Below are 111,834 nucleotides of genomic sequence, written 5' to 3'. Positions count from 1 at the left end.
GGCGCTGGCGCACGGCCGGGGTCTGGTCGCCGCGGATCGAGGCGTACTTGATGCCGCGCTTGGCGAAGGTCTGCTCGGCGACGTCCATCACGTCGATGTGCTTCGCGAAGAACACGACCTTGCCGACGTTGCGGGCGAGCTGCGCGGTGTAGTCGGCGGCCAGCCCGGCCTTCGCCTGGCCGATGCGGCGCACCATGCTGAAGACGTTCTCGCCGTTCTTCGCCGTGGTCGTGTCCTCGAGCTCCCACTTCGCGACCTGGCGGACGAGGTCGTGGTCGACGCCCTCGACCCGGACGCCGGAGGTGCGGGCCGCGAGCGCGGACCGGTACCGGGAGACGAGACGGCGGGCCAGCTCGCGCTCCGCCTCGCGGATGGAGCGGCCGGCCTCGTCGTCGAGCTCGACGGGCAGGTCGGCGATGCGGCGGGCGGGGATGTCGGCGGCCACGTCGACCTTGCGGCGCCGGACGATGCCGAGGTCGATGACGATCTCGCGGGCGGACGAGAAGAAGCCGGGGTCTGCGGGGGTGAGCCCCGCCTCCTCGAGCTGTTCCATGAGCTCGGCGGCCGGCTTCTTGTCGCCGATCCAGCCGAGGAACTCCCAGATGGCCCGGAAGTCCTCGATGTCGTTGATCAGCGGCGTGCCGGTCAGCGCCATGAGCAGGGGGTGCGCGGTGCGGGCACGGATGCGCTCGGAGAGCTGCAGCACGTGCCGCGAGCGCTGCGACTCCTTGTTCTTGATGAAGTGCGCCTCGTCGACGATCATGCCCTTGAAGCCGAGGTCGCCGAGCCAGCCGACGTGGCGGTCGAGCACCTCGTAGTTGACGATGACGACGTCGGCGAACGCGTCGAGGGTGTCGCCGTCGCCGTGGATGACCGTGGCCGTGCGGGTCGGCGTCCAGAGCTGCACCTCGCGGGCCCAGTTGGTCTTGACCACGTTCGGCACGACGACGAGCAGAGGGTACGCCCCGGCCGCCTGGGCGGCGAGCAGCGACTGGGCGGTCTTGCCGAGGCCGGGCTCGTCGGCGAGCAGGTAGGTGCGGTGGCCCTGACGAGCCGACTCGACGAGCTGCGCCTGGTGGTGCATGAGGGTCGCGCCGGCGGGGGCGTCGACCGTGGTGGGCTCGGGCAGCGGCATGCAGGCGGAGCCGCCGCCGGCGCCGTACTCGAACGACTTGAAGAGCGGGCCGAAGAGCTCCCAGTTCGCCAGGCGCACGGGGTGCACCTCGCGGGTCACCTCGGCGAGCGAGAAGTCCGGCGGCAGGAACGGGTTCGCGAGCTGGCGCGAGACGACCGACTGGGGCACGACCTGGCGCTCCGAGACCGGGGCGACGGGCGCGGCCTCGCGCACGACGACCTGCTCCTCGGGGGCGAGCTCCATGCCGGCCGACATCTGCATGTCGCGCTTGAGGGCCTTGGCGCTCTCGGAGACCACGGCGTCCTCGCCGAGCAGGGCGATGAGCGAGGTGTCGCGCGCCGCCGTCTTGGCGAGGATCTGCGCGACGCCGTCGAGGCGCTTCATCTGCTCGGCGCGCTCGGAGTCGCTCACGGTCTTGTCGACCTTGACCCGCGCGCGCTCCTCGCGCATGAGCAGGGCGATGACCTGGAACTTCGTGCGGCTGGAGGGCTTCACCTGGCCGCGCTGCGCGGCGGCCTCCACCTCGCGGACGGCGCGCGCGAGGACGGGGATGAGGCCGTCGTTGTCCACCTCGCGGCGGCGGTGCTTCTGACTGGCGGTGCGGGTGCCGCCCTGCTGGCGCTGGCCTGGTCGAGCCAAGGCTCCTCCTCGTGGTCGACGGGGTGGTCGACGGTGCTGAGTCGTCGAGCGACGACGGGTGGTGCTGCGGTGCGGTGCTCCGGCCTGCCCCCGGCGCCGAGCGGCCCGACGCGGCGGACCGCCGCGGTGCGGGCACCGGGGCGAGACGCGACACGGCCGGACGGGTGGGGTCCGGACGACGGGCTGACGGGGACGGACGCCGGTCGGACGACGACCGGCACGCCGACGCGGCGGACGGAACCAGCCCCTGACGCGAGGTGCTCAGGAGGCGCGGTGCCGGTGCCACGTCACCGGGCCCGTGCAGACCTGCGAGGCGGACGAGCCGCCACCGGCCCGGTCGGGCCCACCGTGTCGGACGACGACACGGACGGTGCTGGCGCCCACTTTACGCGGTCCGGCGCCCGTGCCGCCACCGGGCGCCCGCCGTGTCGCGGCGGGGGCCGCCGGGCACCGCGCCGCAGCGCGTCAGGAGGACGCGCCGGGCACCGCGCCGCAGCGCGTCAGGAGGAGGCGCCGGGCACGCCGCCGAGCGCCCCGCGCGCGGCCCCGAGCAGCTGCACGGCCTTGCGGCGCCCCGTGTCGGTGCCGAGCGTCGCCTGGCCGCCCGCGTGCGCCAGCAGCTGGGACGCCACGGCCGGGGCGAGCCGGTCGGCCAGGGCCGGGACGGCCCGTGCCCAGGTGCGCGAGAGCTCGTCGGCCAGCCGCTCGCAGGCGCGGGCCTCCGCCTCGTCGCCGTTGCCGCGGTGCCACTGTCCCGTGACCACGAGGTGGGCGACGAGGGCCGCGGCGTCGCGGGCGGGGTGGCCGAGCCCCGCGGTGTCGATGTCGAGCAGGCCGGTGACCCGCCACGGCTCGGCGGGGTGCACGAAGAGCTGCTCGAGGTGCAGGTCGCCGTGGATCACGGTCAGCGGGTCGCCCGCCCACGTGGCCCGGCGCCGGTCGATCTCGGCGTAGAGGACGTCGATCTCGGCGGCCCGGTCGGGCAGGGCCGACCCGAGCGTGCGGCGGTGCCACCCGGCGTGGTCGAGGGCGTCCGACTGGGCCCGGTTGGCGACGCGGACCCCGGAGACCAGGCGCCCGAGGTCGACGATCTGCTGCACGAAGCGCGGGTCGTCGGCGAGGTCGGCGACGCGGTGGCCGGCGGGCACGCCCGGCACCCGCTCGAGCACGAGCAGCCCGTCGGGCCGCGAGGCGAGCACCCGCGGCACGGGCAGCCCCTGGGCCCGGAAGGCCTCGTGCTGGGCGACGATCGGCGCGACGCGGTCCGGCCGGATGACCTTGAGGAACAGCGTGGTCTCGGCCGAGTCGAGCCGGATGACCGCCCGCTTGCCCGGTCGGTAGGCGGCGACGCTGAGCGTCGGGGACGTCACCGCGATGCCCAGCGCGGCCAGCGACTCGGGCACGCGGTCGGGGTAGGTCACGCCGGCGAGGGCAGGGAGGAGCGGGTCGGCCGGGTAGGCCCAGACGGCGAGCTGCTGCCCCGTCGACGGGTCGGTGGTGAGCACGCTCGTCGCGTCGACGCTCGTCACGTCGGTGTCGATGAAGGTCAGGACGGTGTCGGTCGTCCCGTCGGCGGCCAGGGTGTCGACCTCGTAGCCGTAGAGGAACCCGTGGCCCGAGGGCTCGACCGAGTGCGGCCGGAACGCCACGACGGCCAGCCCCGAGCCGGCGAAGGCCGCGGGGAGCACCTCTGCTGAGTTGGGCCACACGCGTCCATTGAAGCGCGTGCGCCGCCCGGGGCCGCGTCCTCCGCGCGGCGCGGTGACCGAATCGTGATGCGCGACCGGTCACGACCGGCCGGCCCGCGCCTCCTCGGCCGCCGGTATCCTCGGGGGCGTGCACCTGGTCTCGCGCATCCGTCAGACACGGCGCACCCCTCTGCTGCAGGTCGTCAAGACCTCGGCGGCCGTCGTGGTCGCCTGGTTCGCGTCCGTCGCGCTGCTGCAGCAGCCGCTGCCGATCTTCGCCGCGATCGCCGCGCTGCTCGTCGTGCTGCCGAGCGTCAACCAGTCGCTGGTGCGCGGCCTCGAGCGCAGCGTCGGCGTCGTGGCGGGCGTGCTCATCGCGTTCGCCGCGGGGCAGCTCTTCGGCGCCTCGACCTGGATCGTGCTCGGCATCGTCGTCGTCAGCCTGCTCGTGTCGTGGGCGCTGCGCCTCACGCCCAGCAGCGCCAACCAGGTGCCGATCTCGGCGATGCTCGTGCTCGCGATCGGGGCGCAGACCCCCGACTACGCGCTCGACCGCGTGCTCGAGACCGTCATCGGCGCGGTCGTCGCCCTGGCGATCAACGCGCTCGTCGTGCCGCCGGTGCTGCTCGCCCCCGCGCACCTCGCCGTCGGTCGCCTCACCCGCGACCTCGCCGCCGTGCTCGACGAGCTCGGCGACGTGCTGGCGACGCCCAGCGACCGGGAGCGCCTGGGGGCCGTCCTCGCCCAGGCCCGGGGCCTGCGCGAGCTGCAGGCGAAGGCGGCGGCCGCCGTCGCCGCGGGCGAGGAGAGCCTCATGCTCAACCCGCGCGCGAGCCGCCAGCGCACGGTGCTCGAGGCCGACTCGCAGCTGCTCGTCCGCCTCACGGTGCTCGTCAACCGCGTGGTCGGCATGACCCGGTCGGTCCACGACAACTACGACGCCGAGCTCGTCGACGACCCGGCCGTGGGGCAGATCGCCGAGGAGCTGCACCGGGCGGCGCACGACGTCCGGCTGCTGCGACGCGAGGCGGAGGACGCGGCGCCGCCCGCCTCCTCGGGTCCGACGGGCGGCGGACGCACGCCGACGCCCCCGGCCCTGCCCGAGGGCCCGGCGCTCACCGCGCCCGTGCAGGTGCTGCGGCCCGATCCCGACCACTGGGTGCTGATCGGCTCGCTGCTCGAGGACATCCGGCGCGTGCGCGAGGAGGTCATCGGCGAGTGACCGCCGACGACGCCCCGCCCGGGGACGCGGCCCCGCCCGCCGACGACGCTCAGCCCGGGAACCCGGCCCCGCCTGCCGCCGACGCACCGCCCGCCGACGGCTACGCGCCCTTCGGGCTCGACCCCGAGGAGGCGCGCGACCTGGTCGAGGGCGTCGTCACCACCCCCGACGGCCGGGTCGTCGTGCACCGCTCGGCCGTGCTCACGGACCCGGGCGCCGCGGGCGACGAGGCGCGGGCCGCCGCCACCGTGCTGCTGCACGGGGCCGCGGGCTCGTGGACGACGTGGCTGCCCCTGCTCCGGGCCGCCCGCGAGGCCGGCGCCGACGCGTCCGCGGAGCTCACCGGCCCGCTCGTGCTCGTCGACCTGCCGGGCTGGGGCGCCAGCCCCGAGCCGACGCCGGCCCTCGACGTGCACGCCGCGGCGCGGGTCGTCCTCGCCGTCGCCGACGCCTCCGGGCTCGACCGACCCGCCCTCGTCGGGCACTCGCTGGGCGCGCTCGTCGCGCTGCACGTCGCCGCCGTGGCGCCGGAGCGGGTGCGCTCGCTCGGCCTCGTCTCGCCCACGACCTTCTCGGCCCTCGAGGCCGCCGCCCACCCGCTCCGCGGCCTGCGGACGGTGCCGGCGCTCGTGCTGCTGCGCGGCGTGTTCCGGGTGCTGCCGCGCGCCTCCCGCCCGCTGCTCCGGGCGGCCGCCCGGGCCGGCCTGCTGCGGGCCCTCTCGGCGCCGGTGTTCCGGCACGTGCGGCAGGTGCCGCGGTCGGTGCTCGAGGCGTTCGTGGGGGAGATCCGGCCGCGGGCCTTCGTGGCCGCGGCCGCTTCGGGGGTCGACTACGACACGGGGGCGTGGGCGGGCATCGGCTGCCCCGTGTCCGTCGTCGCGGGCGCGGACGACGCGTTCGCGCGGCCCGACGACCTGGTGGTCCTGCGGGCGCTGCTGCCGGGCGCCCGCACCACGGTGCTGCCGGGCTGCGGGCACTTCGCCCACGTCGAGCGGCCCCGCGAGACGGTCAGGGCGCTGGGCTCGGGCCGCTGACGGCGGCGACGATCATGTCGACGCAGCGGGCGTGGCCCAGGGGCCGGAAGTGGCCGTCCACCGGGAACCCGACGTTGACCGCGCCGGGCAGGACGCTGCCCTCGGTCACGTGGGCGTCGAACCGCGACGCCATCGACGTCACGCGGCCGTTCGCCAAGAGCTGCTCGGCGAGACGGAGCAGGGCGGCGTCCCGCGGCGAGAAGGCACGCAGCGCCGGGTTCGGCAGCACCCGCGACCAGCGGGTGCCCGAGAACGGGCTGTTGACCGCGACCATGCGCTCGATCCGCCCGTCGACGTCGGTGCCCACCATCATCGTCTTGCCGACGAGGCCGCCCTTGCTGTGCGCGAGCACGACCACGCCTCGCAGGTCGTGCGCGTCGAGGATGCGCTGGGCCGCCTCGGCGGTCGCGGCGATCGGCCGCCGGTTGTGGCCCGTGCCGGGCACGACGACGATCGGGTGCCCGAGGGCGGAGAGCCGCTCCGCCGCCGGGCGCAGGAACCGCCACGTCTCGTAGACCCCCGGCAGCAGGAGCACGGGGGCGCGGTCGCCGTGCCGCCAGCGCGCCGGCACGACGCGGCCCGACCTCGGCACGAGGTGCACGCGCCAGACGTAGGCGTAGTCGGTCAGCAGGGTCAGCGCGAAGCGTGCCACGCCGACCCGTCGGCGACCACGCCCCCGGGACGGTGCAGGGGTCATGACGCCGAGGCTAGGACGACGTGCTCAGGCGATGCTGTGCGCCGCGGCCGAGCCGGCGCTCTCGTCGTCGAGCCACAGCGGCGCGGGCCGGCACTCGACGGCGGCGACGGAGGCGGCGAGCGCCTCCTGCCAGCCGGTGCAGATCGACGCCCACGGCGGCGGGAACTCCGCGGCGTCGGCGAGGAGGCGGAGCGCGAGGCCGGAGTGGCCGGCGCGGGCGGCGGTGCTCGCCGCGTCGGGCAGCGCGCCGACGACGTAGCGGACCACGAGCACGCGGTGGTCCCACGACATCTGGTCGATGTCGTCGAAGGCGCCCCACGCGCTCTCGATCTCGCGACGCAGCCGCGTCACCTCGACGGACTCGAAGCCCTGCGATCCCTCGCCCATGTGCCCCCCTCAGAGCCGGACGGGCTGCGGCGCCCGTCGGTCGGCCGCCTCCGGGCCGTGGTCGAGAAGATACCACGCCGCCGGTTTCGGCCGGGGCGGTCGTCGCGGCCGCGCCCGCGCCTCCTCGGCGGGGCGTGTCCCCCGGAACCTGGAACGCCGCTCCACCGCGCGGGACTACCGTTCCACTCCGCACCCGACGGGTGCGACGCAGCGGCCGGAGGGCCGCCCGCCCCCACGACTGAAGGAGCCCCCATGTTCCAAGGATCCCCCGAACTCCGCGAGTCCATGCAGAAGGTCCTCGTCGACCTGATCGAGCTGCACGTCCAGGGCAAGCAGGCCCACTGGAACCTGCTCGGCAGCAACTTCCGCGACCTGCACCTGCAGCTCGACGAGATCGTCGACGCCGCCCGCGAGTTCAGCGACGAGGTCGCGGAGCGCATGCGCGCCGTGTACCTCGTGCCCGACGGCCGCTCGAACACGGTGTCGTCGCAGACGAGCCTGCCGCAGTTCCCGGCCGGCCCCGTCGAGACGACCGCGGTCGTCGACCTCATCGTCGACCGCATGTACGCCGTCACGTCGACCATGCGCACGGTGCACGACGACGTCGACGACGAGGACCCCACGACGGCCGACGTGCTGCACAGCATCCTCGAGCGCCTCGAGCAGCTCGCCTGGATGACCGGCGCCGAGAACCGCCACCCCGAGCAGGACGCGAAGTCCGCCGACACGCGCGACCGCGACGAGGACGCCATGGCCGAGGGCCAGGACCGCGTCGGCGCCGTCGCCAACTAGCACCCACCTGCCCGCCCGTGCGGGCGACCACGACTGGGCACCGCCCCGGAGATCTCCTACGCGACCTCCGGTGCGGTGCCCTTCTCGCACCCCCGGAGGAACCATGACCGACAGCAACGCCCCCGACACCGCCGCACCCGGCGCCCGCACCGCCGACGCGCCCGAGGCCTACGACCACGTCGTCGTCGGCGGAGGCATGACCGCCGACGCGGCCGTGACGGCGATCCACGAAGCCGCCCCCGACGCGACCGTCCTCGTCGTCAGCGACGACGTCGACGAGCCGTACACCCGCCCGGCCCTCTCGAAGAAGCTCTGGATCGACCCCGACTACTCCGAGGCCGACAACGACCTCGGCACCCGCGAGGCCTCGGGGGCCGAGATCCGCCTGCGCACCAGGGTGACCGGGATCGACCGCGCGGCCCGCACCCTGACGACCGACGACGGGCGGACCGTGTCGTGGGGGCGCCTCCTGCTCGCGACCGGCGGCTCGCCGACGCGGCTCGACCTGCCCGACGACGACCGCGTCGTGCACTTCCGCACCGCGGCCGACTACCGGCGCCTGCGCTCGCTGTCGGGCGGCGGCCGCCACGTCGTCGTGGTGGGCGGCAGCTACATCGGGACCGAGCTCGCGGCCGCCCTCGTGCAGAACGACACCCGCGTGACCCTCGTCACGCCCGACGACGTGCTCGGCGGCTCGGTGTTCCCCGCCGAGATCGCGACGCGGTTCCAGGCGGCCTTCGAGGAGGCGGGCGTCGCGCTGGTGCGCGGTCGTCGCGTCGAGCGCGGCACGGCCTCCGACACGGGGCTGCGCCTCGAGCTCGACGACGGGTCGGCCCTCGACGCCGACGCCGTCGCCGTGGGCCTCGGCATCGCCCCGTCGACGGAGCTGGCCGAGGCCGCGGGCCTCGAGGTGGAGGACGGCATCGTCGTCGACGCCTCGCTGCGCACCTCCGACCCGGACGTCTTCGCGGCGGGCGACGTCGCGTCGTACCCGGACCGCATCCTGGGCCGCCGCCGCGTCGAGCACGTCGACAACGCGAAGGAGCAGGGCGCCGTCGTCGGCCGGGTGATGGCCGGGTCGACGGAGCAGTACGGCCACACGCCGTACTACTACTCGCGCGTGTTCGACATCTCGTACGAGGCCGTCGGCACGCTCGACGCGTCGCTCGAGACGATCGTCGACGACGAGGGCGACGGGGCGGCCGTCGCGTACTACCTGGCCGACGGTGCCGTCGCCGGCGTGCTGCTGTGGAACGTCGAGGGCGCCCGGGACGCCGCCCGCGCCGTCCTGGCCGAGGGGGCCGACCTGTCGCGCGACGGGCTCGTCGGGCGGATCTGAGCCGGCCCGGCCGGCACCGCGAGGGCCCCGGGGACGCGCACCGCGCCTCCTCGGGGCCCTTCGGCGTGCCGGGTCAGTCCTGCGGGCCGAAGAGGAACGGGGCCCGCCCGGCCCGGTCGAGGTCGAGCGCGAAGACGCCGCCGCTCAGCGGGTGCTCGGCCAGCTGGTCGGCGTCGAGGTGCTCGCGTGCCGACAGCACGAAGAGGGTGCGCAGGTCGGCGCCGCCGAAGCCGATGCCCGTGAGGTTCGGCACGGGGAACTCGATCCGCTCGACGACGTCACCGTCGCGGTCGAGGTGCACGACGACGCTCTCGCCGTAGATCGCTCCCCAGAACTCGCCGCGCTCGTCGCGGGCGAGGCCGTCGTGCGAACCGCCCGACGAGAAGGGGACGAGCTCGCCGAGGGTGCCCTCGGCGTCCCACGACGCCCGGTAGATCGTCTCGGCGCCGGTGTCGGTGAGGTAGATCTCCGACCCGTCGTCGTTCCACTCGAAGCCGTTGGTGGTCGTGAAGTCGTCGCGCAGCAGGGTCACCGCGCCGTCGGGGCCGACGCGCCACAGGCCGGCGACGGGGGCGCCGTCGGGGTCGGTCGCCCCGACCACGAACGCGCCGAAGGGGTCGCACTTGCCCTCGTTGAGGCGCATGCCCTCCTTCGCGAGCTCGACCGTCGCGAGCACCTGCAGCGACCCGCCGTCGTCCTCGGCGAGGACGACGCGGTCCTCGAGGGCGGCGATGAGGCCGCCGCCCCGACGGCGCTGGAAGCTGGGGAGGGGCGGGTCCATCGGCAGCGACCGGTCGCGGAGGCCGTCCGCCGACGTGCGGTGCAGCAGCCCGGGCGGGATGTCCGTCCAGACGAGCTCCTGCGCGTCGACGTCCCACACGGGGCTCTCGCCGAGGGTCGCCCGGGCGTCGAGGAACAGGCGAGGACGGGGGGTGCGGGTCTCGGTCATCTCCCCCGTCTACGCGTCCGGCCTGGCTGCCGCCTCCTCCCCAGGGGTACGCCGCGTCGCCCGTACCGCACAGACCCCTGTCAGCGGCGAGCACGAGGAGGCGACCAGGAGCACCGTAGGACGGGTGACCGACACCCTCGAGACCGCGCCCGACGACACCGACTCCTTCCACGACGACTCCTGGTCGGCGCCCGACCCCCGCGAGGACGGCTACGTCGCGCTCCGGTCGTACGGCGCCATCGGCGACGGCCGCACCGTGGCCCTGATCGCCCGCGACGGGCAGATCGACTGGCTGCCGTTCCCGTCGCTGCCGAGCGACCCCGTGTTCTCGGGCATCGTCGACGCGGCCGACGGCGGCCGGGTCGAGCTGCGCCCCGTCACGGACGACTTCGAGGTGCAGCGGGCCTACGTGCCCGGCACGAACGTGCTGCGCACGCGGTTCCGCACGTCGACGGGCACCGTCGAGGTGACGGACGCCCTGGTCACGGGCGTCGCCGGCCGACTGCCCTGGGGCGAGCTCGCGCGCCGCGTCGACGGCCTCGAAGGGTCCGTCGAGATGCGCTGGGCCGTCGTGCCGGGCAACGCCTTCGGCACACACCCCGTCACCCGTGTCGACACGGTGCACGGTCCGGTGCTCCGGGCGGCCGACATCAACCTCGCCCTGGTCGGCTTCGAGCACGGCCGCACCGACCCCACCGAGCCGGGCGACGGCGACGCCGACGGCCCGCTCGAGTTCCGCGGGTCGTTCACGACCTCCGAGGGCTCCCGGTCGCTCCTGTGCCTCTGCGGCGTCGAGGACGAGCCGCTGCACCTGCCCGACCCCCGCGTGGTCGACCAGGGCATCGACCGCACCATCGAGAACTGGGAGGGCTGGTCGACCGAGTTCAGCTGGGACGGCCCGTGGGCCGACGCCGTGCACCGCAGCGCCCTCGCCCTGAAGCTGCTCATCTACAGCCCCACCGGCGCCATCGCGGCGGCCGCCACGACGGCGCTGCCCGAGAACTTCACCGGCGACAAGAACTGGGACTACCGCTTCGCGTGGGTCCGCGACCTGGCCTACACGGTCAACGCGCTGCTCCGCTTCGGGCTCCGCGAAGAGCCGCACGCGGCCGTGTCGTGGCTGCTGTCGGCGCTCAAGGCCAACGGCCACGAGATGCACATCTTCCTCGAGCTGGACGGCGACGTGCCCGGCGGCACCCGCGAGACGGAGTCCGAGGGCTGGCGGGGCATCGGCCCCGTCTACGCCGGCAACCCGGCGGGCGGGCAGCTGCAGCTCGGCGTCTTCGCGGACATCATCGCGGTCATGAGCCAGTACGCGCACGGCGGCAACATGCTCGACGCGTCCACCCAGGACCTCCTGGCGGGCTTCGCCGACGACGCGTGCCGGCGCTGGCAGGAGAAGGACAGCGGCATCTGGGAGCTCGGCGAGGAGCAGCACTACGTCAGCAGCAAGATGGGCTGCTGGCAGGCCATCGACGCCGCGCTCGGACTCGTCGACATCGGCCAGCTGCACCCCTCAGAGGACGACCTCGCCCACTGGCGCCGCAACCGCGACCTGATCGTCGAGTGGATCGACGAGCACGGCTGGTCGGAAGAGAGGGGCGCGTACCTCATGCACCCCGACAGCGACGCCCTCGACGCCTCGGTGCTGCTGCACGCCCCGAGCGGCTTCGACCGCGGCGAGCGCATGTCGCGCACCATCGACACGATCCGCGCCGAGCTCGGCGCCGGCCCCCTCGTGTTCCGCTACAGCGGCGTCGACGCCGAGGAGGGCACCTTCGTGGCGTGCGCGTTCTGGCTCGCCTCCGCGCTCGCCTGCGTCGGCCGCATCGACGAGGCCGTCGACCTGATGGACGAGCTGGTCGTGCAGTCCAACGACCTCGGCCTGTTCACCGAGATGATCAGCGCCGACGACGGGCAGTTCCTCGGCAACATGCCGCAGGGACTCAGCCACCTCGCGCTCGTCAACGCGGCCATCACGATCGACGAGATGCGCACCGAGCTCGGCGAACAGCCCGAGGGCGAGCGCGACGGCGACGGCGACGGCGACGATCGGCAGGAGAACCGATGAGCGACACGACCCCGTCCCCGGCGGCCCCGGCAGTCCCCGCCGCCCCCGCCGACCTCGAGCTCGTCGACGCCTGGTGGCGCGCGGCCAACTACCTGACCGTCGGGCAGATCTACCTGCGTGACAACCCCCTCCTCGACCGGCCGATCGCCCGCGACGACATCAAGCCCCGTCTGCTCGGCCACTGGGGCACCTCCCCCGCGCTGAGCCTCGTCTACGCCCACCTGAACCGGGTGATCCGGCGCGACGACCGCGACCTGCTGTACGTCTGCGGCCCCGGCCACGGCGGGCCGGCCATGGTGGCGAACACCTGGCTCGAGCACACGTACAGCGAGCTGTTCCCGAAGGTGGCGCTCGACCGCGACGGCATGCGCGAGCTGTTCCGGCAGTTCTCGGCCCCGGGCGGCATCCCGTCGCACGCGGCGCCCGAGACCCCCGGCTCGATCAACGAGGGCGGCGAGCTCGGCTACTCGCTCAGCCACGCCTACGGGGCCGTGCTCGACTCCCCCGACCTCGTCGCGGTCTGCGTGATCGGCGACGGCGAGGCCGAGACCGGGCCGCTCGCGACGAGCTGGCACGCGAACAAGCTGCTCGACACGGTGCACGACGGCGCCGTGCTGCCGATCCTCAACCTCAACGGCTACAAGATCGCGAACCCCACGATCCTGGCGCGCATCCCCGAGGGCGAGCTGCTCGAGCTGTTCCGCGGCTACGGCTACCAGCCGATCGTCGTCTCCGGCGGCTTCGACGGCCAGGACCCGATGGTCGTGCACACGCAGATGGCCGCGGCCCTCGACGAGGCCTTCGCCCGCATCGACCAGATCCAGCACGAGGCACGCGCCGGCGAGACCACGGAGCGACCGCGCTGGCCGATGATCGTGCTGCGCACCCCCAAGGGCTGGACCGGCCCGCGGGTGGTCGACGGCGAGAAGGTCGAGGGCACCTGGCGCGCCCACCAGGTCCCGCTGAGCGGAGTGCGCGAGGACGACGACCACCGTGCCCAGCTCGACTCCTGGATGCGCTCGTACGACGCGGACGAGCTCTTCGACGCCGACGGCGCCCCCGCCGCGTTCCTCGACGAGCTGCGACCCCGCGGCGAGAAGCGCATGAGCGCCGTCCCCGCGGCCAACGGCGGGCTCGTCCGCCGGCCGCTCTCGCTGACCGACTACCGGTCGCACGCCGTCGAGACCGGCGACGACCGCCGCACCACGGCCGAGGCCACCCGCGTGCTCGGCCGCTGGCTGGCCGACGTCGTGCGCGACAACCCGTCGACGTTCCGCCTCTTCGGGCCGGACGAGACGGTCTCGAACCGCCTCGACCCGGTCTTCGACGTCACCGACCGCGTCTGGGCGGCCCGCATCGACGAGGAGGACGAGCACGTCGCGCACAGCGGCCGCGTCATGGAGGTGCTCAGCGAGCACCTGCTGCAGGGGCTGATGGAGGGCTACCTGCTCACCGGCCGGCACGGCCTGCTCAACACGTACGAGGCCTTCGTGCACATCGTCGACTCCATGTTCAACCAGCACGCCAAGTGGCTCGAGAGCTCGACCGACATCGACTGGCGCGAGCCGATCTCGTCGTTCACGTACCTGCTCTCGTCGCACGTCTGGCGGCAGGACCACAACGGCTTCTCCCACCAGGACCCGGGGTTCCTCGACGTCGTCGTGAACAAGCAGGCGCACCTCGTGCGCATCTACCTGGCCCCGGACGCGAACACCCTGCTCGCCGTCGCCGACCACGCCCTCCGCACGACCGACACCGTCAACGTGATCGTGGCCGGCAAGCAGGAGGCGCCCGCCTGGCTGTCGCTGACCGAGGCGGAGGCCCACGTGGCCGCCGGCGCCGGCATCTGGGAGTGGGCCGGCACCGAGGGCACGCCCGTCGAGGGGGTCGACCCCGACGTCGTCCTCGCGTGCGCGGGCGACGTGCCCACCCTCGAGACGGTGGCGGCCGCCGACATCCTCCGACGGCGCCTCCCCGACCTCGTGACGCGCGTCGTCAACGTCGTCGACCTGATGCGCCTGCAGGACGCTGACGAGCACTCGCACGGCCTGACCAGCGACGACTTCGACGCCCTCTTCACGACGTCGAGGCCGGTCGTCTTCGACTTCCACGGCTACCCGTCGCTCGTGCACCAGCTGACCTACCGGCGCACCAACCACGACGGCCTCCACGTGCGCGGGTTCCAGGAGAAGGGCACGACCACGACGCCCTTCGACATGGCGATGCTCAACGACATCGACCGGTTCCGGCTCGTGCTCGACGTGCTGCACCGCGTGCCCGGCCTGGCCGAGGCGCACCCGGAGCTCGTCGCCGAGTTCGAGGCCAAGCGCGACGAGGCCCGGGCCTGGGCCTACGAGCACGGCGAGGACCTGCCCGAGGTCGTCGAGTGGGAGTTCGGGCGCTGAGCCGCCCTCGGCGCCGAGCGGGTGCGTGACCGGTCCCCGAGACCGGTCACGCACCTCCTCGGCGGGGTACCGTCGCGGGCATGCCGAAGGACGACACGCCCCCGCAGCTGAAGAAGCCCGAGATGTACGAGGCGCTCCGCGCCGAGGGCGCGTCCAAGGAGAAAGCCGCCCGGATCTCGAACGCCGCGGCCCAGAAGGGCAACAGCGAGGAGAAGGTGGCGGCGAAGGGCGGCCGGGCCGGGTCGTACGACGACTGGACGGTCGCCGACCTCCGCGGACGGGCGAAGGAGCTCGGGGTCACCGGCTACAGCCACGCCACGAAGGACGAGCTCGTCGAGATGCTGCGCGACCACTGAGGCCGGCGCGGCCGGCCGAAACGGGCGGCGTCAGCTCGCCTTCTCCTGCGCGGCGGGCTCCTTCCCCGCAGCGGGCTTCTTCTTCGCCGCGGGCTTCGTCTCCGCTGCGGACTTCTTCTCGGCTGCGGGCTTCTTCTTCGCAGCGGGCTTCTTCTTCGCAGCGGGCTTCTTCTCCGCAGCGGGCTTCGTCTTCGCAGCGGGCTTCTCAGCCGCGGACTTCTCGGCCGTCGTCTTCTCGTCGACAGGGGCCTTCCGCGCGGGCTTCTTCGGAGCCTTCGCGGCACCCGACCGGCTGCGCTCCACCGACTGGCGCAGCGCCTCCATCAGGTCGATGACCTCGCCCTCGCCCGAGCCGCCGCCCGAGCCCTCGGAGCCCTCGTCGTCGTCTCCCGAGCGGCCGAAGGTCGCGTCCGTGTCGAGCGACTCGCCCTCCTCGAGCTTGGCGTCGATCAGCTTGCGCAGCTCCTCCTGGTAGTCGTCGCCGAACTGCGACGGGTCGAAGTCGTCGCCGAGCGACTCGACGAGCGAGCCCGACATGTCGAGCTCCTTGCCGCTGATGCGCACCTTCTCGTCGAGCACCGGGAACCGGGCCTCGCGCACCTCGTCGTCCCAGAGCAGCGTCTGCAGCACGAGCACGTCGCCCCGCACGCGCAGCGCCGCCAGCCGTGTCTTCTGCCGAAGGGAGAAGTGCACTATGGCCGTGCGCTCGGTCTCCTCGAGCGTACGGCGCAGCAGCACGTACGCCTTCGGCGAGGCCGAGTCGGGCTCGAGGAAGTAGCTGCGGTCGAACATCAGCGGGTCGAGCTGGTCGCTGGGCACGAACTCGAGCACGTCGATCTCGCGCGAGCGCTCCTCGGGCAGCGACTTGAGGTCGTCCTCGGTGAGCACCACGGTGCGGTCGCCGTCGTCGAAGGCCTTGTCGATGTGCTCGTAGTCGACGACCTTGCCGCAGATCTCGCACTTCCGCTGGTACCGGATGCGCCCGCCGTCGGCGTCGTGCACCTGGTGGAGCGACACGTCGTGGTCCTCGGTGGCGCTGTACAGCTTGACGGGCACGTTGACGAGCCCGAACGTGATGGCGCCCTTCCAGATCGATCGCATGCGGGCCATGTTCCTCCGCATGACCTCCGAATGACCGTCCGGCGGGTACACGCCCCGGGCACGTCCCCCGCTCAGCGTGCACCATGCACCGCATGAGCCAATACGACAAGAAGAACCCGGTCGACCTGTACCCCGCGCCGCCGTTCCCGAAGCAGGAGCAGTCGCTGCCGGGCGAGGCCTGGAAGATGGACCCGAAGCCCGACCACGGCGAGACCAGCTACGTCGGCAAGGAGCGCCTCACCGGCTTCCGCGGCATCGTCACCGGCGGCGACTCCGGCATCGGCCGTGCCGCCGCCATCGCGCTCAGCCGCGAGGGCGCCGACCTCGTGCTCAGCTACCTGCCCAGCGAGCAGACCGACGCCGAGGAGGTGCGCGACCTGCTCGAGGGCGAGGGCCGCCGCGTCGTCCTGGTGCCCGGCGACATCTCGGACGAGCAGTACTGCAAGGACCTCGTCTCGACCGCCGTCGCCGAGCTCGGCGGCCTCGACACGCTCGTCATGGTGGCCGGCCGCATGAAGAGCAACGACGACATCCTCACGCTCACCACCGAGGACATCGACTCGACGATCAAGACCAACGTCTACTCGCTGTTCTGGCTCTCGCAGGCGGTCATCCCGCACCTCGAGCCGGGCTCCTCCATCGTGACGACCGGCTCGGTCCAGGGCACGCAGCCCAGCCCCGACAAGATCGACTACGCGCTGACCAAGGGCGCGATCGGCGTCTTCACCGCCGGCCTCGCCCAGCAGCTCGCCCCCAAGGGCATCCGCGTCAACCAGGTCTCGCCCGGCCCGGTCTGGACCCCGCTGCAGCCCGGCTCCGACGACGCCGAGACGGTGTCGGAGTTCGGCGGCCAGGCTCCCTACGGCCGTCCCGGCCAGCCGGCCGAGCTCGCCGCGGCCTACGTGCACCTCGTGAGCCCGGAGTCGAGCTACACCTCGGGCGCCACCATCACCATCGCGGGGGCCATGCCGGCGGTCTGACCGCCAACGCGCCTCCTCGGCTCCGCTCGCGGCCCGCTCCCCCGTCACGACGGGGCGGCGGGCCGCCGTGGTCGGGGCGCCCGCGCCGCGGCGCGAGCATCATCGAGGGAGGCCGGCCCGCCCTCGGCACGCACGACGCCGCGGGCAGGCACACGACACGAGGAGGCGCGCGATGGCGAGCAAGGGACGCGGCGAGCGCGTGCAGGTCGGCGGGCACACCCTGCAGCTCACGAACCTCGACAAGGTGCTGTACCCCGCGACCGGCACGACGAAGGCCGACGTGCTCGGCTACTACGCCGCCGTCGCCGAGTGGATGCTGCCGCACGTCGAAGGGCGGCCGGCGACCCGCAAGCGCTGGGTGGACGGGGTCGACGGCGAGGTCTTCTTCGAGAAGAACCTGCCCGACTCGGCGCCCGACTGGGTCGCCCGGCACGAGATCGAGCACAAGGACCACGCGAACGTCTACCCGATGGTGAACGACCTCGCGACGCTCACCTGGCTGGCGCAGGTCGCCGCGCTCGAGGTGCACGTGCCGCAGTGGCGCTTCGGCCCGAGCGGCGCGCAGCGGAACCCCGACCGCCTCGTGCTCGACCTCGACCCGGGCGAGGGCGTCGGCCTGGCCGAGTGCGTCGAGGTCGCGCAGCTGCTGCGGCCGATCCTCGACGGGATGGGCCTCGAGCTCGTGCCCGTGACGAGCGGCAGCAAGGGCGTGCACCTCTACGCCCGGCTCGACGGCACGCAGACCAGCACCCAGGTGGCGGACGTCGCGCACGAGCTGGCCCGGGCCGTCGAGGCCGACCACCCCGACCTCGTGCTCAGCACCATGGGCAAGGCCGACCGGCGCGGCAAGGTGCTGCTCGACTGGTCGCAGAACAACGGGAACAAGACGACGGTCGCGCCGTACTCGCTCCGTGGTCGCGAGCGCCCGACCGTCGCGATGCCGCGCACCTGGCGCGAGCTGGCGTCGAAGGGCCTCCGGCAGCTCGAGCACACCGAGGTGCTGGCGAGGCTGCGGCGTCGCGGCGACCCCCTGGCCGACGTCTCGAGCGGCACGCCCGTGCCTCCCGGCGAGCTCGGCGACGACATGCGCAACACCGAGTCGCCCGAGCACGACCCGTCGGGCGACGGCGAGGCCCGCGAGCGCCGCGACCGCCTCGCCGTCTACCGGTCGAAGCGCGACGCGACCAAGACGGCCGAGCCGGTGCCCGCCGAGGCCCCGCCGACGAGCGACGGCCGCAGCTTCGTGATCCAGGAGCACCACGCGAGCCGCCTGCACTGGGACTTCCGCCTCGAGCACGACGGGGTGCTCGTCAGCTGGGCGCTGCCCAAGGGCGAGCCCGACGACCCCGGCACGAACCACCTCGCGGTCATGACCGAGGACCACCCGCTCGAGTACGGCACCTTCGAGGGCACCATCGCGAAGGGCGAGTACGGCGCCGGCGAGGTCACGATCTGGGACTCGGGCACCTACGACGTCGAGAAGTGGCGCGACGGCAAGGAGGTCATCGCGGTGCTGCACGGCGAGCAGCGGGGCACCCGCCGCGTCGCCCTCATCCACACCGGCCACGGCGGCGGCAAGGCCGACCAGAACTGGCTGATCCACCGCATGGCCGACGACGCGCACGGCGCCCGCCCGCAGCCGCGCCGGCACCCCGACCCCGATCCGCTCGACCCCGTCTCCCCCATGCTCGCCGTCGCCGGCACCGCCGCCGACGTCGACGACGACTGGGCGGTCGAGATGAAGTGGGACGGCATCCGCGCCGTCGCCGTCGTCCAGGGCGACCGCGTCACCCTGACCAGCCGCAACGGCAACGACCTCACCCCGGCCTACCCCGAGCTGCAGGTCCTGGCCGGGCTGGTCGACAGCGACGGAGGCGCGGTGCTCGACGGCGAGGTCGTGGCCGTCGACGAGGCCGGTCGCCCCGACTTCGGGCTGCTGCAGACCCGGATGGGCCTGTCGAGGCCCCGCGAGGTCGCGCGGGCCGCGGCCGGCGCACCTGTCCGCTACCTGCTCTTCGACGTGCTGCACGCCGAGGGGCGGTCGCTGCTGCGGCGCACCTACGACGAGCGGCGGGAGGTGCTCGAGCGGATCGTGACCTCGGAGGGCCCGGTCGACGTGCCGGTCGCCTTCGACGGCGACCTGGAGGAGGCGATGCGGACGTCGCAGCGCCTCCGGCTCGAGGGGGTGGTCGCGAAGCGCCGCGACGCGACCTACAGCGCGGGCCGACGCTCGCGGGCGTGGATCAAGATGAAGCACCACGCGACGCAGGAGGTGGTGATCGCCGGCTGGCGTCCCGGGAACGGGCGGCGCGCCTCCGGCGTCGGCTCGCTGCTGATGGGCGTGCCCGGCGACGAGGGGCTCGTCTACGTCGGACGGGTCGGCACGGGGTTCCGCGACCGGGACCTCGACGAGCTGCTCACCGAGTTCCGCGGGGTCGAGCGGAAGACCAGCCCGCTCGTCGACGTGCCCGCAGCCGACGCGCGGGACGCGCACTGGATCACGCCGTCGCGGGTCGGCGAGGTGTCGTTCGCCGAGTGGACCTCGACGGGTCGCCTGCGGCAGCCGTCGTGGCGCGGCTGGCGCCCTGACAAGTCGCCGGACGACGTCGTCAGCGAGAGCTGACCCCTCCCGCGCCTGCCCCCTCCCGCACCTGCCCCCTCCCGCACCAGGCCCCTCCCGCACCTGCTCCTCCCGCACACGCTCCCTCCCTCTCGCACCCCGGAGTGGACGATGCACCCCGGAACGACGGGGTGCATCGTCCACTCCGGGGTGCGGCGGCCGCCGGCGGGCACGCGGCAGGCACGCGGCGGGCACGCGGCGGGTAACATATCGGCTCGTGATGGGTCGCGTCGTGTCGTTCCTCGTCGGCGTGCGCGAGAACGGGGCAGGCGACGTCGGCGACCGCCTTCGTCGGGGCGCGACCGACTACCGGCAGGCCTTGATCACCGCCCGCCGCGACGACCTCGACCGGCTGCCCGCCGACGCCCGCCCGGCCAGGATCGGGCCCCGCCGCCTGACGGGCCTGGTCGTGCTGTTCGCCCTGTCCGTCGTCCTGACCCGGCTCTTCGCCGACGAGGCGTTCGAGACGAAGTTCGTCAGCCTGGCCGTCGGGCTGTCGTTCGTCACCGTCCTGTTCGTCGGCTCCTTGCCCGTCCTCGTCACCTGGTGGGCCGTCACCTTCTGGAGCGGCTCCCCCGACTTCCGGTCGACCCTGCAGCGGGCGTCCGACCACGCCGGCCGCGGCCTCACCCTGGGCTTCCTGTTCGGCACGACGGCCCTCATGGGCGGCATCCTCGCCGACGCCGTCACGGCCACGACGTCGACGGCGTCCGTCGACCGGCTCGTGGCGTTCTCGCTCGCGGGGACGGTCGCCGGCTTCGCCACGGCCCACGCCGCGGTCCTCGACCACGCCTGTCGCCGCGCCCCCGTGCCGGCCCTCGCGTGGCTCGCCGCGCCGCTCGTCGTCCTGCTGCTGGTGCTGGCCGAGCTCCACGTCGTCGGCGAGCCGACGGTCGTCTTCGACGCGCTCGTCCGGGGCCTCACCTCGGGGCTCGTCCCCGTCCCCGACGGAGCCGACGACGCGACGGTGGACCGGCTCGTCGAGGGCGACGTCCGCTACGTGTTCCTGGTCAGCGGTCCGGGCGACCTCCACGACGCGGTCCTCGGGCGGGCCGGCACCGTCACGGCGATCACCGTGCCCCTGGCCGTGTACCTCTGGGGCAGGGGCTGCTGGGCGTACCGCGCGCTCGTCGCCGAGCGGCGCAGGCTCGGGCGGGCGGGCGGGCGCATGAGGAGCAGACTCGAGGCATGACGGACGCACGAGGCCAGCGCACCGTCCTCGTGGTCGCCGTGCTCGCCTCCTTCGTCGCTTTCCTCGACGGGTCGATCGTCACGGTCGCCCTCCCGGCGATCGCCCGGGGGCTCGGCGGAGGAGGCGCGGGTCCGGCGAGCGGAGCCGACCTGACCCTGCAGCAGTGGGTGGTCGACGCCTACCTGCTCGCGCTCGGGTCGCTCATGCTCGTCGCGGGCTCGCTCAGCGACACGTTCGGGCGGGTCCGCGTGCTGCGCGCGGGCCTCGTGGCGTTCGCGCTCACGAGCGTGCTCGCGGCCCTCGCCCCCGACCCGGGCCTGCTCATCGCGGCCCGGGCCCTGCAGGGCGTCGCCGCGGCCCTGCTCGTGCCGTCGAGCCTCGCCCTCATCACGTCGACGTTCACCGGGCCGGGCCAGGGCCGGGCCATCGGCACCTGGACCGCCTGGACGGGCGTCGCGTTCCTCGTCGGACCGCTCGCCGGCGGCGCCCTCGTCGACACGGTCGGCTGGCGGTGGGTGTTCGCGGTGGTGGTCGTCCCGGTCGTGCTGACCCTGGGGCTGATGACGCGCCTCCCCGGCGACGCCCACCGCGGGGGTCCCGACCAGCCGGCCCGCGTCGACGTCGTGGGCGCCGTGCTCGCGGCGGTCGGCCTGGCCGGGCCCGTCTTCGCGCTCATCGAGGGCCAGCGCGTCGGGTTCGGCGCCTGGTTCGTGGTCGTGCCGCTCGTCGGCGGCGTCGTCGCGCTCGTCGCCTTCGTCCTGTGGGAACGCCGCGCGCCCCAGCCGATGATGCCGCTCGACCTGTTCCGCGTCCGCGAGTTCGCCGTCGGCAACCTCGCCACGGTCGGCCTCTACGCCGCGATCAACCTCGGCACGCTGACGATCCCCCTCGTCGTGCAGGAGCTCGCCGGCCTCTCGGCGACGCTCGCCGGCCTGGTCACCCTGCCGACGACGATCGTCTCGCTGCTCTTCTCGACGATGTTCGGCACGCTCGCCGCCGCGCGCGGGCCGCGCCTGTTCATGTCCGTCGGACCGCTGATCACGGCGAGCGGGTTCCTCTGGATGCTGCTCGTGCGCGACCCGATCGACGTCTGGTGGCAGGTCGTGCCCGGGGTCGTCCTGTTCGGCCTCGGCCTCGCGGTGACGGTGGCGCCGCTCACCTCGGCCGTGCTGTCGGGCGTCTCGCCGGCGAGGTCGGGCATCGCGTCCGCCGTGAACAACGCGATCTCGCGGGTGGCGGGGCTGGTCGCGGTCGCGTTCCTGGGCGTGATCGCCGGAGGCGCCCTCACCGTCGACGGGTTCCACCGCGTCGTCGTCGTGGTCGCGGTGCTGCTCGTCGGCAGCGCCGCCGTGTCGTTCGTGGGCCTGCGGGGCGCGCGCCGCGCCTCCTAGGCGTCCTGGGCCGGGTGACGAGGCGACGGCGACCGCAGGAGGCGCGGGTCGGCACCGCGCCTCCGCTACCGTCGTCGGGTGCTCACCACCGACCGCCTCCTCCTGCGCCGCTGGCGCGACGCCGACCGTGAGCCGTTCGCGGCGATGAACGCCGACCCCGTCGTGATGGAGTTCTTCCCCTCGACCCGCACCCGTGCGGAGTCGGACGCGATGATCGACCGCCTCGAGCAGGCCTTCGAGCGGGACGGCTTCGGGCTCTGGGCCGTCGAGCAGCGCTCGGACGGCGAGCTGCTCGGCTTCGTCGGCCTGTCCCGCCCGTCGCTCGACGTGGTGGTCGGCGGGCGCCCCCTCTCCGAGCAGGTCGAGATCGGCTGGCGGCTGCGCCGCGACGCCTGGGGGCGGGGCCTCGCCTCGGAGGCCGCACGGGCGGTGCTCCGCACCGCCTTCGATCCCGACGGGCTGGACCTGTCCGAGGTCGTGAGCTTCACCGCGGCGACCAACGCTCGCTCGCGTGCGCTGATGGAGCGCCTCGGCCTGACGCGCGACGCGGCCGACGACTTCGAGCACCCGGCGCTGCCGCCCGGCCACCGCCTCCGGCCCCACGTGCTGTACCGCGCCTCCCGGAGCGGTCTCGGCGACGGCCGCGGCCCGGGGTCGCGGCCGTCCACGCGGCCCTGGCAGGATCGACCTGACACGAGGGGGAGACCATGAAGGCAGAAGACGTGGTGAACGCGCGGTTCACGCCGACGAAGTTCCGCGAGGGCTACAGCCAGGACGAGGTCGACACGTTCCTGGAGCGCATCCGCTCGGCCCTCGCCGCCGACGACGCGACCGGGGCCGGCGTGGCGGGGATCACGGTCGAGGACGTCGTCCAGTCACGCTTCACGCCCACGAAGTTCCGCGACGGCTACAGCCAGGACGACGTCGACGACTTCCTCGACCAGGTCGTGGCCGAGCTCCGCACTCGAGCCCGCTGACCTGGAGCCCCCGCGCGACGAGAGGCCCCGGATCGACCCCGGGAGCCTCCCGCAGGTCGATCCGGGGCCCCTCGCGCACCCGCGCGGCGGCTAGGCCAGGCCGAGCAGGCGCAGCACGTCGTCCGCCTCCTCCTCGGGGGTGCGGGTGGCGTCGACGACGACGTGCCGCTCGTCGGCCTGGGGCGGCTCGAGCGCGGCGAGCTGCGAGTCGAGCAGCGCGGTGGGCATGAAGTGCCCCGATCGCTCGGCCATGCGGTCCCCGATCAGGTCGCTCGCGCCCTGCAGGTACACGAACACGACGTTGTGCTCGCGCAGCACGTCGCGGTACTTGCGCTTCAGGGCGGAGCAGGTGATGACCCCGGGCACGCCCTGCATCGCGTGCTCGACGATCCACGACGACACCGTGTCGAGCCAGGGCGCCCGGTCGTCGTCGTCGAGCGGCTGCCCGGCGGCCATCTTCGCGACGTTCTCGTCGGGGTGCAGGTCGTCGCCCTCGGCGAAGTCCCAGCCGAGGCGCTCGGCGACCAGGGCGGCGACGGTCGACTTGCCCGACCCCGACACCCCCATGACGACGAGCACGGGATCGGCGTCGTGCGCCGGGTGGCGGGCCGAGCCGGGCACGAGCGGCGCCGAGGAGGCGGCGCCCGCGTTCTCGAGGGTCGCCATCAGATGACCACGTCGACGATCATGACCCCGGCGAGGGCCGTGACCGAGAGCACGCACTCCATCAGGCCCCAGGTCTTGAGGTTCTGGCCGACGGTGGTGCCGAGGTACTCCTTGATGAGCCAGAAGCCGGCGTCGTTGACGTGCGAGAGGAACACCGAGCCGGCCCCGATCGCGAGCACGAGCAGCGAGGCCTCGGGCGTCGTCATGCCCTCGGCGAGCGGGGCCATGATGCCCGCGGCGGTGACGGTCGCGACGGTGGCCGAGCCGGTGGCGACGCGGACGAGCGCCGCGACGAACCAGGCCACCAGCAGCACGCTGACCCCCGACTCCGAGACGGCGTCGCCGATGACGGTGCCGATGCCGGTGTCGATGAGCACCTGCTTGAACCCGCCGCCGGCGCCGACGATGAGCAGGATGCCGGCGACGTCGGGCAGCGACGAGCCGAGCGTCTTCGACACCGCGGCGCGGTCCATGCCGCCGGCGCGGGCGTAGAACACCATCGCGTAGAGCACCGCGACGGTCAGCGCGACCATCGGGGTGCCGAGGAACTCGAGCAGGTCGACCCAGGCGCCCGTCGCCGACGGCAGCGCCGCCTCGCGGACCGACCGGGCGAGCATGAGAACGACGGGCAGCAGGATGCCGACGAGCGCGTTGAGGAACGTCGGGCGGCTGCGGGTGCCCTCGCCGCCGTCCTCCTCCTTCGAGACGAACAGGGCGGGCACGGGCACCGGCGCCCACTTCGCGGCGAGCTTCGAGAACAGCGGGCCGGCGACGATCACCGTCGGGATCGCGACCAGCACGCCGAGCCCGAGGGTGAGGCCCAGGTCGGCGCCGACGGTCGAGACGGCGAGCAGCGGGCCGGGGTGCGGCGGCACCAGGGCGTGCATCGCCGAGAGGCCGGCGAGCGCCGGGATGGCGATGCGCATCAGGGGCAGGCCCGAGCGCCGGGCGACGAGCACGATCACGGGGATGAGCAGCACGAGGCCGACCTCGAAGAACATCGGCAGGCCGATCAGGGCGCCGATGAGGGCCATCACCCAGGGCAGGGCGCGCGGCGAGGCCCGCGAGACGAGGGTGTCGACGATGCGGTCCGCTCCCCCGCTGTCGCTGAGCAGCTTGCCGAACATGGCGCCGAGGCCGATGAGGATGCCGACGCTCGTCATCGTCGAGCCGAAGCCGGCGCCGAAGCTCGTGACGGCGTCGCCGGGGGCGAGCCCCGCGCCGATGCCCACGCCGACGGCGCCGAGCAGCAGGGCGAGGAACGGGTGCACCTTGAGCCAGGTGATGAGGCCGACGATCACCGCGATGCCCACGAGGGCCGCGATGATCAGTTGCGCGTCGGAGCCCGAGGGCGTGGGGGCGGCCGAGGCCAAGAGCGTCAGGGTCATGCTGTCGCGTCCTCTCGAGGTCGCGACCGTGCGACCTCTTCGTCAGGTGGGGTGCTCCGCACGGTGAGCCGGGCCCGGGACCGACGTCGGGAACGTCTGTCATCCTGGGGGCGCGCACGGAGATGATTAGTATGACTAATCAGATCAATGGAGTGTGCCACAGGCCCGCCATCCGGGCAACACCCGACGCCGTCGGGTGCCGCACCAGCGAAGGACTCGACCATGACGCCCGGCCTCCCCTCGTCGCGCGACCGCGGGCTGCACGGCCAGGTCGTCGACGTCCTCGGCCAGGAGGTGGTCGACGGCAGGCTCGCGCCGGGCTCCATCCTGAACCTCGACCAGCTCGCCGTCCGGTTCTCGGTCTCCCGGTCGGTGCTGCGCGAGGCCGTGCGGGTGCTCCAGTCGCTCGGGCTCGTCGAGCCCCGACAGCGCACCGGGACCGCGGTGCAGCCCCGCACCTCCTGGGATCTCATGAGCCCGCAGGTGATCCTCTGGCGCGGCCGCGGCCCCGAGTACTTCACCCAGATGCGCGAACTGCTCGAGCTGCGGCTCGGCCTCGAGCCCGTCGCGGCCCGCCTCGCCGCCCGCGCGATGGACCCCCTGCAGGCCTCGCTGGTGCAGGAGGCGGCCCGCACGATGGTCGAGGCGGCTCGCTCCGGCGACGGGCGCCGGTACCTCGAGGCCGACGTCGCGTTCCACACCGCCCTGCTGCACGGGTCGGGCAACGCCGTGCTCGGCCACTTCGCGACACAGGTCGAGGCGCTGCTGCGCACCCGCGTCGAGGAGGCGCGCTTCACCATCACCGAGTGGACGCCGAGCGCGGCCGAGGCGCACCTCGCGGTCGCCGACGCGCTCCTCGCCGGCGACGCCGACGCCGCCTTCACCCGCTGCTGGCACCTCATCGAGGGCACCGTCGACGAGTTCACGAGCGAGTCCGGCACCGACGCCGGCTGACGCCGAGGCCGGGACCGGGAGGCGCGGGCCGACCGCACGGCAGCCCGTCACCTCGCGTTCACCCGCGCGTCGCCCGCGGGGTGCACGATGCCCGCATGATCGCGATCAGCGCCGAGGTGCGCCAGGCGGACGGCATCGACTCGGTCCGTCAGCTCGAGACGACGCTGCGTCGCCAGTGGGAGACCATCCCCGTGAAGTCGCACCAGTACCTGCTGCGGTTCTGCGACGGCCCCGTGCTGGTGACGGACGAGCTGCGCTCGCTGCGCCTCGACGTGGTCGTGTCCGACGAGCGGTCGGCCGCGCACTTCGTCGAGTCGTTCCGTAGCGAGATCGAGTCACGGGTGGTCGGGCGGCCCGTCGACGTGCGCTGGACGCGACCGACCGTCGCGCCGCAGCCGCTGCGCTGAGGGTCGCCCGGCTCAGCTCTCGGCCGCGACGATCAGCTTCGTCATCGTGCGGTGCAGCGCGACGAGCTCGTCGCGGGTCACGTCGAGGCGCGCCATCATGCGCTCGGGGATCGACTCGGCCTCGCTGCGCAGCGCGGTGCCGGCCGGCGTGAGCTCGATCGACAGCGCCCGCTCGTCGTGGGCGCTGCGCTCGCGCGTCACCAGCCCCTGCGCCTCGAGGCGCTTGACGAGCGGCGAGAGCGTGCCCGGGTCGAGCCGCAGCAGCCGGGCGAGGTCGCGCAGCGCCAGCGGCTGCTGCTCCCACAGGGCGAGCATGACGAGGTACTGCGGATGGGTCAGGCCCATCGTGTCGAGCACGGGCCGGTAGGCCGCGACGACGCTGCGCGAGGCGACGGAGAGGGCGAAGCAGATCTGGCTCTCGAGGGCGAGGGGGTCGGCCGGCGGCGCGACCTCGACGCTGCCGCTCACGCGGCGGCGCCCCGAGGGCAGTGCAGCATCGTGCGCGGACCGCTGCGGTCGACGACGTGCTCGTCCATGGGGCGGCCGCAGAGCGGGCAGGCGCCGCCGTGCTCGGGCGCCGTGATCGGCGCCTCGTCGCGGATGCCGAGCTGCGCCCCGCCGATGTAGGGGCGGAGCCGCGCGTTCATGCGCTCGACGGCGTCGCCGAACCAGCTGCCGTGCTCGTGGTCGTTCTCTCCCCGCCTGCGGGGCCTCGTCGTGGCCATGCCCTGAGTGTACCAATGATTGGTGCACGACACGTCGGAGCCGCCGTCGACCTGCCCGCCCAGCCGGTCGGCATGGCGACCACCGCAGGAGGCGCGGCGGCGTACCCCGACGACCGCCCGCCCTGGGCGACCGGCCAGCGTCGCGGGGGTATCACGGAACGATGACTCGCGATCAGTACACCTTCGACGACCCCCGCACCCGTTACCCCGTGATCAGCCCGGAGGTGCAGCAGCAGCCGGAGCCCGGGCTCCAGTCGCGCATGACGCCCGTCCCCGACCTCGGCGAGGACACCTACCGCGGCACGGGCCGTCTCGCCGGCCGCAAGGCGCTCGTGACCGGGGCCGACTCGGGCATCGGAGCCGCCGTGGCGATCGCGTTCGCCCGCGAGGGCGCCGACGTCACCCTGTCGTACCTGCCCGAGGAGGAGGAGGACGCGCGCCACGTCGTCTCCGTCATCGAGGCCGCGGGGCAGAAGGCCGTGGCGGTGCCCGGCGACCTGACCAGCGCCTCCTTCTGCCGTGAGCTCGTGCAGCGTGCCGTCGACGGCATGGGCGGGCTCGACGCGATCGTCAACGTCGCCGGCGTGCAGGTCTGGCAGGAGTCGATCGACCAGATCGAGGACGAGCAGTTCGACCGCACCTTCAAGACCAACGTCTACGCGCCGTTCTGGATCATCAAGGCCGCCCTGCCGCACCTGGCGCCCGGCTCGACCATCGTCAACACGGCCTCGCTCGAGGCGTACCAGCCCGCCCCCGACCGGCTCGACTACGCGACCACCAAGGGCGCGATCAACAACTTCTCGAAGGGCCTCGCGCAGCAGCTCGTCGGCAAGGGCATCCGCGTGAACGTCGTCGCCCCCGGGCCCACCTGGTCGGTGCTGCAGGTGACCGGCGGCGTCGACCCGGAGTCGCTGCCCGAGTTCGGCTCGAGCGAGTCGCCGATGGGCCGCGCCGCGCAGCCCGCCGAGCAGGCACCGGCCTACGTGTTCCTCACGAGCGCCGAGTCGAGCTTCGTCGTCGGCGAGACGCTCAACGTGAACGGCGGCATGGTCACCCCCTGACCCTGCTCGCGCACGACGAAGGGCCCCGCTCGCGCGGGGCCCTTCGTCGTGCAGGCCGGTGGGGTGCCGACCGGCGTGGTGCGGCTCGCTAGGCGACCTTGCGGCCCTGGGCCAGCACCTGGTGCGCCCGGGCGGCGAGCTCGCCGCGCACGAGCACCTCGTACCGGCCTGCCTCCATGGTCTTCACCGAGGCGAAGTCACGACGGCCGCGGGTGGCGGCGTGGCCGACCGCGCCCCAGAGCGCTCCCCACAGGGCGCCGGCGCCGAGGGCGATCAGCAGGACGCCGATGAAGGCGACGCCCGGCGCGAAGATGCTGAAGAGCAGGCCGAGCAGCAGGCCGAACCACGCGCCGCCGGCGGCACCGCGGGCGGCGGCCTTGCCGGTCGTCAGTCGGCCCGCGACGTTCTCGACGGTGCGGATGTCGTGGCCGACGATCGAGACGCTCTCGACGGGGAAGCCCTCGTCGCTCAGCAGGTCGACTGCCGACTGCGCGTCCTCGTAGCGGGTGAAGGTGGCGAGGGTCTGCGGGTGGCCGTCGCCGGCGAAGGCGCCGATGCCACGGGGTCCAGGCGTGCCGGCGATCGGCGACGAGGCCGGCGCCTGCTGCTGCGGGGCGCCGTAGGGGGCTCCCTGCGGAGGCGCTCCGGCCGGCGTCGCCTGCGGCCCGTTCCCCGCGGCGGCGGCCGGGTCTGCGGGCGTGGTGCCCGCGGGAGGGGTCGGGGCGTACTCGCCGTACGCGGGACGGGGGCGGTCGGCACCCGTCGGGGCCCCGGAGGCGCGGGTCGCGTCGTCGTCGGAGGCGGGGGTCGGGCCAGGCTGGTCGGTGCTCATGCTTGATGTCTACCGCGTCGCCTCCGCGCGTGGAGCCGATGCACAGGGCACGTCCAGACGACGGGGTCGGCCCGGGCCGGGTCAGGGGGACGGCCGATGCCGCAGGCACGGGACTGGCCGCGTGCGCAGGCCCGGGCCGCAGGTTCTGTTCCGGTCCGGGCCGTAGGCGCAGGTCTGGGCCGCAGGTCCGGGCCGCAGGCGTAGGCCCGGGCCGCAGGCGCAGTCCGTCCCCGCAGCCCCCGGCCGCGGACGCGGACGCGGCGGAACCGTGCTTCAGGAACGCGACCTCCTCGGGTCCCGAGTCGTGCACGATGCAGGACTCGCGGTCCTGAGTGCTGAGAACTCAGGAGCCGCGTTCCTGAACGAGGAAAGGGAGAGGGAGAGGCAGCGCGGCGGGGGCTCGGCGGGAGGGAGCTGGGCGGGAATGCACGGCGGACCGGGAACGAAGAACGGCCCTGCCGGGGAGGCGGGGCCGTTCTCGTGGGTGGATCTGAGGGGACTCGAACCCCTGACCCCCTGCATGCCATGCAGGTGCGCTACCAGCTGCGCCACAGACCCAGATCGTGTTTCTCTGCCGCCCCTCTCGGCGCGACTCGTCAACCTTACTACACATTTCGAGGGCGCCAGTACACCCGGGTCCGACCGCCGGCCGGACCGCGTGCCGCACCGACCGAGGTGCCTTAGAGGTGCCGCAGGTAGCGGCCCGGCTCGTCGAGGAACGCACGCCAGTGCTGCACCAGGTCGAGCTCGCCCCACGTCGTGCGCTCGACGCCGCGCTCGCCGAACTGCAGCACGGCCGCGCCGGGCAGGGCCGCGAGCACCGGCGAGTGCGTGGCGCAGAGCACCTGGCCGCCGGCCTCGACGACGTCGGCCAGCGTGACCATGAGCTGCAGCAGCGACGTGAACGACAGCGCCGCCTCGGGCTCGTCGAGCAGGTACAGGCCACGCCCGCCGAGACGCGCGTCGAACGCGTGCAGGAAGCTCTCGCCGTGGCTGACGTCGTGGAACCCCCGGTCGCGCTTCTCGTACCGCGCGAACATGTCGAGGGCGGTCTCCGACCGCAGGAAGTACCCCGTCGCGCGGCGTCCGACCATGCGGCCGCCGGTCGCGGTGCGGTCGAGCTGCAGCACGCTGCCGAGCGCCGAGGGCTCGAGCTCGGACGACCACGGGCTGTCCGACCGCCCGCCGCGCACGTCGGCGCCCCACGCCTCGGCGACGGCCTCGACGACCGTCGACTTGCCGCTGCCGTTCTCGCCGACGAGGAACGTCACGGGCGCGTCGAGCGTGAGGCCCGCCCCGATGAGGGCGGCGACGGCGGGCACGGTGAACGGCCACTCGCCCCGGTCGTCGACCAGGGCCTCGGGCACGTGCAGTCGCTCGATGATCATGCGACAGGGTCGCACGGACGACCGACGGCACGGGGCCGCGGCGCCGAGGAGGTGGGGGCCTAGGCCTCGGTGGAGGCGGCGGTCGACGAGGCGGTCACCACGTCGAGCGGGATGGCCGGGCAGTCGCTCCACAGGCGCTCGAGCGAGTAGTACTGGCGGTCCTCGTCGTGGAACACGTGGACGACGACGTCGCCGAAGTCGAGGAGGATCCAGCGGCCCTCGGCACGACCCTCGCGGCGCAGCGTGCGGGCGCCGGCCTCGAGCATCTTGTCCTCGATCTCGCCGGCGATCGCCACGACGTTGCGCTCGCTGCGGCCCGAGGCCAGGAGGAAGACGTCGGTGAGGGCGAGCGGCTCGGACACGTCGAGGGCGACGAGGTCGTCGGCCTGCTTGTCGTCGGCGGCGCGGGCTGCGATCTGCAGGAGCTCGATGGCACGGGGGGTGGCTGTCACGGATTCCTTCGGGGTGGGTCGGCCCTGGGCGGGACGACGACGGCGTCAGCCGCCGAGGATGCCTGTGGCGAATCCGGCGATGACCCCAGCGATGATACCCGCTCCGAGGACGCCGCCGCCGATGCCGAGGATGAGCGGCAGCTTGCTGGACGCGGGCTGCGAGGCCGCCAGCACGACGGACCTGGTCGAGGTGTGGGTGCTGATGGCGCGGCTCGCGCGCACGGGGGCCGCGTCGGTCTCCGCGCTCTCGGCGTCGCCCTGCTCGAGCAGGCGGTCGATGTCGGAGTTGTCGATGCGCGCCTGCGAGCCCGTCGCGCCGAGGCTGCGGGGCAGGTCGATCGACCCCGTGATGATGATCTCGCCCGTGGCGTTGAGCGCACCGGTGACGTCCGCGACCTGCTGGTCGGTGAGGATGAGGGCGTTCGTCTGGCCCGTGTGGGTGCCGAGGGCACGACCGGGGGCCGTGTCGTCGTCCGGCTCGTCGGACTGCGTGGTCCAGTGGCCGACGGGCGGCACGAAGCCGCTGGGCTCGGGGGCGGACGCCGGAGCCGGCTCGGCCGCCGGGGACGACGTCTCGGCGTCGACGCCGCCGGCCGTGCCCGTCGAGGAGGCGGTGCTCGCCGGCGTCGCCTGCTGCGGAGCCGCGGCGGGAGCCGGCGTCGGCTCGGCCGACGCGGGACCGGCCAGGTCGAGCGGGAACACCGAGGGCGCCGAGGTGGGCGCGGCCGCGGACGTCGTCGGGGACGAGACGGCCGTTGACGGCTGCCCCGTGCGACGGGGCCCGGGGGCCCGCTCGTCGGCGGCGGGCTCGTCGCCCGTCGAGCCCGGCACGACGGACGCGGCGTCGTCCTCCGGTCGGCGGGCGGAGGTCGGGGCGGCCTCGTCGAGCGGCGCGACGATCTCGTCGACCGTGCTCAGGGCGTCGACGAGCCGGCGACGGGGCTCGGGCCCGGGCGCCTGCAGCGGCACCGGTGCAGGCGCTCCCTGCTCGGCGCGCTGCGCGCGCATCTGTCGACGGGTGAGCCCGTCGGGGCCGGCCACGGAGGCGGGCGGCTGGCCGACCGCCGAGGCGGGACGGGGCTCGGCGCCCGCCGCGTCGGCCGGGCGCGGCGCGGACGCGGGGACGGCCGGCGCGGGCGCCGGGCTCGAGGTCGGCACGCCGGCGGCGGGGGCGCCTGCGGACGCGGGGGTCGAGGCGTCGGAGGGGACGCCTCCTGCGGTGCCCTCGGCCACGGCACGACCTGCCTCGCGGGCACGCTCGCGCTCGCGGATCTGACGCCGGGTCAGCGGCTGCTCGTCGGACGTGCTCATGCGTTGCTCCGATACAGGTGGTGCTTGGAGATGTACTGGACGACCCCGTCGGGGACCAGGTACCACACCGGGAAGCCGCGCCCCACCCGGGCGCGGCAGTCGGTCGACGAGATGGCGAGGGCAGGCACCTCGAGCAAGCTTACGTCGCTCTCGGGGAGGCCGCTGACGCTCAGGTCGTGGCCTGGACGGGTCACGGCGACGAAGTGCGCGAGGTCCCAGAGCTCGCGCACGTCCTTCCAGTCGAGGATCTGGGCGACGGCGTCGGCGCCCGTGATGAAGAAGAGCTCGGAGTCGGGCCGCTGCGCCCGGATGTCGCGGAGGGTGTCGATCGTGTAGGTCGGGCCGTCACGGTCGATGTCGACCCGGCTGACCGTGAACATCGGGTTGGAGGCCGTGGCCACGACCGTCATCAGGTAGCGGTGCTCGCTGTCGCTGACGCCGGACTTCATGTACGGCTGGCCGGTCGGCACGAAGAGCACCTCGTCGAGGTGGAACGACTGCGCGACCTCGCTCGCGGCGACGAGGTGGCCGTGGTGGATCGGGTCGAACGTGCCGCCCATGACGCCCACGCGGGGTCGGCGACCGGTGACGAACGCCCCGGGGGTGCTCGTCGCGGGCGTCGTGCCGGCCATTCTGCGGTGCCGCCGGGTCAGTGCTGCTCGGGGTGCCCGAACTCGTCGATCGGCCCGTCGTGGTGCGCCTGCGTCGAGGCCTTGCGCGGCGAGCGGTTCGCGACGTCGCGGTAACTCCAGACGACGAAGCCGAGGAACAGGAAGAACAGGCCGAAGGTGGCGGCGATGACGGCGGGAGGCGCGATCAGCGGCGCGAGGTCTTCGTGGGCTGCGGCCAGGAGGGCGACGTCGAGCATGGGTTCTCCGTTCCGAGGGGCGATCCTCGACAGTCTAGCCGCGCACCTGGCCCTGCCCGCGCACGACCCACTTCGTGCTCGTCAGCTCGGGCAGCCCCATCGGGCCCCGGGCGTGCAGCTTCTGCGTCGAGATGCCGACCTCGGCGCCGAAGCCGAACTCGCCCCCGTCGGTGAAGCGGGTCGAGGCGTTGACCATGACGACCGCGCTGTCGACCTCGCGGAGGAACCGCTCGGCGACGGCGTGGTCGTTCGTGACGATCGACTCGGTGTGGTGCGTCGACCACCGGGCGATGTGGGCCATCGCCTCGTCCACGTCGGCGACGACGCGGACGGCGAGGTCGAGGCTGAGGTACTCGGCGGCCCAGTCGGCGTCGGTGGCCGGGACGGCCTCGGGGAACGCCCGGACGACCCTCTCGTCGCCGTGCACCGTCACGCCGGAGGCGCGCAGGGCCGCCAGCACCGGCGGCAGCAGGCGGTCGGCCGCGTCCTCGTGCACCAGCAGGGTCTCGAGCGCGTTGCAGACGCTCGGGCGGCTGGCCTTGGCGTCGACGACGATCTCGACGGCGGTGCCCTCGTCCGCCGACGCGTCGAGGAACACGTGCACGACGCCCGCGCCCGTCTCGATCACCGGCACGGTCGACTCGCGCACCACCGTCTCGATCAGCTCGGCGCTGCCGCGGGGCACGAGCACGTCGACGAGGCCGCGGGCGCGCATCAGCTCGGCGGCGCCGGCGCGGCCGTGCTCGTCGACCGTGACGACCGCGTCGGCGGGCAGGCCCAGCGCGACCAGCGCCTCCTGCAGCACCTCGACGAGCACGCGGTTCGTCTCGCGCGCGGCGCTCCCGCCGCGCAGCACCGCCGCGTTGCCGCTCTTGAGGGCGAGGGCGGCGATGTCGACCGTCACGTTCGGCCGGGCCTCGTAGATCACCCCGACCACGCCGAACGGCACGCGGACCTGGTCGATCCGCAGCCCGTTCGGCAGCACGCGTCCGCGCGCGCTCTCGCCGACGGGGTCGACGAGGCCGGCCACGAGCCGGACGGCGTCGGCGAGGGCCTCGAGCCGCACGGCGTCGAGGCGGAGGCGGTCGCGCAGCGACTCGGCGACGCCGTCGTCGGCGGCCCGCGCGAGGTCGAGCTCGTTGGCCGCCACGATCCGCGGGCCCTCGGCGACGAGGGCCGCCGCCACGGCGTGCAGGGCGGCGTCCTTCTGCGCGGTCGTCAGCGCCGCGAGCCGCACGGAGGCGGCCTTGGCGGCCCGGAGGGTCTCGGTGAACGACGGGGCGACGGTCGGTGCGGACGACATGCGGAGAGCTTAGGACGCCCTCGGCTCCCCCGCGACGCGACGCCCGCCGTCGCCCGCCCGGCGGAGGGCGGTGCGGGTCAAGCGCCCGGGGCCGCGGAGAAGAACGTGCCGACCTCGGCCCCCGCCAGCGCGGCGGCCACGTTCGCCGTCGACGTGACGAGCACGGGCGTGCCGGCCGCCGCGGCGTAGCGCGCGGCGGCGACCTTGGTGCCGGCTCCCCCGGTGCCGACCCCCGCGGCGCCGGCGTCGCCGAAGGTCACTCCCGCGAGGTCGTCGCCGTGCGGCACGTCGTCGATGCGGACGGCCCCCGGCTCGTGCGGCGGGCGCGTGTAGAGGGCGTCGACGTCGCTGAGCAGCACCAGGACGTCGGCCCCGACGAGCTCGGACACGAGGGCGGCCAGGCGGTCGTTGTCGCCGAAGCGGATCTCCTGCGTGGCGACCGTGTCGTTCTCGTTGACGATGGGCAGGATGCCCAGCTCGAGCAGGCGCCCCATCGCCCGCTGCGCGTTGCTGCGCGGCGTGGCGTCGGCCATGTCGCCGGCGGTGAGCAGCACCTGCCCCGCGACGATGGCGTGCCGGCGCAGGCTCTGCTGGTAGCGGTAGATGAGCAGGTTCTGGCCGACGGCCGCGGCCGCCTGCTGCGTCGCCAGGTCGGCGGGGCGGGAGTCGAGCCGCAGGTGCGGCATTCCCGTCGCGATCGCCCCCGACGACACGAGCACGACCTCGGCGCCGCGGGCGTGCGCCCCCGCGAGGGCGTCGACGAGCGGCTCGATCTGGTGGGCGGCGTCGCCGCTGACCGACGACGACCCCACCTTGACCACGATGCGCCGGGCGCGGGCGATGTCGGCCCGCACGGCGACCGTCGCCGCCCCGGAGGACGGCGCTGCCGGCTCAGCGCTCATCGCTCGTCGTCGCCCTCCTTGACGAGGAAGCCCTCGTCGTCGGTCCACAGCCCGGCCGCGCGCTCGCGCTGCAGCTCGGCCCGCGCCTCGGCCTTGGCGTCCATGCGCTCGAAGTAGTCCTCGCGGCGCTGGTTGCGGGTCGGGCGGTCGTTCTTGATGAGGCGCGGGTCGGTGCCGCGCGCGGAGGTCATGAGCTCAGCGGTCGAGGTCAGGGTCGGCTCCCAGTCGAAGACGATGCCGCCCTCGGGGCCGATGACGACGGTCGAGCCGGCCTGCGCACCGGCCTTGAAGAGGGCGTCCTCGATGCCGATGGCGTTGAGCCGGTCGGCGAGGTAGCCCACCGCCTCCTCGTTGTTGAAGTCGGTCTGCACGACCCAGCGCTCGGGCTTCTGGCCGAGGATGCGGTAGACGTTGCCGTACGTGCCGCCCTCGACCTTGATGACGAACGGCTTCTCGTTGACGGCGCGGGGGCGCATGACGAGACGAGGAGGCGCGGGCCGGGCGGCGACCTCGGCTCGGCTCTGCTCGACGACCTCGGCCAGGGCGAACGACAGGTTGCGCAGGCCCTCATGGCTGACGGCCGAGATCTCGAAGACGCGGTAGCCGCGGGCCTCGAGCTCGGGCGTGACGAAGTCGGCCAGCTCGCGGCCGTCGGGCACGTCGACCTTGTTCAGGGCGATCATCTGCGGTCGCTCGAGCAGCGGCAGCTGGCCCTCGGGCACCGGGTACGCCTCGAGCTCGCGGCGGATCACCTCGAGGTCGGTCAGCGGGTCGCGGCCGGGCTCGAGCGTGGCGCAGTCGAGCACGTGCAGCAGGGCCGAGCAGCGCTCGACGTGGCGCAGGAACTCGAGGCCGAGGCCCTTGCCCTCGCTGGCGCCCTCGATCAGGCCGGGCACGTCGGCGACGGTGTAGCGGGTCTCGCCCGACTCGACGACGCCGAGGTTGGGGTGCAGCGTCGTGAACGGATAGTCGGCGATCTTCGGCTTGGCGGCCGAGAGGGCGGCGACGAGGCTCGACTTGCCGGCCGACGGGTACCCGACGAGCGCGACGTCGGCGACGACCTTGAGCTCGAGCAGCACGTCGCCCTGCCAGCCGGGCGTGCCGAGCAGCGCGAAGCCGGGGGCCTTGCGCTTCGTCGACGAGAGCGCGGCGTTGCCGAGCCCGCCGATGCCGGCCTCGGCGACGACGTGGCGCATGCCGTGCTCGGTCATGTCGACCAGCTCGTCGCCGTCGGCGGTCTTGACCACGGTGCCGAGCGGGACGGCCAGCTCGAGCTCCTGGCCCTGCGTGCCGCTGCGGTGGTCGCCCATGCCGGGGCCGCCGTTCTCGCTCGAGCGGTGCGGCGCGCGGTGGAACCCGAGCAGGGTGGTGACGCCCGCGTCGGCGACGAGCACGATGTCGCCGCCGTTGCCGCCGTTGCCCCCGTCGGGGCCGGCGAGGGGCTTGAACTTCTCGCGCTTGACGGAGACGCAGCCGTTGCCCCCGTTGCCTGCTCGCAGGTGGAGGGTCACGTGGTCGACGAATGTGGCCATGGATCAGTCTTTCCAGCTCTGGTGCCGGCGCGCGCTGCTCCGGGTCTCTCGCGCACGGGGAGCCGGTGTCGGGGCCGTGCGGTGGTGCCTCGCCGTCGGCGGACGGAGGCGACGATGGTGCCGGCCTCGCGGACTCCGCGGAGCCGAGCGCACCTGGGCCGGGTGAGCACCAACGTGTGATGCTACAGGGCCGATCTGGGCCGGTCAACGCGAGGGCGGCCGCGCGGCTAGCATCGGCGCGTGACCATCCTGATCGACGAGCCCGTGTGGCCCGCCCACGACACGGTCTGGGCCCACCTCGTCAGCGACGCGTCGTATGACGAGCTGCACGCCTTCGCCGCCTCGCAGGGCATCCCCCGCCGCGGCTTCGACCACGACCACTACGACGTGCCCGAGTCGCGCTGGCACGACCTCGTGGCGGCCGGGGCGCAGCCGGTCACGGGCCTCGACCTCGCGCGCCGGCTCGAGCGCAGCGGCCTCCGGGTGTCGCAGCGGGTCAAGCGCGGTCTCTGACCGGTCGCCCGCCCCGGGTCACCAGGCGGCGGCGTGCCCCGTGAAGCTCGCCACGACGGCGCCCGTCCCGAGGTCGACGACCGTCGTCGTGGTGCCCTCGGGCACCGGGTCGATCGTGTAGCTGTAGTCGGTGGGGTCGTCGGCCGCGGCCGTCTCGACCGCGAGGTACTGCCCGTTCGGCGAGACCGAGAACCCCTCGATCTGCGACGACTCGCCGGCGGGGCGGAACACGACCCGCGCCTCCTTCTCGTCGTCGACCACGATGAGGTTCGTGAAGCTGGCTCCCCCGTCGTCGGGCACGGCGACCTGCTGCACGTACTCGGACGCGGCGACGGCGACGAGGTCGCCGCGGTAGGGGGTGCCGCCCTCGACCGCCGAGAACGGGATCGGCGTCTGGTCGCCGGTCGCCAGGTCGACCCGGAACGCCTGCAGGGCGGTCGCGGCGACGATGCCCCGCCCGTCGAGCGACACGCCCTGCAGGGCCACGAAGGTGCCGAGGGGACGAGGAGGCGCCGCCCCGGTCAGGTCGTAGAGGGCCACCTGCTCGTCGCCCGCCTGCGCCACGACGCTCGCCTGGCCCGGCACGAACGCCCAGTCGAGCACCGAGAGGGGCTGGCCGGCGATCGACAGGACCGGCTGGACCTGCCGCTGGCCCTGGAGCGGCAGCGTGTAGAGCAGCTCCTGCTCGGAGCCCGCCGGCCGCCACGAGAACGCGAGGGTCGTCGTCGCGACGTCCGCGCCGAGGCGGGTGACGAGCCCCGGGCCCTCGGGCAGCGGCAGGGTCTCGGCGGCGACGCCGTCGGCCGAGACGAGGCTCAGCCTCGACCGCTCGCCGTCGTCCGTGAGCACGGCCACGGCGGTGTCGAAGGCCTCGAACGCCTGGATCCGGGGAGCGGACCAGACCCTGGCCCGGTCGCCGCCTCCCTGCAGGGGCGCCCGCTCGAGGACGTCGTCCGCGCCCTCGCCGCCGTGCACGACGCGCCAGACGACGGCGGGGTCGGTGCTGAACGACGTGCTCAGCGTCGAGTCCCGGCGCTGGTACACGCTCGACACGCCCCGCACGGTGACGGTGTAGTCGGTGCCGTAGCGCAGCCGCTCGCCGAACTCGACGGCGACGACGTCGCCCGACGTCTGCACGCGGAAGTCGGCGGCGGGCGAGACCGTCACCTGGTCGGCCTCGACGTGCGCGACGGGCTGGTTCGCGAACAGCCGCAGCTGCTGGCCGGGCCGGTCGACGACGGCCGTCGTGTCGACCTGCACGTCGGCCAGCTTCGGGCCCTGCAGGTGGGTCAGCACGCCGAACACGGTGCAGACGAGCGCCAGCACGACGACGAGCGCGACGAAGCGCCGCCGCTGCCCGGCGTGCCGCTCGGCCTCGTCGAGGTCGCCGTCGGCCGCCCAGAGGTCAGTAGAGGTAGGGGTCACTCGGCTGCCCGACCTCCTCGAGCGAGTCGGGCACCAGGGCGATGGGGTCGCTCGACGTGCTGCTCGGGTTCGGCTGGAACCCGCCGGACACGTCGAGCCACTCGTCGGCCGACACCTGGCTGCGCCAGTCGACGAGGTGCACGGGCACCCCGACCGGCTGGGCGTCGACGGCGCAGCAGGTGACGACGAAGCGCGACACGTAGAACACGTCGGGGTCGTCGCCCGAGGGCACGACGAAGCCGACCACGTCGGCGGTCTTGCCCTCGAAGAACGACAGGTCGCTGGTCTGGCGCAGCAGCCCGGCCCAGTCGAGCACCGAGAACGCCGCGTAGGCGTCGGCGGAGGCGCCGGCTGCGTCCTCGACGCTGGTGCCGGCGAGGGAGGCGGTGGACGAGTTCACGTCGCGCTGCCCGGCGGTGGCGCTGGTGAGCGTCGCGGGCGGCAGCACCACGAGCGAGACCGCGACGGCCGTCGTCACGAGCGCGCCCGCGGCGACGGCGGCGGTCCGGGCCGCGGCGCGGCCCCGACGCGGGCGACGCGGGCGCTCCGCCGGCGCCCGGCCGACGGCGGTGCCGTCGTCGAGTCCGTCGGGCCCGTGGCCGTCGCGGTCGTCGTGGTCGTGCCCGTGGTCGTGGTCGTCCCGTGCCGACGGGGCCAGGACGAGCACGCCGAGCGACAGCACCATCCCGACGGCGATCATGACCACCGTGAAGACGACGTACCGCGGGTGGATGTAGAGCACGAGCTGCCCCGTGGCCGACAGCCACAGCGTCGAGACGCCGACGACGAGGGTCAGGAGCACCCCCTGCCAGCGGTCGGCGAGGCGCGACACGGCGTCGAGGCGGGACGGGCCGCGGGGCGTGCGGGCGAGGTCAGGCAACGTAGTTCACCACCAGTCCGATGGCGGCGCTGGTGAGCGCCACCACGAGGGTCAGCTGAGCGAGGGTGCGCGGACGGTACGTCGTGCGCAGCAGGGCGAGCATCTTGACGTCGATGATCGGCCCGAAGACGAGGAACGCGGCGATGCCGCCGGGCATGAAGGTGGAGGCGAACGGCAGCACGAAGAACGCGTCGACGTTCGAGCAGAGCGAGATGACGAACGCGAGCACCATCATCGCCAGCACCGACCAGACCGGGTTGCTGCCGAGCGTGACGAGCACCGACCGGGGCACCGCCGTCTGGATGCCGCCCGCGACGGCGGCGCCGACGAACAGCGCGGGCATCATCGTCGACATCTCGCGGCGGAACAGCTCGACGCTCTCGCGCAGCTTCGAGGCGCCGCCGTGGCCGTGCTGCTGCGGCAGGGCGCACTCGGCCGCGAACGACCGCGTGAGCAGGCTCTCGGGGTCGGGGTGGCGGCTGTAGAGCCAGCCGATCAGGTTGGCGATGAGGAACCCCCCGGCCAGCCGCGCGACGAGGATGCCGTCGCTCCAGCCGAACGCCTGGTGCGTCGTGATGATCGTGATCGGGTTGAGGATCGGCGCCGCGAGCAGGAACGTCATCGACTCGGACACGGTGAAGCCCTTGAGCACGAGGCCCCGCGCCAGGGGGACGTTGCCGCACTCGCAGACGGGCAGGAACACGCCGAGGAACGAGATGACGGCCCGTCGCAGCAGGGGCTGGCGCGGCAGCCACGACGTGAAGAACGACTGCGGCAGCCAGACCTGCACGACGATCGAGAGCACGATGCCGAGCAGCACGAAGGGCACCGACTCGACGATCACGCTGATGGTCAGGGTGACGAAGTCCTGCAGGGTGTCGGGCAGCAGGCCCGGCCCCAGGGCCGGGCTGGCGAGGCGCAGCACGAGCAGCACGACGGCCACGCCCACGCCGACGGCCAACAGCGGGCCTCGGGGCGACCGGCGGCTCGGCGCGTGCTCATGGCCGGCCCGGCGCAGGGCCTCGCGTTCGCGAAGCGGCGCCGTCACCGATCTCGCCCGTCGTCGGCGGCGGGGGGCGCGAAGCGCGACCAGTCGTCGGCGGCGGAGTCGCCACGAGGAGGAGCGGGCCGGGTGGTCGGGGCCACCGGCAGCACCGCAGGCAGGGGCGCGGTGGCCTCGGGGCTCGCGTCGAGCGCCGAGGTGCGCTCCACGGGGGCGGGCTCGCGTGCCGGGTCGGCGACCTGCCCGCGGGGGTCGGCCGCCGCCTCCTCGTCGGGGTCGGCGATCGGCGCGGGGCCGGCGGCCTCGTCGCCCGGGGCGGCATGGTCGGCCGCGGCGTCGGCCCCGGCCGCGACCTCGGCCACGCCCGGGGCCGAGCGCGCCGCGTGCCAGGCGACGACGACGCCCACCAGCAGCAGCGCCGTGTCGACGATGCCGGCCGACAGCGGGATGGTCGTCAGGTAGAGGGCGAGGTTGACCCAGGTGCCGCCGCTGAGCGAGGCGGCGACCCCGGGCACGATGCCGACGACGGCGAGGGCGACGGTGCCGGAGGCCCCCGCCACGACGCCGCGGCGGAGCACCGGGGCGAGCGGCAGGTCGGGGTCGACGGGCCGCACGAGCAGCAGCACGACGAAGGCCACGACGTAGAACGGGAACGGGTAGAGCACGAAGCTGCCGAGGAACTGCCCGACCGGCGTCGCCGTGAAGTCGCTGGGCCACGGCGTCACCGAGTAGCCGAGGGCGGCACCCGCCATCGCGACGAGGCCGAGCGCGAAGCGGGCGACGAGCACGACGCCCAGGGCCGTGGCCGCGGCCAGGAGGCGCGCCCGGCCGACGGGGGTGCGGAGGCCCCGCACCGCGGCGGGCAGCGAGCGCAGGAACACCGCAGCCCGACGGGGCGACCTGTCGGTCGCCGCGTCGGGCTGCGGTGTCGGAGTCACCCCGTCACCCTAGACGAGTCAGAGTTCGTCGGAGCTGACCCCGACGCCGAGGATGAACGGCCCCGCCTCGCCCTGCTCGGGCGACTCGGTGGCCGCGGGCGTGGTGGTGCCCGAGCTGGAGGCGCGGCGCGACCGGCCGCGTCCCTGGCCGGGCTGCTTCGGCTCGGGCAGCGCGCCGAGCACGCTGTCGAGGATCTGCTCGGCGTCCTGCGTGCTCATCTTGCGGGGCTCGCGACGGGTCGCGGCCACCGGGATGTCGAGGATCGCGACGGACGCCTCGGGCGTGACGGTGGCCGTCGAGGCGGCGCGGCGGCTGCCGCGCCGGGCCGGGGCGGCCGGCTCGGGCTCGACGGGCGCCTGGGCCGGCGCCGTGGCCGGGGCCTCGGCCGCGGGGGCGGCCGGCGCCTCGACGGCGGGGGCCGTCTCGCGGACCGACGGGGCGTCGGCCTGCGCGTCGCGCTGGCCGGCGTCCTGCTGCTCGCCCTGGTCGGCGTCGCGCGAGCGCGAGCCGCGACGGCCCTTGCGGCCGCCGCGGCCGCGACGCGGCTCGTCGGCCGAGTCGTCCTGCGGCTCGTCGGCACGGGCCGACACGGACGCCGCTGCGGCGTCGATGGCGGCCTCGACCGCGGCCGCCGCCGTGGCGGCGCTGTCGTGGTCGGTCGTCCGGTCGCCGTCCTCGGCGTGGGCGATGGTCGACGCGGCGATGCGCGAGAGCGCGTTCTTCACGTCGTCGGTGATGGCGTGGGTGCCGGTCGTCGGGTGCGCCGACGACGAGCCCGCCTGGCCGCCCTGGCCACGACCCTGGCCCTGGCCGCCGGCGCCGGTCGCGCCGCCCTGCTTGCCGCCGGCCGGGGCGCCGCCGCGACGGCCCTGCTGCTGGCCGCCCTTGCGGGGCTGCTGCTCCTGCGTGCGGGTCGCGCTGCCTGCCTCGGCGAACGACTCGGCCAGGCCGAGGCCCAGCTTCTTGCGCGTCATCTGCACGAGGCCGAGCGAGGTGACCTCGGCGACCTGGTGCTTCGTCCGGTCGCGGCTGAGGCACTCGACGAGACGACGGAGCACGAGGTCGCGGTTCGACTCGAGCACCATGTCGATGAAGTCGACGACGATGATGCCGCCGATGTCGCGGAGGCGCAGCTGCCGGACGATCTCCTCGGCGGCCTCGAGGTTGTTCTTCGTCACCGTCTCTTCGAGGTTGCCCCCGGAGCCGACGAACTTGCCGGTGTTGACGTCGACGACCGTCATGGCCTCGGTGCGGTCGATGACGAGCGAGCCGCCGGAGGGCAGCCAGACCTTGCGGTCGAGGGCCTTCTCGATCTGCTCGTTGAGGCGGTACTCGTCGAAGGCGTCGCGGTCGCCCTCGTAGCGCTTGACCCGGTCGAGCAGGTCGGGCGCGACGGCCGAGAGGTACGACTGCAGGGTGTCGTAGGCGTCGTCCCCGTCGATGACCATCTCGTGGAAGTCCTCGTTGAAGACGTCGCGGACGATCTTGATCAGCAGGTCGGGCTCCGAGTGCAGCTGGGCGGGGGCGTTGCCGGCCTCGACCTTCTTGCTGATGTCGGCCCACTGGTTCGTGAGGCGCTTGATGTCGAGGGTGAGCTGCTCCTCGGTGGTGCCCTCGGCCGCGGTGCGGACGATGACTCCCGCGTTCTCGGGCAGCGCCTCCTTCAGGATCTTCTTGAGGCGCGCGCGCTCGGTGTCGGGCAGCTTGCGGCTGATGCCGTTCATCGAGCCGTTGGGCACGTAGACGAGGTAGCGGCCGGGCAGCGAGACCTGGCTGGTGAGGCGGGCGCCCTTGTGGCCGACCGGGTCCTTCGTGACCTGGACGAGCACGCGGTCGCCGGGCTTGAGCGCGAGCTCGATGCGGCGGGGCTGGTTGCCGTTCGAGAGCGAGTCCCAGTCGACCTCGCCCGAGTAGAGCACCGCGTTGCGGCCGCGTCCGATGTCGACGAAGGCCGCCTCCATGCTCGGCAGCACGTTCTGCACGCGGCCGAGGTAGACGTTGCCGATCAGCGAGACGTTCTGCGCCTTGGCGACGTAGTGCTCGGCGAGGGTGCCGTCCTCCATGACGCCGATCTCGATGCGGTCGCCCGACGAGCGGACGACCATCTTGCGGTCGACGCTCTCGCGGCGGGCGAGGAACTCGGCCTCGGTGATGACGGTGCGGCGGCGACCGGCGTCGCGGCCGTCGCGGCGGCGCTGCTTCTTCGCCTCGAGGCGCGTCGAGCCCTTGATGCGCTGCGGCTCGGTGATGAGCTCGACCTGGCGCTGCGGGCGCTCCTGTCGGTCGCCGCGGTCGCCGCGGTCCCGGCCCTGGCGCTGCTCGGAGTCGCGCTCCTCGCGGTCCTGCGAGCGGCCGCGCTGGCGGCGACGCGAGGTGCTGCGCTGCGGCTCGTCGCGGTCGTCGCGGTCGTCGTCGTCACGGTCGTCGTCGTCGCGCAGGTCGCGGTCGTCGTCGTCGCGGTCGTCCCACTCGTCGTCGCGGCGGCGACGGCCCGGGCGGGCCGGCAGCGGCAGGATCTCGGGCGCGTGGAAGATGAGGCTCGTCGTGGTGAGCTGCGCGGGGATGGGGCCGGCGTCGGCGGCCTCCGCCTCGTCGGCCGACGGGGCGTCCGCCGCCGGGGCCTCGGCGCGCGGGGGCGCCACCGCCGCGATGTCGGCCTGGACGGCCTCGGTGTCGACCAGGGCCTCGGTCTGGGCGGGGCGGGTGGTCTCGATGCTGTCGCTGGTCGCGGCCTCGGCCCCGACCTCCTTCTCGGTGGTCACGGGGGAAGCCTCCTGGGCGTCGTCGTTCCGGTCGTGGGGGGCGGTGCCGAGCGCTCGGGGCGCGGTCGTCGCCGGTGCGGTCACCTGGCGCGACAGGAGCCCCGCGAACAGGCCCCTCTTCTTCTTCGGCTGGCCGTCTCTGTCGTTGTCGTTCTTGTCCACCACTGCTGGTGTGCTCCTCGCCCCGCCGTCGGCATCGCCGTCGCCGGGTGGTCTCGTGTCGTGGCCGGGAGGCGCCCTGCACCTGCCGGCGGCCACCGCGCCCTCTCACGGCGCGCATCGTCAGCGACGTCGCGTTCGGTCAGCCGGAGCCACCGCCCGTCTCTGCGGGCGTCTCCCCCGGATGTCGTTCGTCGACGTCAGGTTCTTCGTTGCTGTCCGGAACTGGCTGTCCGGCGGTGGGCGACTGCGCCCTGGCCCGGATCTAGCTGCCACCGGTCGGTGCCCGCCCGCCGGGACGGCCACTCGTGGAGGCCGACCTGCAGACGGCCCCGCAGTGCAGCACGGCCCGGAAAGTCATGATCCCGGGACCTTCGCCCCGCGACTGGCTCGATTATCGCACGCCTCGCCCTGGACGACGATCCGCACGGTGAGATGATCGTGCTCGTGACCGATCAGAGAGCCCCCCAGCGCACCCACCCCTCGGCGGGCCGCTCGCCGGTCGTCCCGGCCGTCCTGCTGGTCGTCGCGGGGCTCGTCGGCCTGCTCGGCTCGTTCGCGCTGACCGTCGACAAGTTCCGCCTGCTCGAGGATCCCTCCGGCTCGCTCGGCTGCGACGTCAACCCGTTCGTGGGGTGCTCGCCCGTGATCAACAGCTGGCAGGCGTCGCTGTTCGGGTTCCCGAACCCCCTCCTCGGCCTGGTCGGCTTCGCCGCCCCCGTCGCGGTGGGCCTCGGGCTCCTCGCCGGCGCCCGCTTCGCGCGGTGGTTCTGGGTCGCGTTCACCGCGGGCGTGTTCCTCGCCTGGGTGTTCGTCACGTGGCTGTTCACCCAGACGGTGTTCGTGATCGGCGCCCTGTGCCCCTGGTGCATGCTCGTGTGGTCGGTGACCATCCCCCTGTTCTGGATCCTGCTCGTCTGGGGGCTGGCGCACGGCGTCACGGTGCCGCAGGGCCGCCTGCAGCGGGCGGCCGCGGCGTTCCTGCCCTTCTCCTGGATCCTGCCGGTGGCGAACTACATCGTCGTCGCGACGGTGATCCTGGTGCAGTTCCCCCTGCTCCTGCCGACGCTGCTCGGCTGACGCACTCAGCGTCTCCTTGGGGAGGTGCGCCAGGGTCGTCGAGGCCCGCATCGGCCGCCCCACCCGCCACCCACGACCAGCGAGGACCCATGACGCCACCAGCCGGACCCGCAGAGACCAAGCGCGAGCGTCGGGAGGCGGCGCGCGAGAAGGCGCGCGTCACGCGCGAGGCCGAGGCGAAGCGCCGACGCCGCAAGAAGTGGGCCGTGCAGGGCGGCCTCGTCGTCGGCGTCCTGGCCGTGCTCGCCGTCGTGGCCCTCGTGGTCACGCGGTCGCTCGCCCCCGCCGGCCCCGGCCCGCTCAACATGGCCAGCGACGGCGTCGTGCTCTCGGGCGACGGCACGACGATCTCGGCCGTGACGACCGACGCCGTCCCCGCCGACGGCTCGCCCACCCCCTCGGCGGCGGGCACGGCCGAGAAGCCGAGCATCGTCGTGTACCTCGACTACATGTGCCCCTACTGCGGCCAGTTCGACACGACGAACGCCGAGCAGCTGCAGACCTGGGTGACCCAGGGCGCGGCCGACCTCGAGATCCACCCGCTGGGGTTCCTCGACAACGCCTCGCTCGGGTCGAAGTACTCGACCCGGTCGGCCAACGCCCTCGCCTGCGTCGCGAACTACCAGCCCGACGCCGCGCTCGACGTGAACACCGCGCTCTTCGCCCAGCAGCCCGCCGAGAACACGCGGGGCCTGACCGACGCCGAACTGGTGACGCTGGTCGAGGGAGCGGGCGTCGACGACGGGGACGTCGCCTCCTGCATCCGGGACGGCGAGTTCACGGACTGGGTCACGAGCGCCACGCAGCGGGCGCTGAACGACCCGCTGCCGAACTCTGACCTCGCCGCGGTGACGGCGACGCCCACGGTGCTCGTCAACGGCCAGCAGTACCAGGGCTCGCCGACCGACGCCGCCGCCTTCGCGCAGTTCGTGTCCGAGGTCGCCGCCGGCCAGTCGACCGGCGACACGAGCACGGGCGAGCTGCCCGGCTCGACGGCGACGCCCGCCCCCTGACGAACGACCGTCACGACGACGAGGAGGGGCGGTGCCGGTCTCGACGACCGGCACCGCCCCTCCTGGTATGACGACCTAGAACCAGAGAGCCAGCTCGCGCGCGGCGCTCTCGGGGCTGTCGCTGCCGTGCACGAGGTTCTGCTGCACGGCCAGGCCCCAGTCGCGGCCGAGGTCGCCGCGGATGGTGCCGGGCGCCGCGGTCGTCGGGTCGGTCGTGCCGGCGAGCGAGCGGAAGCCGGGCACGACGCCGTTGCCCGCGACGCGGATCGCGACGGTCGGGCCGCTCTGCATGAACTCGACGAGCGGCTCGTAGAACGGCTTGCCGACGTGCTCCTCGTAGTGGCGGGCCAGCAGGTCGCGGTCGGCCTGGACGAGGCGGAGGTCGACGAGCGAGTAGCCCTTCGCCTCGATGCGGCGCAGGATCTCGCCGGTCAGGCCGCGGGCGACGCCGTCGGGCTTGACGAGGACGAGGGTCTCTTGGAGGTCGGTCACTGGTGCTCCTTCGTGTGGGGCGGGTGGTGGTCGGAGGGGGCCGGGGCACGGGGCGCCGCGGCCCGGGGACGGGACGGCGTCAGAGCTGTCCGCCGAAGCGGGCGGCGTTCATCCGGTCGAGCTGGGTGCCCTTGACCAGGCAGTACGTCCAGATGCCGACGAAGAGCGCCGCGACGACGTACATGACGGGGTCGAGCAGGCCGCAGGCGACGAGCCCGAGCTGCACGACCCAGCCGAGCACGACGCCCCAGCGCCAGCGCAGGGTCCGGGACACGAGCAGGATCAGCACGATGGCGCCGAGCCCGCCGCCGAACGCGACGGCCGGGGGCAGCAGCCCGCGGCCGTTCACGACGAGGACGACGAAGAACAGCGACATCGCCTCGAGCACGAGGACGATCGAGAGCAGGCTCTCGGCCGCGCCGCGTCGCCGTGCCGGCCGGCCCGGTCGTCCCGGTCGCGCCGGTCGGCCCGGCTCGTCGGTGCCCGCAGGAGGCGGCGCCTCGGTCACGACAGACCGCCGTCGGTCTGCGCGAGCGCCAGCACGTCGCCCACGAGGGTGATCGACCCGGTGACGACGACGCCGCCGGGCTCGTCGCCCTCGGCCTCGTCGGCCAGGTCGCGGGCGGTGCGGAGGGCCGACACCAGGTCGGTCTCGACCACGACGCGGTCGGCGCCGACGACGCCCACGGCGATCGCGGCCAGCTCGTCGGCGTCGACCGAGCGGTCCGAGCCGCTCTGCGTGACGACGAACTGCTGCACGGTGCCCGAGAGGGCCCGCACGATGCCGGCGGCGTCCTTGTCGGCGAGCACCGACAGCACCGCGACGACCCGTCCGAACTGGAAGTAGTCGTCGACCGCCTTGGCGAGGGCCCGCGCCCCGTGGGGGTTGTGGGCGGCGTCGACGAGGATGGTCGGCTCGTTGGCGACGATCTGCAGGCGCCCGGGCGACGTGGCCGCCGCGAGGCCCTCGGCGAGGACGTCGTGGTCGAGGGCCTGGCTGCCGCTGCCGAGGAACGACTCGACGGCCGCGACCGCGACCGCGGCGTTCTGGGCCTGGTGGTCGCCGAAGAGCGGCAGGAGCAGGTCGTCGTAGCGACCGGCGACCCCGCGGATGGTGACGACCTGGCCGCCGACCGCCACCGTGGTCGACTCGACGCCGAAGGCGTCGCCCTCGACGGCCAGCGACGACTCCGTGAGCTCGGCGGCGCGCTGCAGCTCGGCCAGCGCCTCCGGCATCTGGGCCGCGCTGACGACCGAGGCCGCCGGCTTGACGATGCCCGCCTTGGTGCGGGCGATCGCCTCGACGGTCGACCCGAGGCGGGACTGGTGGTCGAGCGCGATGGGCGTGAAGACGGCGACCTGGCCGTCGGCGACGTTGGTGCTGTCCCACTCGCCGCCCATGCCGACCTCGAGCACGACGACGTCGGCGGGGGCGTCGGCGAAGCAGGCGAAGGCGAGCACGGTGAGCGCCTCGAAGAAGGTCAGCGTCGGCTCGCCGCGCGACCCGAGCTCGGCGTCGACCATCGCCAGGTAGGGCTGGATGTCGTCCCAGTTGGCGACGAGGCGCTCGTCGCTGATCGGCTCGCCGTCGACCACGATGCGCTCGTTCAGGCGCACGAGGTGCGGGCTCGTCATGAGGCCCGTGCGCAGGCCGTGGGCGCGCAGGACGCTCTCGATCATGCGGCTCGTCGACGTCTTGCCGTTCGTGCCGGTGATGTGGATGACCGGGTAGGCCCGCTGCGGGTCGCCGAGCAGCTCGACCGCACGACGGGTCGCCGCGAGCCGTGGCTCGGGCGCCTGCTCGCCGACCCGGGCCAGGAGCTCGTCGTGGACGCGCGTCGCCTCCGCGGCGAACTCGTCGTCGCGGCCGTCGCCGTCGTGGTTCTTCTTCGGGCTCACGCTCGTCGCACCTCCACCGTCACGGCCGAGCCGGAGCCCACCGCGACCTTCCCGTCGCGTCCGGCGACGTCGTCCTGCACGTCGACGACCAGCTCGGTCGTCAGGGTCTCGGCCTGCACCATGTCGCGGTGCGCCTCGAGGGCCGTCGCGGCGGCCGCGTCGAGGGCGACGGTCGTCACGACGCGGTCCGAGACGTCGAGGCCCGCGGCCTTGCGGGCCTGCTGCACGGCGCGCACGACGTCGCGGGCCAGGCCCTCGGCCTCGAGCTCGGGCGTCGTGGCGGTGTCGAGCAGCACGAAGCCGCCGTCGCCGACGAAGGCGATCGCGGCGGTCGGGTCGTCGACGGCGAGCTCGAGGGTGAACTCGCCGGGCAGCAGCTCCACGCCGCCGACGACGACGTTCTCGCTGGCCGGGGCCCAGTCGCCCTTCTTGGCGGCGGGGATGACCTGCTGCACCTGCTTGCCGATGCGCGGCCCGGCCGCCCGGGCGTTCACGGTCAGCTTGCGGGTGACGCCCCACTCGCCGAGGCTCTCCTCCGTCAGGGGCGTGAAGGCCACCTCCTTGACGTTGAGCTCGTCGCGCAGGATCGGCCCGAAGGGCTCGAGCGCGGCGGGGTCGGGCGCGACGACGGTGAGGCGGGCGAGGGGCAGTCGCACCCGCAGGCCGGTCGCCTTGCGCAGGGCGAGGCCCGACGAGGCGATCGCGCGGACGGCGTCCATCGAGGCGACGAGGGCGTCGTCCTCGGGGAACGCGGAGGCGTCCGGCCAGTCGGTCAGGTGCACGCTGCGCCCGCCGGTGAGGCCCTTCCAGATCTCCTCCGTCACGAGCGGCGCGAGCGGGGCGGCGACGCGGGCGACGGTCTCGAGCACGGTGAACAGCGTGTCGAAGGCGTCCCGGTCGTCGCCCGCCCAGAAGCGGTCGCGCGAGCGGCGCACGTACCAGTTCGTGAGCACGTCGGCGAAGTCGCGCAGGGCGGCGGCCGCGAGCGGCGAGTCGAGCGCGTCGAGGTGCCGCTCGACGTCCGTCACGAGGAGGCGCGTCTTCGCGAGCAGGTAGCGGTCGAGGACGTCGGTCGAGTCGGTGCGCCACGTGGCGACGTAGCCGTCCGCGACGTGCCGGCCCTCGCCTCCCGAGCTGCCGCCGTCGGCGGCGTTCGCGTACAGGGTGAAGAAGTAGTACGTGCTCCACAGCGGCAGCAGGAACTGCCGGACGCCCTCGCGGATGCCCTCCTCGGTCACGACGAGGTTGCCGCCGCGGATGACGGAGCTCGACATGAGGAACCAGCGCATCGCGTCGGCGCCGTCGCGGTCGAAGACCTCGGAGACGTCGGGGTAGTTGCGCAGGCTCTTCGACATCTTCTGCCCGTCGGAGCCGAGGACGATGCCGTGGCTGATCACGTTCGAGAACGCGGGCCGGTCGAAGAGCGCGGTCGAGAGCGCGTGCATGACGTAGAACCAGCCGCGGGTCTGCCCGATGTACTCGACGATGAAGTCGGCGGGGGCGTGCGTCTCGAACCACTCCCGGTTCTCGAACGGGTAGTGCACCTGGGCGAACGGCATCGAGCCCGAGTCGAACCAGACGTCGAAGACGTCGTCGATGCGGCGCATCGTGCTGCGGCCCGTCGGGTCGTCGGGGTTCGGGCGGGTCAGGTCGTCGATGTACGGGCGGTGCAGGTCGGGCTCGCCCTGCTCGTTGAGCGGCAGCCGCCCGAAGTCGGCCTCGAGCTCGGCGAGCGAGCCGTAGACGTCGGTGCGGGGGTGGGCGGGGTCGTCGCTGCGCCACACGGGGATCGGCGAGCCCCAGTACCGGTTGCGCGAGATGGACCAGTCGCGGGCGCCCGCGACCCACTTGCCGAACTGGCCGTCCTTGACGTTGTCGGGCACCCAGGTGATCTCCTGGTTGAGCTCGCCCATGCGGTCGCGCACGTCGGTGACGCGGACGAACCAGCTCGACACGGCCTTGTAGATGAGGGGGTTGCGGCAGCGCCAGCAGTGCGGGTAGCTGTGCTCGTAGCTCGCGAGGCGCACGAGGCGGCCGTCGGCGCGGAGGCGCTGCACCAGCACCTTGTTCGCGTCGAAGACCTGCAGCCCGGCGACGCCGAGCTCGTCGAACATCGGCAGGAACCGACCGGCCTCGTCGACCGAGACGATGACGGGGATGCCGGCCGCGGCGCAGACGAGCTGGTCGTCCTCGCCGTAGGCGGGCGCCTGGTGCACGATGCCGGTGCCCTCGCCGGTGGCGACGTAGTCGGCGACGAGCACGCGCCAGGCGTTCTCGGTGCCCCACGCCTCGGCGTCGGCGTAGACGTCCCAGATGCGGTCGTACTCGACGCCCTCGAGCTCGGCGCCCGCGAAGGTCGCGGTGACGGCGGCCTGCGCGGCCTCGGGCGACTCGTAGCCGAGGTCGCGCGAGTAGGCGGCGAGGGTGTCGGCGGCGAGCAGGAACACGCTGCCCGTGAGCTGCTGCTGGTCGCCCGTGCGCTCCCCCGGCAGCAGGGCGTGCGGCACCGTGACGTACGAGATCTCGGGCCCGACGGCGAGCGCCATGTTCGTCGGCAGGGTCCACGGCGTGGTCGTCCAGGCGAGGGCCTCGACCCCGGTGAGGCCGAGCGACTCGGCCTTGGCGCCCACGAGCGGGAACGCGACCGTGACCGTCTGGTCCTGCCGCGTCTTGTAGACGTCGTCGTCCATGCGCAGCTCGTGGTTCGACAGGGGGGTCTGGTCGTGCCAGCAGTACGGCAGCACGCGGAAGCCCTCGTAGGCGAGCGACTTGTCCCAGAGCTGCTTGAAGGCCCAGAGAACGCTCTCCATGAAGGTGACGTCGAGGGTCTTGTAGTCGTTCTCGAAGTCGACCCAGCGCGCCTGGCGGGTGACGTAGCCCTGCCACTCGTCGGTGTACTGCAGCACCGAGCTGCGGGCGGCGGCGTTGAAGGCGCCCACGCCCATCTCGTCGATCTGGTGCTTCTCGGTGATGCCGAGCTGGCGCATCGCCTCGAGCTCGGCGGGCAGGCCGTGGGTGTCCCAGCCGAAGCGACGGTGCACCTGCTTGCCGCGCATGGTCTGGTAGCGCGGGAACACGTCCTTCGCGTAGCCCGTCAGCAGGTGGCCGTAGTGCGGCAGGCCGTTGGCGAACGGCGGGCCGTCGTAGAAGACCCACTCGTCGCGGCCCTCGCGGGCGCGGATCGACTCCTGGAACGTGTCGTCGCGCCGCCAGAAGGCGAGGACGCCCTGCTCGACGTCGGGGAACCGGGGCGATGCGGGTACCGGCTGGTAGGCCATGGGAACTCCAGGTGCTGCGGATGTCCGTCCACGAGGACGCCTGCCGAGGGTTCTCGGTCGGCGCGGTACCACCTCGCTTGCCGCCCCTGACGGGACGACCTCTCTGCTGCGGCTGTGTCGGGCCTGCCCCGCTCGGGTCTAGTGACGCCTCCCGCCCCTGTGACGGGCCGGTCGGCGCGTTCTGCCGAGTGCTCCCCGGTGATGGCCGGATCAGTGCTCGTCCATCATACGAGCCGAGGAGGCGCGGCGCGATCAGGTGCAGGGAGTGCAGAATCGGCACCATGACATCCGACCCTGCCCCGACGGCGCCCGCGACGACCGAGGCCGAGCCGGCGGCGAAGCCCGAGAGCACGACGACGGTCATCGTCGCGTTCCTCGCCAACCTGCTGATCGCCGTCGCCAAGACCGTCGCGGCGCTCCTCACCGGGTCGGCGTCGATGGTGGCCGAGTCGGCGCACTCGTGGGCCGACACGGGCAACGAGATATTCCTCTTCGTCGCCGACAAGCGCGGCGTCAAGCAGCGCGACGACGACCACCCGCTCGGCTACGGCAAGGAGACCTACGTCTGGTCGATGTTCGCCGCCTTCGGCCTGTTCACGGTGGGCGCGGTCGTGTCGATCCAGCACGGCGTCTCGCAGCTCGGCGCCGCCGAGGAGGCGGAGGACTACCTCGTGAACTACGTCGTGCTCGGGGTGGCGTTCCTGCTCGAGGGCACGTCGTTCCTCCAGGCCCTCCGCCAGGCCCGGGGCAGCGCCCGGGCGGGCCAGGTGCCGACCCTGCGCTACGTGCTGCGCAGCTCGAACCCGACCCTGCGCGCGGTCTTCGCCGAGGACGCCGCGGCCCTCGTGGGGCTGCTCATCGCGTTCCTCGGCATCTTCCTGCACCAGGTGACGGGCTCCGCGGTGTTCGACGCGGTGGGGTCGATCCTCGTGGGCGTGCTGCTCGGCGTGGTCGCGCTGGTGCTCGTCGACCGCAACCGGCGGTTCCTCGTCGGCGAGAGCCCGAGCGACGACCTCGAGGCGACCGTGCTCGAGCGCCTGCTGGCGCGCCCCGAGATCGCCCGGGTCACCTACCTGCACACCGAGTTCGTCGGCCCGAGCCGGCTCTACCTCGTCGCGGCGGTCGACATGACCGGCGACGACACCGAGCAGCACGTGGCCGTGGCCCTGCGCCGCGTCGAGCGCGAGCTCGAGGAGCACGACGTCGTCGAGGAGGCGGTGCTCACCCTCTCGACGCCCGACGAGCCGAGCCTGCAGCCGCGTCGCTGACGGCCCGCCCCGGGCACGCTGGAGGGCCCGCCTCCGGGGCGGAGACGGGCCCTCGTGGCCTGCGCGGGCTATCAGGCGCGACGTCGCCGCGCGACCACTGTGGCCGCGGCGCCGAGCACGAGCAGGCCGAGTCCGGCGAGCGCGGCGTCGCCCGCGTGGTCGGCGCCGGTCTGGGCGAGTGCCGACCGCGTCGCCGTGCGGGCGGCTGCGGCCGTCGTCGGGGAGCCGGCCGCCGGCACGACGACTGTCTCGACGGGCAGGACCGGCGCTACGGGCACGACGGGGGCCACGGCCGCGGCGACGAGGCGGAAGTCACGCGACACGCGTGCCGACGGCAGGGACGCGAGGTACCGGACGCCCGGGACGTACTGCCGGACGGACACCCGCCACCCGGCGTCGGCCTGCAGCAGGTCGACGTACTCCCACGTGCCGTCGGCCTGCACCACGATCGGGTCGTGACCGTGTCCGAACGCGTCGCCTCCGTCGGTCCGGTCGAGGTCGATGTCGATCTCCGAGCCGGCCACTCCGGTGCCGCGGAACGTCACGTCGCCCCAGCCCTCCGGTGCGTCGACCCACGACGAGGGCCGGGCCGTGACCTGCGGCCCGACGGGCGCCGTGATCGTCGGGGCCGGGCTCGTCGGCACGTCGAGGACGACGTCGCGGGTCTCGACGGCGCGCACGGTCGGGCCGGCCGCGTCGGTCGCGGTCACGACGACGCGGTGCGGTCCGGCGGGTCCCTCGGGGAAGCCGAAGTCGAGCGACCAGTCGCCCGGCACGACGAGCGCCGATGCGAGCAGTTCGCCCTCGGGCGTGGTCACGTCGATGGTGCCCGCGAAGCCGACCGTCCCGGAGGCCGTGAGGCCGGACTCCGTGACGACTTGGCCCTGAACGGGGCTCACGAGCGAGAACAGCGCGGCTTCGGGCTCCTCGGGAGCGGCCTCCGCCGCGGGGTCGGCGTCGAGGGCAGGGGCCGGTGCCGTCGGGGAGGCCGGCTCCGACTCGGCCGGCTCCGTCGGCTCCGTCGTGTCCGGCGCCGTCGGGACGGCGTCTGCCCCGGCGGGCGCCTCCGCCTCCGCAGGCACCTCTGCGGGCGTCTCAGTCGGCGCCGCCCCCGCGGCACCGTCCGTCGCCGCGCCGTCCGCGTCCCCGACCGCGGGCTCCCCCGCCGGGACGCCCTCGTCGACCGGTGCGGCCGAGGCCCCCGCGGTCGTCGCGGGAGCCGGCTCGGCCAGCGCCGGCGCGGCCGTGAGGGCCACCCCGCCGAGCGTCAGCGCCACGATCGTCGGCAGCGCGAGCGCCGCCGCCTTGTAGTCCTTCATGATGTGTCCGTCCCCGTGGGTCACGAAGCCGCAGCGCCCCTTCCCACCCCCGGGACGCCGGCCCCGGCGGCGTCGTCGCCTGCCGGTGGCTCGACCGTAGCCGGGGCGGGGACGCGGCGGGCGCCTCCCGGCCGCATCTCGTCCTCCCGTCGGCGGACGTCATCCTGGAGGACGACCACGTCGTCCGGTCCGCGACCCGCGGTGCCCACGGACACCCGGTTCCTAGGGTCTGCGGGTACCGTCGAGGCGTGCGCACGATGATCCGGCTGGCCAAGTCCCACCCCTCCGCCGTCCGGTTCCTCGTCGTCGGCGGCATCGGCTTCGTCATCACGATGGTGATCAACTACGGCCTGAAGCTCTTCGTCATCCCCCAGCACCCCGTCACGGCCCTGGCGGTCGGCACGATCGTGGCGACCATCGTGTCGTACTGGATGAACAAGAAGTGGTCGTTCGACGACCGCGGCAGCCGCCACACCGGCCAGGAGATGCTGCTCTTCGTCGTCGTCAGCGTGATCGGCATCGGCATCAACTCCGCGCCGCTCTACCTCTCGCGCTACGGCTTCGGCCTCGAGGTGCCGAACGTCACCCGCACGACACAAGAGATCGCGGACTTCGTCAGCGGCCCCGTCATCGGCACGATGTTCGCGATGGTGTTCCGCTACTGGGCCATGAACAAGTGGGTGTTCCCGAAGCGCGCCCAGCTCGACGACGTGCTGTCGCCCGTCTCGCCCTCGACCGCCTCCACCCCCACCCGCTAGCCCCGGGCGGCCTGCGCGTCGAGGCCGTCGGCCACGGGGGCGAGCGCCGCCGCCACCTCCTCGTCCAGCGGGCGCCGGCCGACCCCGGCCCGGGCCCAGACGACGACCGCGGTGGCCGCGGCCGCCAGCAGGGCCGACGCGGCCACCTCGGCCCGGACGTCGCCGCGCGGCAGGCCGCCGGCCTCGCCGAGGAACGACGTCACCGTGGCGCGGATCCGCACCAGCCGCACGGCCGCCGACGACACGAGGTCGTCGCCGAGCCCCATCGCGTCGGACTGCGACAGCGCCCACGGCACCCGGTCCGCGGGGTGCCGTCGGGCCAGGCCCACCAGCGCCGCCTCGACCCGGCGCACGGGCGACGACCCCGAGGAGGCGCGCAGCGCGTCCCCGAGACCGGCCGCGCTGGCGTCGAGGTCGAGCCAGAGGGCATCGGCCTTCGACTCGAAGTAGTTGAAGAACGTGCCCCGGCTGACCCCGGCCCGCTGGGCGATCTGGTCGACCGTGGTGCGCGCCCAGCCCTGCTCGAGGAACAGCTCGGCCGCGGCGTCGGCCAACACGTCGGCCGACGACCTCCGGGGCCGCCCCGAGGGCCGTCCTGCTGGGGTGACCGGCTCGCCTGACATGGGGTCCATCATGCCGCTAGACTCGACGACGGCCTTGTTGGACTCAGTCCAACAACGCCGTCCGCCTCCCCCTCGTCCCCGACGGAGCCCCATGCGCACCCGCTCTCTCCCCCTGCTCGCCCTCGCCTCGGCGGGCGCCCTGCTGCTCGCGGGCTGCACCGCGGGCGGCGACGCCGCCGACGACGGCACGCCCTCGGCGGGCGGCACCCTCACCTACGCGACCGGGGACGCCGAGCCGACCTGCCTCGACCCGCACGTGGGCGGCAACTACCCGCAGGCGCTCGTCTCGACGCAGTACCTCGAGTCGCTCGTCTCGAAGGACGCCGACGGCACGATCGTGCCGTGGCTCGCCGACTCGTGGCAGGAGGCGGACGACGGCCTCAGCTGGACCTTCACCCTGCGCGACGGCGTCTCGTTCACCGACGGCACCCCGTTCGACGCCGCCGCCGTGGCCGCCAACGTCGCCCACCTGCAAGACCCCGAGACGCTGTCGTCCACCGGCTACCTCGCCCTGCAGAAGGTCACGGGCGTCGAGGCCGTCGACGCACGGACCGCCCGCTTCGACCTCAGCGAGCCCGACAGCGCGCTGCTCGAGTCGCTCACGCAGCCCTGGCTCGCGATGGAGTCGCCCGAGGCCCTGCAGCGCCCGCAGGACGTCAACTGCGAGTCGCCGGTCGGCACGGGGCCGTTCGTCGTCGAGTCGTGGACCAAGCAGGACCGCGTCGTGCTGAGCCGCAACGACGACTACTCGTCGCCGCCGGCCGACGCCGACCACGAGGGGCCCGCGCACCTCGACGAGGTCGTCTGGCGCTTCATCCCGGACTCGGCGGCCCGGTACGCCGCGCTCCAGGCCGGGCAGGTCGACGTCATCGACAACGTGCAGCCGGACACCCTCGTGGCCGCCGAGAAGGACGACTCGCTCAACGAGATCGACGCCCCGCGCCCCGGCGCCGCCAACCGCATCGAGCTGAACTCGGGCAAGGCCCCCTTCGACGACGAGCGCGTGCGACAGGCGTTCGTCACGGGGGTCGACGTGAACGACGGCATCGACTCGCTCTTCTTCGGCACGGCCGACCGGTCGTACTCGCCCCTGTCGAGCGTCGAGCCCCTCGCCTGGTCGGACGAGTCGCTCTTCGACGTCGACCCCGACGCCGCGGGCGACCTGCTCGACGAGGCGGGCTGGACCGAGCGCGACTCCGACGGCTACCGCACCAAGGGCGGCGAGCGCCTCTCCCTCGAGTTCCCGGTCAGCACGAACCAGTCGATCCCCGCCGAGCAGTCGCTCTTCGAGCAGATCCAGGCGGGCGCGAAGCAGCTCGGCATCGAGGTCGTGCTGTCGCCCCTCGACCTGTCGAGCTGGTACGGCGCCCTCGCCGCGAACGACTACGACCTCGTGAGCGCCCCGTACACGAAGGTGGGGCCCGACGTGCTGCGCATCCTCTACGACACGGCCGGCATCACCCCGGCGCCCAGCGGCTACTTCGCGAACCTGGCCCAGCTGAGCGACCCGGAGCTCGACCAGCTGCTGACGGACGCCGCGCAGACGAGCGACCCCGACGAGCGGGCCGACCTGTACGAGCAAGCCCAGCGCATCGTGCTCGAGAGCTACACCGTGCTGCCCCTGTACGACCAGCAGAACCACTACCTCGTGCGCTCGTCGGTGACGGGCGTCCGCGCCCTGCCGCCGGTGTCGGCCGTCACCCTGTATGACGCTTCCCGCACCGACTGAGCCGGGGCGCGACGCCCTGGCGGGTCGCGCCTCCTCGGCCGCTCCCCCGACCACGGACGACGCGTCGGCCGCGTCCCCCGTGTCGGCGGTGCCGAGGAGGCGCGGGCGAGCGGCAGCGGCGGCCCGGTGGCTCGTCGGTCGCGTCGTCGGCGGCGTGGTGGTGCTCTGGGCCGTGGCGACCATGGTCTTCTTCGCGATCCGCCTGGTGCCGGGCGACCCGGCCGAGGCCATCCTCGGCGGGCCGGGCTCGCAGGCGTCGGCCGAGGCGCTGGCCCTGGTGCGCGAGCAGTACGGGCTCGACGACCCGCTCCTCCTGCAGTACCTGGCGCAGCTCGGACGCCTCGCGACGGGCGACCTCGGCACCTCGTACTCGCTGCGCACCGACGTGGGCGGGCTGCTGCTCGACCAGCTGCCGGGCACGATCGTCCTCGCCGCGTGCGCGCTCGTCGTCGCGTGGCTGCTCGCCCTCGGCACGGCCTGGTGGGCCACCCTCGGCGGGCGGGTCGCGGCCGCCGTGTCGTCGGGCCTCGAGGTCGTGGCCGCCGCCGTGCCGCACTTCTGGCTCGGCAGCGTGCTCGTGCTCGTCCTCAGCACGCAGCTGGGCCTGCTGCCGCCCGTGAGCACCGGCACGCCGATCGGGCTCGTGCTGCCCGTGGTCACCCTCGCCGTGCCCGTCGCCGGGTTCCTCGGCCAGGTGACGCGCGACTCCCTCCTCGACGCGGCCTCGTCCCCGTTCGCGCTCTCGGCCCGCGCCCGGGGCGAGTCGACCTCGGGGCTGTTCCGCCGGCACCTCCTGCGGCACGCCGCGCTGCCCGGCCTCGCGCTCTCGGGCTGGGCCTTCGGGTCGCTGCTCAGCGGCGCCGTGGTCGTCGAGTCGGTCTTCGCGCGGCCCGGGCTCGGGCGCACGCTGCTCGGCGCGGTGACGCTGCGCGACATCCCGCTCGTGACCGGCGTGGCCCTCGTCTCGGCGCTGTCGTACGTCGTCGTCGTGGCGCTCGGCGACCTGGCCGAGCGGCTCGTCGACCCCCGGGTGCGGGCGTCGTGACCGGCAGCCGGCTCGGCGCGGCCCGTCTGCGCGCCCCCGAGGTCGTGGCGGCCGTCGCGCTCGGGCTCGTCGTCGTGGCGGCCGTGGCGCCGGGCCTGCTCGCCCCGGCCGACCCCCTCGCCGTCGCCCCCGTCGACGCCTTCTCGGCCCCCTCGCTCGCGCACCCGTTCGGCACCGACGAGTCCGGGCGCGGCGTCTTCACGCGCATGGTGCACGGCGCCGGCGCCAGCCTGTCGATCGGCGCGGCGGCGACCCTGATCGGCACCGGGCTCGGCGTGCTGCTCGGGGTCGCCGCCGGGTTCGGGGGCGGCCGCCTGCCCGGGCGAGCGGCCGACGCGGCCGTGTCGCGCCTCCTCGAGGTGATGTTCGCGCTGCCCGGGCTGCTGCTCGCCCTGGTCGTCATCGCGTTCACCGGCCCCGGCGCCCTGCCCGCCACCGTCGCCGTGGGGCTCGCGACGGCGCCGGGCTACGCGCGCATCGTGCGCAGCCAGGTCGTGCGCGTCCGGCGCTCGGCCATGGTCGAGGCCGCCGTCGTGCTGGGGCGACGGCCCGGCGCCGTGCTCTGGCGCCACGTGCTGCCGAACGCGCTGGCCCCGGTCGTCGTGCTCGCGACGCTCGGCCTCGGCCAGGCGGTCGTCTGGGCCTCGTCGCTCAGCTACCTGGGCCTCGGGGCGCCGCCGCCCGCCCCCGAGTGGGGCGCCATGCTCTCGGCCGGCCGCCTCTACGTGACGAGCGCCTGGTGGATGACGGTGTTCCCCGGCCTCGCCGTGGTGCTCACCGCAGCGGCCGCGACCGTGCTGGGCCGTGGCCTCGCACGCCGGGGCGGAGGCGCGTCGTGACCGCCGCCGCTCCCCTGCTCTTCGTCGACGGGCTGCGGGTCTCGTTCGGGGCCGGGCCGGTCGTCGACGAGGTCTCGTTCAGCCTCGCGGCCGGCGAGTGCGTGGCCGTCGTGGGCGAGTCCGGCTCGGGCAAGAGCGTCACGGCGCGCGCCCTGCTCGGGCTGACCGGCGGCACGGTCGAGGCCCGCCGCCTCACGCTCGGCGAGACCGACCTGACGGGCCTGCGCGAGGCCGCGTGGCGCCGTGTCCGCGGCGCCCGGGTGGGCCTCGTGCTGCAGGACGCCCTCGTCTCGCTCGACCCCCTCCGCCCGATCGGCCGCGAGATCGACGACGCCCTGCGCCTGCACACCCGGCTGACGCCGCGGCAGCGCCGTGCACGGGCCCTGGAGGCGCTGGTCGAGGTGGGCATGCCCGACCCGGAGGCGCGGCTCGGCTCCCGCTCCGGCGAGCTGTCGGGCGGGCTGCGCCAGCGCGCGCTCATCGCGGCCGCGCTCGCCGTGCGGCCCGAGCTCGTCGTCGCCGACGAGCCCACGACGGCGCTCGACGCCGAGGTGCAGCGCGTCGTCGTCGACCGGCTCCGGGCGCTGCGGGACGGCGGCACGGCCGTGCTGACGATCAGCCACGACCTCGGCGTCGTGCGCCGACTGGCCGACCGCGTCGTCGTGATGCGCGCCGGACGGGTCGTCGAGACCGGACGGACCGCCGAGGTGCTCGACGCCCCGCGGCACGAGTACACGCGGATGCTCGTGGCGGCGCTGCCGGGCGGGGCGCCGCGCGGGTCGCGGCTGTCGCCGCCGGCGCCCGACCCCGCACCTGCGCCCGCGCCCGCTCCCGCCGCACCGGGTGCCCCCGCTCCCGCCCCCGCTCCCGCCGCACCGGCTGGCGCCGCCGAGCACCGCCGAGTGGACGAGACACCGCCCACTGCGGCGGTGGATCGTCCACTCGGCGGTGTCGCGGCGACCCCCACCGACGACCGCCCCGTCGTGCTCGCCGCGGCCGGGCTCCGCCGGGTGTTCCCGTCGCGCGGCGCAGCCCCCGACCGCGTCGCCGTCGACGACGTGACGCTCGAGCTACGTGCGGGCGAGACTCTTGGCCTGGTGGGCGCGTCCGGCAGCGGCAAGACGACGACCGCGCGCCTCCTGCTCGGCCTCGACGACCCCGACGGGGGCACCGTCACGCTGCTCGGCGAGCCGTGGGCGCCACTGCGCGAGCGCGAGCGCCGCGCCCGGCGACCGCTGCTCGGCGCCGTCTACCAGGACCCGGCGAGCTCGTTCGACCCCCGCCTGCCCGTGGTTCGCCTGCTCGCCGACGCCCTCACGGGCGGCGCGCGCACGCGGCCCGGCCGCGACGCCCTGCGACGCGACGTCGTCGACCTGCTCGCCCGGGTCGGCCTCGCGGCCGACCTCGCCGACCGGGGCACCGCCTCCCTCTCGGGCGGCCAGCGGCAGCGCGTCGCCATCGCCCGTGCCCTGGCGGCGCGGCCGCAGGTCATCGTCTGCGACGAGCCCGTGTCGGCCCTCGACGTGTCGGTGCAGGCCCAGGTTCTCGACCTGCTCGACGACCTGCAGCGTCAGGACGGCCTGGCCTACCTGTTCATCTCGCACGACCTCGACGTCGTCGGGCACATGGCCGACCGAGTCGCCGTCATGCAGCACGGCCGCGTCGTCGAGCAGGGCCGCAGCGTCGACGTCTTCGCCGCGCCCCGGCACGAGCACACGCGGGCCCTGCTGGCCGCGCGGCCCTGACGGGGCGCCGGGTCGTCAGGCCCCCTGCCCGCTCCCCGGCCGCGCCGCCAGGTCGTCAGGCCTTCGTCTGCTCCCCCGCCGCGCCGTCGTCGGCCGGCGTGCGGACGACGGGGATCGGCCCCGACTGCGCGAACGCCAGCGCCCAGTCCGACTTCGCCACGTCGCTCGACTCGTCCGAGTACGCCTCGATCAGCTCGCGGGCCTCGTCGTCGCTGGCGACGGTGGGGCCCGAGCCGAGCAGCGGCTCGTTGGCGGTCTCCTTCGTGAACGACACGGCCACGAGCCCGATCACGGCCGCGGCCATGAGGTAGAAGGCCGGCACGTCGTGGGCCCAGCCGAAGCCCTGCCCCTCCGCCCAGACGACGAGCGCCTCGGTGGCCAGCGGCGTGGTGCCGCCGAAGAGCGAGACCGACACGTTGAACGCGATCGCGAGCGCGCCGTAGCGGATGATCGTCGGGAACAGCGCGGGCAGGGTCGAGGGCATCGTCGAGGTGAAGGTGACGAGCACGAGGCCGAGCACCAGCAGCCCGGCGAACGACAGCACGCCGTTCTCGCTCTGCACCATGCGCAGCGCCGGGAACGACAGCACGAGGAACCCGATGCAGCCCGCGAACAGCACGGGCCGCCGGCCGAAGCGGTCGCTGAGCCGCCCGCCGAAGGTGATGACGAGCATCATCAGCACCATCACGACGATGATGAACAGCAGGCCGCTCGTGGCGTCGCGCCCGAGCGTGTTCGACAGGTACGTCGGCATGTACGACAGCAGCATGTAGTCGGTCACGTTGAAGACGAGCACGAGGCCGACGCAGACGAGCAGGGCGCGCCAGTTCTCGCGGAACAGCTTCAGGAACGGCACCTTCTGGTGCTCGCGCTCCGACGCCTCCGCCTGCTGCTTCTGGAACGCGGGGGTCTCCTCGAGCTTGAGGCGCAGGTAGAGACCGATCAGGCCGAGCGGCCCGGCGACGATGAACGGGATGCGCCAGCCCCAGCCGAGCAGCGCCTCCTCGCTCAGGCCGAGCTGCAGGGCGGTCACCAGGGAGGCGCCGAGCACGTAGCCGCCGAGGGTGCCGAACTCGAGCCACGAGCCCATGAACCCGCGGCGCTTGTCGGGCGAGTACTCGGCGATGAACGTCGCCGCCCCGCCGTACTCGCCGCCGGTCGAGAAGCCCTGCAGGAGGCGCGCCAGCAGCAGCAGGATCGGCGCCCACACGCCGATGGTCGCGTACGACGGGATGAGCCCGATGGCCAGCGTGCCCGCCGCCATCAGGATCATCGTCATGGCCAGCACCTTCTGCCGGCCGATGCGGTCGCCGAGCGGGCCGAAGAAGGCGCCGCCGATCGGGCGGACCACGAACGCGGCCGTGAACGTGCCGAAGGTGAAGAGGATGTTGAGGGCGTCGTTCCCGGGCGGGAAGAAGACCTGGGCGATGGTCGTGGTGATGTAGGCGTAGACGCCGAAGTCGAACCACTCCATCGCGTTGCCGAGGGCGGCGGCGCTGACGGCGCGCTTGAGCATGGACTCCTCGACGACGGTGACGTCGTCGGTGGTGAGCTCGCGGCGCGCGGGCCTGGACGAGTTCTTGCGGGCTGACATGTGTCGGGATACCTCCGGGTGATCGGACGGAGCACGACAACGGCGTCGGGCAAAAACCGAACGAGACTAGCAGGACCGGCATGTCAGATCCAGTGCCGACGGCGCAACCCTGCCCTGACCGCACCTTTCCGTGCCGCTGCTCGCGGCCCGCGTACACTGGGGCCGTCCCACAACCAGGCGCCTCACCACCGACACGGCGCCGTCCACAGAACCGGAGCAGCCCATGACGTCACCGATGCCCGACAAGCCCGCGCTCGAGGGGCTCGAAGCCCGCTGGGGCCGCGTCTGGGAGGACGAGGGCACCTACCGGTTCCGCCGCGACGAGGCGACCCGCTCCTCCGTGTTCTCGATCGACACTCCCCCGCCGACCGCGTCGGGCAGCCTGCACATCGGCCACGTCTTCAGCTACACGCACACCGACGTCAAGGCGCGCTTCGAGCGCATGCGCGGCGCGAGCGTCTTCTACCCCATGGGCTGGGACGACAACGGCCTGCCGACCGAGCGTCGCGTGCAGAACTATTACGGAGTCCGCTGCGACCCGTCGCTGCCCTACGACGCCGACTTCACGCCTCCCTTCGAGGGCGGCGACGGCAAGTCGGCCAAGGCCGCCGACCAGGTGCCGATCTCGCGCCGCAACTTCGTCGAGCTCTGCGAGCGCCTCACCGTCGAGGACGAGAAGCAGTTCGAGGACGTCTGGCGCACGCTCGGCCTCTCGGTCGACTGGACGCAGAGCTACCGCACCATCGACGACCGGTCGCAGGCCATGGCGCAGAAGGCGTTCCTGCGCAACCTGGCCCGTGGCGAGGCCTACCAGGCCGACGCGCCCACCCTGTGGGACGTCACCTTCCGCACCGCGGTCGCCCAGGCCGAGCTGGAGGACAAGGAGGTGCCGGGGGCGTACCACAAGCTCGCCTTCCACCGCGCCGACGGCGAGGGCGACGTCCTCATCGACACGACCCGTCCCGAGCTGCTCCCGGCCTGCGTGGCCCTCGTGGCGCACCCCGACGACGAGCGCTACCAGGCCCTGTTCGGCACGACGGTGCGCTCGCCGCTCTTCGACGTCGAGGTCCCCGTCGTGGCGCACCACCTCGCCCAGCCCGACAAGGGCTCGGGCATCGCCATGGTGTGCACCTTCGGCGACACGAACGACGTCGTGTGGTGGCGCGAGCTGCAGCTGCCGAACCGCGCGGTGATCGGCTTCGACGGCCGCTTCGTCAGCGAGGCCCCCGCCGCGATCGAGTCGGAGGCGGGCCGCGAGGCATACGCCCAGCTCGCCGGCAAGACGGTCTTCAGCGCGAAGCAGTCGGTGGTCGAGCAGCTGACCGCCTCGGGCGAGCTGGTCGGCGAGATCCGCGGGATCTCGCACCCGGTCAAGTTCTTCGAGAAGGGCGACAAGCCGCTCGAGATCGTCTCGACCCGCCAGTGGTACATCGTCAACGGCGCCCGCGACGAGGCCCTGCAGCAGTCGCTGCTCGAGCGCGGCCGCGAGGTCGGGTTCCACCCCGACTTCATGCGCGTGCGGTTCGAGAACTGGGTGAACGGCCTCAACGGCGACTGGCTGATCTCGCGCCAGCGCTTCTTCGGGGTTCCGCTGCCCGTCTGGTACCCGCTCGACGCCGACGGCAACCCGGTCTACGACGACGTCATCGTGCCCGACGAGGCGTCGCTGCCCGTCGACCCGTCCAGCGACGCGGCCCCCGGCTACGACGAGTCCCAGCGCGGCGTGCCCGGCGGCTTCCAGGGCGAGCTCGACGTGATGGACACCTGGGCGACCTCGTCGCTGACCCCGCAGCTCGCCGGCGGCTGGGAGGCCGACCCCGAGCTGTTCGACCTCGTGTTCCCGTACTCGCTGCGCCCCCAGGGCCAGGACATCATCCGCACTTGGCTCTTCTCGACCGCCCTGCGCTCGCAGCTCGAGCACGGCACGGTGCCGTGGACGGACGCCTCGATCTCGGGCTTCATCGTCGACCCCGACCGCAAGAAGATGTCGAAGTCGAAGGGCAACGTCGTCACCCCCGCCGCCATGCTCGACGACCACGGCTCCGACGCGGTCCGCTACTGGGCCGCCTCCAGCCGCCTGGGCACCGACGCGGCCTTCGACCCGCAGAACCCGAAGCAGATCAAGATCGGCCGCCGCCTGGCGATCAAGGTGCTCAACGCGGCGAAGTTCGTCTACTCGTTCGAGCTGCCGTCGGGCGAGTTCGCGATCACCGAGCCGCTCGACCGCGACCTGCTCGCGTCGTTCGCGGCCGTCGTCGAGACCGCCACGGAGGCGCTGGTCGGCTACGACCACGCCCGCGCCCTCGAGGTGACCGAGAAGTTCTTCTGGACCTTCTGCGACGACTACCTCGAGCTCGTCAAGGAGCGCGCCTACGGCGCGACGACGCCGGCCGAGCAGGCCTCGGCGGTGCTCGCCCTCCGCACGACGCTCGACGGGCTGCTGCGCCTGCTCGCGCCGTACCTGCCGTTCGCGACGGAGGAGGTCTGGTCCTGGACGCACGACGACTCCGTGCACCGCGCCTCCTGGCCGACGGCCGCCGAGCTCGGCGAGGTGGGCGCGCCCACCGGGCTGCTCGGGCTCGTCGGCGAGGCGCTGATCGGGGTGCGTCGGGCGAAGTCGGACGCCAAGGCCTCGCAGAAGACGCCGGTGGTCTCCGCGACGATCGCCGCGCCGGCCGCGCAGCTCGAGGTGCTCCGCGGGGCGGCCTCCGACCTCGCGGCGGTGGGCAAGATCCAGTCGCTCGAGTTCGTCGAGGGCGAGGCGCTGGCCGTCGCCTCGATCGAGCTGGGCGAGCTGCCCGAGGCCCCCGCGGCCCCGGCGGCGGGCGCCTGATGCAGCTCGGCACCCGGTGGAGCGTGGGAGGCGCGGCGCCCGCCGCCCTCCCCGCCCCCGTGCTCGGGGCGGTCGCCCAGGTCGAGCGCGAGCTGGCCGACCAGGGTGTCGACGCGTCGTCCTGGCGCTGGACGCTCACGTACCTCGAGCACCGCCCCGTCGTCGAGCTCGACGACGGCACGGTGATCCGCGTCGACGCCGTCACCGGCGAGGCGCACGTGCACGGCCCGGACGACGAGCCCGCCGACGACGACGCCTAGCCCTGCCGACACGGGCCGCGCCCGCGCCCGGTCTGGCCGGGCGCGGCGTCAGGCGCGGGCGACGATCTCGCCGTGCGGCATGAGCAGCCAGCCGTCGGGGGCGTCGCGCCACGCGCGCCAGGCGTCCGCGATCGCGTGCAGCTCGGCGTCGGTCGCCACGCCCTTGTCGATCGCGTCGCCGTGGAACGCCGACTCCGTCGCGCGGGCGGCCCAGCTGTCGCCCCACCATGCGCGCTCGTCGTCCGAGGCGAAGCACCACGAGGAGGCGGTGCTCGCGACCGTCTCGAATCCCGCCTCGAGCGCCCAGCCCTTGAGGCGCCTCCCTGCGTCGGGTTCTCCGCCGTTGCCGCGGTGCACCTGCTGGTAGATGTCCATCCAGCGGTCGAGGCCGGCCGACTCCGGGGCCCAGATGGTGCCGTGGTAGTCGACCTCGCGGGCGGCGACGACGCCCCCGGGGCGTGCGACGCGGCGCATCTCGCGCAGCGCCCCGACGGGATCGGCGACGTGCTGCAGCACCTGGTGGGCGTGCACGACGTCGAACGAGTCGTCGTCGAAGGGCAGCTCGTACAGGTCGGCGGTCACGAACTCGAGGGCGGCGACGCCGCGGGCGGCCGCGAGCTCGGCCGCCCGGGCGACGACACCGGGCGCGGAGTCGACGCCCACGACCCGGCCGGGGGCGAGCCGCTCGGCGAGGTCGACGGTGATCGTGCCCGGTCCGCAGCCGACGTCGAGCAGCGACAGCCCGGGTCGGAGGTGCGGCACGAGGTACGCGGCGCTGTTCTCGACCGTGCGCCAGGAGTGGCTGCGCAGGACGCTCTCGTGGTGCCCGTGGGTGTAGGTGGCGCGTGCCGCCGGCGGTCGGTCCATGCGCCCGACCCTACCGAGGCTCCTAGTGTGGACGGATGACGAACCCGTTCCTCGAGCCGAGCCCCCTGCCGTACGGGCTGCCGCCGTACGCCGACATCACCGACGACGACTTCCTCCCGGCGTTCGAGGCGGGGCTGGCGCAGCAGCGCGACGAGGTCGAGGCCATCGCGTCGGCCCCCGGCGAGCCGACCTTCGCCGACACGGTCGAGGCGCTCGAGCGCAGCGGCCGGGTGCTCGCGCGGGTCGAGCACGTGTTCTTCGACAAGGCGTCGAGCGACTCGAACGAGGCGACGGACGCCCTCGAGCTCGAGCTGGCGCCGCGGCTCGCGGCGCACGCCGACGCGATCCACCTCGACCCGCGGCTCTGGCGCCGCCTGGACGCGCTGCACGCTCGCCGGGACGAGCTCGACCTGACGCCGGAGCAGGACTACCTGCTCGAGCGCACCGTCGCGGACTTCGTCCGGGCGGGTGCCGCCCTGGGCGACGACGACAAGGAGGCGCTGCGAGAGCTGAACCAGCGGCTCTCGACCCTGACCACCCGCTTCGAGAAGCACCTGCTGGCCGACACGAACGACCTCGCCGTGGTCGTGCGCGACCCGGCCGAGCTGCCAGGGCTCAGCGAGGGCGAGCTCGGCGCCGCGGCCGCGGCCGCCCGCGAGCGGGGCCTCGACGACGCCTGGGTGATCACCCTCGTGCTGCCCACCGGCCACCCCCTGCTGGCCTCGCTCGACGACCCGGCCCTGCGGGAGCGCGTCATGACGGCCTCGCTCTCACGAGGGCGTCGGGGCGGCGACCACGACACCCGCGAGCTCGTGCTCGAGATCGCACGGCTCCGCGCCCGCCGGGCCGTCCTGCTCGGGTTCCCCGACCACGCCTCCTGGGTCACCGCGGGCGAGACGGCGGGCAGCCCCGCGGCCGTCGCCGACCTGCTCGGCAGGCTCGCCGCGCCCGCCGCCCGCAACGCACGGGCCGAGCTCGACGAGCTGCGCGAGCTCGCCTCCGAGGGAGCCGGTGAGGCGGGCACCGAGCCGGCCTCCGAGATCGGCGCCGCCGACCGGGCCTGGTGGGCCGAGCGGGTCCGCGCCCGCCGCTTCGACGTGGACACCGCCGTGATGCGCGACTACTTCGAGGCCGACCGGGTGCTGCACGACGGCGTCCTCCACGCCGCGACGCGGCTCTACGGGCTGCGCTTCGCCGAACGTCCCGACCTCGTCGGGCCGCACCCCGACGCCCGGGTCTTCGAGGTGACCGAGGAGGACGGCTCCCCCGTCGGCCTGTACGTGCTCGACCTCTACACGCGCGATTCCAAGCGCGGCGGCGCCTGGATGAACCCCCTCGTGTCGCAGTCGGCCCTGCTCGGCCTCGCGCCGGTCGTGGTCAACAACCTCAACGTGTCGAAGCCGGCGGCGGGCTCGCCCACGCTGCTGACGCTCGACGAGGTGACGACGCTGTTCCACGAGTTCGGGCACGCCCTGCACGGCCTGCTCGCCCGGGTGACGTACCCGTCGTTCTCGGGCACGAACGTGTTCCGCGACTTCGTCGAGTTCCCGAGCCAGGTCAACGAGATGTGGATGCTCTGGCCCGAGGTGCTCGAGAACTACGCCGTGCACCACGTCACGGGCGAGCGCATGCCGCAGGAGCTCGTCGACCGGCTGGTCGCCTCGCGCACCTGGGGCGAGGGCTTCGCGACGAGCGAGTACCTCGCCAGCGCGCTGCTCGACCAGGCCTGGCACACCCTGTCGCCCGCGGCGGCCGACCGCGTGACGGACGTCGGGTCGTTCGAGCAGGAGGCGCTGGCCGCGGTCGGCCTGGACCTCGCGGCGGTGCCCCCTCGCTACTCGAGCACGTACTTCGCCCACACCTTCTCGGGCGGCTACGACGCCGGCTACTACTCGTACATCTGGAGCGAGGTGCTCGACGCCGACACGGTCGAGTGGTTCCGGGAGAACGGCGGCCTGAGCCGCGAGGCGGGCGACCGGTTCCGGTCGCGCCTGCTCGGCGTGGGCGGCTCGCGGGACCCCCTGGACGCCTACCGCGACTTCCGCGGCCGCGACGCCCGCGTCGAGCCCCTGCTGGAGCGGCGCGGCCTGGCCTGAGCGCGGCGGCCGGCCGGCCCGGGCCAGCTAGGCCGGCCAGAGACCGGCCAGACCCGCCAGGTCGGCTAGGCCGACTTGTCGACGCGCTCCGGGGCGAGGCGCGGCACGATCGTGGGCGCGGCGTTCTCGAGCACGGAGGCGCGGGTGACGACCACCTTGCCGACGGTGTCGTCGGAGGGCACGTCGAACATGATCGGGCCGAGGACCTCTTCGAGGATGGCCCGGAGGCCCCGGGCGCCGGTCTGGCGCAGCACGGCGAGGTCGGCGATCGACTCGAGCGCCGCGTGGTCGAACTCGAGCTCGACCCCGTCGATCTCGAACATGCGCTGGTACTGGCGCACCAGGGCGTTCTTCGGCTCGGTGAGGATCTGCATGAGCGCGGCCTGGTCGAGCTGGGTCACCGTCGTCACGACGGGGAGGCGCCCGATGAACTCGGGGATGAGCCCGAACTTGTGCAGGTCCTCGGGGAGGACCTCGCTGAACAGGGCCGCTTCGTCCTGCTTGCTGTGCAGCGGGGCGCCGAAGCCGATGCCGCGCTTGCCGGCACGGTTGGAGATGATGTCCTCGAGGCCGGCGAAGGCGCCGGCGACGATGAAGAGCACGTTGGTCGTGTCGACCTGGATGAACTCCTGGTGGGGGTGCTTGCGCCCGCCCTGCGGCGGCACCGAGGCGACGGTGCCCTCGAGGATCTTGAGCAGGGCCTGCTGCACGCCCTCGCCGGACACGTCGCGCGTGATGGACGGGTTCTCGGCCTTGCGCGCGATCTTGTCGATCTCGTCGATGTAGATGATGCCCGTCTCGGCGCGCTTGACGTCGTAGTCGGCGGCCTGGACGAGCTTCAGCAGGATGTTCTCGACGTCTTCGCCGACGTAGCCCGCCTCGGTCAGGGCCGTCGCGTCGGCGACCGCGAAGGGCACGTTGAGGCGCTTGGCGAGCGTCTGCGCCAGGTAGGTCTTGCCGCAGCCGGTGGGGCCGATCAGCAGGATGTTCGACTTCGAGATCTCGACCTCGTCGGCGAGGGACTCGGCGGCCGTCAGGGTCGACGCGGCCCGGATGCGCTTGTAGTGGTTGTAGACGGCGACGGACAGCGCGCGCTTCGCCGCATCTTGCCCGATGACGTACTCCTCGAGGAACGAGTAGATCTCGCGGGGCTTCGGCAGGTCGAACTCGCTCGCGGGCTCGTCGCCGGCCTCGGCGAGGCGCTCTTCGATGATCTCGTTGCAGAGCTCGACGCACTCGTCGCAGATGTAGACCCCGGGACCCGCGATCAGCTGCTGCACCTGCTTCTGGCTCTTGCCGCAGAACGAGCACTTCAGCAGGTCAGCGCTCTCACCGATGCGTGCCATGCTCGGCCTCCCTACGAGATCGTCGGCGCCCCCTGTCGGACGTCGTCCACCGAGCCTAACCCGATCCCCCGACACCCACGGACCGACCGGCGGCATCCGCCGCGAGCCGGCCCGGCGAGCCCGCCGGGGAGGGACGACCGGCAGCCCGGGTCGACCCGCGACAGGCCCGCCCGCGGCGGTCCCCGGACGCGACGCTCCCCGGTCGCGACAGCCCCCCTGACGCGACGGAGCCCCGGGCGTCTCCGCCCGGGGCTCCGTCGCGCACGCGGCGCGCGACCTGCTAGCGCGTGAGCGCCGGCTGGTTCTTGCGCGACGTCAGCACCTGGTCGACGAGGCCGTAGGCCAGCGCCTCCTCGGCGCCGAGGATGTTGTCGCGCTCGATGTCGCGGTTCACCTGCTCGGGCGACTTGTTCGAGTGCTTCGAGAGGGTCTCCTCGAGCCAGGTGCGCATGCGCAGCACCTCGGCCGCCTGGATCTCGATGTCGGACGCCTGGCCGCCGCCGCTGCCGCCGGTCGCCGGCTGGTGGATGAGCACCCGGGCGTTCGGCAGCGCCAGGCGCTTGCCGGGCTGGCCCGCCGCGAGCAGCACCGCCGCGGCCGAGGCCGCCTGGCCGAGGCACACCGTCTGGATCTCGGGGCGGATGTACTGCATCGTGTCGTAGATGGCCGTCATGGCCGTGAACGAGCCGCCGGGCGAGTTGATGTACAGCGTGATGTCGCGGTCGGGGTCCATGCTCTCGAGCACGAGCAGCTGGGCCATGATGTCGTCCGCCGACGCGTCGTCGACCTGCACGCCGAGGAACACGATGCGGTCCTCGAAGAGCTTGGCGTACGGGTCCTGGCGCTTGTAGCCGTAGGCCGTGCGCTCTTCGAAGCTGGGGAGGATGTATCGGGAGCTGGGGGTCTGCACTCGGCCCGCGCCGCCCATCATCGGGAGTTCCATGAACACTGTCTCTTTCTCTGCTGACGAATCGGGAGGACTAGGCCTGGTCGGTGCCGGCGCCGCCGACGACGTCGGTGGCCGAGCCGCGGATGTGGTCGACGAAGCCGTACTCCAGCGCCTCCTCGGCGGTGAACCAGCGGTCGCGGTCGCCGTCCTCGTTAATCTGCTCGACGGTCTTGCCGGTCTGGGCAGCCGTGATCTCGGCGAGGCGCTGCTTCATCGAGAGGATGAGCTGGGCCTGCGTCTGGATGTCGGAGCTGGTGCCGCCGAAGCCGCCGTGGGGCTGGTGCAGCAGCACGCGCGCGTTCGGCGTGATGTAGCGCTTGCCCTTGGTGCCCGCGGTCAGGAGCAGCTGCCCCATCGAGGCGGCCATGCCGATCCCGACGGTGACGATGTCGTTCGGCACGAACTCCATCGCGTCGTAGATCGCCATGCCGGCCGTGATCGACCCGCCGGGCGAGTTGATGTAGAGGTAGATGTCCTTCTCGCTGTCCTCAGCGGCGAGGAGCAGGAGTTTCGCTGCGATCTCGTTGGCGTTCTCGTCGCGTACCTCGGAACCGAGCCAGATGATGCGGTCCTTGAGCAGTCGGTCAAAAACACTGTTGGGCAGTGTCACGTCGGCCATGGTGGTGCTCCCATTCGTTGTCGCTTGTCGTCGAATCTATCCGCTGCGGGGCACGGGTTCCGGGCTGTTCGCCCACGGCAATAACTTCCCGGCGCGAGGCGCGCCGGGCCCGGACGCAGAGAGGGCCGGGTGCAGCAGCACCCGGCCCTCTCGACGTCAGCGACGCGTCAGCTCAGCTCACGCGTGGTCGTGACCCTCGTGGTCGTCGTCGCCGCCGACGCCCGCGGTGGCGGTGAAGGCCGACAGGTCGACCTCCTTGCCCTCGCCGTCGACGACCTTGGCCTTCGACAGCACGACGGCGAGCGCCTTGCTGCGGGCGACCTCGCCGACCATGGCCGGGATCTGGCCGTTCTGGTCGAGGACCTTGATGAACTCGCCGGGCTCCATGCCGTACTGCGCGGCGCCCTGGATCAGGTACTGGGTGAGCTCGTCCTGCTCGACCTTGACCTCTTCCTTCTCGGCGATCGCGTCGAGGAGGATCTGGTTGCGGAAGGCCTTCTCGCTGCTCTCGGTCACCTCGGTGCGGTGCTCGGCGTCCTCGAGGCGGTTCTCCTGCTCGAGGTGACGGTGCACCTCGTCCTCGACGAGCTTCTCGGGCACGGGGATCTCGACGGCCTCGAGCAGCTTCTCGACGACCTGGTCGCGCGCCTGGGCGCCCTGGCCGAACGTCTTGGACTTGGCCAGCTGCTCCTTCAGGTCGCCCTTGAGCTCGTCGATGGTGTCGAACTGGCTGGCGATCTGGGCGAAGTCGTCGTCGGCCTCGGGGAGCTCGCGCTCCTTCACGGCGGTGACGGTGACGGCGATCTGGGCGGTCTCGCCCTCGCGGTCGCCGCCGAGCAGCTTCGACTCGAAGGTGGTGCTCTCGTCGGCGGTGAGCGACTCGAGGGCCTCGTCGATGCCCTCGATGAGCTCGCCCGAGCCGAGCTCGTACGACACGCCCTGGGCGGTGTCGACGGTCTCGTCGCCGATGGTGGCGGTGAGGTCGATCTGGACGAAGTCGCCGGTGGTCGCGGGGCGGTCGACCGTGACGAGCGTGCCGAAGCGGGTGCGGAGGTTGGACAGCTCCTCCTCGACCTCGTCGTCGCTGATCTCGACCGAGTCGACCGTGAGCTCGATGCCCTCGTAGTCGGGCAGGTCGAACTCGGGACGCACGTCGACCTCGACGGCGATGGTCAGGTCGCCCGAGAAGTCCTTGACGTCGGGCCAGGACACGACGTCGGCCTCGGGACGGCCGAGCACGCGGATCTCGGTCTCGGTGACGGCCTCGCGGTAGAACTTGTCGAGGCTCTCGCTGACGGCGTGGTTCAGGACCTCTTCACGACCGACGCGCTGGTCGATGATGGGCGGCGGCACCTTGCCCTTGCGGAAGCCGGGGATGTTGATCGACTCCGCGATGTGGCCGTACGCGTGCGTGACGCTGGGCTTGAGCTCGTCAGGGCTGACGACGATGTTGAGCTTGACGCGCGTGGGGCTGAGCTTCTCAACGGTGGTCTGGACCAATGTGGGGCTTCTCCTGTGTTGGTGGTGCTGAACTCACGTCCGAGACAGCAGGTAGACGATCGTCGGGGCGACAGGACTCGAACCTGCGATCTTCCGCCCCCAAAACGGACGCGCTAGCCACTACGCTACGCCCCGCATATCACCTTGTTCGGCGGCCCCGTTGGTCCCGTTGAGGTCGGGTGGAGCGAGCCTCGGAGGAGTCTAGCCGACCACGGAGGCGCCCGCGCTGGACCGGTCGGCGACATGCTCTATAGTTGAGGGCACCCATGCGGCCCTGGCCGTTGCGGGGATGTAGCTCAATGGTAGAGCCTCAGTCTTCCAAACTGATGGCGCGGGTTCGATTCCCGTCATCCCCTCGTACTCGTTCGACGCCTCCGGCGTCCGGCGCCGGGGGGCGCCTTGAATGACTCCTGCGGTTCAGGTTGCTCGTGGGGTCCGGCGCCGGGGTCTCCCTCTCTCGTCGTGCTCGCGGTGCCGTGCAGAGATCCTGGAGGTCGACGTGACTGCGGCCCCGAAGAGGGGGTGCGCTTCGGGGCAGACGTGGTAAGGGGCACCTCCTCGGATGGCCCATGATCTGAGGATGGAACGCGCGACGGTCGTCCGGGCCGCCCTCGTCGGGGCGGCGCTCGCCCTGCTCACGATCGGGTGCACCGTGCCGGTGACCACCGCTTCCCCCGGCTCCGCCCCGACCGGGGCCCCGCTGGCCGCCGCGTCGGCCGCGCCGGTCGACGGCACCGCCCGCGGCACGGCCGCCGACTCCGACGGCGCCGTGCGCGTCGCGATCGTGGGCGACTCGCTCACCGCCGGCGGCGGCCGCCTGCTCAGCGACGGCCTCGACGCGGACACGTGGATGACCTACGCGCAGGGCGACGGCGTCGAGTGGGTCGGCGGGTGGGCCAAGGGCGGCAGCACCGTCCAGGAGCAGGCCGCGGCCGTCGCCCCCGTCGCCGACGTCGACGTGCTCGTGCTCATGTCGGGCACGAACGACGTGCGCAAGGGCATCGGCTTCGCCGAGTCCGCCGCGTCGTACGACTCGGTCGTCGCCACGATCGCGCCGCGCCACGTGGTCGTCGCCGCCATCCCGCCGTACGACCGCTCCCCCGCGGCCGCCGCCGTCTACCAGCGTGCCCTCGAGCGGTTCGTCCACGAGCGGGGCTGGACCTGGACCGACCCGTGGGGCTTCGCGCGGGACGGCCTCGTGTTCGCGCCCGGCACCTCGCCCGACGGCATCCACCCCACGACCGCGGGCTACCAGCGGCTCGGCGAGTCCCTGCGCGGCACGATCCTCGAGGTCGGCGGGGTCCGCGACGACCTGCTGCAGGCCGGTCCGGCGGCGGACCCGGCCGTCGACCCCGCCACGAGCTGACGAGACGCACCGCCAGGCTCCGGCCGTGCCTCCGGGCCGGCGGCGCGCCTAGCGCTGCAGGTAGGCGAGCACGGCGAGCACGCGGCGGTGGTCGCTGCCGCTGTCCTCGAGCAGGAGCTTCTGGAAGATCGACGTCACGTTCTTCTCGACGGCACCCGTGCCGATGACCAGTGCGGAGGCGATGGCCGCGTTGGTGCGCCCCTCGGCCATCAGGGTGAGCACCTCGCGCTCGCGCGGGGTGAGCGCCTCGAGCGGGTCGCTGCGCCGGCCGAGCAGCTGCGAGACGACCTGCGGGTCGAGCACGGTGCCGCCGTCGGCGACCCGGCCGAGCGCGTCGCCGAACTCGTCGACGGAGGCGACGCGGTCCTTGAGCAGGTAGCCCACGCCCCCGCTCCCCGCCTCGAGCAGGTCACGGGCGTAGGCCACCTCGACGTACTGCGACAGCAGCAGGATGCCCAGGTCGGGGCGGCGGCGCCGCGCCTCGATCGCGGCCCGGACCCCTTCGTCGGTGTGGGTGGGCGGCATCCGGACGTCGAGCACGGCGACGTCCGGCGACGTCGCGTCGAGCTCGGCCAGCAGCGACTCCGCGTCGCCGTACGCCCCGACGACCACGGCGCCGATCTCGTCGAGCAGCCGGACGAGCCCCTCGCGCAGCAGCACGGAGTCGTCGGCCACCACGACGCGCAGGGCCGGGGTCGAGGAGGGGTCGGTCACCCCGTCAGTCTACGGAGGGCGCCGGGGCCGCCGGGCCGGCGGGGTCGGCCCCGAGCGGGATGCTCACCGTGACGATCGTCGGGCCCCCGGGAGGGCTCGAGATGTCGAGGAACCCGCCCAGGCCGACGAGTCGCTCCTGCACGCCGGCGAGGCCGTGGCCGTCGCGCAGCCCGGCGCCGCCGTGCCCGTCGTCGGTGACGACCAGCTCGAGCAGGGTGCCGTGGCCGTCCGGCGCCGTCCGGGTGCGCAGCACGAGGTCGGCCGAGCCCGCCCCCGAGTGCTTGCCCGTGTTGGTCACGAGCTCCGAGGCGATGAAGTACGCGTTGCGCTCGATGTCGCCGGACAGCGCGACGTGGGCCGGGACCCGGCTGAGCAGCGTCGTCGGGATGACGGCACGGTCGACGAGCGACTCGAGGGCGGGGACCAGCCCGCGGTCGAGCAGCAGAGGAGGCGCGAAGCCGCGGGAGAGGGCGCGCAGCTCCTCGAGGGCCTCGCGGGACTGCACCCGCGCCTCCTCGATCAGGCCCTTGCTCTTCTCGGGGTCGGCGTCGACGGCCCGCGCCGCCGCGGCGAGGTCCATCTGCAGCCGCACGAGCCGCTGCTGCGGGCCGTCGTGGATGTCGCGCTCGAGGCGGCGCAGGGCCGTGCCCTCGGCCGACAGGGCCGCGGTGCGCGAGATCTCGCGGTCGGCGAGCTCGACGGCGAGCTGGTCGCTGCGGAAGCCGCCGAGCATCGCCGCGGCGATCGCGTGGTGCATCACCACGAAGCCGTGCACGACGTACGGGATCAGCAGCACCACGCCGGTCAGGACGACCGCGCCGAGCAGCAGCAGCAGCAGCCCCGCGCCGCTGCCGAAGGCGGTCGCCAGGCCGAGGGTCTCGTCGCGGACGCTGCCGACCACGACGCCCCCGAAGACGAAGAGCAGCCCCGGCCCCGCGACGAGCGCGACCAGGACGGCCGTCGTGACCGCGGCCACCGTCGGGAACACGACGACGGCGTAGAGCAGGTACAGCCAGTAGTGCGGGTTCGCGAAGACGGACAGGGCACGGGCGAACCGGTTCTCGGACCGGCCCCAGGCCGTGTTCGGCGTCCAGTCGACGGGGCGCACCGGGCGGTCGAGGGCCCAGCGGAGCCGGATCACCTCGAAGGTGCCGAACCAGCGGGCCAGCCAGAGGCTGCCGAAGACGACGACGACCAGGAACACGAACCCCCCGACCGAGCTGTCGGCCCGGCCGAGCGACCGGAAGAACAGCGAGGCGAAGCCGCCGATGACGACGACCAGCACGGCCGACAGCGCCACGTAGCCGAGCTCACGGGGCAGCGACCGCCAGCGCCGCCGGTAGCCGCCGGGCGGGGGCGGCGGCGAGAGGTAGGGGTTCGCGGGGGCGCTGATGGTGCTCTCCTGGGTCATGTGTCGAGCCTCGCGGAGGCGCGGGCCTCGTCCCATGGTGCCAGCGCCCGGGATCGTGGTGGGGTTGTCCCCCCGACGACAGGTGAGGCCAGCCTCCCCTCGGTGAGCCGAGCCTCAGCTTGCTTGCGGAATCCCCTCAGCTGGCTAGCGTTGCATCCACCGTCTAGGAAAGGACATCGCCATGACCGACGCCACCACGATCACCGTCCCCCAGGGTTCCGTCGACCCCGACGTCGCAGCCGGCGTCGCCCAGTTCCTCAGCCCGATCGTCACCGACCTCACCGCCCTGTCGGTCAACGGCAAGCAGGCGCACTGGCACGTCCGCGGCATCGCCTTCGTCGCCGTGCACGAGCTCATCGACGTGGTCGTCGACCACGCCCGCGAGTGGGCCGACCTCGCCGCCGAGCGCGTCGTCGCCCTCGGCCTGCCGGTCGACGCCCGTATCGAGACCGTCGCCGCCAAGACCGCGATCCCCACGACCTCGCCCGGCTTCAACCAGATCGACCGCACCATCGCCGAGCTGGTGGCCCAGATCGACGCCTCCCTCGTCGCCGTCCGCACGGCCATCGACGAGCTCGGCGAGCTCGACGCCTCGAGCCAGGACGTCGCCATCGAGATCTCGCGCGGCCTCGAGAAGGACCGCTGGTTCCTCGCCGCGCACGTCGCCGGCTGAGCCGAGGCCGCACGCCGGCGCCCGACGCGCCACGACGGAGGCCGTCGCCCCTAGGGGCGGCGGCCTCCTCGCCGTCCGGACCGCCGCCCGCCCTCCGCCGGACGGACGTGCCGCCCTCCGCCGGGCGGTCGACCACCCGGCGGTCAGGCGAGCAGGCGGTCCTCCCGCCGGCGGCGCTGCTCGACGGGGTCGGGCACGGGCGCCGAGGCGATGAGCCGACGGGTGTAGTCGTCCGAGGGCGCCGTGAGGATCGCGTCCCGGTCGCCCACCTCGACCAGGCGACCGGTGCGCAGCACGGCGATGCGGTCGCAGAGCGAGTCGACGACCGCCAGGTCGTGGCTGATGAACAGGCACGCGAAGCCGAGGCGGTCCTGCAGCGACCGGAAGACGTCGAGCACCCTGGCCTGCACCGACACGTCGAGGGCGCTGGTCGGCTCGTCGGCGATGAGCAGCTCCGGGTCGAGCGCCACCGCCCGGGCGATGGCGACGCGCTGACGCTGCCCGCCCGAGAGCTCGTGCGGGTACCGCTCGCGCCAGGCCCCGCCCAGGCCCACGTCGGACAACAGGGCGTCGACCCGGTCGGTGAGCTCCGAGCCGCGCAGGCCCCGCCGCACCTGCAGGGGCTCGGCGACCGTCTGCGCGATGCTGTAGCGCGGGTTCAGCGACGTCGTGGGGTTCTGGAACACCATGGCGACGCGCTCCCGGACGGCGGCCCGCTCCCGGCGCGACGCCGAGGCGAGGTCGACGCCGGTGGCGAGCACGCTGCCCGACGAGACCGGGGCGAGGCCGACGGCCGCCCGCCCGATGGTGGTCTTGCCGCTGCCGGACTCCCCCACCAGGCCGAGGATCTCGCCGCGGGCGACCTCGAGGCTGACGTCGTCGACGGCGCGGAACCGGCCGACGATGCGGTTGCCGTACTCGACCACGAGGCCGCGCACCGCCAGGGCCGGCGCGGCGCCCGCGTCGGCGGCGGCGGCGTCGCCCGAGGCGGCGGCGGCCGACCCGGCCTCGGCACGCGGCACGGCCGTCGCCCGGTCGCCCATCCGGGGCACCGCGTCGAGCAGGTCGCGCGTGTACTCGGCCGTGGGCGAGGCGAAGAGGTCGCCCACGTCGCCCGTCTCGACGACGCGGCCGGAGCGCATGACGACCACGCGGTCGGCGAGGTCGGCGACCACGCCCATGTCGTGCGTGATGAGCAGGATGCTCGTGCCGGAGCCGGCCTGCAGACGGCGGAGCACGTCGAGCACCTCGGCCTGCACGGTCACGTCGAGGGCCGTGGTCGGCTCGTCGGCGATCAGCAGGTCCGGGTCGGAGGCGAGCGCCATGGCGATCATGACGCGCTGGCACTGGCCGCCGGACAGCTGGTGCGGGTACATCCGCAGCCGGGACGCCGGGTCCGGGATCTCGACGCTGGCGGCCAGCTCGACGGCGCGGGCCCGCACCGCCGCCCGGGTGAGCGAGCCGTCGTGCCGGCGCACCGCCTCCTCGATCTGGTAGCCGACCGTGAAGACCGGGTCGAGCGCCGCCGTCGGGTCCTGGAAGATCATCGCGACCCGGTCGCCGCGCACCTGGCGGAACCCGGCCTCCGAGCGGCCGACGAGCTCGTCGTCGTCGAGCCGGATCGACCCCGACACGGTCGCGTTCGCCGGCAGCAGACCCAGCACCGCCATGGAGCTCACGCTCTTGCCCGAGCCGGACTCGCCGACCACGGCGAGCACCTCGCCGCGACGGACGTCGAACGTCGCCGCCTCGACGGCGACCTGCTCCTCGCCGTCGACGTCGAACCGCACGGTCAGGTCGCGCACGCTCAGCACGGTGTCGGTCATCAGGTCTCCCGGGGCGGGTCGAGGGCATCGTCGGAGGCAGGTGCCCCGTCGCGGTCGGCCTTGAAGGCCTCCCAGTCGGCGAGCATCGCGCGGTGGTGGTGCGAGACCCAGGCCATGTAGTCGCGGCCGTTCACGAGGCGGCGCCGCACCTCCTCGTCCCGGGGGTCGGCCGCGTCGACGACGGCGAGGCCCTGCTCGATGGTGACCCGCTGGCGGTCGAGGTAGCGGCGCTCGCCCGCGAGCCAGCTGCCCCAGACGTCGTCCTCGGCACGGAAGTAGTGGCTTCGGTCGCCCGGCACGACGTGGCGCGCGATGAACCCCGCCTCGACGAGCCGCCGCGTCGACATCGAGACGGACCCCGCGCTCGCGCTCAGCGCCGCGGCCAGGTCGGCGGACGAGATGTAGGGCTCGCGCATCATCATGAGGTAGCCGAGGATGCGGCCGTCCATGAGGGCCGACCCGGCCATCTCCCACATGACCGCGAACTGCTCGACGAAGTCGCGGCGCGCCCCGTCGGAGGCGCCGGTCGTCGTGCTGGCGGGGGCGGTCTGGTCGTCGCTCGGCATGGGTTCTCCCGATCCGTGGGGTGCCGTCCCGGCGGGGCTGCCGGCAGGGCTGGCGACAGCGCTCGCGGCGGCGCTGGCGGTCGGGGGCCAGCCTAGATCGGTCGTCATCCGGCGAGCTCCGTGACGGGGCGCATGCTCATGCCGCCCGCTCCGCGCAGCAGGGTCGCCCGCCCCTCGGGGTCGAACTCGTAGCGCATGGTCTCGCCGACCGCGCCGAAGCCGTTGCCCCGCGCGACGAGCAGCTCGGTCGGGCCGACCACCCTCAGCCGGTCCGCGCCCGCCACCGGGTCGGGCCCGGCCGGGTGCAGGGCGACGAGGTTCTCGCCGAGCAGAGCGACGTCGACGATGCCGAACTCGCCCGCGAACCGACCGGTGAAGCGGGCCGGGTCGAGCCCCGCCGAGGAGGCGCGGGTCGCCAGGCCCGCCGGCGCCGGCTCGAGCGCGAGGTCGAGCAGTCGCAGCACCCCCGACGAGAGCGCGGTCGCCGGGCCGTCGACGGCGTTGGTCATGACCGACACGGCCAGGCCGAGGGCCGGGTCGAACAGCGAGCGGGTGATGTGCCCGGGGTAGCCGCCCGAGTGGCCGACGACGCGGTGCCCGCCGACGCGGTCGACGACGAAGCCGAGCCCGTAGTGCGCCGACGACGGGTCGTCCGGGTCGGACTGCCAGGCCTCCCGCTGGGCGAGCCGCCTGCTGTGCGCCCCGAGCAGCCGGTCGTCGCCGTCGAAGTGCGCCGAGCAGTAGGCGACGAGGTCGTCGGCCGTGCCGTAGAAGCCGGTGGCGGCGGCCATCGCCCGGGTGTCGACGTGGTCGAGCCGCACCCTCGTCTGCGCGACGTGCCGGCCGCTGTGGCCCGCCGCGTACTCGTCCGCCCGCGACGGGTCCCACTCGGGGCCGGTCCGCGTGAGGCCGAGGGGGCGCACGATCGTCTCGGTGACCTGCTCGCCGTACGAGCGCCCGGTCGCCGCCTCGATCACCAGGCCCAGCAGCGAGTAGCCGAGGTTGCTGTAGCCGAAGCCGTCGCCGGGCGCGGCCTTGTCGCCCCGGTCGAGCAGCATGTCGAGCAGCTCGGCCTCGTCGGGGAACGGCCGGCCGTGCTGCCAGTAGTCGCCGTCGAGGCCGTCGCGGATCACCCCGGCCCCGTGCTCGAGCAGCTCGCGCAGGGTGGCGTCGGCGAGGCGCGAGCCGGCCTCGGCCAGGCGCGGCACCCAGCGGCCCGCCGGGTCGTCGAGCCGCAGCACACCGCGCTCGACGAGCTGCAGCACCGCCGTGGCGGTGAACGTCTTCGAGTGCGAGGCGATGCGGAACAGGTGCTCCGTGGTCAACGGGACGCCCGCCTCCTCGTCCGCCAGGCCGTGGGCCGTCGACAGCTGCAGCGCGCCGTCGAACCACACGGCCGCCTGCACCCCGGGCACCCGCTCGCGCCACCGACGGTAGGCGAGCCACGAGTCGACGTAGGGCAGCGCCGCCCTCAGGTCGTCGGCCTGGGCCTCGGTCAGCGGGGCGTCGGCGGCGAGCGGCACGGTGGTCACGGGTCCTCCCTGGTCGCGCGTCACTGCTGACGGCGGGGGTCGAGGGCGGCACGCAGGGTGTCGCCCAGGCTGATGATGCTGAGCACGGTCACCGCGAGGAACAGGGCGGGGAACACGAGGAGGTGGGGCGCGTTCTGGAACTGCCCGGACGCTGCCGAGAGCTGCAGTCCCCACGAGATGGCCGGGGCCTCGAGGCCGATGCCGAGGTAGGTCAGCGAGCTCTCGGCGACGATGACCCCGCCCACCGTGATCGTCGCGACGACGAGCACGGGCGACAGCGAGCTCGGCAGCACGTAGCGGGTGACGATGCGCCAGGTCGAGAGCCCCATGGTGCGGGCCGCCAGCACGAAGTCGGCCTGGCGGACCGACCGCACCGAGCCGCGGACGAGGCGCGCCATGGTCGGCCAGCCGAACAGGGCGAGCACGAGCGAGACGGTGACGACCGACCGCTCGCCGGCGCTGTTGAGCACGACGACGGCGCCGAGCAGCAGGGGGAACCCGAGGAACACGTCCGTCAGCCGCGACAGCGCGGCGTCGACCACGCCGCCCCAGAGGCCGGCGGCCGTGCCGACGACCACGGCGACGACGACGGACAGCACCGTGGTGAGCAGGCCGACCGCCAAGGAGGCGCGGGTGCCGTGGACGACGTTGGCCCAGACGTCGCAGCCCTGCAGGTCGAAGCCGAACGGGTGCCCGGCCCGCGGGTCGGCCCCGCTGAGGCCGAGCTCGCAGACCCGCGGGTCGCCGTTGCCGAACAGCCCGGCGATCGGGCCCGGCAGCACGGCCATGAGCACGAGCAGCAGGACGACCGCGGCGGGGACGACGAAGCCGGGGCGGCGGACCGCGCGGCGCAGGGGGCGGCGTCGACCCCCGGCAAGGGCCGGCGCGACGGGGGCGGGGGCGGGGACCAGCTCGGTCATCGGCGCACTCTCGGGTCGAGGAGGGCATGGATCGCGTCCACCGCCAGGCTGGTGACGAGGAACACGAGGATGAGCGCGGTCGAGATGCCGACCACGGTGGCGCCCTCGTGGCTGCGGATGGCGCCGAACAGGAGGTTGCCGACGCCGGGCAGGTTGAAGATGCCCTCGACGATGACGGTGCCCCCGAGCAGGTAGCCGAGGTCGGTGGCGAGGAACGTCGCCGTCGGGATCAGCGAGTTGCGCATCACGTGCACCCCCACGATGCGTCGGGGGCTCAGGCCCTTGGCCCGGACGGTGCGCACGTGGTCCGAGCTGAGGTTCTCGAGCACGGAGGAGCGGGTCAGCCGCGACACGGAGGCGAGGCCGAAGAGGGCGATGACCACGGCGGGCAGCACGTAGGCGGTGGGCCAGCCCGTCGTCACGCCGGCGACGGGGAACAGGTCGAGCCGGACCGCGAACACGAGCTGCAGCGTGACGCCGACCACGAAGACCGGGATCGCGCTGGCGACGATCGTGCCGCCGAGGATCGCCCGGTCGACGAGGGTGCCGCGCCGCAGGGCGGAGACGACGCCCAGGCCGATGCCCACGACGATCTCGAGCAGCCACGCCGAGAGGGCGAGGGTCACGGTGACGGGCCACCGCGCGGCCATCTGCCCGGCGACGGACTGTCCCGAGAAGGTGGTGCCGAAGTCGCCGCGGAACAGCCCGCCGACGTAGCGGGTGTACTGCTGCCAGAGCGGCTCGTCGAGGTGGTGCTCGGCCCGGAGCGCGCGCACGACCGCGTCGCTCAGCGGCCGGTCGCCCCCGAGCGCCCGGATCGGGTCGCCGGGCAGGGCGAACACCATGGCGTAGATGACGAAGGTCACGCCGACGAACACGACGGCGAGCCCGCCGACGCGCTCGACGACGGCGAGCGCCGTCCTCACGGCCGCTCCCCCGGCGCGTCGGCGAGGTGGACGGCGGCGGCGAGCACCGCTCCGTACTGCACGCCGACGAGGCTCGCGATCGGGATGACCTCGGCGCCGTCGGCGGCGGCCGCGGCGTCGCGCCAGCCCGACCACAGGGCCTCGGCCTCGGCGGCGAGCCGGCGCAGCGGGGCCGTGGCCGTGCCCGCGACCGCCTCGGCCTCGAGCGCCCGCAGCAGCATGCCGCCGTAGCGAAGGCGGAAGCAGTGCACGAGGTCCTCGCACGAGAAGCGCTCGGCGACGGTCGCCGCACGGGCCGACGAGGGCTCGTCGGCGCGCACGCGGTCGACGGCGCCCGCCCGGACGAGCATGGGGACGAACGCCCGCGACGCACGGAGGAACGGCGTCGCGAGGGTGAGCAGGGGCTCGGCCCGGGCCAGCAGGTCGGCGAGCGCCTCGCCCGTGGCGGTCATCTGCGCGCCCGTGCGCCGCAGCAGGTCGCCGTACGACTCGTCCGTCGCCGACGTGTCGTCGGCGTCGGGGTGCTTCCAGTACGGCAGCTCGGCCACGAGGCCGAGGGTGCCCCAGCGGCTCGCGTACTCGCTCGACGACGACCCGGCGATCTCCGCGGCGGGGTCGACGCCGAGCGACTCGAGGTAGTCGTACGCCTCGGCGATGGTGCCCGTGCCGAAGACGGCCGGCGCGTAGCGCTCGAGGAACGGCGACTCGGGCTCTCCCGTGTCGAGGGGCAGGCCGAGCGAGGCGGGCACCGCGTGCAGCGCCTCGGTGAGCTCGGGCACCGGTCGGGAGAGGTAGTAGTAGACCCCGCCCATCTCGCCGTTGTGCAGGCTGACGTAGAGATCGGGTCGCAGCTCGTCGATCAGGCGCATGAGCCCGAGCGTCTCGGGCATCACACGGTCGAAGTAGGCCGCCTTGTGCGAGGTGGGGAACGTCCACTCGACCTGCTCGTCGGGCGCCGGCCGGTAGAAGCCGCGCGCGTACCGGCCGCGGTCGCCGGGGTCGGCGAACCAGGCCTCGTTCAGGCGGCCTCCGTCGGGGTCGATGCTGGGCACCACGTGCCAGGTGGCGTCGAGCCGGTCGCGCAGCTCGTCGTCGGCGCAGAGCGTCTCGGCGAGGTGCACGGCCGTCCACGAGCCGATCGGCTCGTTGGGGTGGACGCCGCCGACCACGAGGTGGTGCCGTGCCCCGGCGCCGATCGTGTACATCGTGATCGGCTCGCCGAGGCGGCTCGTCGCCACCCGGCGGCTCGAGATCAGCCCGGGCGCGTCGCGCTCGATGCGGGCGAAGCGGGCGGCGAGCTCGTCGAGGGTCGGGAACCCGTCGAGCGGGGGCACCGCGCCGGCCCGGCGGACGATGTCGTCCGTCGAGCCGACCACGGCGGAGGAGGTGCGGGTCACGCTGTCGTGGAGGGTCACTTCAGGGTGATCCCCTGCACGATCGGGCTGCCGGCGGACTGCGGCATCGTCGCGATCTTCTCGCTCGTGACGTAGGAGTACTTGTCCGAGAAGGTGGGGGCGACCGGGAAGTCCTCGAGCACCCGCTCCTGCACGGCGCGGTAGGCGTCCGTCGCCTCCTCGGGGGTGGCGGCCTGGTCGGCCTGGTCGAGCAGCGAGTCGACCTCGGGCGAGCTGTACCAGGTGCAGTCGTAGCAGCCGCCGGCCTCGGTGAACAGCGACCGGAGCGTGTTCTGCTGGCTGACGTACAGGGCGCCCCAGTGGCCGAAGTGCGGCCCGGCGGTGGTCCGGTCGACGAGGCCCTGGTAGTACTCGGCCCAGTCGGTGCTCGGCTTCGCGACGACGTCGTCGACGCCGAGGTTCTGCCGGATCTGGTTGGCGTACGCCTCGAAGAGCGAGTCGAGGCCGCTGCCGCCGGGGTAGACGATCTCCATCGTGCCGTCGAAGCCGCCGGCCTCGGCGAGCAGCTCCTGGGCGGCGTCGGGGTCGAACTCGCAGAACTCGCCGCACAGCCCCTCGGGCGTGCCCTCCATCGCCGACGGGGTGAAGGCGGTGGCGGGCTCGTAGAGGCCGCCGTACACGGCCTCGTTCACCGCGTCGCGGTCGATCGACATCGAGATCGCCTGCCGCACCCGCACGTCCGAGTAGCGCTCGTCGGTCAACGGGAAGCCGAGGTAGTCGATGCCCGGGGCGTCGAACGACCAGAGCCGGTCGCCGAAGTCGGCCTCGGCCGAGGTCATCTTGGACGCGGGCAGGAACAGCACGTCGGCGTTGCCGGCGAGCACGTCGGTGTAGGCCGTGTTCTGGTCGCTGTAGCTGCGGTAGGTGATGCGCTCGACCTCGGCCGCGTCGTCGCCCTGGTAGTCATCCCACCGGGCGACGGTGAACTCGGCGTCGTCGACCCACGGCTCGGTCATCTCGTAGGGCCCGTTGCCGACCGGCTGGCGGTCGTAGGCGTCCATGTCGTCGTAGGCCGACTCGGGCATCGGGTAGAAGGCCGTCTGCCCCTGGCTCAGCTGCAGCGGGAACTGGCTGTCGGCGTGCGAGAGCTGCACGGTGAACGTCGTGTCGTCGACCACGGCGAGGCCGCTCAGCTCGGTGGCCGTGGGCTCGCCCTCGACGGGGTTCAGCTCGTCGTAGCCGACGACGGCGGCGAGCTGGCCGCTGTTCTCGAAGGCGTTCGCGGCGGTGGCCGTGTAGTTCCAGGCGTCGACGTAGCTCTGGGCGGTGACGGGCGAGTCGTCCTGGAACGTCCAGCCGTCGCGCAGAGAGACGGTCCAGGTGACGTTGTCGTCGGACTCGACCGACTCCGCCTGCACGTAGGTGATCTCGTTGTCGGCGTCGACCGACACGAGCGGCGCGAACAGGCTCTGCACCTGCGTGAAGGCGACCGTCTGGCGGCCCGGGGTGAGGTGGTCCGGCTCGCCCGTCGCGTAGACGAACGAGCTGCCCCCGTCGTCCCCGGCGGCGTCGCCGCCCGCGGCGCAGCCGCCGAGGACGACCGCGAGCAGGGCGACGGCGGTGACGGTGAGGGTCGTACGGGTGGCTCTCATGGGTCCTCCTGCGCCCGGTGCGGGCGGTCGGGTGGTGCGCTCCGAGGCCGTGACGAGACGGCTTGACGCCACGCTAGGGACCTCGTGCCCACCAGCGGAAGACCCTGGGCTCAGAAGTTTCAGTGTTCTCTGAAACCTTCATGCGTCGGAAACACCGGGGAAACACCGTCGCCCGGCTCGCGGCCGTCGGCCCGGGCGGACGGCTCGGCCGGCCGGCTCGGGCGGGACCTCAGAGCGTCCAGTGGGTCCGACGGCCGGCGAGCAGGGTCCCCGAGACCGGCATCGCCCGCAGCTCGGCGTCCGACGCCGCGAGGGGGTCGAGGTCCGTCACGACGAGGTCGGCGGCGGAGCCCGCCTCGACCGACGACCGCCCGTCCGTCGAGGCGGCGAGCGCCGCCGACGCGACGATGCGCTGCTCCGGGTGCCACGGCTCGCGGCCGTCGCGCGACCGGGAGGTCGCGGCGGCGACGGCGACCCAGGGGTCGAGCGGCGCCACGGGCGCGTCCGAGCCGAGCCGCAGCACGACGCCCGCCTCGACCAGGCTCTCGAGGGCGAAGGCGCGGCCGGTCCGGCCGCTCCAGTGCCGGTCGGCCACGTCGCGGTCGTCCATGGCGTGCTCCGGCTGGACGCTGGCCACGATGCCGAGCCGGGCGAACCGGGCGACGTCCTGCGGGTCGAGCAGCTGGGCGTGCTCGATGCTGCCGCCGCAGCCCACCTCCTCGAGAGCGTCGAGCGCCCTCGAGTTGGCCGCGTCGCCGATGGCGTGCACCGCGGGCACGAAACCCGCCGAGGAGGCGCGGCGCAGCCAGGCGACCAGCTCGTCCGCCTCGTAGGTGGGCAGCCCCCGCGCCGCGGGGTCGCCCTCCAGCCCCGGGTACGGGTCGTGGCACCAGGCGGTGCGCGTGTTCAGCGACCCGTCCGTGATGATCTTGAACGGGCCGACCGTGACCAGGCCGTCCGTGCCCTCCACCGGGTCGCCGGTCCGCAGGCCGAGGGCCGCGACGGCGTCGAGGTCGGCCGGGTAGACGCCCGCGCGGACGCGCAGCGCCCGGGTGCCCGCGGCGACCCGACAGGCCCACCGGTCGAGCGAGAGCGTCATCTCGAGGTCGACCACGCCGACGACGCCGCGTGCCGCCGCGGCGTCCGCCGCCTCGGCCACCCAGAGGTCGAGCTGCTGCTCGGAGACGGCGCTGACGGCCGTGTTCACGTCGAACGCGGCCTGCTCGCGGAGCAGCCCGCTGGGGTGGTCGGCGTGGCCGTGCTCCCGCAGGGCCCTCGAGTCGAGCCACGCCGCGTGCAGGTCCTTGCTCACGAGCACGACGGGCACGTCGCCGCTCACGGCGTCGAGCAGGGCGCGGTCGGGGGCGTCGGGCCAGAGGGCGTCCTGGAACCCGTAGCCGACGAGGGACTGCCCCGCGGGCGGCGGCGACGAGCGGAGGCGCTCCCCCACGAGGGCGGCGACCTCCGCGGCCGAACGTGCGCTCGACAGGTCGAGGCGCTGGCGGACGAGGGCCCACTGGTCCATGTGCACGTGGGAGTCCCACAGCCCCGGCGCGACCCACCGGCCCTCGAGGTCGACGACGTCGGCCCCGGCGGCGGGCAGGTCGGGCCCGACCCCGACGACGCGTCCGCCGTCGATCAACAGGTCGACGGGACGCTCGCCGCCGCCTGCGGGACGCGCGTCGGTCAGGAGCGTGCGCCGCGCCTCCTCGGCCCCTGCGCCCGTCATCGGTCGCGCACCCGTCGCATCTCGGCGGCGAGGGCGGGGTGGGCGTAGTGCTCGCCGTGCTCGAGCTCGGCGACGATGCGGTCGACGACCTCGGGCGCCTTGTTCTGGCTGAGCTTGGCGCGGGCGTCGAAGCGGGTCACGCGCAGCCGGATGCCGACGGTGCCCTTCGCGACGCGCCGGGAGCCCTCCTCGTCGAGGGTCAGGGTCGACGGCTGCGGCATCGGCCGCTCGAAGTGGTCGACGAGCTCGCCGAGCACCCGGAAGTTCTCGTCGTCGGACAGGATCTCGGGGGTGCCCCAGAGGTGGGCCGTGACGTGGTTCCAGGTCGGGATGATCTGCTCGGCCGGGTACCAGCCCGGCGAGACGTAGCCGTGCGGGCCCTGCACGATGACGAGGACCTCGTGCTCGCCGAGCTCGTGGGCGCGCTCGTCGGGACGCCCCACGTGGCTGACCAGCACGATGTCGTCGCCCTGCTCGCCCGACTCGTCGAGCACGACCGGGTAGTGCGACGCGACGAGGCCGGCGGCGGTGTGCGACACGATCGTCGCCCACGGGTTCTCGCGGACGAGCCGCCTGATCTCGTCGACGTCGGTCAGGACGAACGTGGGGGTGTGCCGCATGGTGCCACCCTGGCACAGGTTTCAGCCTGCGTTGAAAGCTGTCACGAGCTCGAAACACGGGTCGGGCCGCCGGCCCGCGTCGACGGCGGTCAGACCTGGTCGACGGGGCACCAGTAGAGCTTCCGCCCCGCCGCCATCTCCATCACGATGTTCGTGCCGCACACGCGGCAGGGCAGGCCCTCGCGGTGGTAGACCCAGTGCCGGTCGGCCCGGCTGCGCAGCGCCTTCGCGTGCTGGGCCTTCGTGAGGCCGTCCATGGTCATCATCTGGCCGAGCTCGACGCCGCTCTTCAGCAGCTTCGTCCAGTCCTTGTACAGCGCCTCGAGCACGTCCTCCGGCACCTGGTTGCCGGGGGTGTGCGGGTCGAGGCGTGCCCGGAACAGCAGCTCGGCGCGGTAGATGTTGCCGATGCCGCTGACCACGCTCTGGTCCATCAGCAGCAGGCCGATCGGGGTGCGCTTCTTGCGCACGGTCGCGACGAAGCGGTCGCGGCCCTTCTTCGGCGAGTCGACGAGAGGGTCGGGGCCGAGCTTCGCGATCGCCGTGTCGACGCCTGCCGCGTCGAGGACCTCGCACTTCGTCGGGCCGCGCAGGTCGCCCACGGCCGTGTCCGAGAGCAGGCGCACGCGCACCTGGCCGACGGGCTCGGGCGGGAACGACTCGATGTCGTCCTCGGTCTTCTCCTGCTCGGCCATGCGCACGCGGGTGCGCCGCGGCGCCCCGATGCTCGCCATCGAGTGCTCGCCGTCGTCGTCGGGGGCGTTCTCGGCCTTGCGCGTGGCCGCTCGCCGCGTGCGCGACTCGGCCATCGAGTGGCCCGTCGCGATGTCGCCGGCGAAGTCCCAGGCCCCGTAGAGGCCGAGGTGGACGTGCAGCCACAGGCCGTTGTCGAACTCGAGGAACATCTGCTTGCCGACGGCCTTGGCGTCGACCATGGTCGCGCCGTCGAGCTTCTCGGCCCCGGCCGCGAAACGACCCTGCGGCGAGCTGACCTCGACGCGGTGTCCCACGAAGGTCTGCTCGAACTGGTTGGCGATGCGGTGGACGGAATGGCCCTCGGGCACGGCGGCACCTCTCTCGGTCTCGCGACCCGGCACGGCGCCCGGACGACGGAGCGGCGGGACCGTCGTCCGGTCCCGCCGCCCTCGACGTTACGTCGTCAGTCGATCGCGTGACCGGCGATCTCGCCGGTCGTCTCGTACTCGCCGACCTGGGCGATGCGGCGCACGTGGCGCTCGTCGTGGCTGAACGGCTCGGCGACGAACGCGTCGATGAAGGCCAGCGCCTCCGCCTCGGTGTGCTGGCGGGCGCCGATGGCGATCACGTTCGCGTCGTTGTGCTGCCGGGCGAGCTTCGCGGTCGAGTCGTTCCAGACGAGGGCGGCGCGCACGCCGACGACCTTGTTCGCCGCGATCTGCTCGCCGTTGCCCGACCCCCCGAAGACGACGCCGAGGGCCTCGTGGCCGGCCTGCTGGTCGCGGACGACCGCCCGGGCCGCCGCGATGCAGAACGACGGGTAGTCGTCGAGCGGCTCGTAGCTCGTCGGCCCGTGGTCGGTCACGTCGTGCCCGGCGTCGCTCAGGTGCCGGACGACGGTCTTGCTGAAGTCGAGACCGGCGTGATCGGTCGCCACGTGGATGCGCATGGTGACGATCCTAGGACCGGCTCAGTCGAAGACCGGACCGACCGTGCGCGTGCGCTTGATCTCGAAGAAGCCCGGGTAGGAGGCGGCCGCGACGACGCCGTCCCACAGGGTCAGCGCGACCTCGCCCTTCGGCGCCGGCGAGATGACGGGCCCGAAGAAGGCCGTCCCGTTCACGGCGATGACGGGCGTGCCGACGTCCTGCCCGACGCGGCCGATGCCGTCGAAGTGGCTGGCGCGCATCTGCTCGTCGTGCTCGTCGGAGTCGGCCCAGGCGGCGAAGTCGGCGGGCAGGCCCACCTCGGCGAGCGCTGCGGGGATGACCACGTCGGCGTCGGTCTCGCCGCCCGGGTGGATGCGCGTGCCGAGCGCGTCGTAGAGCGGCTTCACGACCTGCTGGCCGTGCAGCACCTGCGCCGCGGTGACGAGGCGCGTGTAGCGGAGCATGCGGGCGAACATCGCGCGGTAGTCGTCGCTGACGTCGTTCTGCTCGTTCAGCACGGCCAGGCTCATGACGTGGAACGTCACGTCGAGGTCGCGGTGGCGGGCGACCTCGTCGACCCAGCGGCTGGTCATCCAGGCCCAGGGGCAGGAGGGGTCGAACCAGAAGTCGACGGCGGTGTGGGGCGCGGGGGCGACGGTGTCGGTCATGCCCCCAGTGAACACCCCGGCGACCGGGGCACCGGTCTAGGCTCGTCCGGGGACCACGAGTCCCCCACCACACCTCACGACGGATGGAGCACCGTGCCCGGAGAGAACCTGACCCGACTCGAGGCGCAGGAGCGCAAGAGCGTCGTCGACGTGCAGTCGTACGAGATCGAGCTCGACCTGACCCGCGGGGCCGAGGTCTTCGGCAGCTCGACGACGATCCGCTTCAGCGCGACGCCCGGCGCCTCGACCTTCGTCGACGCGCTCACGCGCACCGTGCACTCGGCCACATTGAACGGCACGGCCCTCGACGTCGCCGCCGTGAACGACGGCGTGCGCATCCAGCTCGACGGCCTCGCGGCCGAGAACGTGCTCGAGGTCGTCGCCGACGCCGAGTACACCAACACGGGCGAGGGCCTGCACCGCTTCGTCGACCCGGTCGACGGCGAGGTCTACCTGTACTCGCAGTTCGAGGTGCCCGACAGCCGCCGCGTCTTCGCGGTCTTCGAGCAGCCCGACCTCAAGGCGACGTTCCAGTTCACCGTGACCGCCCCCTCCCGCTGGCAGGTCGTCTCGAACCAGACGACGCCCGAGCCGGCCGTCGACGGCGAGGTCGCGACCTGGACCTTCGCGCCCACGCCCGTGCTCTCGAGCTACATCACCGCGATCATCGCCGGCCCGTACGATGTCGTGCGCAGCGAGCTCACGAGCTCCGACGGCCGCACGATCCCCCTCGGCATCTTCACGCGGCGCTCGCTCACCGAGTACCTCGACGCCGACTACATCTTCGAGAAGACGCGCCAGGGCTTCGCCTACTACGAGGAGAAGTTCGCCTACGCGTACCCCTTCGAGAAGTACGACCAGCTCTTCGTGCCCGAGTTCAACGCCGGCGCCATGGAGAACGCGGGCGCCGTGACGTTCGTCGAGACCTACGTGTTCCGCAGCAAGGTCACCGACGCGATCAAGGAGCGCCGGGTCGTCACGATCCTGCACGAGCTGGCCCACATGTGGTTCGGCGACCTCGTCACCATGAAGTGGTGGAACGACCTCTGGCTCAACGAGTCGTTCGCCGAGTGGGCGTCGACGATCGCGACCGCCGAGGCCACCGAGTGGACCGAGGCCTGGACGACGTTCCAGGCGATGGAGAAGAGCTGGGCCTACCGCCAGGACCAGCTGCCCTCGACGCACCCCGTCGTCGCGACGATCAACGACCTCGAGGACGTCCAGGTCAACTTCGACGGCATCACCTACGCCAAGGGCGGCTCGGTGCTGAAGCAGCTCGTCGCCTGGGTCGGCATCGACGCGTTCTACGCCGGCGTCGCCGCGTACTTCCAGAAGCACCACCACTCGAACACCGAGCTGCGCGATCTGCTCGTCGAGCTCGAGGCCACCTCGGGCCGAGAGCTCACCAGCTGGAGCGAGAAGTGGCTCGAGACCGCCGGCGTCAACACGCTGCGTCCCGAGATCGAGACCGACGCCGAGGGCGTCGTCACCTCGTTCGCGATCCTGCAGGAGGCGCCCGCCGACTACCCGACGATCCGCCCGCACCGCCTCGCGGTCGGCCTCTACGACCTCGACGGCGACGCCCTCGTGCGCACGCACCAGGTCGAGATCGACGTCGACGGCCCGCGCACCGAGGTGCCCGAGCTCGTCGGCCGCCGGCGCGGAGCCCTGGTCCTCACGAACGACGACGACCTCGCCTACGCGAAGATCCGCCTCGACGAGCAGTCGCTCGCGACGGCGATCGAGCACCTCGCGGCGATCTCCGACCCGCTGGCCCGGGCCATCGTGTGGGGCTCGGTCTGGGACGCCACGCGCGACGCCGAGACCTCGCCCTCCGACTACGTCCGCCTCGTGCTCTCGAACATCGCGAGCGAGACCGAGTCGACGACGATCCGCACCACGCTGACGCAGCTGGTGCAGACCGCCCGCAGCTACGTCGCCCCCGAGCGCCGCGCCGAGGTGCTCGCCGAGGTCGGCGACCGCCTCCTCGAGCTGGCGAAGGAGGCGCGGGCCGGCTCGGACGCGCAGTTCCAGTTCGTGAAGTTCTTCGCCGCCGCCGCCTCGACCCCGGCCCACGCCGACGCCCTCCGTGCCCTGCACGACGGCTCGCTGGCGCTCGACGGGCTCGAGGTCGACACCGACCTGCGCTGGGAGCTGCTCGAGGGCCTCGTGCTCGTCGGCGCCGCCGACGAGGCCGAGATCGACGCCGCCCTCGAGGCGGACAACACCGCCAACGGCGCCCAGGCCGCGGCCCGTGCCCGGGCGGCGATCCCCACCGCCGAGGGCAAGCTCGCCGCCTTCGCGTCGGTCGTCGACAGCGACGAGCAGCCGAACGCCATCGTGCGCGCGACCGCCATGGGGTTCCAGCACGTGAACGACCCCGCCGTGCTGCGTCCCGTCGTCGAGCGCTACTTCGGCTCGCTCACCGGCATCTGGGAGTCGCGCAGCTACCACATCGCCGACACCCTCGTCTCGGGCCTCTACCCGGCCGGGCTCGCCGACCAGGAGCTGGTCGACGCGACCCGCGCCTGGCTCGACGCGAACCCCGACGTGCCGGCCCTGCGCCGCATCGTGATCGAGAGCCTCGCGGGCGTCGAGCGGGCGCTGCGGGTGCAGGCGGTCGACGCGAAGTAGCCCCGAGGAGGCGCCCCGCGCCTCCCTGCTCCGCCCCCGGACGGCGGGCCCTGGTCACAGGGTCCGCCGTCCGTGCGTCCAGGCGGCTCCCGGTCAGCGTCTGCGGGTCGTGCGAAGCTTGACGGGATGATCGACTACCTCGCCGCCGTTCCGCCGGACCCTGCCATCGCCTTCGACTGGGCCGCGTTCTGGGCCATGTGGGGCATCCCGATCCGCATCGGCATCATCCTGCTCGCGGCCGTGCTGCTGCGGGTGATCCTGCACTTCGCCATCCGTCGGGTCGTCGACCAGGTCGTCAACGGCATCAAGCGCAAGCAGAACGTCGACGACACCCAGGCCCTCGTCGCCTCTCCACTACAGGCGGTCCGCGTCGTCCAGCGCACCCGCACCCTCGGCAGCGTGCTCAACAACGTCGTCACGGTCGTCATCTCGGCCGTCGCCCTCGTGCTCGTGCTCGGCGAGCTCGACTTCGACGTCGTGGCGATCGTCGGCGCGGCCAGCGTCGTCGGCGCCGGCCTCGCCTTCGGCGCGCAGAACATCGTGAAGGACCTGCTGAACGGCATCTTCATGGTCGCCGAGGACCAGCTCGGCGTCGGCGACGTCGTCGACGTGGGCCCCGCGACGGGCGTCGTCGAGGCCGTGGGCATCCGGGTCACGCAGATCCGCGACGTCAACGGCGTGCTCTGGTTCGTCCGCAACGGCGAGATCCTCCGCGTCGGCAACATGTCCCAGGGCTGGTCTCGGGTCGTGATCGACCTCGCCGTGCCCTCGACGACCGACGTCGACGAGGTGCAGCACGCCCTGCTGCAGGCGGCGACCACCATGGCGGCGACGCCCAAGTGGGGCCGGGCGATGATCGACCGACCCGAGGTCTGGGGGCTGCAGTCCGTCGTCGACGAGCACGTGGTGATCCGCATCGTGGCCAAGACCCGGTCGTCCGAGCGCGACAACGTCGACCGTGAGCTGCGGTCCCGCCTCAAGAAGGCCACCGACGAGCTCGGCATCACGCTCCCCTCGCTCAGCAGCGTCGTGCTCACCGGCTTCGACGGCGCCTCGTCGGTGCAGGGCGCCCGCCCACCCCAGACCGTGCCCACCCCGCACGTCCGACCCCCGAAGGGCAAGCGCTCGTGACCGACATCCCCCTGACACCCCGTCCCGGCGGCGGCGTCCCGCAGCCGATCACGCTGCGCGGCGGCCCCGGCCGCGGCGACGCCCCCGACACGTTCTGGCGGCAGATCGGCGGGCGTCCCACCTTCGAGCGGCTGGTGCGCCGGTTCTACGAGGGCGTCCGCACCGACGACGTCCTCTGGCCGATGTACCCGGAGAACGACCTCGAGGGCGCGATCCAGCGCCTCACGGGGTTCCTCGAGCAGTACTGGGGCGGGCCGACCGCCTACAGCGACGAGCGCGGGCACCCGCGCCTGCGGATGCGGCACATGCCGTTCACCGTCACGCCGGAGGCGCGCGACCGCTGGCTGCTGCACATGCGCGCCGCGGTCGACGACCTCGAGCTGTCGCCCCTGCACGACGCGACGCTGTGGGACTACCTCGAGCGGGCGGCCCACGCCATGGTCAACGCCCCCGGCGCTTGACGAGCACGTGGCCTCGGCTGGTCGTCAGCCGGGTCCACGCCCCGGTCTCGTAGAGCGAGACCTGCTCGCCGTCGCCGAGGAACCCGAGGCTGAGGGCCGCGAACGCGGCGCCGGCCGGCACGGTCTCGACGCCGGGCACGGGACGGGACCACACCTCTGAGCGCACGCGGTGCACGATCTGCTCGCCCGTGTTCTCGGGCAGGGCGCCGGCGATCTCGTCGATGCCGGCCTTCGCGGCGGCCTCCAGCGCGGCCGCGTCGGCGCCGCCGGTCGGCGCCCAGCCGCCGCGCGGCGGCGAGATGGCGGCCCAGGTGACGGTCGCGACCTCGATCGGCAAGGTGACGCTCACGCCGGCCGTCGGGTCGACGACCTCGTTCTGCAGCCGGACCAGCCGCTCCTTGAGCGAGCGCACGGGCACGACGGCGTCGAACTCGGGGGCGTCGTCGAGCTGGAAGGTGCGCAGCCCGAGCACCGTCGGGCTCGAGTCGAGCAGCCCGAGCGGGTAGAAGACGGCGGCGTAGACGGCGAGGACGCCGGAGCCGGCGACCAGGCGCACGGAGCCGTCCTCGACGCGCCCGGCGCGGCCGAGGAACGTCGCGAGGTCGCTGAGGGACAGGGAATCGGGGAGGGCGAATGCGTGGCTCATCGGCCCCCTAAACTACATCGGATGAGCGCCGAACCCCTGCAGAGCCTGCTCGCCACCCTCGACCTCGCGCCCGCCGGCATCGTCGGCGGCCAGGACGTCTTCACCGGCACGTCGCAGCCCGAGCCGCTCGGCCGGGTCTTCGGCGGGCAGGTCATGGCGCAGGCGCTCGTCGCCGCCCAGCGCACCATCGTCGGCGACCGCCCGGTCCACTCGCTGCACGGGTACTTCCTGCGTCCCGGCGACCTCGCCGTGCCCATCACGTTCACCGTCGACCGCATCCACGACGGCCGGTCGTTCGCCACCCGGCGCACCCAGGCCTCGCAGGACGGCGTGCCGATCTTCTCGATGATCGCCTCGTTCCAGACCCCCGACGAGGGTCTCGACCACCAGGTCGCGATGCCCGAGGGCCTGCCCGAGCCCGACGACGTGCCGAGCGACGCCGAGCTGCTCGGCGCCGTCGACCACCCGATCGCGCAGGCGTGGGCGACCGACCGGGCCTTCGACATGCGCCACGTGCCCTCGCCCGTGTACTTCAGCGTCGAGGGCGAGCACGTCGAGCACCAGGCCGTGTGGCTGCGGGCGACGGGGAGCCTGCCCGACGACCCCGACCTGCACCGCGCCTCCTTGCTCTACGCCAGCGACTACTCGCTGCTCGAGCCCATCTACCGCCGGCACGGCGTCCCGCTCGTGACGCCCGGCCTCAAGGCTGCGAGCCTCGACCACGCGATGTGGTGGCACCGGCCCGCCCGCGTCGACGAGTGGCTGCTCTACGTGCAGGAGTCGCCCACGGCCGTCGGCGGCCGGGGGCTCTCGCTGGGCCGCATCTACGACCGCTCGGGCACCCTCGTCGCGAGCGTCGCCCAGGAGGGCATGGTGCGGGTGCCCCGTCGCTGACCCGTCCCGCCCGGGGCGCAGCGACGGGCAGACGGCGCGACCGCGAGGTCAGCGCCTGCGGAAGGCCAGCGGCTCGTCGACGAACGGCGTCCAGGCCGCGCGCTCGGCGTCGGTGATGCGCCGCGGCGCTCCCGACGCCGTGTCGACCAGCACGATCGACGTCGACGCCTTCGTGTAGAGCACCGCCGGCTCGACCCCGGCCGGCGACCAGACCTCGTAGCAGACCTCGAGGCTCGCGCCGCCGAGACGGCCGATCCAGATCTGCACGTCGAGGGGCGCCCGCAGGTAGGGCACGGGCACGAGGTACTCGAGCTCCTGCCGGGCGATGAGCGTCATCGTCGCGGCGTCGGGGCGGCCGTCGAGCACGGCCGCGCCCGAGGTCTCGCCGACCGTGCCGTCGGAGACCCAGAACGCGTCGATGCGCGCCTCCTCGAGGAGGCGCAGCATCGACGCGTTGTTCACGTGCCGGTAGGCGTCCAGGTCGCTCCAGCGGACGCGGGTCGGCACGTGCAGGCGGGTCATGTCAGTCGCGCGTCAGCTTGCGGTAGGTGGCCGAGCTCGGCTTCGCCGCGTCGGCGCCCAGGCGCTCGATCTTGTTCTCTTCGTACGACTCGAAGTTGCCCTCGAACCAGTACCAGTTGGGGGTGCCGTCGTCGTTCAGGCCCTCCCACGCGAGGATGTGCGTCGCGATGCGGTCGAGGAACCACCGGTCGTGGGTGATGACCACGGCGCAGCCGGGGAACTCGAGCAGCGCGTTCTCGAGGCTGCCCAGGGTCTCGACGTCGAGGTCGTTGGTGGGCTCGTCGAGCAGCAGCAGGTTGCCGCCCTGCTTGAGCGTCAGCGCCAGGTTGAGGCGGTTGCGCTCACCGCCGGAGAGCACGCCGGCCTTCTTCTGCTGGTCGGGGCCCTTGAAGCCGAACTGCGAGACGTAGGCCCGCGAGGGGATCTCGGTCTTGCCGACCTGGATGTAGTCGTGCCCCTCGGAGACGACCTCCCACAGGTTCTTGTTCGGGTCGATGCCGCCGCGGCTCTGGTCGACGTACGAGATGTCGACGGTCTCGCCGACGCGCAGGTCGCCGCCGTCGAGCGGCTCGAGGCCGACGATGGTCTTGAACAGGGTCGTCTTGCCGACGCCGTTCGGGCCGATGACCCCGACGATGCCGTTGCGGGGCAGCGTGAAGGTGAGGTCGTCGATGAGCACGCGCTCGCCGAACTGCTTGTGCAGCTTGTTCGCGTCGATCACCTGCGAGCCGAGGCGCGGCCCCACGGGGATCACGATCTCCTCGAAGTCGAGGACCCTCGTGCGCTCGGCCTCGGTCGCCATCTCTTCGTAGCGGGCGAGACGGGCCTTGGACTTGGCCTGGCGGCCCTTCGCGTTGCTGCGGACCCACTCGAGCTCGGAGGCGAGGCGCTTCGCGAGCTTGGCGTCCTTCTTGCCCTGCACCTGGAGGCGCTCGCCCTTCTTCTGCAGGTAGGTCGAGTAGTTGCCCTCGTAGGGGTAGAGGCGGCCGCGGTCGACCTCGGCGATCCACTCGGCGACGTGGTCGAGGAAGTACCGGTCGTGGGTCACGGCGAGCACGGCGCCGGGGTACTTGCTCAGGTGCTGCTCGAGCCAGAGCACGCTCTCGGCGTCGAGGTGGTTGGTGGGCTCGTCGAGCAGCAGCAGGTCGGGCTTCTGCAGCAGCAGCTTGCAGAGCGCCACGCGACGCTTCTCGCCGCCGGACAGGTTCGCGACCTCGGCGTCGCCCGGGGGCGTGCGGAGCGCGGACATGGCCTGCTCGAGCTGGGAGTCGAGATCCCACGCGTCGGCCGCGTCGATCTCCTCCTGCAGGGTGCCCATCTCGGCGAGCAGCGCGTCGAAGTCGGCGTCGGGCTCGCCCATGGCCGCGGAGACCTCGTTGAAGCGGTCGAGCTTCTGCTTGATCGGGCCGACGCCCTCCTGGACGTTCTCGAGGACGGTCTTGGTCTCGTCGAGCTCCGGCTCCTGCATGAGGATGCCGACGGTGTAGCCGGGCGAGAGCTTGGCCTCGCCGTTGCTGGGGGTGTCGAGCCCGGCCATGATCTTGAGGATCGTGGACTTGCCGGCTCCGTTGGGGCCGACGACGCCGATCTTGGCGCCGGGGATGAACGACATGGTCACGTCGTCGAGGATCAGCTTGTCGCCGACCGCCTTGCGGGCACGGACCATGGAGTAGATGTATTCGGCCATGCCCACCAGTCTATCGGTGGGGGCCGCCCGCCACCGGGCGGGGACGGGTCACCGGTCGACGGTCCCGGTCACCAGTCGATGGCGCGGGTCGTGCCCACGAGGCAGGCGCCCGTGCCCAGCACGGGCGCGACCTCGCTCGCGAAGCCCGTCGCCCCCGTCTGGCCGACGAGGCAGTCGCTGCCCCAGAGCACCGAGAACTGCACCGTGTCGGCCGCGCGCCCGATCGAGGTCGCGTCGGGCGTCACCTGCATCGCCGCCTTGTCGAAGCCGGCGGCGACGAGCGCGTCGACCACGCTGCGCCCGTCGGCGGCGCCGCCGCCGTCGAGGTGCCGCGTGACGGTGGTGTCGAAGTACGCCTTGGCCTCGTCGGTCGTCGAGTCGGCCGACAAGGTCGGCTCGGGCGCGGGGGTCGCGCCGTCGGTCGTCCGCGTGGGGCTCGGCGCGGTCTCGCCCGAGGTGCAGCCCGCGAGCGCGGCCACGGCGAGCACGACGACGCCCGTGCGCAGGGCGACGAGTGGGAGACGGGTCACGCGGGCTGCCTTCCTCGGAGGGGCCCGGTCGGGGCCGTCACGATCCTACGGCCCTGACCGGACGACGCCCTCGCGAGCGGGCGGCGGGACCGGCCGCGGTCAGAACGGCGGGTCGCCGACGCGCGCCACGGGGTCGGCCGCGCCGTCGTCGCCGACGGACGCGGCCGCCGGGGCGAGGTGCTCGTCGGGGGCGGGACCGACGTCGGCCGCCCAGCCGCCCTCGCCGCCGGCGAGCGCCCCGGGGACGACCGGCGCGGCCGTGTCCGGCCCGGGGGCAGGACCGTCCGTCGAGCCGCCCGCCGCGCCTCCTGCGCCCGGCTCGGAGCCCGCCGCCGGGGCGGCGGCCGTCGCGGTCGACCGCGTGAACGCCGACCGGCCCCAGCGGAGGTCGTGCCCGATCGCGTCGGCGTCGACCTCGACGGTGGTGCCCGACCGGTCGCCGGCCTCCCACGCGCGGACCCGGAGGCGGCCGAGCACCACGACGCGCTCGCCCTTGTGCAGGCTCTGCCCGGCGTTGGCCCCGAGGGCCCGGAACGCGGTCACGGTGTACCAGTTCGTGTCGCCGTCGACCCACTCGTTCGCGGCCCGGTCGAAGCGGCGGTGGGTGGAGGCGAGGCGGAAGCTCGCGATGTCGAGGCCGGCCTCGGTGGTGACGACCCGAGGGTCGGTGGCGATGATCCCGGTGAGGGTGATGGTGTCTGTCATGCCGCGAGTCTCGCCAGGCCGCGCCGGTCCGCGGGCGGGCACCGCGCCTCCTTGTGGAGGACGGCCCCGCCCGGACGCGTCGGGGAGGGACGAGGGTCAGTGCTCGTGGAACTCCGGGTAGTCGGCCCCCGGGCCGAGGGCGGCGAACAGGGCGCTCTTCGCCACGGCCAGGCTCGGGTACTCGCCCCCCGGCTCGTCCCGGCCGGCGAGGCGCACGACGAAGCCGTCGGAGGTGCGCCCGATCGAGCCCACGGTGCCCGCGGGGCCGACGGCGACCCAGGTCTGGTCGGCGGACGGCCGCCCGCCGGCGCCGGTCGCGCCGGAGGCGCCGGTCGTGCTCGGGACGCTGGTCGTGCTGGTCGTGCTGGTCTGGTCGCTCATCGTCGAGCACCCTTCTCTCGGCAGGTCATCTGCATCGGCTCCGCGCGGCTGCGCGGGCACGTCAACTCGCGAGCACCCACCTCGCGAAGGCCTTGCGGACCTTGGTCACCTTCGGCACGGCAACGGCCGTGCAATAGCCCTGGCCGGGGTTCTTCGCGAAGAAGTCCTGGTGCTCGGGCTCGGCCTCGGTCCAGGCGCCCAGGGGCTCGATCGTGGTGACGACGCCCCCGCCCCACGTCTCGCCCGCCCGGTCGCGGGCCGCCGCGAAGAGCGCCGCCTGCTCGTCGTCGGCCGCGAACATCGCCGACCGGTACTGCGTGCCGACGTCGGCCCCCTGGCGGTCGAGCTGGCGCGGGTCGTGCAGCGTGAAGAAGACGTCGAGCACGACGTCGGCGGGGATCACCTCGGGATCGAAGGTCACCGCCACCGCCTCGGCGTGGCCGGTCGTGCCCGAGCAGACGTCGTCGTACGTGGGCTCGGCCGTGCGGCCGCCGGTGTAGCCGGAGACGACCGCCGAGACCCCCTCGAGGGTGCGGTAGACGGCGTCGAGGCACCAGAAGCAGCCGCCGGCGAGGACGAACGTGGTCATGTCGGCGACGGTACTCCTCGCCCTAGGCTGACGACATGAGATCACCCTTCACCCCCTACGTCGCCGACGACGAGCGGTACTCGAAGCTGGACTACGTCCGCACCGGCCGCAGCGGGCTCAAACTGCCGCGCATCTCGCTCGGCCTGTGGAACAACTTCGGCACCGACCGCGCCCTCGAGACGCAGCGCGACATCGTGCTGCGCGCCTTCGACCGCGGCGTGACCCACTTCGACCTCGCCAACAACTACGGCCCGCCCTACGGCTCGGCAGAGGAGCAGTTCGGCCGCATCGTCGCGGCGAACCTGGTGCCCTACCGCGACGAGCTGGTCATCTCGTCGAAGGCGGGCTACGACATGCGCCCGGGGCCCTACGGCGACGGCGGCTCGCGCAAGTACCTGCTCAGCTCGCTCGAGGCGAGCCTCGGCCGGATGGGCCTCGACCACGTCGACGTCTTCTACTCGCACCGGCCCGATCCCGAGACGCCGATCGACGAGACCATGGGCGCCCTCGCGACGGCCGTGCACCAGGGCAAGGCGCTCTACGCGGGCATCTCGAACTACGGGCCCGAGCAGACGCGGGCCGCGATCGACGCCCTGGCCGACGAGGGGGTGCCGCTGCTGATCCACCAGCCGCGCTACAACATGTTCGACCGCGCGCCCGAGCAGGGGCTCTTCGACACCCTGCTGGAGGCGGGGGTCGGCTCGATCGTGTTCTCGCCGCTCGCCGGCGGCCTGCTGACGAACCGCTACCTCTCGGGCAAGGCGCCGGCCGGGTCGCGGGCCGCCGAGGGCCGGTGGTTCACCGAGGACGCGCTCAGCGAGACCTACCTCGAGCGCGTGCGCGGCCTGAACGAGATCGCGGAGGCGCGGGGCCAGTCCCTGGCACAGCTCGCCCTCACCTGGGTGCTGCGCCAGCCCGCGGTGACGAGCGCCCTGATCGGCGCCTCGTCGGTCGCGCAGCTCGACGACAGCCTCGACGCCCTGGAAGGCGCCGAGCTGTCGGACGACGAGATCGCCGCCATCGAGCCCTTCGCGGTCGACGGCACGGGGCGCTGACCCCGCCGCTCACCGCCGCACGCTCCGCCTCGCAGCCCGCTCCCGTCGCCGGGGGCGGGCTGCGTCGTCGATGTCGGTGGTCGACCGTAACGTCGGGCTCGTCCTCGACAGCATCGGCCGGATGACCATCAGGAGCACCGCGTGACCCTCACGAGCACCACGACCACCCGCACCGTCGACCACGACTCCCTCGTGCCCCGCACGGCGGCGCCCGTCCCCGAGCCCCTCGCCGAGGTGCGGGGCGGCCTGCGCCTCGTCCAGGTGCGCGACGACCTCGCCCGCGTCACGCGCGCCGGCGGCGAGGTGCTCGGCTACGTCGAGCGGCTCGACGACCCCCTCGGCGAGCGCTGGCGCGCCAAGCGCTTCGTGGCCCGTCAGCGCCGCTTCGTCGAGATCGGCGAGTTCTGGAGCCGGTCCGACGCCACCGACTGCTTCCGCTTCGCGTGAGCCCCGACGCGCCGGGGCGGTCGGCTCCGTCCCGGCGCGACACGCACCGCGGCACGCGCCCGAGGTGCCCGATCGACCTTCGACCTCAGCTGTAGAGTTCGCCGCATGCAGTGGTGGAACAGCTTCGTGGAGTGGGCCTCGTCGGAGGCCGGATGGCGTGTCCTCTCGGGGGCGGTGGTGCCGTTCGTCGCCATCGTCGTCGCGGGCGTCGTGGCGGCCCTGATCGGTCGGTCCGCCATGCGCCGTGTCGTCGCCGTGCACGACGACGAGGCCAAGGCGGCCGCGATCGCGGGCCTCGTCTCGGCCGCGCGCAAGGCCGCGATCTGGAGCTCGCTCGGCCCGGAGGAGCGCGCCTACGCCGACCACCTCGCGCACGAGAGCGAGGTGCGGCTGAGGCTGCTGCCCGTCTCGGGCTCCGGCACGGCCGCCAGCTGGGCCCAGCACGAGATGGACGACCTGAAGCGCAACTCGGCGAGCTTCAGCTACCAGTCCGGCCAGGCGCTCGACGACCTGCGCGACCGGCTGGTCGAGTGGCAAGAGCGTCCCAGCCGCGCCAAGAAGCTCTTCAAGGCCGACCTCGAGCGCTGGAGCTACGAGGAGGCGGAGGTCGACAAGGGCCTCGACGCCCGCCAGCGAGCGTGGGACGCCGAGCAGGCCGCGGCGCGGTCGCGCGAGTCGCGCCCGGCGTCGCCTCCGGCCGCCCCTGCCGCCGGGGCCTCTGCCCACGACCAGTGGCGGGCACCGTCGACGACGGAGCAGCGCCCGGTCGAGCAGCCGGCCCCGGTGCGCGAGGAGCCCGTGCCGACACAGAGGGTGTCGGTGGCCGCCCCCGCGGCGGACGACGACTCGGACGTCGATCCCGACACGACGTCGTACGGCCAGCAGGTCAGCGCGCAGGACGTCCGTCGGCGCACCTCGCCCGAGGCGTAGGTGCCCTCGGCAGGAATCGAACCTGCGACCAAGAGATTAGAAGGCTCCTGCTCTATCCGCTGAGCTACGAGGGCGTGCCCCCCACGATAGCGCGTGGGCCCCGCCGCTCCGGCGAGGCGCTCAGACGGCGAGCGCAAGGGCGCTGAGCACCTGGTCGAGCCGTGGTGCCCCGGCGGCGCGGAACACCTCGACGCCGTCGTCGCCCAGCACGATCATCGTCGGCGTGCTCGTGATGCCGCGTGCCTCGGCCTGGTCGGCGCGGGCGGCGACGTCGGCCTCGTCCACCACGAGGGCGGGCACCAGCGCCTGGGCCTCGGCCACGACGGCGCGGGCCGCGTGGCAGGGGGCGCAGAAGGCGGACGTGTACAGCTCGAGTTTCATGAGCGGCACAACGAGGATGCGCGGGGGATGATTCCCCCGCGCCTCCTCGTGTCGTCTCGGACCGAGCTCAGATGGAGCCGGCCTGGTCGGTGCGGTCGCCGCGGTTCTCGAGGTCGTCGACGGGGTCGCTGTCCTTCACGTCGAGCTCGTAGTGCACCTGGAGCTGGTCGGCGTTCATCTTGGCCTCGCGGGCCTTGTAGACGAAGCCGGTCTCGATGCCCTCGACGAGGACGTAGTCGACGATCTCCTCGTCGTAGGAGCCGTTGGTGCTCACCCGCGTGTCGGTGCGCCCGTCGCTGGGGCCGCCCTCGAAGAAGACGACGTACTCGGATCCCTCGGCCACGGTGGGCTCGTTGTCAGTCATGCGACTTGTCTACCAGGAGGCACGCACCGCGCGTCCAGCTCGGCGGCCGCACCCGGGCCAGCCCGACCACATTGCCAAGCTATATAGGTTGGCTATACACTTGCCGGATGACTTCACAGCCGACCGACATCCTGGAGACCCTCCTGACGTCGACCCATCGCCTGACGCGCATCGCCGCGCAGGAGACCGGCCGCACGACCTCGCCCGCCGTCTGGCGCACGCTCTCGATCCTCACGACCGACGGCTCGATGCGCGTGGGCGACCTCGCCCGCACGAGCCGGGTCAGCCAGCCCACCATGACCAAGCTCATCCACGGCCTCGCCGACGACGAGCTCGTCCGCCGCATCGCCGACGTCGACGACTCTCGCGCCTGGCTCATCGCCATCACCCCGAAGGGCACGGAGGCGCTGGCCGAGTGGAAGGGCCAGCTCGCGACCGCCCTGGGCCACCTCTTCGACGACCTCGACGACGACGAGTGGCGCGTGCTCGACCACGCGGCCCAGCTGCTCGCCACCCGCGTCTCGACCGAGGCGGTGTCCGCGTGAGCGCCGGGCACGGCAGCGCCGTCGACGGCCACGATGCCTCGACGGGCCCAGGCAAGCAGAGCATCCTGAAGCAGCCGACCGCCGTCTGGGCGATCGCCTTCGCCTGCGTCGTCGCCTTCATGGGCATCGGCCTCGTCGACCCGATCCTGCCCGCCATCGCCGAGTCGCTGAAGGCGACCCCGACGCAGACCGAGCTGCTCTTCACGAGCTACCTCGCCGTCACGGGCGTGGCGATGTTCTTCACGAGCTGGGTCTCGAGCCGGCTCGGCGCGAAGAAGACCCTGATGATCGGCCTCGCCCTGATCGTCGTCTTCGCCCTGCTCGCCGCGACGAGCGGCGACGTGTGGGAGATCATCGGCTTCCGAGCCGGCTGGGGCCTCGGCAACGCCCTCTTCATCTCGACCGCCCTCGCGACGATCGTCGGGGCCGCGGCCGGGGGCACCGCCTCCGCGATCATCCTGTACGAGGCCGCGCTCGGCCTCGGCATCGCGATCGGCCCGCTGATCGGCGGGCTGCTCGGCTCGGTCAGCTGGCGAGGCCCGTTCTTCGGCGTCACCGCGCTGATGGCGATCGCGTTCATCGCGATCGCGGTGTTCCTCAAGGGGTCGGCGCTCGAGAAGCCCGCCCCGACCCGGCTCTCGGCCCCGTTCCGCGCACTGGCCGTGCCGGCCCTCGGCACCCTCGCCGCGACGGCCTTCTTCTACAACATCGGCTTCTTCGTGCTGCTGGCCTACACGCCGTACCCCCTCGGCTTCGGCGCCATGGGCATCGGCCTGACCTTCTTCGGCTGGGGCGTCGGCCTCGCGATCACCTCCGTCTGGGTGGCGCCGCTGCTGACCGCCCGGATGAAGCGCACCACGGTGCTCCGGATCGCCCTCCCCCTGCTGGCCCTCGACCTGCTCGCCGCGGCCCTCGTCGTCGGCACGCCGGCCGCGCTCGTCGCCTGCGTCGTCGTCGGCGGCCTCGTGCTCGGCGTGCTGAACACCGTGCTCACCGAGAGCGTGATGGAGGCCACCGACCTGCCCCGCTCCGTCGCCTCCAGCGCGTACTCGGCCGTGCGGTTCATCGGCGGAGCCATCGCCCCGCCCGTGGCGACGCTGCTCGCCGACACCATCGCCCCGAGCGCGGCCTACGTCTTCGCCGCCGCGAGCGTCGCGGTCGGCCTCGTCATCGTCGTCGCCGGGCGGCGCGCCCTGCGCCGCGTCGACGACGGGCCCGAGTCGCCACGCGTCGAGGCCGAGGCGATCTCGGCCGGCGAGGTCTCGTAGCCGCGAGCCCGCCCGCCGACCCGGCCCGCGCCTCCTCGACCGACAGAGCCGAGGAGGCGCAGGCCGCGTCGTGCGCACCGTCCGCCGCCCCGGCGCTCCCCCGCCCCCGCACTGTCCGAGGCCCGGGCTAGAGTTGCCGCATGGCTACGACGAACGACCGACTGGTGTGGATCGACTGCGAGATGACGGGCCTCGACATCGCGATCGACGAGCTGGTCGAGGTGGCCGTCGTCGTCACCGACTTCGACCTCGTGCCCGTGCACCCCGGCTTCACCATCGTCATCAAGCCCGACCAGTCCGCCCTCGACAACATGGGCGACTTCGTCACCGAGATGCACACCAGCTCGGGCCTCATCGACGAGATCCCGAACGGCGTCAGCCTCGCCGAGGCCGAGTACGAGGTGCTCGAGTACATCCTCAGGTACGTCCCCACCGAGCAGCACGCGCCGCTCGCCGGCAACACCATCGGCACCGACCGCGCGTTCCTCGCCAAGTACATGCCCCGCGTCGACGGCCACCTGCACTACCGCAGCGTCGACGTCTCGTCCATCAAAGAGCTCGCCCGCCGCTGGTTCCCCCGCGTCTACTTCAACGCCCCCCAGAAGAACGGCGGCCACCGCGCCCTCGCCGACATCCTCGAGTCCATCCGCGAGCTCGAGTACTACCGCCGCGCCGGCTTCGTCGCCGACCCCGGCCCCACCACCGAAGACGTCCAGGCGATCTCCAAGGCCGTCGTGGACGAATGGGCCCCTCGGCTGTAGTAGAGTCTTCTCGTTGCGATCGCTCCGGCGGCCGCGCATGGTGGGTATAGCTCAGCTGGTAGAGCGCCTGGTTGTGGTCTAGGAGGCCGCGGGTTCAAGCCCCGTTACTCACCCGAATGGAAAGGCCCTGCCCCGCTTGGGGCGGGGCCTTTTTCGGGTTCCGCGCCTTCTTGTCTTCGACGCGCTAGCGCGTCGAAGACGTCGTAGGTGGTCACCCACGCGCACCGGTGGGGGCGCAACGTCGCTTCGCTCGTTGCACGAGGACGTCGCTCCGCTCGTCCGGAGGGGCGCAACGTCGCTTCGCTCGTTGCACGAGGGACGTCGCTTCGCTCGTCCGGAGGCGCAAGGTCGCTTCGCTCGTCCGGAGGCGCAACGTCGCTTCGCTCGTTGCGCGAGGGGGGCGCGGGCGGACAGGGGGCGGCGGGGGCTGTAGCTGTAGACAGGGGCATGGGCGGCGACGGGGGCGGAGAGAAGCTGACGGCCTGGTGGGGACTCGTGCTCGCCGGGGTGGGGCTGATCGTCGTGGGGATCCTCGCCCTGCTCGCCTACAGCTACTGGGGCTGGGAGGGTCGCATCGAGAGCGCCGCCGTCATCAGCCCTCTCCTCGGCGCCATGTTCATCGTGTGGGGTCTAGGGCGAGGCGCCCGACAGGCTGCCCGTCGACTGCGGGCACGGCACTGACCCGCCGGTGAGCCGCGCCCTGCGGGCGGGGGCAGGTTTGCTAGGGGGTGTGCGACGCTGGGGGCGTGGACGACGAGAAGAGGACCGACGAGGGGCCCGCGGGCATCGACCCGGCGAGCGTCGACGCCGCGAGGTTCGACGAACTGGTCGTCGCCGAGCTCGACGAGCTGCCCGACGACATGATCGACGGCCTCGACAACGTCGTCTTCGTCACCGAGGACCGCCCCGACGACGGCTCCCTCGACCTGCTCGGCCTCTACGACGGCGTCGCCCTCACCGAGCGCGGCACCTACGGCTTCGGCGAGCTGCCCGACCGCATCGTCCTCTACCGCGAGCCGCACCTCGCCGCCGTCGACACCGAGGACGAGCTGCGCGACGAGATCCACGTCACCCTCGTGCACGAGATCGCCCACTTCTACGGCATCGACGACGACCAGCTGCACGAGCTCGGCTGGGCCTAGCCCGCCGCGCCCTCCCCCGACACGGCACCCGTCGCGACGTCGACGACGACGTCCGCCCGCTCCCGGGGCCGCTCGACGGCGAGATGCCGTACCTCCTGCGCGGCCCACACCTCCCACCACGGCTCGTACGTCGCCCCGTCCCGGCCGAGCGCCCGCGCACGCCGGGTGTCGTCGTCCAGCTCGAGCCACACCGCCAGCGTCGAGACCGCCGAGGAGGCGCGGGTCAGCGCCCCGGCGCCCTCCACGACGAGCGAGACGGCCGGGTCGAGCGTCCGCCGCTCCCCCGGCACGCCGCGCTCCCAGTCCCACGTGGTCCAGCCCGGGTCCGTCGACGCCAGCACCGACGACTCGACGACGCGCGACGCGGCCTCGAGGCCGTGCCACCCCGGGTAGACGTCGTCGAGGTGCACCAGCTGCACGGGCCCGAGCCGCTCGACGGGCCAGGCCGCGACCAGGCGACGGGCCAGCGTGGTCTTGCCCGAGCCCGAGCGACCGTCGACGAGCAGCACCACGCGCTCGCGGCCGACCCGCGCCTCCTCGGCCCTCGCCAGCAGCAGGGCGGCCACGTCGACCCGGGACTGCTCAGGCAAGGACGAACTCCCACGTGCCCGCGAGCACGGCGCTCGTCACGGCCGCCGCCGCGATCAGCACGCCGATCACGACGAGGACGACGTCGCGCGCCCGGATCGTCGACGGCCGCGCCCAGGTGCGCGGGGCGTCGGAGCCGAAGCCCTTCGCCTCCATCGCCGTCGCGAGCTTGCTGCCCCGTCGCACCGAGAGCACGAGCAGGGCGAACGCCTGGCCGCCGAAGCGCCGGGCCGCGGCGACGGGACCCCGGCCGTCGGCCACGCCGCGGGCCCGGCGGGCGAGGGCGAGCTGCCGCCAGTCGTCGGCGAACAGGCCGGCGAGGCGCAGCCCCGCGAGGCCGCCGAGCACGAACCGGGCGGGCAGTCGCAGCACCTGCGCGAGTCCGTCGGCGAGGTCGGTGGGGTCCGTCGTCGCGAGCAGCACGATGCCGGGCACGCCCACCGCGAGGATGCGCAGCCCGATCGCGGCCGCGAGCGAGACCGACCCGTCGGTGACGCTGATCCAGCCGAGCTGCAGCAGCAACGCGCCGTCGTCGCGGCCGTAGAGCGCGGTGACGACGACCGAGGTGGGCGCGGCGATCCACAGCGGGGCCGTGCGCCGCAGCAGCTGCCGCGCCGACAGGCCCGCCCAGGGCAGCAGCAGCAGCTCGAGCCCCAGCGCGACCCCGGCCGAGACCCAGTCGATCGAGAGCAGCAGCACCACCGAGACGACCAGGGCGGCGAGCAGCTTCGCGACGGGATTCAGGCGGCCGACGACCCGCGTCGTCTCGACGGCCTCGAGCAGGCTCATCGGGCCTGCTCCGTGGCGACGGGCCGGGTGAGCTCGACGACGTCGTCGGCCAGCGCGGCGACGAACTCGGCGTCGTGGGTGACCGCGACGACGCTGCGGCCCTCGTCGACGAGGCCCGCGAGCAGGGCCACGAGCTCGCGCCAGGTGCGGGCGTCCTGCCCGAAGGTCGGCTCGTCGAGCACCAGGAGGCGCGGGCGAGACGCGAGGACGGTCGCGACCGACAGCCGCCGCTTCTCTCCGCCGGAGAGCGTGAACGGGTTCGCCCCCGCGAGGTGGTCGAGCCGGAGGCGGTCGAGCAGCCCGTCGACGCGCTCGGCGACCTGCGCGGCCGGCTCGCCCAGCGCCTCCGGCCCGACCGCGAGCTCGCGGCGCACGGTCGCGGTGAGGAACTGGTGCTCCGGGTCCTGGAACACGGTGCCCACCCGGGTCAGCAGCTCGCGCGAGCGCCACCGCACGGGCGCCGGGCCGGCCCCGGCCGCCAGCTCGGGCGTCGCCCGCAGGTCGCCCGCGACCGGCGCGAGCAGGCCGGCGAGGGTCAGGGCGAGGGTGGACTTGCCGGCGCCGTTCGGCCCGGTCACGGCCAGCGTGCGGGCGTCCCCCACGACGAGGTCGACCCCGGAGGCGACGGCACGGCCCCGGGGCCCGCGGTGGCCGACGGCGAGGTCGGCGGCCTCGAGCAGCGGTCCCCGCGAGGAGGCGCGTCGCCGGACGGGCGGCTCGGGCACGGCGCCGGGCACCCAGACGCCCGCCTCGGCGAGCGGACCGCGCATCCGGTCGAGCACCTCCTCGGGGGCGCCGTCGGCGAGCACTCCCCCGCCGGCGGCGAGCACCACGACGCGGTCCACGACGGGCAGCCAGACCGAGACCCGGTGCTCGACGACGACGAGCGTCGCTCCGGTGCGCTCGACGACGCGGGCGACGGCGTCGCGCACCTCGACGACTCCGTCGGGGTCGAGGTTCGCGGTCGGCTCGTCGAGCAGCACGAGCCCCGGGCGCATCGCCAGGGCTCCCGCGAGCGCCAGCCGCTGCTTCTGCCCGCCGCTCAGCTGGGCGGTCGGCCACGAGAGCGGCAGGTCGAGGCCGACCGCGTCGAGGGCGTCGCCGACGCGCCGCCAGGTCTCGTCACGGGGCACGCCGACGTTCTCGCAGCCGAAGGCGACGTCGTCGCCGACGCGGGCGAGCACGACCTGCGAGTCGGGGTCCTGCAGCACGAGGCCGACCCGGCCGCGCTGCTCGGCGGGCGGGCGGCCGTCGACGAGCAGCTCGCCGCGGGCGTCGCCCTCCTCGTCGCCGCCGAGCACGCCGGCGAGCCCGGCGAGCAGGGTCGACTTGCCGGCGCCCGAGGCGCCGAGCAGCAGCACCCGCTCGCCCGGCTCGACGACGAGGTCGAGCTCGGACACGGCGGGGCGCAGCCGGCCGGCGTGACGCCACCCCCAGCCGCGGGCGTCGACCCGGGCGCCGGAGGCGGTCGTCACGTCGTCGGGGTCGGGCCGGTCAGACGCGCGCCTCGGCCGAGCGGCCGGAGGCGAAGCGGCTGAGGGCACCGGTGCGGGCGAGCCCCCGGGCGGCGAGCCACGAGAGCAACCCGGCGAGCAGGACGCCGGAGACGACGGCGCTGATGCCGTAGACGACCTTGAACTCGAGGGCCGTCGCGGCGATCGACGAGAACGACGTGTCGAGCAGGGCGACGGCCACGCCGGCGCCGGCGCCGGCCAGCAGGGCCACGTGCAGGCGCCACGACGAGTACAGGAACGCGGCGAAGACGAGCTCGGCGCCGAGGCCCTCGACCACGCCCCAGAGCAGCGTCGAGAAGCCCCACTGCGTGCCGATGAGCATCGACACGACGGCAGCCATGACCTCGGTGTAGACCGCGGCGCCCGGCTTGCGGATGATCAGCCCGCCGAGCACGCCGGCGAAGAGCCAGCCGCCCGAGAGCAGGCCCGAGAGGCCGGGCGTGAAGGCCAGCAGGTTGCTCAGCGGCTCCCAGGCGAGGCCCCAGGCCCAGAAGACGACGCCGCAGGCGACGCCGATGACGCTGGCGACGACGATGTCGACGACGCGCCAGCGACGCGACGGCCTCGGCGACCCCGAGGCTGCAGGACGATCCTGGCGACCGGGCTGGGCCTCGTTCGCGGACACGGAAACAGACATGTTCTCTCCTCCCTGCGCTGGCATGACCCAGATCAGGTTCGACGGTCGAAGCG

106 protein-coding genes, 5 tRNA genes, 1 pseudogene and 1 riboswitch (2 of these 113 only partly in view) are annotated in these 111,834 nt (G+C 73.6%); of the genes and pseudogenes, 46 read left to right on the top strand and 66 right to left on the bottom strand.

Annotated features, from left to right (window positions below; genetic code table 11):
• Window positions 1-1,774: the 5' portion of a DEAD/DEAH box helicase gene (locus FHR78_RS13700; protein WP_166761076.1), read on the bottom strand. It extends 359 nt beyond the left edge of the window; the window shows 1,774 of its 2,133 coding nt (coding positions 1-1,774); the start codon lies at window positions 1,772-1,774; the stop codon falls past the left edge of the window.
• Between the two features lie 500 nt (window positions 1,775-2,274).
• Window positions 2,275-3,483 carry a phosphotransferase gene (locus FHR78_RS13695; protein WP_166761075.1) on the bottom strand — a complete coding sequence of 403 codons (1,209 nt, stop codon included), beginning with the start codon at window positions 3,481-3,483 and terminating at the stop codon, window positions 2,275-2,277.
• A gap of 127 nt (window positions 3,484-3,610) precedes the next feature.
• Here FHR78_RS13695 and FHR78_RS13690 point away from each other — a divergent pair, with 127 nt between their 5' ends.
• Complete coding sequence (locus FHR78_RS13690) at window positions 3,611-4,684, top strand: FUSC family protein (RefSeq protein ID WP_166761074.1); 1,074 nt, start codon at window positions 3,611-3,613, stop codon at window positions 4,682-4,684.
• Window positions 4,681-5,718 carry an alpha/beta fold hydrolase gene (locus tag FHR78_RS13685; RefSeq protein ID WP_166761073.1) on the top strand — a complete coding sequence of 346 codons (1,038 nt, stop codon included), beginning with the start codon at window positions 4,681-4,683 and terminating at the stop codon, window positions 5,716-5,718. Before FHR78_RS13690 ends, FHR78_RS13685 begins: the two co-directional genes overlap by 4 nt.
• Here FHR78_RS13685 and FHR78_RS13680 read toward each other — a convergent pair.
• Both FHR78_RS13680 and FHR78_RS13675 read right to left on the bottom strand, forming a co-directional pair.
• Complete coding sequence (locus FHR78_RS13680) at window positions 5,693-6,415, bottom strand: esterase/lipase family protein (protein ID WP_166761072.1); 723 nt, start codon at window positions 6,413-6,415, stop codon at window positions 5,693-5,695. The genes FHR78_RS13685 and FHR78_RS13680 overlap by 26 nt on opposite strands.
• A 24-nt stretch (window positions 6,416-6,439) precedes the next feature.
• Window positions 6,440-6,802 carry a hypothetical protein gene (locus FHR78_RS13675; protein ID WP_166761071.1) on the bottom strand — a complete coding sequence of 121 codons (363 nt, stop codon included), beginning with the start codon at window positions 6,800-6,802 and terminating at the stop codon, window positions 6,440-6,442.
• 252 nt (window positions 6,803-7,054) lie between these two features.
• On the opposite strand from FHR78_RS13675, the gene FHR78_RS13670 reads away from it, so the two are divergent.
• Window positions 7,055-7,594: a Dps family protein gene (locus tag FHR78_RS13670; RefSeq protein WP_166761070.1), complete on the top strand. Its 540-nt coding sequence runs from the start codon at window positions 7,055-7,057 to the stop codon at window positions 7,592-7,594.
• Window positions 7,595-7,697: 103 nt separating this feature from the next.
• The gene (locus tag FHR78_RS13665) at window positions 7,698-8,933 is read left to right on the top strand and encodes an NAD(P)/FAD-dependent oxidoreductase (RefSeq protein WP_166761069.1); all 1,236 of its coding nucleotides are present in this window, start codon (window positions 7,698-7,700) and stop codon (window positions 8,931-8,933) included.
• Between the two features lie 73 nt (window positions 8,934-9,006).
• On the opposite strand, the gene FHR78_RS13660 is transcribed toward FHR78_RS13665, so the two are convergent.
• A complete protein-coding gene (locus FHR78_RS13660; RefSeq protein ID WP_166761068.1) occupies window positions 9,007-9,882 on the bottom strand; it encodes an SMP-30/gluconolactonase/LRE family protein in 876 nt (291 codons plus the stop codon).
• A gap of 124 nt (window positions 9,883-10,006) precedes the next feature.
• Between FHR78_RS13660 and FHR78_RS13655 the strand changes: the two genes are divergently transcribed.
• From FHR78_RS13655 to FHR78_RS13645, 3 genes are all read left to right on the top strand, one after another.
• A complete protein-coding gene (locus tag FHR78_RS13655; protein WP_347878220.1) occupies window positions 10,007-11,953 on the top strand; it encodes a glycoside hydrolase family 15 protein in 1,947 nt (648 codons plus the stop codon).
• Window positions 11,950-14,358, top strand: a complete 2,409-nt coding sequence (locus tag FHR78_RS13650) for a phosphoketolase family protein (RefSeq protein WP_166761066.1) — start codon at window positions 11,950-11,952, stop codon at window positions 14,356-14,358. The genes FHR78_RS13655 and FHR78_RS13650 overlap by 4 nt, the downstream gene beginning before the upstream one ends.
• 80 nt (window positions 14,359-14,438) lie before the next feature.
• Window positions 14,439-14,714, top strand: a complete 276-nt coding sequence (locus FHR78_RS13645; protein WP_166761065.1) for a DUF7218 family protein — start codon at window positions 14,439-14,441, stop codon at window positions 14,712-14,714.
• Between the two features lie 30 nt (window positions 14,715-14,744).
• On the opposite strand, the gene FHR78_RS13640 is transcribed toward FHR78_RS13645, so the two are convergent.
• A complete protein-coding gene (locus FHR78_RS13640; protein ID WP_166761064.1) occupies window positions 14,745-15,815 on the bottom strand; it encodes a Ku protein in 1,071 nt (356 codons plus the stop codon).
• Window positions 15,816-15,907: 92 nt separating this feature from the next.
• On the opposite strand from FHR78_RS13640, the gene FHR78_RS13635 reads away from it, so the two are divergent.
• The 7 genes and pseudogenes from FHR78_RS13635 to FHR78_RS15700 all read left to right on the top strand — a co-directional run bounded on the left by FHR78_RS13635 (window position 15,908) and on the right by FHR78_RS15700 (window position 22,975).
• Complete coding sequence (locus FHR78_RS13635) at window positions 15,908-16,795, top strand: SDR family oxidoreductase (protein ID WP_208393216.1); 888 nt, start codon at window positions 15,908-15,910, stop codon at window positions 16,793-16,795.
• Between the two features lie 172 nt (window positions 16,796-16,967).
• Window positions 16,968-19,418: an ATP-dependent DNA ligase gene (locus FHR78_RS13630; protein WP_166761062.1), complete on the top strand. Its 2,451-nt coding sequence runs from the start codon at window positions 16,968-16,970 to the stop codon at window positions 19,416-19,418.
• Window positions 19,419-19,632: 214 nt separating this feature from the next.
• The gene (locus FHR78_RS13625) at window positions 19,633-20,607 is read left to right on the top strand and encodes a hypothetical protein (RefSeq protein ID WP_166761061.1); all 975 of its coding nucleotides are present in this window, start codon (window positions 19,633-19,635) and stop codon (window positions 20,605-20,607) included.
• Window positions 20,604-21,998 carry an MFS transporter gene (locus FHR78_RS13620; protein ID WP_166761060.1) on the top strand — a complete coding sequence of 465 codons (1,395 nt, stop codon included), beginning with the start codon at window positions 20,604-20,606 and terminating at the stop codon, window positions 21,996-21,998. The genes FHR78_RS13625 and FHR78_RS13620 overlap by 4 nt, the downstream gene beginning before the upstream one ends.
• Before the next feature lie 78 nt (window positions 21,999-22,076).
• Window positions 22,077-22,709, top strand: a complete 633-nt coding sequence (locus tag FHR78_RS13615) for a GNAT family N-acetyltransferase (protein ID WP_166761059.1) — start codon at window positions 22,077-22,079, stop codon at window positions 22,707-22,709.
• Window positions 22,706-22,801: pseudogene (locus tag FHR78_RS15290) on the top strand (DivIVA domain-containing protein); the annotation flags it as partial. The gene FHR78_RS13615 and the pseudogene FHR78_RS15290, both read left to right, overlap by 4 nt.
• 39 nt (window positions 22,802-22,840) lie before the next feature.
• On the top strand, window positions 22,841-22,975 hold the full coding sequence (locus tag FHR78_RS15700; RefSeq protein WP_432207159.1) for a DivIVA domain-containing protein: 135 nt from the start codon (window positions 22,841-22,843) through the stop codon (window positions 22,973-22,975).
• Window positions 22,976-23,065: 90 nt separating this feature from the next.
• Here FHR78_RS15700 and FHR78_RS13605 read toward each other — a convergent pair whose 3' ends face one another.
• Window positions 23,066-23,641 carry a gluconokinase gene (locus tag FHR78_RS13605; protein ID WP_166761058.1) on the bottom strand — a complete coding sequence of 192 codons (576 nt, stop codon included), beginning with the start codon at window positions 23,639-23,641 and terminating at the stop codon, window positions 23,066-23,068.
• Window positions 23,641-25,029 carry a GntP family permease gene (locus FHR78_RS13600; protein ID WP_166761057.1) on the bottom strand — a complete coding sequence of 463 codons (1,389 nt, stop codon included), beginning with the start codon at window positions 25,027-25,029 and terminating at the stop codon, window positions 23,641-23,643. Before FHR78_RS13600 ends, FHR78_RS13605 begins: the two co-directional genes overlap by 1 nt.
• A gap of 222 nt (window positions 25,030-25,251) precedes the next feature.
• Between FHR78_RS13600 and FHR78_RS13595 the strand changes: the two genes are divergently transcribed.
• Both FHR78_RS13595 and FHR78_RS13590 read left to right on the top strand, forming a co-directional pair.
• Window positions 25,252-25,983, top strand: a complete 732-nt coding sequence (locus FHR78_RS13595) for a FadR/GntR family transcriptional regulator (protein WP_166761056.1) — start codon at window positions 25,252-25,254, stop codon at window positions 25,981-25,983.
• A 95-nt stretch (window positions 25,984-26,078) separates the two neighbouring features.
• Entirely contained in the window at window positions 26,079-26,390 is a 312-nt protein-coding gene (locus FHR78_RS13590; RefSeq protein WP_166761055.1) for a hypothetical protein, read from the top strand.
• Window positions 26,391-26,402: 12 nt separating this feature from the next.
• Here FHR78_RS13590 and FHR78_RS13585 read toward each other — a convergent pair whose 3' ends face one another.
• Window positions 26,403-26,858, bottom strand: a complete 456-nt coding sequence (locus FHR78_RS13585; protein ID WP_347878219.1) for a MarR family winged helix-turn-helix transcriptional regulator — start codon at window positions 26,856-26,858, stop codon at window positions 26,403-26,405.
• On the bottom strand, window positions 26,855-27,115 hold the full coding sequence (locus FHR78_RS13580) for a hypothetical protein (RefSeq protein ID WP_166761054.1): 261 nt from the start codon (window positions 27,113-27,115) through the stop codon (window positions 26,855-26,857). The genes FHR78_RS13585 and FHR78_RS13580 overlap by 4 nt, the downstream gene beginning before the upstream one ends.
• Window positions 27,116-27,130: 15 nt before the next feature.
• On the opposite strand from FHR78_RS13580, the gene FHR78_RS13575 reads away from it, so the two are divergent.
• Together FHR78_RS13575 and FHR78_RS13570 are read left to right on the top strand one after the other, a co-directional pair.
• Entirely contained in the window at window positions 27,131-27,280 is a 150-nt protein-coding gene (locus tag FHR78_RS13575) for a hypothetical protein (RefSeq protein WP_166761053.1), read from the top strand.
• On the top strand, window positions 27,277-28,176 hold the full coding sequence (locus FHR78_RS13570; RefSeq protein WP_166761052.1) for an SDR family oxidoreductase: 900 nt from the start codon (window positions 27,277-27,279) through the stop codon (window positions 28,174-28,176). Before FHR78_RS13575 ends, FHR78_RS13570 begins: the two co-directional genes overlap by 4 nt.
• An 88-nt stretch (window positions 28,177-28,264) precedes the next feature.
• On the opposite strand, the gene FHR78_RS15280 is transcribed toward FHR78_RS13570, so the two are convergent.
• The 10 genes from FHR78_RS15280 to obgE all read right to left on the bottom strand — a co-directional run bounded on the left by FHR78_RS15280 (window position 28,265) and on the right by obgE (window position 36,764).
• Window positions 28,265-29,008, bottom strand: coding sequence for a general stress protein (locus tag FHR78_RS15280; RefSeq protein ID WP_243862572.1), 744 nt, complete (start codon window positions 29,006-29,008; stop codon window positions 28,265-28,267).
• 485 nt (window positions 29,009-29,493) lie between these two features.
• Window positions 29,494-29,566 (bottom strand) — tRNA-Ala (locus FHR78_RS13560).
• 122 nt (window positions 29,567-29,688) lie between these two features.
• Window positions 29,689-30,396, bottom strand: a complete 708-nt coding sequence (locus FHR78_RS13555) for an AAA family ATPase (RefSeq protein ID WP_166761051.1) — start codon at window positions 30,394-30,396, stop codon at window positions 29,689-29,691.
• A 59-nt stretch (window positions 30,397-30,455) separates the two neighbouring features.
• The gene (rsfS, locus tag FHR78_RS13550) at window positions 30,456-30,848 is read right to left on the bottom strand and encodes a ribosome silencing factor (protein ID WP_166761050.1); all 393 of its coding nucleotides are present in this window, start codon (window positions 30,846-30,848) and stop codon (window positions 30,456-30,458) included.
• Between the two features lie 45 nt (window positions 30,849-30,893).
• A complete protein-coding gene (locus FHR78_RS13545) occupies window positions 30,894-32,159 on the bottom strand; it encodes a hypothetical protein (protein WP_166761049.1) in 1,266 nt (421 codons plus the stop codon).
• A complete protein-coding gene (nadD, locus tag FHR78_RS13540; protein WP_166761048.1) occupies window positions 32,156-32,791 on the bottom strand; it encodes a nicotinate-nucleotide adenylyltransferase in 636 nt (211 codons plus the stop codon). Before nadD ends, FHR78_RS13545 begins: the two co-directional genes overlap by 4 nt.
• A 17-nt stretch (window positions 32,792-32,808) precedes the next feature.
• A complete protein-coding gene (locus FHR78_RS13535; protein WP_166761047.1) occupies window positions 32,809-33,027 on the bottom strand; it encodes a hypothetical protein in 219 nt (72 codons plus the stop codon).
• A gap of 34 nt (window positions 33,028-33,061) precedes the next feature.
• Window positions 33,062-34,330, bottom strand: coding sequence for a glutamate-5-semialdehyde dehydrogenase (locus FHR78_RS13530; protein ID WP_166761046.1), 1,269 nt, complete (start codon window positions 34,328-34,330; stop codon window positions 33,062-33,064).
• Window positions 34,331-34,407: 77 nt separating this feature from the next.
• A complete protein-coding gene (gene proB, locus FHR78_RS13525; RefSeq protein WP_166761045.1) occupies window positions 34,408-35,232 on the bottom strand; it encodes a glutamate 5-kinase in 825 nt (274 codons plus the stop codon).
• Complete coding sequence (gene obgE, locus FHR78_RS13520; protein WP_166761044.1) at window positions 35,229-36,764, bottom strand: GTPase ObgE; 1,536 nt, start codon at window positions 36,762-36,764, stop codon at window positions 35,229-35,231. Before obgE ends, proB begins: the two co-directional genes overlap by 4 nt.
• A gap of 240 nt (window positions 36,765-37,004) precedes the next feature.
• On the opposite strand from obgE, the gene FHR78_RS13515 reads away from it, so the two are divergent.
• On the top strand, window positions 37,005-37,277 hold the full coding sequence (locus tag FHR78_RS13515) for a DUF4031 domain-containing protein (RefSeq protein ID WP_166761043.1): 273 nt from the start codon (window positions 37,005-37,007) through the stop codon (window positions 37,275-37,277).
• Between the two features lie 18 nt (window positions 37,278-37,295).
• Here the strand turns inward: FHR78_RS13515 and FHR78_RS13510 are convergent, their stop codons facing one another.
• From FHR78_RS13510 to FHR78_RS13490, 5 genes are all read right to left on the bottom strand, one after another.
• The gene (locus tag FHR78_RS13510; protein WP_166761042.1) at window positions 37,296-38,702 is read right to left on the bottom strand and encodes a hypothetical protein; all 1,407 of its coding nucleotides are present in this window, start codon (window positions 38,700-38,702) and stop codon (window positions 37,296-37,298) included.
• A complete protein-coding gene (locus FHR78_RS13505) occupies window positions 38,683-39,582 on the bottom strand; it encodes a TIGR03943 family putative permease subunit (RefSeq protein WP_243862571.1) in 900 nt (299 codons plus the stop codon). The genes FHR78_RS13510 and FHR78_RS13505 overlap by 20 nt, the downstream gene beginning before the upstream one ends.
• A complete protein-coding gene (locus FHR78_RS13500) occupies window positions 39,575-40,543 on the bottom strand; it encodes a permease (protein WP_243862570.1) in 969 nt (322 codons plus the stop codon). Before FHR78_RS13500 ends, FHR78_RS13505 begins: the two co-directional genes overlap by 8 nt.
• Window positions 40,544-40,626: 83 nt before the next feature.
• The gene (locus tag FHR78_RS13495) at window positions 40,627-41,523 is read right to left on the bottom strand and encodes a hypothetical protein (protein ID WP_166761041.1); all 897 of its coding nucleotides are present in this window, start codon (window positions 41,521-41,523) and stop codon (window positions 40,627-40,629) included.
• Between the two features lie 18 nt (window positions 41,524-41,541).
• Window positions 41,542-44,448, bottom strand: a complete 2,907-nt coding sequence (locus tag FHR78_RS13490; protein WP_347878218.1) for an Rne/Rng family ribonuclease — start codon at window positions 44,446-44,448, stop codon at window positions 41,542-41,544.
• A 444-nt stretch (window positions 44,449-44,892) separates the two neighbouring features.
• Between FHR78_RS13490 and FHR78_RS13485 the strand changes: the two genes are divergently transcribed.
• Both FHR78_RS13485 and FHR78_RS13480 read left to right on the top strand, forming a co-directional pair.
• On the top strand, window positions 44,893-45,525 hold the full coding sequence (locus FHR78_RS13485; protein ID WP_347878217.1) for a vitamin K epoxide reductase family protein: 633 nt from the start codon (window positions 44,893-44,895) through the stop codon (window positions 45,523-45,525).
• 89 nt (window positions 45,526-45,614) lie between these two features.
• Window positions 45,615-46,538: a DsbA family protein gene (locus tag FHR78_RS13480; protein ID WP_166761038.1), complete on the top strand. Its 924-nt coding sequence runs from the start codon at window positions 45,615-45,617 to the stop codon at window positions 46,536-46,538.
• Between the two features lie 75 nt (window positions 46,539-46,613).
• Here FHR78_RS13480 and ndk read toward each other — a convergent pair whose 3' ends face one another.
• The 4 genes from ndk to ileS form a co-directional block, all read right to left on the bottom strand.
• Complete coding sequence (gene ndk / locus FHR78_RS13475; RefSeq protein WP_166761037.1) at window positions 46,614-47,030, bottom strand: nucleoside-diphosphate kinase; 417 nt, start codon at window positions 47,028-47,030, stop codon at window positions 46,614-46,616.
• 79 nt (window positions 47,031-47,109) lie between these two features.
• On the bottom strand, window positions 47,110-47,538 hold the full coding sequence (locus tag FHR78_RS13470; RefSeq protein WP_347878216.1) for a DUF4233 domain-containing protein: 429 nt from the start codon (window positions 47,536-47,538) through the stop codon (window positions 47,110-47,112).
• Window positions 47,535-48,929 (bottom strand): Mur ligase family protein, encoded by a 1,395-nt coding sequence (locus FHR78_RS13465; protein WP_166761036.1) that lies wholly within the window; start codon window positions 48,927-48,929, stop codon window positions 47,535-47,537. The genes FHR78_RS13470 and FHR78_RS13465 overlap by 4 nt, the downstream gene beginning before the upstream one ends.
• Window positions 48,926-52,207 carry an isoleucine--tRNA ligase gene (ileS, locus tag FHR78_RS13460; protein ID WP_166761035.1) on the bottom strand — a complete coding sequence of 1,094 codons (3,282 nt, stop codon included), beginning with the start codon at window positions 52,205-52,207 and terminating at the stop codon, window positions 48,926-48,928. Before ileS ends, FHR78_RS13465 begins: the two co-directional genes overlap by 4 nt.
• 281 nt (window positions 52,208-52,488) lie before the next feature.
• Here ileS and FHR78_RS13455 point away from each other — a divergent pair, with 281 nt between their 5' ends.
• The gene (locus FHR78_RS13455) at window positions 52,489-53,475 is read left to right on the top strand and encodes a cation diffusion facilitator family transporter (RefSeq protein ID WP_166761034.1); all 987 of its coding nucleotides are present in this window, start codon (window positions 52,489-52,491) and stop codon (window positions 53,473-53,475) included.
• Between the two features lie 71 nt (window positions 53,476-53,546).
• On the opposite strand, the gene FHR78_RS13450 is transcribed toward FHR78_RS13455, so the two are convergent.
• Complete coding sequence (locus FHR78_RS13450) at window positions 53,547-54,794, bottom strand: LPXTG cell wall anchor domain-containing protein (RefSeq protein ID WP_166761033.1); 1,248 nt, start codon at window positions 54,792-54,794, stop codon at window positions 53,547-53,549.
• Window positions 54,795-55,051: 257 nt separating this feature from the next.
• Between FHR78_RS13450 and FHR78_RS13445 the strand changes: the two genes are divergently transcribed.
• Window positions 55,052-55,552: a GtrA family protein gene (locus FHR78_RS13445; RefSeq protein WP_166761189.1), complete on the top strand. Its 501-nt coding sequence runs from the start codon at window positions 55,052-55,054 to the stop codon at window positions 55,550-55,552.
• Here the strand turns inward: FHR78_RS13445 and FHR78_RS13440 are convergent.
• Entirely contained in the window at window positions 55,549-56,175 is a 627-nt protein-coding gene (locus FHR78_RS13440; protein WP_166761032.1) for a TetR/AcrR family transcriptional regulator, read from the bottom strand. The two genes, FHR78_RS13445 and FHR78_RS13440, sit on opposite strands and share 4 nt — an antisense overlap.
• 91 nt (window positions 56,176-56,266) lie before the next feature.
• On the opposite strand from FHR78_RS13440, the gene FHR78_RS13435 reads away from it, so the two are divergent.
• Genes FHR78_RS13435 through FHR78_RS13420 form a run of 4 tightly spaced genes read left to right on the top strand, consistent with a single transcriptional unit; the run spans window position 56,267 to window position 61,533 of the window.
• The gene (locus tag FHR78_RS13435; RefSeq protein WP_166761031.1) at window positions 56,267-57,904 is read left to right on the top strand and encodes an ABC transporter substrate-binding protein; all 1,638 of its coding nucleotides are present in this window, start codon (window positions 56,267-56,269) and stop codon (window positions 57,902-57,904) included.
• Entirely contained in the window at window positions 57,882-58,949 is a 1,068-nt protein-coding gene (locus FHR78_RS13430) for an ABC transporter permease (protein WP_166761030.1), read from the top strand. The genes FHR78_RS13435 and FHR78_RS13430 overlap by 23 nt, the downstream gene beginning before the upstream one ends.
• The gene (locus FHR78_RS13425; protein ID WP_166761029.1) at window positions 58,946-59,788 is read left to right on the top strand and encodes an ABC transporter permease subunit; all 843 of its coding nucleotides are present in this window, start codon (window positions 58,946-58,948) and stop codon (window positions 59,786-59,788) included. Before FHR78_RS13430 ends, FHR78_RS13425 begins: the two co-directional genes overlap by 4 nt.
• The gene (locus FHR78_RS13420; RefSeq protein ID WP_166761028.1) at window positions 59,785-61,533 is read left to right on the top strand and encodes an ATP-binding cassette domain-containing protein; all 1,749 of its coding nucleotides are present in this window, start codon (window positions 59,785-59,787) and stop codon (window positions 61,531-61,533) included. The genes FHR78_RS13425 and FHR78_RS13420 overlap by 4 nt, the downstream gene beginning before the upstream one ends.
• A gap of 55 nt (window positions 61,534-61,588) precedes the next feature.
• Here the strand turns inward: FHR78_RS13420 and proP are convergent, their stop codons facing one another.
• Complete coding sequence (gene proP / locus FHR78_RS13415; protein WP_166761027.1) at window positions 61,589-63,127, bottom strand: glycine betaine/L-proline transporter ProP; 1,539 nt, start codon at window positions 63,125-63,127, stop codon at window positions 61,589-61,591.
• A 235-nt stretch (window positions 63,128-63,362) separates the two neighbouring features.
• Here proP and valS point away from each other — a divergent pair, with 235 nt between their 5' ends.
• Both valS and FHR78_RS13405 read left to right on the top strand, forming a co-directional pair.
• Window positions 63,363-65,960, top strand: a complete 2,598-nt coding sequence (gene valS / locus FHR78_RS13410; RefSeq protein WP_166761026.1) for a valine--tRNA ligase — start codon at window positions 63,363-63,365, stop codon at window positions 65,958-65,960.
• Window positions 65,960-66,220: a hypothetical protein gene (locus tag FHR78_RS13405; RefSeq protein ID WP_166761025.1), complete on the top strand. Its 261-nt coding sequence runs from the start codon at window positions 65,960-65,962 to the stop codon at window positions 66,218-66,220. Before valS ends, FHR78_RS13405 begins: the two co-directional genes overlap by 1 nt.
• Before the next feature lie 48 nt (window positions 66,221-66,268).
• Here FHR78_RS13405 and FHR78_RS13400 read toward each other — a convergent pair whose 3' ends face one another.
• Window positions 66,269-67,087, bottom strand: coding sequence for a methyltransferase domain-containing protein (locus FHR78_RS13400; RefSeq protein WP_166761024.1), 819 nt, complete (start codon window positions 67,085-67,087; stop codon window positions 66,269-66,271).
• Window positions 67,088-67,122: 35 nt separating this feature from the next.
• On the opposite strand from FHR78_RS13400, the gene FHR78_RS13395 reads away from it, so the two are divergent.
• Window positions 67,123-69,183, top strand: a complete 2,061-nt coding sequence (locus tag FHR78_RS13395; RefSeq protein ID WP_166761023.1) for a M3 family metallopeptidase — start codon at window positions 67,123-67,125, stop codon at window positions 69,181-69,183.
• A gap of 65 nt (window positions 69,184-69,248) precedes the next feature.
• Here the strand turns inward: FHR78_RS13395 and clpX are convergent, their stop codons facing one another.
• From clpX to FHR78_RS13370, 5 genes are all read right to left on the bottom strand, one after another.
• A complete protein-coding gene (gene clpX / locus FHR78_RS13390; RefSeq protein ID WP_166761022.1) occupies window positions 69,249-70,529 on the bottom strand; it encodes an ATP-dependent Clp protease ATP-binding subunit ClpX in 1,281 nt (426 codons plus the stop codon).
• 280 nt (window positions 70,530-70,809) lie between these two features.
• Entirely contained in the window at window positions 70,810-71,472 is a 663-nt protein-coding gene (locus FHR78_RS13385; protein WP_166761021.1) for an ATP-dependent Clp protease proteolytic subunit, read from the bottom strand.
• Between the two features lie 37 nt (window positions 71,473-71,509).
• Entirely contained in the window at window positions 71,510-72,097 is a 588-nt protein-coding gene (locus tag FHR78_RS13380) for an ATP-dependent Clp protease proteolytic subunit (RefSeq protein ID WP_166761020.1), read from the bottom strand.
• Between the two features lie 177 nt (window positions 72,098-72,274).
• Window positions 72,275-73,597, bottom strand: coding sequence for a trigger factor (gene tig, locus FHR78_RS13375; protein WP_166761019.1), 1,323 nt, complete (start codon window positions 73,595-73,597; stop codon window positions 72,275-72,277).
• 62 nt (window positions 73,598-73,659) lie between these two features.
• Window positions 73,660-73,732 (bottom strand) — tRNA-Pro (locus FHR78_RS13370).
• Window positions 73,733-73,882: 150 nt separating this feature from the next.
• Here FHR78_RS13370 and FHR78_RS13365 point away from each other — a divergent pair.
• Together FHR78_RS13365 and FHR78_RS13360 are read left to right on the top strand one after the other, a co-directional pair.
• A tRNA-Gly gene (locus FHR78_RS13365) sits at window positions 73,883-73,953 on the top strand.
• Between the two features lie 224 nt (window positions 73,954-74,177).
• Complete coding sequence (locus FHR78_RS13360; protein WP_166761018.1) at window positions 74,178-74,963, top strand: SGNH/GDSL hydrolase family protein; 786 nt, start codon at window positions 74,178-74,180, stop codon at window positions 74,961-74,963.
• Window positions 74,964-75,011: 48 nt separating this feature from the next.
• Here the strand turns inward: FHR78_RS13360 and FHR78_RS13355 are convergent, their stop codons facing one another.
• Window positions 75,012-75,677: a response regulator transcription factor gene (locus FHR78_RS13355; RefSeq protein WP_347878215.1), complete on the bottom strand. Its 666-nt coding sequence runs from the start codon at window positions 75,675-75,677 to the stop codon at window positions 75,012-75,014.
• A 4-nt stretch (window positions 75,678-75,681) separates the two neighbouring features.
• Window positions 75,682-77,088 carry a sensor histidine kinase gene (locus tag FHR78_RS13350; RefSeq protein WP_166761017.1) on the bottom strand — a complete coding sequence of 469 codons (1,407 nt, stop codon included), beginning with the start codon at window positions 77,086-77,088 and terminating at the stop codon, window positions 75,682-75,684.
• Between the two features lie 181 nt (window positions 77,089-77,269).
• Between FHR78_RS13350 and FHR78_RS13345 the strand changes: the two genes are divergently transcribed.
• Window positions 77,270-77,761, top strand: a complete 492-nt coding sequence (locus FHR78_RS13345) for a Dps family protein (RefSeq protein WP_166761016.1) — start codon at window positions 77,270-77,272, stop codon at window positions 77,759-77,761.
• 143 nt (window positions 77,762-77,904) lie between these two features.
• Here the strand turns inward: FHR78_RS13345 and FHR78_RS13340 are convergent, their stop codons facing one another.
• The 12 genes from FHR78_RS13340 to FHR78_RS13285 form a co-directional block, all read right to left on the bottom strand.
• Entirely contained in the window at window positions 77,905-79,587 is a 1,683-nt protein-coding gene (locus FHR78_RS13340; protein ID WP_166761015.1) for a dipeptide ABC transporter ATP-binding protein, read from the bottom strand.
• Window positions 79,587-80,153, bottom strand: a complete 567-nt coding sequence (locus tag FHR78_RS13335) for a GbsR/MarR family transcriptional regulator (RefSeq protein WP_166761014.1) — start codon at window positions 80,151-80,153, stop codon at window positions 79,587-79,589. Before FHR78_RS13335 ends, FHR78_RS13340 begins: the two co-directional genes overlap by 1 nt.
• 104 nt (window positions 80,154-80,257) lie before the next feature.
• A complete protein-coding gene (locus FHR78_RS13330; protein WP_347878214.1) occupies window positions 80,258-81,685 on the bottom strand; it encodes a serine hydrolase domain-containing protein in 1,428 nt (475 codons plus the stop codon).
• Window positions 81,686-81,705: 20 nt separating this feature from the next.
• Window positions 81,706-82,605 carry an ABC transporter permease gene (locus FHR78_RS13325; RefSeq protein WP_166761013.1) on the bottom strand — a complete coding sequence of 300 codons (900 nt, stop codon included), beginning with the start codon at window positions 82,603-82,605 and terminating at the stop codon, window positions 81,706-81,708.
• Window positions 82,602-83,531 (bottom strand): ABC transporter permease, encoded by a 930-nt coding sequence (locus FHR78_RS15470; protein ID WP_347878213.1) that lies wholly within the window; start codon window positions 83,529-83,531, stop codon window positions 82,602-82,604. Before FHR78_RS15470 ends, FHR78_RS13325 begins: the two co-directional genes overlap by 4 nt.
• Window positions 83,528-84,946: a M14 family zinc carboxypeptidase gene (locus tag FHR78_RS15695; RefSeq protein WP_347878212.1), complete on the bottom strand. Its 1,419-nt coding sequence runs from the start codon at window positions 84,944-84,946 to the stop codon at window positions 83,528-83,530. Before FHR78_RS15695 ends, FHR78_RS15470 begins: the two co-directional genes overlap by 4 nt.
• Window positions 84,943-86,538 (bottom strand): peptide ABC transporter substrate-binding protein, encoded by a 1,596-nt coding sequence (locus FHR78_RS13310; protein ID WP_166761012.1) that lies wholly within the window; start codon window positions 86,536-86,538, stop codon window positions 84,943-84,945. The genes FHR78_RS15695 and FHR78_RS13310 overlap by 4 nt, the downstream gene beginning before the upstream one ends.
• A 229-nt stretch (window positions 86,539-86,767) precedes the next feature.
• Window positions 86,768-88,267 carry an amidohydrolase gene (locus FHR78_RS13305; RefSeq protein ID WP_166761011.1) on the bottom strand — a complete coding sequence of 500 codons (1,500 nt, stop codon included), beginning with the start codon at window positions 88,265-88,267 and terminating at the stop codon, window positions 86,768-86,770.
• On the bottom strand, window positions 88,264-88,887 hold the full coding sequence (locus FHR78_RS13300; protein ID WP_166761010.1) for an FMN-binding negative transcriptional regulator: 624 nt from the start codon (window positions 88,885-88,887) through the stop codon (window positions 88,264-88,266). Before FHR78_RS13300 ends, FHR78_RS13305 begins: the two co-directional genes overlap by 4 nt.
• A gap of 89 nt (window positions 88,888-88,976) precedes the next feature.
• Window positions 88,977-89,951, bottom strand: coding sequence for an Fpg/Nei family DNA glycosylase (locus tag FHR78_RS13295; protein ID WP_166761009.1), 975 nt, complete (start codon window positions 89,949-89,951; stop codon window positions 88,977-88,979).
• A 95-nt stretch (window positions 89,952-90,046) separates the two neighbouring features.
• Window positions 90,047-90,532, bottom strand: a complete 486-nt coding sequence (locus FHR78_RS13290) for a ribose-5-phosphate isomerase (RefSeq protein WP_166761008.1) — start codon at window positions 90,530-90,532, stop codon at window positions 90,047-90,049.
• Window positions 90,533-90,553: 21 nt separating this feature from the next.
• Window positions 90,554-91,180 (bottom strand): DsbA family protein, encoded by a 627-nt coding sequence (locus FHR78_RS13285; RefSeq protein WP_166761007.1) that lies wholly within the window; start codon window positions 91,178-91,180, stop codon window positions 90,554-90,556.
• Window positions 91,181-91,273: 93 nt separating this feature from the next.
• On the opposite strand from FHR78_RS13285, the gene pepN reads away from it, so the two are divergent.
• From pepN to FHR78_RS13270, 3 genes are all read left to right on the top strand, one after another.
• Window positions 91,274-93,814: an aminopeptidase N gene (pepN, locus tag FHR78_RS13280; RefSeq protein WP_166761006.1), complete on the top strand. Its 2,541-nt coding sequence runs from the start codon at window positions 91,274-91,276 to the stop codon at window positions 93,812-93,814.
• Between the two features lie 126 nt (window positions 93,815-93,940).
• On the top strand, window positions 93,941-94,945 hold the full coding sequence (locus tag FHR78_RS13275) for a mechanosensitive ion channel family protein (RefSeq protein ID WP_243862569.1): 1,005 nt from the start codon (window positions 93,941-93,943) through the stop codon (window positions 94,943-94,945).
• A gap of 53 nt (window positions 94,946-94,998) precedes the next feature.
• Window positions 94,999-95,406, top strand: coding sequence for a globin (locus FHR78_RS13270; protein ID WP_166761183.1), 408 nt, complete (start codon window positions 94,999-95,001; stop codon window positions 95,404-95,406).
• Here FHR78_RS13270 and FHR78_RS13265 read toward each other — a convergent pair.
• Entirely contained in the window at window positions 95,387-96,052 is a 666-nt protein-coding gene (locus tag FHR78_RS13265; RefSeq protein WP_166761005.1) for a hypothetical protein, read from the bottom strand. The genes FHR78_RS13270 and FHR78_RS13265 overlap by 20 nt on opposite strands.
• 21 nt (window positions 96,053-96,073) lie before the next feature.
• Here FHR78_RS13265 and FHR78_RS13260 point away from each other — a divergent pair, with 21 nt between their 5' ends.
• Complete coding sequence (locus tag FHR78_RS13260) at window positions 96,074-96,946, top strand: acyl-CoA thioesterase (RefSeq protein WP_166761004.1); 873 nt, start codon at window positions 96,074-96,076, stop codon at window positions 96,944-96,946.
• Window positions 96,947-96,994: 48 nt separating this feature from the next.
• On the opposite strand, the gene FHR78_RS13255 is transcribed toward FHR78_RS13260, so the two are convergent.
• The 6 genes from FHR78_RS13255 to msrA form a co-directional block, all read right to left on the bottom strand.
• Window positions 96,995-97,468, bottom strand: coding sequence for an acyl-CoA thioesterase (locus FHR78_RS13255; RefSeq protein WP_166761003.1), 474 nt, complete (start codon window positions 97,466-97,468; stop codon window positions 96,995-96,997).
• A gap of 1 nt (window position 97,469) precedes the next feature.
• Entirely contained in the window at window positions 97,470-99,155 is a 1,686-nt protein-coding gene (ettA, locus tag FHR78_RS13250; RefSeq protein WP_166761002.1) for an energy-dependent translational throttle protein EttA, read from the bottom strand.
• Between the two features lie 68 nt (window positions 99,156-99,223).
• The gene (locus tag FHR78_RS13245; protein ID WP_166761001.1) at window positions 99,224-99,685 is read right to left on the bottom strand and encodes a DUF6993 domain-containing protein; all 462 of its coding nucleotides are present in this window, start codon (window positions 99,683-99,685) and stop codon (window positions 99,224-99,226) included.
• A gap of 99 nt (window positions 99,686-99,784) precedes the next feature.
• Window positions 99,785-100,390, bottom strand: coding sequence for a single-stranded DNA-binding protein (locus tag FHR78_RS14905; RefSeq protein WP_208393214.1), 606 nt, complete (start codon window positions 100,388-100,390; stop codon window positions 99,785-99,787).
• Between the two features lie 96 nt (window positions 100,391-100,486).
• Entirely contained in the window at window positions 100,487-100,771 is a 285-nt protein-coding gene (locus tag FHR78_RS15270; RefSeq protein WP_243862568.1) for a hypothetical protein, read from the bottom strand.
• A 61-nt stretch (window positions 100,772-100,832) separates the two neighbouring features.
• Window positions 100,833-101,360: a peptide-methionine (S)-S-oxide reductase MsrA gene (gene msrA / locus FHR78_RS13230; protein ID WP_166761000.1), complete on the bottom strand. Its 528-nt coding sequence runs from the start codon at window positions 101,358-101,360 to the stop codon at window positions 100,833-100,835.
• Between the two features lie 35 nt (window positions 101,361-101,395).
• Between msrA and FHR78_RS13225 the strand changes: the two genes are divergently transcribed.
• The 3 genes from FHR78_RS13225 (at window position 101,396) to FHR78_RS13215 (ending at window position 103,792) form a co-directional block, all read left to right on the top strand.
• Entirely contained in the window at window positions 101,396-102,415 is a 1,020-nt protein-coding gene (locus FHR78_RS13225) for an aldo/keto reductase (RefSeq protein WP_166760999.1), read from the top strand.
• A gap of 141 nt (window positions 102,416-102,556) precedes the next feature.
• Entirely contained in the window at window positions 102,557-102,862 is a 306-nt protein-coding gene (locus FHR78_RS13220; RefSeq protein WP_243862567.1) for a hypothetical protein, read from the top strand.
• A 105-nt stretch (window positions 102,863-102,967) separates the two neighbouring features.
• Complete coding sequence (locus FHR78_RS13215; protein ID WP_166760998.1) at window positions 102,968-103,792, top strand: hypothetical protein; 825 nt, start codon at window positions 102,968-102,970, stop codon at window positions 103,790-103,792.
• Between the two features lies 1 nt (window position 103,793).
• Here the strand turns inward: FHR78_RS13215 and FHR78_RS13210 are convergent.
• From FHR78_RS13210 to FHR78_RS13200, 3 genes are all read right to left on the bottom strand, one after another.
• Window positions 103,794-103,866, bottom strand: a tRNA-Arg gene (locus tag FHR78_RS13210).
• 46 nt (window positions 103,867-103,912) lie between these two features.
• On the bottom strand, window positions 103,913-104,173 hold the full coding sequence (locus tag FHR78_RS13205) for a thioredoxin family protein (RefSeq protein WP_166760997.1): 261 nt from the start codon (window positions 104,171-104,173) through the stop codon (window positions 103,913-103,915).
• Between the two features lie 67 nt (window positions 104,174-104,240).
• Window positions 104,241-104,537 (bottom strand): oligoribonuclease, encoded by a 297-nt coding sequence (locus FHR78_RS13200; RefSeq protein WP_166760996.1) that lies wholly within the window; start codon window positions 104,535-104,537, stop codon window positions 104,241-104,243.
• A gap of 107 nt (window positions 104,538-104,644) precedes the next feature.
• Here FHR78_RS13200 and FHR78_RS13195 point away from each other — a divergent pair, with 107 nt between their 5' ends.
• The 6 genes from FHR78_RS13195 to FHR78_RS13170 all read left to right on the top strand — a co-directional run bounded on the left by FHR78_RS13195 (window position 104,645) and on the right by FHR78_RS13170 (window position 108,253).
• On the top strand, window positions 104,645-105,082 hold the full coding sequence (locus tag FHR78_RS13195; RefSeq protein ID WP_166760995.1) for a MarR family winged helix-turn-helix transcriptional regulator: 438 nt from the start codon (window positions 104,645-104,647) through the stop codon (window positions 105,080-105,082).
• A 62-nt stretch (window positions 105,083-105,144) separates the two neighbouring features.
• Window positions 105,145-106,350 (top strand): MFS transporter, encoded by a 1,206-nt coding sequence (locus tag FHR78_RS13190; RefSeq protein WP_347878229.1) that lies wholly within the window; start codon window positions 105,145-105,147, stop codon window positions 106,348-106,350.
• Between the two features lie 140 nt (window positions 106,351-106,490).
• Complete coding sequence (gene orn / locus FHR78_RS13185; RefSeq protein WP_166760993.1) at window positions 106,491-107,111, top strand: oligoribonuclease; 621 nt, start codon at window positions 106,491-106,493, stop codon at window positions 107,109-107,111.
• A 40-nt stretch (window positions 107,112-107,151) separates the two neighbouring features.
• Window positions 107,152-107,224: transfer RNA gene (locus FHR78_RS13180), tRNA-His, on the top strand.
• 334 nt (window positions 107,225-107,558) lie between these two features.
• Window positions 107,559-107,792: a hypothetical protein gene (locus FHR78_RS13175; protein ID WP_166760992.1), complete on the top strand. Its 234-nt coding sequence runs from the start codon at window positions 107,559-107,561 to the stop codon at window positions 107,790-107,792.
• A 179-nt stretch (window positions 107,793-107,971) separates the two neighbouring features.
• Window positions 107,972-108,253: a metallopeptidase family protein gene (locus FHR78_RS13170; RefSeq protein ID WP_166761180.1), complete on the top strand. Its 282-nt coding sequence runs from the start codon at window positions 107,972-107,974 to the stop codon at window positions 108,251-108,253.
• On the opposite strand, the gene FHR78_RS13165 is transcribed toward FHR78_RS13170, so the two are convergent.
• The 4 genes from FHR78_RS13165 to FHR78_RS13150 all read right to left on the bottom strand — a co-directional run bounded on the left by FHR78_RS13165 (window position 108,250) and on the right by FHR78_RS13150 (window position 111,781).
• Window positions 108,250-108,843: an ATP-binding protein gene (locus FHR78_RS13165; RefSeq protein ID WP_243862566.1), complete on the bottom strand. Its 594-nt coding sequence runs from the start codon at window positions 108,841-108,843 to the stop codon at window positions 108,250-108,252. The two genes, FHR78_RS13170 and FHR78_RS13165, sit on opposite strands and share 4 nt — an antisense overlap.
• Entirely contained in the window at window positions 108,836-109,630 is a 795-nt protein-coding gene (locus FHR78_RS13160) for an energy-coupling factor transporter transmembrane component T family protein (RefSeq protein WP_166760991.1), read from the bottom strand. Before FHR78_RS13160 ends, FHR78_RS13165 begins: the two co-directional genes overlap by 8 nt.
• Window positions 109,627-111,105, bottom strand: a complete 1,479-nt coding sequence (locus FHR78_RS13155) for an ABC transporter ATP-binding protein (RefSeq protein ID WP_347878211.1) — start codon at window positions 111,103-111,105, stop codon at window positions 109,627-109,629. The genes FHR78_RS13160 and FHR78_RS13155 overlap by 4 nt, the downstream gene beginning before the upstream one ends.
• Window positions 111,106-111,124: 19 nt before the next feature.
• Window positions 111,125-111,781, bottom strand: coding sequence for an ECF transporter S component (locus FHR78_RS13150; protein WP_166760990.1), 657 nt, complete (start codon window positions 111,779-111,781; stop codon window positions 111,125-111,127).
• Window positions 111,773-111,834: riboswitch (TPP riboswitch) on the bottom strand; it runs 49 nt beyond the window's last position. Its footprint overlaps the gene before it by 9 nt.

Origin of the sequence: Frigoribacterium faeni (genome assembly GCF_011761235.1) — a bacterium.
In the GTDB taxonomy this organism is placed as follows: domain Bacteria; phylum Actinomycetota; class Actinomycetes; order Actinomycetales; family Microbacteriaceae; genus Frigoribacterium; species Frigoribacterium faeni_A.
The sequence above is the reverse complement of the archived record's forward strand: the minus strand, read 5'-3'. Positions and strand labels throughout refer to the sequence as shown.

Excerpts from the sequence above, each read along its gene's own strand:
- FHR78_RS13680 (WP_166761072.1), bottom strand. The coding sequence starts at position 6,415 with ATGACCCCTGCACCGTCCCGGGGGCGTGGTCGCCGACGGGTCGGCGTG.
- FHR78_RS13675 (WP_166761071.1), bottom strand. The coding sequence starts at position 6,802 with ATGGGCGAGGGATCGCAGGGCTTCGAGTCCGTCGAGGTGACGCGGCTG.
- FHR78_RS13670 (WP_166761070.1), top strand. The coding sequence starts at position 7,055 with ATGTTCCAAGGATCCCCCGAACTCCGCGAGTCCATGCAGAAGGTCCTC.
- FHR78_RS13665 (WP_166761069.1), top strand. The coding sequence starts at position 7,698 with ATGACCGACAGCAACGCCCCCGACACCGCCGCACCCGGCGCCCGCACC.
- FHR78_RS13660 (WP_166761068.1), bottom strand. The coding sequence starts at position 9,882 with ATGACCGAGACCCGCACCCCCCGTCCTCGCCTGTTCCTCGACGCCCGG.
- FHR78_RS13650 (WP_166761066.1), top strand. The coding sequence starts at position 11,950 with ATGAGCGACACGACCCCGTCCCCGGCGGCCCCGGCAGTCCCCGCCGCC.
- FHR78_RS13645 (WP_166761065.1), top strand. The coding sequence starts at position 14,439 with ATGCCGAAGGACGACACGCCCCCGCAGCTGAAGAAGCCCGAGATGTAC.
- FHR78_RS13640 (WP_166761064.1), bottom strand. The coding sequence starts at position 15,815 with ATGCGATCGATCTGGAAGGGCGCCATCACGTTCGGGCTCGTCAACGTG.
- FHR78_RS13635 (WP_208393216.1), top strand. The coding sequence starts at position 15,908 with ATGAGCCAATACGACAAGAAGAACCCGGTCGACCTGTACCCCGCGCCG.
- FHR78_RS13630 (WP_166761062.1), top strand. The coding sequence starts at position 16,968 with ATGGCGAGCAAGGGACGCGGCGAGCGCGTGCAGGTCGGCGGGCACACC.
- FHR78_RS13620 (WP_166761060.1), top strand. The coding sequence starts at position 20,604 with ATGACGGACGCACGAGGCCAGCGCACCGTCCTCGTGGTCGCCGTGCTC.
- FHR78_RS13605 (WP_166761058.1), bottom strand. The coding sequence starts at position 23,641 with ATGGCGACCCTCGAGAACGCGGGCGCCGCCTCCTCGGCGCCGCTCGTG.
- FHR78_RS13600 (WP_166761057.1), bottom strand. The coding sequence starts at position 25,029 with ATGACCCTGACGCTCTTGGCCTCGGCCGCCCCCACGCCCTCGGGCTCC.
- FHR78_RS13595 (WP_166761056.1), top strand. The coding sequence starts at position 25,252 with ATGACGCCCGGCCTCCCCTCGTCGCGCGACCGCGGGCTGCACGGCCAG.
- FHR78_RS13590 (WP_166761055.1), top strand. The coding sequence starts at position 26,079 with ATGATCGCGATCAGCGCCGAGGTGCGCCAGGCGGACGGCATCGACTCG.
- FHR78_RS13580 (WP_166761054.1), bottom strand. The coding sequence starts at position 27,115 with ATGGCCACGACGAGGCCCCGCAGGCGGGGAGAGAACGACCACGAGCAC.
- FHR78_RS13575 (WP_166761053.1), top strand. The coding sequence starts at position 27,131 with ATGATTGGTGCACGACACGTCGGAGCCGCCGTCGACCTGCCCGCCCAG.
- FHR78_RS13570 (WP_166761052.1), top strand. The coding sequence starts at position 27,277 with ATGACTCGCGATCAGTACACCTTCGACGACCCCCGCACCCGTTACCCC.
- FHR78_RS15280 (WP_243862572.1), bottom strand. The coding sequence starts at position 29,008 with ATGAGCACCGACCAGCCTGGCCCGACCCCCGCCTCCGACGACGACGCG.
- FHR78_RS13555 (WP_166761051.1), bottom strand. The coding sequence starts at position 30,396 with ATGATCATCGAGCGACTGCACGTGCCCGAGGCCCTGGTCGACGACCGG.
- FHR78_RS13545 (WP_166761049.1), bottom strand. The coding sequence starts at position 32,159 with ATGAGCACGTCCGACGAGCAGCCGCTGACCCGGCGTCAGATCCGCGAG.
- nadD (WP_166761048.1), bottom strand. The coding sequence starts at position 32,791 with ATGGCCGGCACGACGCCCGCGACGAGCACCCCCGGGGCGTTCGTCACC.
- FHR78_RS13535 (WP_166761047.1), bottom strand. The coding sequence starts at position 33,027 with ATGCTCGACGTCGCCCTCCTGGCCGCAGCCCACGAAGACCTCGCGCCG.
- FHR78_RS13530 (WP_166761046.1), bottom strand. The coding sequence starts at position 34,330 with ATGTCGTCCGCACCGACCGTCGCCCCGTCGTTCACCGAGACCCTCCGG.
- proB (WP_166761045.1), bottom strand. The coding sequence starts at position 35,232 with ATGAGCGCTGAGCCGGCAGCGCCGTCCTCCGGGGCGGCGACGGTCGCC.
- obgE (WP_166761044.1), bottom strand. The coding sequence starts at position 36,764 with ATGGCCACATTCGTCGACCACGTGACCCTCCACCTGCGAGCAGGCAAC.
- FHR78_RS13480 (WP_166761038.1), top strand. The coding sequence starts at position 45,615 with ATGACGCCACCAGCCGGACCCGCAGAGACCAAGCGCGAGCGTCGGGAG.
- ileS (WP_166761035.1), bottom strand. The coding sequence starts at position 52,207 with ATGGCCTACCAGCCGGTACCCGCATCGCCCCGGTTCCCCGACGTCGAG.
- FHR78_RS13455 (WP_166761034.1), top strand. The coding sequence starts at position 52,489 with ATGACATCCGACCCTGCCCCGACGGCGCCCGCGACGACCGAGGCCGAG.
- FHR78_RS13450 (WP_166761033.1), bottom strand. The coding sequence starts at position 54,794 with ATGAAGGACTACAAGGCGGCGGCGCTCGCGCTGCCGACGATCGTGGCG.
- FHR78_RS13445 (WP_166761189.1), top strand. The coding sequence starts at position 55,052 with ATGATCCGGCTGGCCAAGTCCCACCCCTCCGCCGTCCGGTTCCTCGTC.
- FHR78_RS13440 (WP_166761032.1), bottom strand. The coding sequence starts at position 56,175 with ATGTCAGGCGAGCCGGTCACCCCAGCAGGACGGCCCTCGGGGCGGCCC.
- FHR78_RS13435 (WP_166761031.1), top strand. The coding sequence starts at position 56,267 with ATGCGCACCCGCTCTCTCCCCCTGCTCGCCCTCGCCTCGGCGGGCGCC.
- FHR78_RS13430 (WP_166761030.1), top strand. The coding sequence starts at position 57,882 with ATGACGCTTCCCGCACCGACTGAGCCGGGGCGCGACGCCCTGGCGGGT.
- proP (WP_166761027.1), bottom strand. The coding sequence starts at position 63,127 with ATGTCAGCCCGCAAGAACTCGTCCAGGCCCGCGCGCCGCGAGCTCACC.
- valS (WP_166761026.1), top strand. The coding sequence starts at position 63,363 with ATGCCCGACAAGCCCGCGCTCGAGGGGCTCGAAGCCCGCTGGGGCCGC.
- FHR78_RS13405 (WP_166761025.1), top strand. The coding sequence starts at position 65,960 with ATGCAGCTCGGCACCCGGTGGAGCGTGGGAGGCGCGGCGCCCGCCGCC.
- FHR78_RS13400 (WP_166761024.1), bottom strand. The coding sequence starts at position 67,087 with ATGGACCGACCGCCGGCGGCACGCGCCACCTACACCCACGGGCACCAC.
- FHR78_RS13395 (WP_166761023.1), top strand. The coding sequence starts at position 67,123 with ATGACGAACCCGTTCCTCGAGCCGAGCCCCCTGCCGTACGGGCTGCCG.
- clpX (WP_166761022.1), bottom strand. The coding sequence starts at position 70,529 with ATGGCACGCATCGGTGAGAGCGCTGACCTGCTGAAGTGCTCGTTCTGC.
- FHR78_RS13385 (WP_166761021.1), bottom strand. The coding sequence starts at position 71,472 with ATGGAACTCCCGATGATGGGCGGCGCGGGCCGAGTGCAGACCCCCAGC.
- FHR78_RS13380 (WP_166761020.1), bottom strand. The coding sequence starts at position 72,097 with ATGGCCGACGTGACACTGCCCAACAGTGTTTTTGACCGACTGCTCAAG.
- FHR78_RS13360 (WP_166761018.1), top strand. The coding sequence starts at position 74,178 with ATGGAACGCGCGACGGTCGTCCGGGCCGCCCTCGTCGGGGCGGCGCTC.
- FHR78_RS13350 (WP_166761017.1), bottom strand. The coding sequence starts at position 77,088 with ATGACCCAGGAGAGCACCATCAGCGCCCCCGCGAACCCCTACCTCTCG.
- FHR78_RS13345 (WP_166761016.1), top strand. The coding sequence starts at position 77,270 with ATGACCGACGCCACCACGATCACCGTCCCCCAGGGTTCCGTCGACCCC.
- FHR78_RS13340 (WP_166761015.1), bottom strand. The coding sequence starts at position 79,587 with ATGACCGACACCGTGCTGAGCGTGCGCGACCTGACCGTGCGGTTCGAC.
- FHR78_RS13335 (WP_166761014.1), bottom strand. The coding sequence starts at position 80,153 with ATGCCGAGCGACGACCAGACCGCCCCCGCCAGCACGACGACCGGCGCC.
- FHR78_RS13325 (WP_166761013.1), bottom strand. The coding sequence starts at position 82,605 with ATGACCGAGCTGGTCCCCGCCCCCGCCCCCGTCGCGCCGGCCCTTGCC.
- FHR78_RS13310 (WP_166761012.1), bottom strand. The coding sequence starts at position 86,538 with ATGAGAGCCACCCGTACGACCCTCACCGTCACCGCCGTCGCCCTGCTC.
- FHR78_RS13305 (WP_166761011.1), bottom strand. The coding sequence starts at position 88,267 with ATGACGGGCGCAGGGGCCGAGGAGGCGCGGCGCACGCTCCTGACCGAC.
- FHR78_RS13300 (WP_166761010.1), bottom strand. The coding sequence starts at position 88,887 with ATGCGGCACACCCCCACGTTCGTCCTGACCGACGTCGACGAGATCAGG.
- FHR78_RS13290 (WP_166761008.1), bottom strand. The coding sequence starts at position 90,532 with ATGCGCATCCACGTGGCGACCGATCACGCCGGTCTCGACTTCAGCAAG.
- FHR78_RS13285 (WP_166761007.1), bottom strand. The coding sequence starts at position 91,180 with ATGACCGACACCGTCGCCCCCGCGCCCCACACCGCCGTCGACTTCTGG.
- FHR78_RS13275 (WP_243862569.1), top strand. The coding sequence starts at position 93,941 with ATGATCGACTACCTCGCCGCCGTTCCGCCGGACCCTGCCATCGCCTTC.
- FHR78_RS13265 (WP_166761005.1), bottom strand. The coding sequence starts at position 96,052 with ATGAGCCACGCATTCGCCCTCCCCGATTCCCTGTCCCTCAGCGACCTC.
- FHR78_RS13260 (WP_166761004.1), top strand. The coding sequence starts at position 96,074 with ATGAGCGCCGAACCCCTGCAGAGCCTGCTCGCCACCCTCGACCTCGCG.
- FHR78_RS13255 (WP_166761003.1), bottom strand. The coding sequence starts at position 97,468 with ATGACCCGCCTGCACGTGCCGACCCGCGTCCGCTGGAGCGACCTGGAC.
- ettA (WP_166761002.1), bottom strand. The coding sequence starts at position 99,155 with ATGGCCGAATACATCTACTCCATGGTCCGTGCCCGCAAGGCGGTCGGC.
- FHR78_RS14905 (WP_208393214.1), bottom strand. The coding sequence starts at position 100,390 with ATGACAGACACCATCACCCTCACCGGGATCATCGCCACCGACCCTCGG.
- FHR78_RS15270 (WP_243862568.1), bottom strand. The coding sequence starts at position 100,771 with ATGAGCGACCAGACCAGCACGACCAGCACGACCAGCGTCCCGAGCACG.
- msrA (WP_166761000.1), bottom strand. The coding sequence starts at position 101,360 with ATGACCACGTTCGTCCTCGCCGGCGGCTGCTTCTGGTGCCTCGACGCC.
- FHR78_RS13225 (WP_166760999.1), top strand. The coding sequence starts at position 101,396 with ATGAGATCACCCTTCACCCCCTACGTCGCCGACGACGAGCGGTACTCG.
- FHR78_RS13215 (WP_166760998.1), top strand. The coding sequence starts at position 102,968 with ATGCAGTGGTGGAACAGCTTCGTGGAGTGGGCCTCGTCGGAGGCCGGA.
- FHR78_RS13205 (WP_166760997.1), bottom strand. The coding sequence starts at position 104,173 with ATGAAACTCGAGCTGTACACGTCCGCCTTCTGCGCCCCCTGCCACGCG.
- FHR78_RS13200 (WP_166760996.1), bottom strand. The coding sequence starts at position 104,537 with ATGACTGACAACGAGCCCACCGTGGCCGAGGGATCCGAGTACGTCGTC.
- FHR78_RS13195 (WP_166760995.1), top strand. The coding sequence starts at position 104,645 with ATGACTTCACAGCCGACCGACATCCTGGAGACCCTCCTGACGTCGACC.
- orn (WP_166760993.1), top strand. The coding sequence starts at position 106,491 with ATGGCTACGACGAACGACCGACTGGTGTGGATCGACTGCGAGATGACG.
- FHR78_RS13175 (WP_166760992.1), top strand. The coding sequence starts at position 107,559 with ATGGGCGGCGACGGGGGCGGAGAGAAGCTGACGGCCTGGTGGGGACTC.
- FHR78_RS13170 (WP_166761180.1), top strand. The coding sequence starts at position 107,972 with ATGATCGACGGCCTCGACAACGTCGTCTTCGTCACCGAGGACCGCCCC.
- FHR78_RS13160 (WP_166760991.1), bottom strand. The coding sequence starts at position 109,630 with ATGAGCCTGCTCGAGGCCGTCGAGACGACGCGGGTCGTCGGCCGCCTG.
- FHR78_RS13150 (WP_166760990.1), bottom strand. The coding sequence starts at position 111,781 with ATGTCTGTTTCCGTGTCCGCGAACGAGGCCCAGCCCGGTCGCCAGGAT.